The organism is Enterobacter cloacae complex sp. SHL022 (assembly GCF_049237785.1).
Lineage (GTDB): Bacteria > Pseudomonadota > Gammaproteobacteria > Enterobacterales > Enterobacteriaceae > Enterobacter > Enterobacter hormaechei_C.
This window is the reverse complement of record NZ_JBMKJH010000009.1, coordinates 1-114,960: the sequence shown is the minus strand read 5'-3', so window position 1 is coordinate 114,960 and position 114,960 is coordinate 1. Positions and strand designations below refer to the sequence as shown.

Annotated in this window: 106 protein-coding genes (1 of these 106 only partly in view); 73 read left to right on the top strand and 33 right to left on the bottom strand. The window is 56.8% G+C overall.

Annotation, left to right across the window (positions count from 1 at the left end; genetic code table 11):
* Both ACOTZD_RS18500 and livJ read left to right on the top strand, forming a co-directional pair.
* Window positions 1-1,082 carry the 3' portion of a 4-aminobutyrate--2-oxoglutarate transaminase gene (locus ACOTZD_RS18500; protein WP_023323836.1) on the top strand. The gene continues 184 nt to the left of window position 1, outside the view, so only the last 1,082 of its 1,266 coding nucleotides appear in the window; the start codon falls outside the window, past its left edge; its stop codon occupies window positions 1,080-1,082.
* Between the two features lie 197 nt (window positions 1,083-1,279).
* Window positions 1,280-2,380, top strand: coding sequence for a branched chain amino acid ABC transporter substrate-binding protein LivJ (gene livJ / locus ACOTZD_RS18495; RefSeq protein WP_003861530.1), 1,101 nt, complete (start codon window positions 1,280-1,282; stop codon window positions 2,378-2,380).
* A 117-nt stretch (window positions 2,381-2,497) separates the two neighbouring features.
* Here livJ and panM read toward each other — a convergent pair whose 3' ends face one another.
* The gene (gene panM / locus ACOTZD_RS18490) at window positions 2,498-2,881 is read right to left on the bottom strand and encodes an aspartate 1-decarboxylase autocleavage activator PanM (protein ID WP_023314973.1); all 384 of its coding nucleotides are present in this window, start codon (window positions 2,879-2,881) and stop codon (window positions 2,498-2,500) included.
* A 424-nt stretch (window positions 2,882-3,305) separates the two neighbouring features.
* Here panM and livK point away from each other — a divergent pair, with 424 nt between their 5' ends.
* The 11 genes from livK (at window position 3,306) to ugpQ (ending at window position 13,652) form a co-directional block, all read left to right on the top strand.
* Window positions 3,306-4,415 carry a high-affinity branched-chain amino acid ABC transporter substrate-binding protein LivK gene (livK, locus tag ACOTZD_RS18485; protein ID WP_003861537.1) on the top strand — a complete coding sequence of 370 codons (1,110 nt, stop codon included), beginning with the start codon at window positions 3,306-3,308 and terminating at the stop codon, window positions 4,413-4,415.
* Window positions 4,416-4,461: 46 nt separating this feature from the next.
* Entirely contained in the window at window positions 4,462-5,388 is a 927-nt protein-coding gene (gene livH, locus ACOTZD_RS18480) for a high-affinity branched-chain amino acid ABC transporter permease LivH (RefSeq protein WP_003861540.1), read from the top strand.
* Window positions 5,385-6,662, top strand: a complete 1,278-nt coding sequence (locus ACOTZD_RS18475; protein WP_003861542.1) for a high-affinity branched-chain amino acid ABC transporter permease LivM — start codon at window positions 5,385-5,387, stop codon at window positions 6,660-6,662. Before livH ends, ACOTZD_RS18475 begins: the two co-directional genes overlap by 4 nt.
* Window positions 6,659-7,423, top strand: a complete 765-nt coding sequence (gene livG / locus ACOTZD_RS18470) for a high-affinity branched-chain amino acid ABC transporter ATP-binding protein LivG (protein WP_003861544.1) — start codon at window positions 6,659-6,661, stop codon at window positions 7,421-7,423. The genes ACOTZD_RS18475 and livG overlap by 4 nt, the downstream gene beginning before the upstream one ends.
* A gap of 1 nt (window position 7,424) precedes the next feature.
* Complete coding sequence (livF, locus tag ACOTZD_RS18465) at window positions 7,425-8,138, top strand: high-affinity branched-chain amino acid ABC transporter ATP-binding protein LivF (protein ID WP_022651964.1); 714 nt, start codon at window positions 7,425-7,427, stop codon at window positions 8,136-8,138.
* Window positions 8,139-8,244: 106 nt separating this feature from the next.
* On the top strand, window positions 8,245-8,505 hold the full coding sequence (locus ACOTZD_RS18460; protein ID WP_174402176.1) for a hypothetical protein: 261 nt from the start codon (window positions 8,245-8,247) through the stop codon (window positions 8,503-8,505).
* Window positions 8,506-8,694: 189 nt separating this feature from the next.
* Window positions 8,695-10,011, top strand: coding sequence for a sn-glycerol-3-phosphate ABC transporter substrate-binding protein UgpB (gene ugpB, locus ACOTZD_RS18455; protein ID WP_112017682.1), 1,317 nt, complete (start codon window positions 8,695-8,697; stop codon window positions 10,009-10,011).
* A gap of 102 nt (window positions 10,012-10,113) precedes the next feature.
* A complete protein-coding gene (gene ugpA, locus ACOTZD_RS18450; protein WP_003861551.1) occupies window positions 10,114-11,001 on the top strand; it encodes a sn-glycerol-3-phosphate ABC transporter permease UgpA in 888 nt (295 codons plus the stop codon).
* Window positions 10,998-11,843, top strand: coding sequence for a sn-glycerol-3-phosphate ABC transporter permease UgpE (gene ugpE, locus ACOTZD_RS18445; protein WP_023314971.1), 846 nt, complete (start codon window positions 10,998-11,000; stop codon window positions 11,841-11,843). The genes ugpA and ugpE overlap by 4 nt, the downstream gene beginning before the upstream one ends.
* 1 nt (window position 11,844) lies before the next feature.
* Window positions 11,845-12,915 carry a sn-glycerol-3-phosphate import ATP-binding protein UgpC gene (locus ACOTZD_RS18440; protein ID WP_003861554.1) on the top strand — a complete coding sequence of 357 codons (1,071 nt, stop codon included), beginning with the start codon at window positions 11,845-11,847 and terminating at the stop codon, window positions 12,913-12,915.
* Window positions 12,912-13,652 carry a glycerophosphodiester phosphodiesterase gene (gene ugpQ / locus ACOTZD_RS18435; protein ID WP_045336146.1) on the top strand — a complete coding sequence of 247 codons (741 nt, stop codon included), beginning with the start codon at window positions 12,912-12,914 and terminating at the stop codon, window positions 13,650-13,652. Before ACOTZD_RS18440 ends, ugpQ begins: the two co-directional genes overlap by 4 nt.
* Here ugpQ and ACOTZD_RS18430 read toward each other — a convergent pair.
* Window positions 13,642-14,013, bottom strand: a complete 372-nt coding sequence (locus ACOTZD_RS18430) for a DUF2756 family protein (RefSeq protein ID WP_003861557.1) — start codon at window positions 14,011-14,013, stop codon at window positions 13,642-13,644. The genes ugpQ and ACOTZD_RS18430 overlap by 11 nt on opposite strands.
* Window positions 14,014-14,135: 122 nt before the next feature.
* On the opposite strand from ACOTZD_RS18430, the gene ggt reads away from it, so the two are divergent.
* Entirely contained in the window at window positions 14,136-15,881 is a 1,746-nt protein-coding gene (ggt, locus tag ACOTZD_RS18425) for a gamma-glutamyltransferase (protein ID WP_072201895.1), read from the top strand.
* A gap of 87 nt (window positions 15,882-15,968) precedes the next feature.
* On the opposite strand, the gene yhhY is transcribed toward ggt, so the two are convergent.
* Window positions 15,969-16,457: an N-acetyltransferase gene (gene yhhY / locus ACOTZD_RS18420; protein WP_003861561.1), complete on the bottom strand. Its 489-nt coding sequence runs from the start codon at window positions 16,455-16,457 to the stop codon at window positions 15,969-15,971.
* Window positions 16,458-16,715: 258 nt separating this feature from the next.
* Between yhhY and ACOTZD_RS18415 the strand changes: the two genes are divergently transcribed.
* The 5 genes from ACOTZD_RS18415 to gntU all read left to right on the top strand — a co-directional run bounded on the left by ACOTZD_RS18415 (window position 16,716) and on the right by gntU (window position 21,657).
* Window positions 16,716-17,753: an oxidoreductase gene (locus ACOTZD_RS18415; RefSeq protein ID WP_003861563.1), complete on the top strand. Its 1,038-nt coding sequence runs from the start codon at window positions 16,716-16,718 to the stop codon at window positions 17,751-17,753.
* A gap of 123 nt (window positions 17,754-17,876) precedes the next feature.
* A complete protein-coding gene (locus ACOTZD_RS18410; protein ID WP_003861565.1) occupies window positions 17,877-18,572 on the top strand; it encodes a pirin family protein in 696 nt (231 codons plus the stop codon).
* A 91-nt stretch (window positions 18,573-18,663) separates the two neighbouring features.
* Window positions 18,664-19,659, top strand: coding sequence for a gluconate operon transcriptional repressor GntR (gntR, locus tag ACOTZD_RS18405; protein ID WP_003861567.1), 996 nt, complete (start codon window positions 18,664-18,666; stop codon window positions 19,657-19,659).
* Window positions 19,660-19,785: 126 nt separating this feature from the next.
* Window positions 19,786-20,313 (top strand): gluconokinase, encoded by a 528-nt coding sequence (gene gntK / locus ACOTZD_RS18400; protein ID WP_003861569.1) that lies wholly within the window; start codon window positions 19,786-19,788, stop codon window positions 20,311-20,313.
* A gap of 3 nt (window positions 20,314-20,316) precedes the next feature.
* Complete coding sequence (gene gntU, locus ACOTZD_RS18395; protein WP_003861572.1) at window positions 20,317-21,657, top strand: gluconate transporter; 1,341 nt, start codon at window positions 20,317-20,319, stop codon at window positions 21,655-21,657.
* Window positions 21,658-21,736: 79 nt separating this feature from the next.
* Here the strand turns inward: gntU and yhgN are convergent, their stop codons facing one another.
* Window positions 21,737-22,330: an NAAT family transporter YhgN gene (gene yhgN, locus ACOTZD_RS18390; RefSeq protein ID WP_003861574.1), complete on the bottom strand. Its 594-nt coding sequence runs from the start codon at window positions 22,328-22,330 to the stop codon at window positions 21,737-21,739.
* A 177-nt stretch (window positions 22,331-22,507) separates the two neighbouring features.
* Here yhgN and asd point away from each other — a divergent pair, with 177 nt between their 5' ends.
* From asd to glgP, 6 genes are all read left to right on the top strand, one after another.
* Entirely contained in the window at window positions 22,508-23,611 is a 1,104-nt protein-coding gene (gene asd / locus ACOTZD_RS18385) for an aspartate-semialdehyde dehydrogenase (protein WP_003861575.1), read from the top strand.
* Between the two features lie 239 nt (window positions 23,612-23,850).
* Complete coding sequence (gene glgB, locus ACOTZD_RS18380; RefSeq protein WP_174402177.1) at window positions 23,851-26,037, top strand: 1,4-alpha-glucan branching enzyme; 2,187 nt, start codon at window positions 23,851-23,853, stop codon at window positions 26,035-26,037.
* Complete coding sequence (gene glgX / locus ACOTZD_RS18375) at window positions 26,034-28,007, top strand: glycogen debranching protein GlgX (RefSeq protein ID WP_171854113.1); 1,974 nt, start codon at window positions 26,034-26,036, stop codon at window positions 28,005-28,007. Before glgB ends, glgX begins: the two co-directional genes overlap by 4 nt.
* 17 nt (window positions 28,008-28,024) lie before the next feature.
* Entirely contained in the window at window positions 28,025-29,320 is a 1,296-nt protein-coding gene (gene glgC / locus ACOTZD_RS18370; RefSeq protein ID WP_003861582.1) for a glucose-1-phosphate adenylyltransferase, read from the top strand.
* Complete coding sequence (gene glgA, locus ACOTZD_RS18365; RefSeq protein ID WP_022649646.1) at window positions 29,320-30,753, top strand: glycogen synthase GlgA; 1,434 nt, start codon at window positions 29,320-29,322, stop codon at window positions 30,751-30,753. The genes glgC and glgA overlap by 1 nt, the downstream gene beginning before the upstream one ends.
* 18 nt (window positions 30,754-30,771) lie before the next feature.
* Window positions 30,772-33,219, top strand: coding sequence for a glycogen phosphorylase (gene glgP / locus ACOTZD_RS18360; protein ID WP_023314966.1), 2,448 nt, complete (start codon window positions 30,772-30,774; stop codon window positions 33,217-33,219).
* An 87-nt stretch (window positions 33,220-33,306) separates the two neighbouring features.
* Here glgP and glpD read toward each other — a convergent pair whose 3' ends face one another.
* Entirely contained in the window at window positions 33,307-34,815 is a 1,509-nt protein-coding gene (gene glpD / locus ACOTZD_RS18355; protein WP_023314965.1) for a glycerol-3-phosphate dehydrogenase, read from the bottom strand.
* 254 nt (window positions 34,816-35,069) lie between these two features.
* Here glpD and glpE point away from each other — a divergent pair, with 254 nt between their 5' ends.
* The 3 genes from glpE to ACOTZD_RS18340 are packed head-to-tail and all read left to right on the top strand — an operon-like array spanning window position 35,070 to window position 37,055.
* Window positions 35,070-35,402: a thiosulfate sulfurtransferase GlpE gene (gene glpE, locus ACOTZD_RS18350; protein WP_003861590.1), complete on the top strand. Its 333-nt coding sequence runs from the start codon at window positions 35,070-35,072 to the stop codon at window positions 35,400-35,402.
* Window positions 35,403-35,449: 47 nt separating this feature from the next.
* Window positions 35,450-36,280 (top strand): rhomboid family intramembrane serine protease GlpG, encoded by an 831-nt coding sequence (gene glpG / locus ACOTZD_RS18345; protein ID WP_003861592.1) that lies wholly within the window; start codon window positions 35,450-35,452, stop codon window positions 36,278-36,280.
* A 16-nt stretch (window positions 36,281-36,296) separates the two neighbouring features.
* On the top strand, window positions 36,297-37,055 hold the full coding sequence (locus ACOTZD_RS18340; protein WP_003861593.1) for a DeoR/GlpR family transcriptional regulator: 759 nt from the start codon (window positions 36,297-36,299) through the stop codon (window positions 37,053-37,055).
* Between the two features lie 62 nt (window positions 37,056-37,117).
* Here the strand turns inward: ACOTZD_RS18340 and malT are convergent, their stop codons facing one another.
* Window positions 37,118-39,823 (bottom strand): HTH-type transcriptional regulator MalT, encoded by a 2,706-nt coding sequence (malT, locus tag ACOTZD_RS18335; protein WP_003861595.1) that lies wholly within the window; start codon window positions 39,821-39,823, stop codon window positions 37,118-37,120.
* Window positions 39,824-40,395: 572 nt separating this feature from the next.
* Between malT and malP the strand changes: the two genes are divergently transcribed.
* Both malP and malQ read left to right on the top strand, forming a co-directional pair.
* Window positions 40,396-42,789, top strand: a complete 2,394-nt coding sequence (gene malP, locus ACOTZD_RS18330; RefSeq protein ID WP_023323832.1) for a maltodextrin phosphorylase — start codon at window positions 40,396-40,398, stop codon at window positions 42,787-42,789.
* Window positions 42,790-42,798: 9 nt separating this feature from the next.
* Window positions 42,799-44,880: a 4-alpha-glucanotransferase gene (gene malQ, locus ACOTZD_RS18325; protein ID WP_063944754.1), complete on the top strand. Its 2,082-nt coding sequence runs from the start codon at window positions 42,799-42,801 to the stop codon at window positions 44,878-44,880.
* Between the two features lie 85 nt (window positions 44,881-44,965).
* Here the strand turns inward: malQ and gntT are convergent, their stop codons facing one another.
* The 3 genes from gntT to gntX form a co-directional block, all read right to left on the bottom strand.
* Window positions 44,966-46,282: a gluconate transporter gene (gntT, locus tag ACOTZD_RS18320; RefSeq protein WP_003861600.1), complete on the bottom strand. Its 1,317-nt coding sequence runs from the start codon at window positions 46,280-46,282 to the stop codon at window positions 44,966-44,968.
* 305 nt (window positions 46,283-46,587) lie between these two features.
* Window positions 46,588-47,163: a Fe-S biogenesis protein NfuA gene (gene nfuA, locus ACOTZD_RS18315; RefSeq protein ID WP_003861601.1), complete on the bottom strand. Its 576-nt coding sequence runs from the start codon at window positions 47,161-47,163 to the stop codon at window positions 46,588-46,590.
* Between the two features lie 61 nt (window positions 47,164-47,224).
* Window positions 47,225-47,905 carry a DNA utilization protein GntX gene (gntX, locus tag ACOTZD_RS18310; RefSeq protein ID WP_003861603.1) on the bottom strand — a complete coding sequence of 227 codons (681 nt, stop codon included), beginning with the start codon at window positions 47,903-47,905 and terminating at the stop codon, window positions 47,225-47,227.
* A 36-nt stretch (window positions 47,906-47,941) separates the two neighbouring features.
* On the opposite strand from gntX, the gene bioH reads away from it, so the two are divergent.
* The gene (gene bioH, locus ACOTZD_RS18305) at window positions 47,942-48,724 is read left to right on the top strand and encodes a pimeloyl-ACP methyl ester esterase BioH (RefSeq protein ID WP_045349851.1); all 783 of its coding nucleotides are present in this window, start codon (window positions 47,942-47,944) and stop codon (window positions 48,722-48,724) included.
* Here the strand turns inward: bioH and feoC are convergent.
* From feoC to greB, 5 genes are all read right to left on the bottom strand, one after another.
* Complete coding sequence (gene feoC / locus ACOTZD_RS18300; protein WP_017384148.1) at window positions 48,699-48,935, bottom strand: [Fe-S]-dependent transcriptional repressor FeoC; 237 nt, start codon at window positions 48,933-48,935, stop codon at window positions 48,699-48,701. The two genes, bioH and feoC, sit on opposite strands and share 26 nt — an antisense overlap.
* Window positions 48,936-48,945: 10 nt before the next feature.
* Entirely contained in the window at window positions 48,946-51,264 is a 2,319-nt protein-coding gene (feoB, locus tag ACOTZD_RS18295) for a Fe(2+) transporter permease subunit FeoB (RefSeq protein WP_174402178.1), read from the bottom strand.
* A 30-nt stretch (window positions 51,265-51,294) separates the two neighbouring features.
* Window positions 51,295-51,522: a ferrous iron transporter A gene (gene feoA / locus ACOTZD_RS18290; protein WP_003861611.1), complete on the bottom strand. Its 228-nt coding sequence runs from the start codon at window positions 51,520-51,522 to the stop codon at window positions 51,295-51,297.
* A 319-nt stretch (window positions 51,523-51,841) separates the two neighbouring features.
* On the bottom strand, window positions 51,842-54,172 hold the full coding sequence (locus ACOTZD_RS18285) for a Tex family protein (RefSeq protein ID WP_023314958.1): 2,331 nt from the start codon (window positions 54,170-54,172) through the stop codon (window positions 51,842-51,844).
* A gap of 87 nt (window positions 54,173-54,259) precedes the next feature.
* Entirely contained in the window at window positions 54,260-54,733 is a 474-nt protein-coding gene (gene greB / locus ACOTZD_RS18280; protein ID WP_045349848.1) for a transcription elongation factor GreB, read from the bottom strand.
* A 228-nt stretch (window positions 54,734-54,961) separates the two neighbouring features.
* Between greB and ompR the strand changes: the two genes are divergently transcribed.
* A complete protein-coding gene (ompR, locus tag ACOTZD_RS18275) occupies window positions 54,962-55,681 on the top strand; it encodes a two-component system response regulator OmpR (RefSeq protein WP_001157751.1) in 720 nt (239 codons plus the stop codon).
* Window positions 55,678-57,024 (top strand): two-component system sensor histidine kinase EnvZ, encoded by a 1,347-nt coding sequence (gene envZ, locus ACOTZD_RS18270; protein ID WP_003861615.1) that lies wholly within the window; start codon window positions 55,678-55,680, stop codon window positions 57,022-57,024. Before ompR ends, envZ begins: the two co-directional genes overlap by 4 nt.
* Window positions 57,025-57,121: 97 nt before the next feature.
* On the opposite strand, the gene pckA is transcribed toward envZ, so the two are convergent.
* Window positions 57,122-58,741 carry a phosphoenolpyruvate carboxykinase (ATP) gene (gene pckA / locus ACOTZD_RS18265; protein WP_023314957.1) on the bottom strand — a complete coding sequence of 540 codons (1,620 nt, stop codon included), beginning with the start codon at window positions 58,739-58,741 and terminating at the stop codon, window positions 57,122-57,124.
* A gap of 376 nt (window positions 58,742-59,117) precedes the next feature.
* Here pckA and ACOTZD_RS18260 point away from each other — a divergent pair, with 376 nt between their 5' ends.
* Window positions 59,118-60,875, top strand: a complete 1,758-nt coding sequence (locus ACOTZD_RS18260; protein WP_023314956.1) for a DUF4153 domain-containing protein — start codon at window positions 59,118-59,120, stop codon at window positions 60,873-60,875.
* Window positions 60,876-60,997: 122 nt separating this feature from the next.
* Here the strand turns inward: ACOTZD_RS18260 and hslO are convergent, their stop codons facing one another.
* The 4 genes from hslO to ACOTZD_RS18240 all read right to left on the bottom strand — a co-directional run bounded on the left by hslO (window position 60,998) and on the right by ACOTZD_RS18240 (window position 65,185).
* Window positions 60,998-61,882, bottom strand: coding sequence for an Hsp33 family molecular chaperone HslO (gene hslO / locus ACOTZD_RS18255; protein ID WP_006812239.1), 885 nt, complete (start codon window positions 61,880-61,882; stop codon window positions 60,998-61,000).
* A gap of 18 nt (window positions 61,883-61,900) precedes the next feature.
* Window positions 61,901-62,302: a ribosome-associated heat shock protein Hsp15 gene (gene hslR, locus ACOTZD_RS18250; protein ID WP_003861618.1), complete on the bottom strand. Its 402-nt coding sequence runs from the start codon at window positions 62,300-62,302 to the stop codon at window positions 61,901-61,903.
* Window positions 62,299-62,982 (bottom strand): GMP/IMP nucleotidase, encoded by a 684-nt coding sequence (gene yrfG / locus ACOTZD_RS18245; RefSeq protein WP_023314955.1) that lies wholly within the window; start codon window positions 62,980-62,982, stop codon window positions 62,299-62,301. The genes hslR and yrfG overlap by 4 nt, the downstream gene beginning before the upstream one ends.
* A 64-nt stretch (window positions 62,983-63,046) precedes the next feature.
* Window positions 63,047-65,185: an intracellular growth attenuator family protein gene (locus ACOTZD_RS18240; RefSeq protein ID WP_023314954.1), complete on the bottom strand. Its 2,139-nt coding sequence runs from the start codon at window positions 65,183-65,185 to the stop codon at window positions 63,047-63,049.
* A gap of 327 nt (window positions 65,186-65,512) precedes the next feature.
* Here ACOTZD_RS18240 and nudE point away from each other — a divergent pair, with 327 nt between their 5' ends.
* Window positions 65,513-66,073 carry an ADP compounds hydrolase NudE gene (nudE, locus tag ACOTZD_RS18235; protein WP_003861622.1) on the top strand — a complete coding sequence of 187 codons (561 nt, stop codon included), beginning with the start codon at window positions 65,513-65,515 and terminating at the stop codon, window positions 66,071-66,073.
* A 94-nt stretch (window positions 66,074-66,167) separates the two neighbouring features.
* Here nudE and mrcA read toward each other — a convergent pair whose 3' ends face one another.
* Window positions 66,168-68,720: a peptidoglycan glycosyltransferase/peptidoglycan DD-transpeptidase MrcA gene (mrcA, locus tag ACOTZD_RS18230; RefSeq protein ID WP_421636356.1), complete on the bottom strand. Its 2,553-nt coding sequence runs from the start codon at window positions 68,718-68,720 to the stop codon at window positions 66,168-66,170.
* Window positions 68,721-68,840: 120 nt separating this feature from the next.
* On the opposite strand from mrcA, the gene pilM reads away from it, so the two are divergent.
* The 12 genes from pilM to trpS all read left to right on the top strand — a co-directional run bounded on the left by pilM (window position 68,841) and on the right by trpS (window position 78,804).
* A complete protein-coding gene (gene pilM / locus ACOTZD_RS18225; protein ID WP_023323828.1) occupies window positions 68,841-69,614 on the top strand; it encodes a pilus assembly protein PilM in 774 nt (257 codons plus the stop codon).
* The gene (locus ACOTZD_RS18220) at window positions 69,614-70,105 is read left to right on the top strand and encodes a PilN domain-containing protein (RefSeq protein ID WP_023314951.1); all 492 of its coding nucleotides are present in this window, start codon (window positions 69,614-69,616) and stop codon (window positions 70,103-70,105) included. Before pilM ends, ACOTZD_RS18220 begins: the two co-directional genes overlap by 1 nt.
* 276 nt (window positions 70,106-70,381) lie before the next feature.
* Entirely contained in the window at window positions 70,382-70,561 is a 180-nt protein-coding gene (locus ACOTZD_RS18215) for a hypothetical protein (protein WP_022651950.1), read from the top strand.
* Window positions 70,551-70,955 (top strand): HofP DNA utilization family protein, encoded by a 405-nt coding sequence (locus ACOTZD_RS18210; protein WP_003861627.1) that lies wholly within the window; start codon window positions 70,551-70,553, stop codon window positions 70,953-70,955. The genes ACOTZD_RS18215 and ACOTZD_RS18210 overlap by 11 nt, the downstream gene beginning before the upstream one ends.
* Complete coding sequence (gene hofQ, locus ACOTZD_RS18205) at window positions 70,867-72,105, top strand: DNA uptake porin HofQ (protein WP_023314949.1); 1,239 nt, start codon at window positions 70,867-70,869, stop codon at window positions 72,103-72,105. Before ACOTZD_RS18210 ends, hofQ begins: the two co-directional genes overlap by 89 nt.
* 286 nt (window positions 72,106-72,391) lie before the next feature.
* Window positions 72,392-72,913, top strand: a complete 522-nt coding sequence (gene aroK, locus ACOTZD_RS18200; protein ID WP_003861630.1) for a shikimate kinase AroK — start codon at window positions 72,392-72,394, stop codon at window positions 72,911-72,913.
* 57 nt (window positions 72,914-72,970) lie between these two features.
* Window positions 72,971-74,059 carry a 3-dehydroquinate synthase gene (gene aroB / locus ACOTZD_RS18195; protein WP_003861631.1) on the top strand — a complete coding sequence of 363 codons (1,089 nt, stop codon included), beginning with the start codon at window positions 72,971-72,973 and terminating at the stop codon, window positions 74,057-74,059.
* Window positions 74,060-74,151: 92 nt separating this feature from the next.
* Window positions 74,152-75,456: a cell division protein DamX gene (damX, locus tag ACOTZD_RS18190; RefSeq protein ID WP_023323826.1), complete on the top strand. Its 1,305-nt coding sequence runs from the start codon at window positions 74,152-74,154 to the stop codon at window positions 75,454-75,456.
* Between the two features lie 67 nt (window positions 75,457-75,523).
* On the top strand, window positions 75,524-76,336 hold the full coding sequence (gene dam, locus ACOTZD_RS18185; protein WP_003861633.1) for an adenine-specific DNA-methyltransferase: 813 nt from the start codon (window positions 75,524-75,526) through the stop codon (window positions 76,334-76,336).
* 39 nt (window positions 76,337-76,375) lie between these two features.
* Window positions 76,376-77,053 (top strand): ribulose-phosphate 3-epimerase, encoded by a 678-nt coding sequence (gene rpe / locus ACOTZD_RS18180; protein WP_003861634.1) that lies wholly within the window; start codon window positions 76,376-76,378, stop codon window positions 77,051-77,053.
* Entirely contained in the window at window positions 77,046-77,807 is a 762-nt protein-coding gene (gene gph, locus ACOTZD_RS18175; RefSeq protein WP_032608044.1) for a phosphoglycolate phosphatase, read from the top strand. The genes rpe and gph overlap by 8 nt, the downstream gene beginning before the upstream one ends.
* Window positions 77,800-78,804 (top strand): tryptophan--tRNA ligase, encoded by a 1,005-nt coding sequence (gene trpS / locus ACOTZD_RS18170; protein WP_023298773.1) that lies wholly within the window; start codon window positions 77,800-77,802, stop codon window positions 78,802-78,804. The genes gph and trpS overlap by 8 nt, the downstream gene beginning before the upstream one ends.
* A 72-nt stretch (window positions 78,805-78,876) precedes the next feature.
* On the opposite strand, the gene ACOTZD_RS18165 is transcribed toward trpS, so the two are convergent.
* The 5 genes from ACOTZD_RS18165 to tsgA all read right to left on the bottom strand — a co-directional run bounded on the left by ACOTZD_RS18165 (window position 78,877) and on the right by tsgA (window position 85,011).
* Entirely contained in the window at window positions 78,877-79,047 is a 171-nt protein-coding gene (locus tag ACOTZD_RS18165) for a YhfL family protein (RefSeq protein WP_008503029.1), read from the bottom strand.
* Between the two features lie 144 nt (window positions 79,048-79,191).
* Complete coding sequence (gene cysG / locus ACOTZD_RS18160) at window positions 79,192-80,565, bottom strand: siroheme synthase CysG (protein WP_023323823.1); 1,374 nt, start codon at window positions 80,563-80,565, stop codon at window positions 79,192-79,194.
* A gap of 134 nt (window positions 80,566-80,699) precedes the next feature.
* Window positions 80,700-81,026, bottom strand: coding sequence for a nitrite reductase small subunit NirD (nirD, locus tag ACOTZD_RS18155; protein WP_022651948.1), 327 nt, complete (start codon window positions 81,024-81,026; stop codon window positions 80,700-80,702).
* Window positions 81,023-83,566: a nitrite reductase large subunit NirB gene (nirB, locus tag ACOTZD_RS18150; RefSeq protein ID WP_045349836.1), complete on the bottom strand. Its 2,544-nt coding sequence runs from the start codon at window positions 83,564-83,566 to the stop codon at window positions 81,023-81,025. The genes nirD and nirB overlap by 4 nt, the downstream gene beginning before the upstream one ends.
* A 260-nt stretch (window positions 83,567-83,826) precedes the next feature.
* Window positions 83,827-85,011, bottom strand: a complete 1,185-nt coding sequence (gene tsgA / locus ACOTZD_RS18145; RefSeq protein ID WP_003861648.1) for an MFS transporter TsgA — start codon at window positions 85,009-85,011, stop codon at window positions 83,827-83,829.
* A 278-nt stretch (window positions 85,012-85,289) separates the two neighbouring features.
* On the opposite strand from tsgA, the gene ppiA reads away from it, so the two are divergent.
* The 4 genes from ppiA to argD all read left to right on the top strand — a co-directional run bounded on the left by ppiA (window position 85,290) and on the right by argD (window position 88,454).
* The gene (gene ppiA, locus ACOTZD_RS18140) at window positions 85,290-85,862 is read left to right on the top strand and encodes a peptidylprolyl isomerase A (protein ID WP_048209887.1); all 573 of its coding nucleotides are present in this window, start codon (window positions 85,290-85,292) and stop codon (window positions 85,860-85,862) included.
* Window positions 85,863-85,967: 105 nt separating this feature from the next.
* Window positions 85,968-86,552: a putative adenosine monophosphate-protein transferase Fic gene (locus tag ACOTZD_RS18135; protein ID WP_047654371.1), complete on the top strand. Its 585-nt coding sequence runs from the start codon at window positions 85,968-85,970 to the stop codon at window positions 86,550-86,552.
* A gap of 30 nt (window positions 86,553-86,582) precedes the next feature.
* Window positions 86,583-87,146 (top strand): aminodeoxychorismate synthase component 2, encoded by a 564-nt coding sequence (gene pabA, locus ACOTZD_RS18130; RefSeq protein ID WP_003861654.1) that lies wholly within the window; start codon window positions 86,583-86,585, stop codon window positions 87,144-87,146.
* Window positions 87,147-87,233: 87 nt separating this feature from the next.
* Complete coding sequence (gene argD, locus ACOTZD_RS18125; protein WP_003861656.1) at window positions 87,234-88,454, top strand: bifunctional acetylornithine/succinyldiaminopimelate transaminase; 1,221 nt, start codon at window positions 87,234-87,236, stop codon at window positions 88,452-88,454.
* On the opposite strand, the gene ACOTZD_RS18120 is transcribed toward argD, so the two are convergent.
* Both ACOTZD_RS18120 and crp read right to left on the bottom strand, forming a co-directional pair.
* Complete coding sequence (locus ACOTZD_RS18120; protein WP_174402181.1) at window positions 88,451-90,538, bottom strand: YccS/YhfK family putative transporter; 2,088 nt, start codon at window positions 90,536-90,538, stop codon at window positions 88,451-88,453. The genes argD and ACOTZD_RS18120 overlap by 4 nt on opposite strands.
* 57 nt (window positions 90,539-90,595) lie before the next feature.
* Window positions 90,596-91,228 carry a cAMP-activated global transcriptional regulator CRP gene (gene crp / locus ACOTZD_RS18115; protein WP_000242758.1) on the bottom strand — a complete coding sequence of 211 codons (633 nt, stop codon included), beginning with the start codon at window positions 91,226-91,228 and terminating at the stop codon, window positions 90,596-90,598.
* A gap of 310 nt (window positions 91,229-91,538) precedes the next feature.
* Between crp and ACOTZD_RS18110 the strand changes: the two genes are divergently transcribed.
* On the top strand, window positions 91,539-91,943 hold the full coding sequence (locus tag ACOTZD_RS18110) for an OsmC family protein (protein ID WP_045345632.1): 405 nt from the start codon (window positions 91,539-91,541) through the stop codon (window positions 91,941-91,943).
* 66 nt (window positions 91,944-92,009) lie between these two features.
* On the opposite strand, the gene ACOTZD_RS18105 is transcribed toward ACOTZD_RS18110, so the two are convergent.
* Genes ACOTZD_RS18105 through ACOTZD_RS18095 form a run of 3 tightly spaced genes read right to left on the bottom strand, consistent with a single transcriptional unit; the run spans window position 92,010 to window position 94,147 of the window.
* Window positions 92,010-92,879 (bottom strand): phosphoribulokinase, encoded by an 870-nt coding sequence (locus ACOTZD_RS18105; protein WP_003861663.1) that lies wholly within the window; start codon window positions 92,877-92,879, stop codon window positions 92,010-92,012.
* A 30-nt stretch (window positions 92,880-92,909) separates the two neighbouring features.
* Window positions 92,910-93,128 (bottom strand): YheU family protein, encoded by a 219-nt coding sequence (locus ACOTZD_RS18100; RefSeq protein WP_014171926.1) that lies wholly within the window; start codon window positions 93,126-93,128, stop codon window positions 92,910-92,912.
* Window positions 93,125-94,147 carry a hydrolase gene (locus ACOTZD_RS18095; RefSeq protein WP_174402179.1) on the bottom strand — a complete coding sequence of 341 codons (1,023 nt, stop codon included), beginning with the start codon at window positions 94,145-94,147 and terminating at the stop codon, window positions 93,125-93,127. Before ACOTZD_RS18095 ends, ACOTZD_RS18100 begins: the two co-directional genes overlap by 4 nt.
* Before the next feature lie 228 nt (window positions 94,148-94,375).
* Between ACOTZD_RS18095 and mdcA the strand changes: the two genes are divergently transcribed.
* The 8 genes from mdcA to mdcH all read left to right on the top strand — a co-directional run bounded on the left by mdcA (window position 94,376) and on the right by mdcH (window position 101,422).
* Window positions 94,376-96,031, top strand: a complete 1,656-nt coding sequence (mdcA, locus tag ACOTZD_RS18090) for a malonate decarboxylase subunit alpha (protein ID WP_003861669.1) — start codon at window positions 94,376-94,378, stop codon at window positions 96,029-96,031.
* On the top strand, window positions 96,031-96,888 hold the full coding sequence (locus tag ACOTZD_RS18085) for a triphosphoribosyl-dephospho-CoA synthase (RefSeq protein WP_003861671.1): 858 nt from the start codon (window positions 96,031-96,033) through the stop codon (window positions 96,886-96,888). The genes mdcA and ACOTZD_RS18085 overlap by 1 nt, the downstream gene beginning before the upstream one ends.
* Before the next feature lie 9 nt (window positions 96,889-96,897).
* Window positions 96,898-97,197, top strand: a complete 300-nt coding sequence (gene mdcC, locus ACOTZD_RS18080; protein WP_000411786.1) for a malonate decarboxylase acyl carrier protein — start codon at window positions 96,898-96,900, stop codon at window positions 97,195-97,197.
* Window positions 97,190-98,023: a biotin-independent malonate decarboxylase subunit beta gene (locus ACOTZD_RS18075; RefSeq protein WP_003861672.1), complete on the top strand. Its 834-nt coding sequence runs from the start codon at window positions 97,190-97,192 to the stop codon at window positions 98,021-98,023. The genes mdcC and ACOTZD_RS18075 overlap by 8 nt, the downstream gene beginning before the upstream one ends.
* Entirely contained in the window at window positions 98,023-98,823 is an 801-nt protein-coding gene (mdcE, locus tag ACOTZD_RS18070) for a biotin-independent malonate decarboxylase subunit gamma (protein ID WP_174402182.1), read from the top strand. The genes ACOTZD_RS18075 and mdcE overlap by 1 nt, the downstream gene beginning before the upstream one ends.
* Before the next feature lie 123 nt (window positions 98,824-98,946).
* Window positions 98,947-99,906 carry an AEC family transporter gene (locus tag ACOTZD_RS18065; RefSeq protein ID WP_174402180.1) on the top strand — a complete coding sequence of 320 codons (960 nt, stop codon included), beginning with the start codon at window positions 98,947-98,949 and terminating at the stop codon, window positions 99,904-99,906.
* A gap of 2 nt (window positions 99,907-99,908) precedes the next feature.
* Complete coding sequence (locus tag ACOTZD_RS18060; protein WP_023314937.1) at window positions 99,909-100,526, top strand: malonate decarboxylase holo-ACP synthase; 618 nt, start codon at window positions 99,909-99,911, stop codon at window positions 100,524-100,526.
* A complete protein-coding gene (gene mdcH, locus ACOTZD_RS18055) occupies window positions 100,526-101,422 on the top strand; it encodes a malonate decarboxylase subunit epsilon (protein ID WP_061856072.1) in 897 nt (298 codons plus the stop codon). Before ACOTZD_RS18060 ends, mdcH begins: the two co-directional genes overlap by 1 nt.
* A 39-nt stretch (window positions 101,423-101,461) precedes the next feature.
* On the opposite strand, the gene ACOTZD_RS18050 is transcribed toward mdcH, so the two are convergent.
* The gene (locus ACOTZD_RS18050) at window positions 101,462-102,394 is read right to left on the bottom strand and encodes a LysR substrate-binding domain-containing protein (RefSeq protein ID WP_023323815.1); all 933 of its coding nucleotides are present in this window, start codon (window positions 102,392-102,394) and stop codon (window positions 101,462-101,464) included.
* Window positions 102,395-102,409: 15 nt separating this feature from the next.
* Entirely contained in the window at window positions 102,410-104,314 is a 1,905-nt protein-coding gene (locus ACOTZD_RS18045) for an ABC transporter ATP-binding protein (RefSeq protein ID WP_003861684.1), read from the bottom strand.
* Window positions 104,315-104,443: 129 nt separating this feature from the next.
* Here ACOTZD_RS18045 and kefG point away from each other — a divergent pair, with 129 nt between their 5' ends.
* The 4 genes from kefG (at window position 104,444) to slyD (ending at window position 107,702) form a co-directional block, all read left to right on the top strand.
* Window positions 104,444-104,998 (top strand): glutathione-regulated potassium-efflux system ancillary protein KefG, encoded by a 555-nt coding sequence (gene kefG, locus ACOTZD_RS18040; protein WP_059288194.1) that lies wholly within the window; start codon window positions 104,444-104,446, stop codon window positions 104,996-104,998.
* On the top strand, window positions 104,998-106,803 hold the full coding sequence (gene kefB / locus ACOTZD_RS18035) for a glutathione-regulated potassium-efflux system protein KefB (protein WP_003861688.1): 1,806 nt from the start codon (window positions 104,998-105,000) through the stop codon (window positions 106,801-106,803). The genes kefG and kefB overlap by 1 nt, the downstream gene beginning before the upstream one ends.
* 13 nt (window positions 106,804-106,816) lie before the next feature.
* The gene (locus ACOTZD_RS18030) at window positions 106,817-107,017 is read left to right on the top strand and encodes a YheV family putative zinc ribbon protein (RefSeq protein WP_003861689.1); all 201 of its coding nucleotides are present in this window, start codon (window positions 106,817-106,819) and stop codon (window positions 107,015-107,017) included.
* Window positions 107,018-107,111: 94 nt separating this feature from the next.
* Window positions 107,112-107,702 carry a peptidylprolyl isomerase gene (gene slyD / locus ACOTZD_RS18025; RefSeq protein WP_003861691.1) on the top strand — a complete coding sequence of 197 codons (591 nt, stop codon included), beginning with the start codon at window positions 107,112-107,114 and terminating at the stop codon, window positions 107,700-107,702.
* A gap of 51 nt (window positions 107,703-107,753) precedes the next feature.
* Here the strand turns inward: slyD and ACOTZD_RS18020 are convergent, their stop codons facing one another.
* Window positions 107,754-107,972 carry a protein SlyX gene (locus ACOTZD_RS18020; protein WP_003861693.1) on the bottom strand — a complete coding sequence of 73 codons (219 nt, stop codon included), beginning with the start codon at window positions 107,970-107,972 and terminating at the stop codon, window positions 107,754-107,756.
* 238 nt (window positions 107,973-108,210) lie between these two features.
* Here ACOTZD_RS18020 and fkpA point away from each other — a divergent pair, with 238 nt between their 5' ends.
* The 9 genes from fkpA to ACOTZD_RS17975 form a co-directional block, all read left to right on the top strand.
* The gene (gene fkpA / locus ACOTZD_RS18015; RefSeq protein WP_003861695.1) at window positions 108,211-109,029 is read left to right on the top strand and encodes an FKBP-type peptidyl-prolyl cis-trans isomerase; all 819 of its coding nucleotides are present in this window, start codon (window positions 108,211-108,213) and stop codon (window positions 109,027-109,029) included.
* Between the two features lie 167 nt (window positions 109,030-109,196).
* Window positions 109,197-109,919, top strand: a complete 723-nt coding sequence (locus ACOTZD_RS18010) for a helix-turn-helix transcriptional regulator (protein WP_003861697.1) — start codon at window positions 109,197-109,199, stop codon at window positions 109,917-109,919.
* Complete coding sequence (gene tusD / locus ACOTZD_RS18005) at window positions 109,919-110,305, top strand: sulfurtransferase complex subunit TusD (RefSeq protein ID WP_023323814.1); 387 nt, start codon at window positions 109,919-109,921, stop codon at window positions 110,303-110,305. Before ACOTZD_RS18010 ends, tusD begins: the two co-directional genes overlap by 1 nt.
* Window positions 110,305-110,664, top strand: a complete 360-nt coding sequence (tusC, locus tag ACOTZD_RS18000) for a sulfurtransferase complex subunit TusC (protein ID WP_023323813.1) — start codon at window positions 110,305-110,307, stop codon at window positions 110,662-110,664. Before tusD ends, tusC begins: the two co-directional genes overlap by 1 nt.
* 7 nt (window positions 110,665-110,671) lie before the next feature.
* Entirely contained in the window at window positions 110,672-110,959 is a 288-nt protein-coding gene (gene tusB / locus ACOTZD_RS17995) for a sulfurtransferase complex subunit TusB (protein WP_015571409.1), read from the top strand.
* A gap of 124 nt (window positions 110,960-111,083) precedes the next feature.
* Window positions 111,084-111,458, top strand: a complete 375-nt coding sequence (rpsL, locus tag ACOTZD_RS17990) for a 30S ribosomal protein S12 (RefSeq protein ID WP_000246815.1) — start codon at window positions 111,084-111,086, stop codon at window positions 111,456-111,458.
* A gap of 96 nt (window positions 111,459-111,554) precedes the next feature.
* A complete protein-coding gene (gene rpsG / locus ACOTZD_RS17985; RefSeq protein ID WP_003861706.1) occupies window positions 111,555-112,025 on the top strand; it encodes a 30S ribosomal protein S7 in 471 nt (156 codons plus the stop codon).
* Window positions 112,026-112,121: 96 nt separating this feature from the next.
* Window positions 112,122-114,236 carry an elongation factor G gene (fusA, locus tag ACOTZD_RS17980; RefSeq protein ID WP_022651946.1) on the top strand — a complete coding sequence of 705 codons (2,115 nt, stop codon included), beginning with the start codon at window positions 112,122-112,124 and terminating at the stop codon, window positions 114,234-114,236.
* 69 nt (window positions 114,237-114,305) lie between these two features.
* Window positions 114,306-114,960, top strand: a 655-nt coding sequence (locus ACOTZD_RS17975) for a GTP-binding protein (protein ID WP_074172202.1), incomplete at its 3' end; no start/stop codon positions are given.

Sequence of the window (114,960 nt, the reverse complement as noted above, 5' to 3'; positions counted from 1 at the left end):
TCGCCGCCGTCGAAAAACAGCTTCACGCCTTTACCCATACCGCTTATCAAATCGTCCCTTATGAAGGCTATGTATCGCTTGCCGAGCGCATCAACCAGCGCGTACCCATAGAGGGGCCAGCCAAAACCGCCTTCTTCTCAACGGGGGCGGAAGCGGTCGAAAACGCGGTGAAAATCGCCCGCGCGTACACCAGACGTTCCGGCCTTATCACCTTCGGCGGCGCGTTCCACGGCCGTACCTTTATGACCATGGCGCTGACCGGCAAAGTGGCGCCCTATAAGCTCGGCTTCGGCCCGTTCCCCGGCTCGGTGTACCACGCGCAATTCCCTAACAGCCTGCACGGCGTCAGTACCGCCGAAGCGTTAAAAAGCCTGGAGCGCATCTTCAAAGCCGATATCGCGCCCGATCAGGTGGCGGCAATCATTATTGAACCGGTTCAGGGCGAGGGCGGATTCAACGTCGCGCCCGCTGATTTTATGCAGGCGCTGCGTGCCCTGTGCGATACCCACGGGATTTTACTGATTGCCGACGAAGTGCAAACCGGCTTCGCCCGTACCGGCAAGCTGTTCTCCATGGAAAACCACTGCGTGAAGCCCGATCTGATCACTATGGCGAAAAGCCTGGCGGGCGGGATGCCGCTCTCTGCCGTCTCTGGCCGGGCGGAGGTAATGGATGCGCCGGCCCCGGGTGGACTTGGCGGAACCTACGCAGGTAACCCGCTGGCGATTGCGGCGGCCCATGCGGTGCTGGATGTGATTGACGAGGACGATCTCTGCACCCGCGCGGCGCATCTCGGGCATCATCTGGTCGAGGTGCTGAATAAAGCGAAGGATGGCTGTCCGTATATCGCCGATATCCGTGGGCAGGGGTCGATGGTGGCGGTGGAATTTACCGATCCGCAAACCGGACAGCCGTCGCCGGAATTTACCCGTCAGGTTCAGGAGCGCGCGTTGAACGAAGGGCTGCTGCTTTTGAGCTGCGGCGTTTACGGCAACGTTATTCGCTTCCTCTACCCACTCACCATCCCCGAAGCGCAGTTTCGTAAAGCGCTGGATATTATTTCCGCCTCGCTGACACGATAAAGCCAAAAGCCCGGCTGAAATGAAGGCCGGGCTTATCATATTTTCATTTCAAATTAGCTATTCCAAAATCATAAAAATGGGGTATGTTTTAGCAGAGTATGCTGAAAAAGCGCGAACAGCACGCCTATAACTGAAATAAAGCGCTACACAACAACATCACAACAATCGTTATAACCATAATAATGGGGAATCTCAGGATGAACATGAAGGGTAAAGCGTTACTGGCAGGATGTATCGCGTTGGCATTCAGCGCCATGGCGCAGGCCGATATTAAAGTGGCCGTGGTGGGCGCAATGTCCGGTCCGGTAGCACAGTACGGCGACCAGGAATTTACGGGCGCGGAACAGGCGGTTGCAGACATTAATGCTAAGGGCGGCATCAAGGGCGAAAAGCTGCAAATCGTAAAATATGACGATGCCTGTGACCCGAAACAGGCGGTCGCGGTGGCGAACAAAGTGGTAAACGACGGGATCAAATACGTTATTGGTCACCTGTGCTCCTCTTCCACCCAGCCCGCGTCTGACATCTACGAAGACGAAGGCATTCTGATGATCACGCCGGCCGCGACGGCGCCAGAGCTGACCGCGCGCGGCTATAAGCTGATCCTGCGTACCACCGGTCTGGACTCCGATCAGGGGCCAACCGCCGCGAAATACATCGTGGAAAAAGTGAAGCCGCAGCGCATCGCGATTGTTCATGACAAACAGCAGTACGGCGAAGGCCTGGCCCGTGCGGTGCAGGATAACCTGAAAAAAGCGAACGCCAACGTGGTGTTCTTTGACGGTATCACCGCCGGTGAGAAAGACTTCTCGACCCTGGTCGCGCGTCTGAAGAAAGAAAACATCGATTTCGTTTACTACGGCGGCTACCACCCGGAAATGGGGCAGATCCTGCGTCAGGCGCGTGCGGCGGGTCTGAAGACGCAGTTCATGGGGCCAGAAGGTGTCGCGAACGTTTCCCTGTCTAACATCGCGGGTGAATCCGCTGAAGGTCTGCTGGTGACCAAGCCGAAGAACTACGACCAGGTGCCTGCGAACAAACCTGTTGTCGATGCCATCAAGGCGAAGAAACAGGATCCAAGCGGTGCGTTCGTCTGGACCACCTACGCAGCGTTGCAGTCTCTGCAAGCGGGCCTGAACCAGTCAGCCGATCCGGCGGAGATTGCCACCTGGCTGAAAGCGAACTCGGTGGAAACCGTGATGGGACCGCTGTCCTGGGATGAGAAGGGCGACCTGAAGGGCTTCGAGTTCGGCGTGTTTGACTGGCATGCCAATGGCACTGCTACTGATGCCAAATAATGCTGGTGCGGGTTGATGCCCTCACCCTAACCCTCTCCCACGGGGAGAGGGGATTACCCGGTTTTCTCCCTCTCCCTTAGGGAGAGGGCCGGGGTGAGGGTATCAGGCCGCACAGATCTAGCGCTTCTCCCACCCGTTCGACTGCGCCGTAAACCCTAACGCCTGCATAAACGCTGCCATCACGCCGCGATCCTCCACGCCCACGTCGGCCATCCACCAGGAGGTTACGCTCGGGTTTTCGCGGATCACCTCTTCAATCAAATACTGCCCGACCCCGCGACGACGGGTCACGTCGCGCACGCGCAGGGAGTCCAGCGCCCCTTCCGTGCCGCTCAGCGTTACGCGGACGGCGGCCAGCAGACGTTCATTAAAACGCGCGGCATAGATGCGGTGGTTTTCATCGACGGCCAGCGATGAAGGGGAATATTCCGGCCAGATCTTGCCCAGGTCGATATGATCCTGGTCGCTAAAGGTCACCAGACGCACGATAGTCAGTTTCATTAGCTGCTTGTCCAAATCAAAAAGAGTAGGGCCAGTGTACTCAATTTATTTGCTCAGGCGCTTTCTCTTTTTCTTCCCATTTACCAGGTGATTAGTTTTTTGACAGCGTAATGCGCAGTTTGAAAACACATGGATCGAAAAATAAGCAGAATTTTAACCTGAAGGGCAGTGATTTATTCGGCGCTTTGTACCGTTATTTTATGCTGCCAACTGCGCTTTTATTTGTTTATCTCCGCCTGATTTCAGAATATTATCTTTGCTTAATCGCCTGAAAAATAGAGATATTAGTCTGGTTTTTGACAAAAAACTGCGCTAAACCATTAAAGGCACTGGTAAAAATAGCGTTGTTCATTAAAAGTACAGAATGCTTTTTAACCATAATAAAACAAAATATAAACACGACATCACGAATGGGGATTCAGAGATGAAAAGGAACGCGAAGACGTTAATCGCGGGGATGGTCGCACTGTCGATCTCGCATGCCGCTATGGCAGACGACATTAAAGTTGCGGTAGTGGGGGCGATGTCCGGCCCTGTTGCCCAGTGGGGTGACATGGAGTTCAACGGCGCGCGTCAGGCCATCAAAGATATCAACGCCAAAGGCGGGATCAAAGGCGACAAGCTGGTGGGCGTGGAGTATGACGACGCCTGCGATCCAAAACAGGCCGTCGCGGTCGCCAACAAAATTGTTAACGACGGTATCCAGTACGTCATAGGGCACCTGTGTTCCTCTTCCACGCAGCCTGCGTCTGATATCTACGAAGACGAAGGCATTCTGATGATCACCCCGGGCGCCACCAACCCGGAACTGACCCAGCGCGGCTACCAGCACATCATGCGTACCGCCGGTCTGGACTCCTCTCAGGGGCCAACCGCCGCCAAATACATCCTCGAAACCGTTAAGCCGCAGCGTATCGCCATCATTCATGATAAACAGCAGTACGGCGAAGGCCTGGCGCGTTCCGTACAGGACGGCCTGAAAAAAGGCGGGGCGAACATCGTCTTCTTCGACGGCATTACCGCCGGTGAAAAAGACTTCTCCGCGCTGATCGCCCGCCTGCAAAAAGAGAATATCGACTTCGTTTACTACGGCGGCTACTACCCGGAAATGGGGCAGATGCTGCGCCAGGCGCGCGCCACCGGCCTGAAAACCCAGTTCATGGGGCCAGAGGGCGTGGGCAATGCCTCCCTGTCCAACATCGCGGGGGATTCTGCCGAAGGCATGCTGGTGACGATGCCAAAACGCTATGACCAGGATCCGGCGAATAAGGTTATCGTGGATGCGCTCAAGGCGCAGAAGAAAGATCCAAGTGGTCCGTACGTCTGGATCACCTACGCGGCCGTGCAGTCTCTGGCCACCGCGCTGGACCGTACCGGCAGCAAAGAACCGCTGGATCTGGTGAAAGATTTAAAAGCGCACGGGGCGAACACCGTGATTGGGCCGCTGAACTGGGATGAGAAAGGCGATCTGAAGGGATTTGAATTTGGTGTCTTTAAGTGGCACGCCGACGGTTCGTCCTCGGTCGCCAGATAATCATCCCACCGCCCGGCTCACCGGGCGGGTATAAAAAGGTTTGCATATGTCCGAGCAGTTTCTCTACTTTTTGCAGCAGATGTTTAACGGCGTCACGCTGGGAAGCACCTACGCGCTGATCGCCATCGGCTACACGATGGTTTACGGCATTATCGGCATGATTAACTTCGCCCACGGCGAGGTGTACATGATCGGTAGCTACGTCTCCTTTATGATCATCGCCGCGCTGATGATGATGGGCATCGACAGCAGCTGGCTGCTGGTAGCCGCTGGGTTTGTCGGCGCGATTGTGATCGCCAGCGCCTACGGCTGGAGTATCGAACGGGTAGCCTACCGACCGGTGCGCAGCTCCAAGCGCCTGATCGCGCTGATCTCCGCCATCGGGATGTCCATTTTCCTGCAAAACTACGTCAGCCTGACTGAAGGTTCACGCGACGTGGCGCTGCCAAGCCTGTTTAACGGCCAGTGGATTGTGGGGGCCAGCGAAAACTTCTCCGCCTCTGTCACCACCATGCAGCTGGTAATCTGGGTTGTGACCTTTATTGCGATGCTGGCCCTGACCCTGTTCATCCGCTACTCCCGCATGGGACGCGCCTGCCGCGCCTGCGCGGAAGATCTGAAGATGGCGAGCCTGCTCGGGATCAACACCGACCGCGTGATTGCCCTGACCTTCGTGATCGGCGCAGCGATGGCGGCGGTGGCTGGCGTGTTGCTCGGTCAGTTCTACGGCGTAATCAACCCGTACATCGGTTTTATGGCCGGGATGAAAGCCTTCACCGCAGCGGTACTGGGCGGCATCGGCAGCATTCCGGGCGCGATGATCGGCGGCCTGATTTTGGGCGTGGCCGAAGCGCTCTCCTCTGCGTATCTGAGCACCGAATATAAAGATGTGGTGTCGTTTGCCCTGCTGATTCTGGTTCTGCTGGTGATGCCTACCGGTATTCTGGGCCGTCCGGAGGTAGAGAAAGTATGAAACCGATGCATTTTGCGATGGCGCTGCTCTCTGCCGCCATGTTCTTCGTCCTGGCGGGCGTCTTTATGGGCGTCCAGTTAGGGCTGGACGGCACGAAGCTGGTGGTGGATACCGCCCCCGACATCCGCTGGCAGTGGGTGTTTATCGGCACCGCTGTGGTGTTCCTGTTCCAGCTGCTGCGTCCGCTGTTCCAGAAGACGCTGAAAAACGTCTCCGGGCCGAAATTCGTCCTGCCGGCGATCGACGGTACAACCGTGAAACAGAAGCTGTTCCTTGTGGCGCTGCTGGTGGCTGCCGTGGCGTGGCCGTTTATGGTATCGCGCGGGACGGTGGATATTGCCACCCTGACCATGATCTACGTGATTCTGGGGCTGGGTCTGAACGTGGTGGTGGGGCTGTCTGGCCTGCTGGTGCTGGGCTACGGCGGGTTCTACGCCATCGGCGCGTACACCTTCGCGCTGCTGAACCACTATTACGGCCTCGGCTTCTGGACCTGTCTGCCGCTTGCGGGGCTGGTCTCTGCCGCGGCGGGCTTCCTGCTCGGCTTCCCGGTGCTGCGCCTGCGCGGTGACTACCTGGCGATTGTGACCTTAGGCTTCGGCGAAATCGTCCGTATCCTGCTGCTCAACAATACCGAAGTGACCGGCGGTCCGAACGGCATCAGCCAGATCCCGAAACCGACCTTCTTCGGCCTGGAGTTCAGCCGTACCGCCCGCGAAGGCGGCTGGGATACCTTCAGCAACTTCTTTGGCATCAAATACGATCCGTCCGACCGCGTGATCTGGCTCTATCTGGTGGCGCTGCTGCTGGTGGTGATTACGCTGTTTGTGATCAACCGTCTGCTGCGCATGCCGCTGGGCCGCGCATGGGAAGCGCTACGTGAAGATGAGATCGCCTGCCGCTCCCTGGGCCTGAACCCGACCCGCATCAAGCTGACCGCATTTACCATCAGCGCCGCGTTTGCCGGTTTCGCCGGAACGCTGTTTGCCGCGCGTCAGGGCTTCGTCAGCCCGGAATCGTTCACCTTTGCCGAATCGGCCTTCGTGCTGGCGATTGTGGTGCTCGGCGGAATGGGCTCGCAGTTCGCCGTGATCCTCGCGGCTATCCTGCTGGTGGTCTCCCGCGAGCTGATGCGCGACTTTAACGAATACAGCATGTTAATGCTGGGTGGTTTGATGGTGCTGATGATGATCTGGCGTCCGCAGGGTCTCCTGCCGATGACCCGTCCACAGCTGAAGCTGAAACGCACACAGGCGAAAGGAGAGCAGGCATGAAGCCTTTATTATCCGTTAACGGCCTGATGATGCGTTTTGGCGGCCTGCTGGCGGTCAACAATGTGAATCTGGATCTGCACAAGAAAGAGATTGTCTCCCTGATTGGCCCGAACGGCGCGGGAAAAACCACGGTCTTCAACTGCCTGACCGGCTTCTACAAGCCGACGGGCGGCACCATCATGCTGCGCGATCAGCATCTTGAAGGGCTGCCGGGCCAGCAGATTGCCCGCATGGGCGTGGTGCGTACCTTCCAGCACGTGCGTCTGTTCCGCGAGATGACGGTGATTGAGAACCTGCTGGTGGCGCAACATCAGCAGCTGAAAACCGGCCTCTTCTCCGGCCTGCTGAAAACCCCGGCCTTCCGCCGCACGCAGGAAGAGGCGCTCGATCGCGCCGCGACCTGGCTCGACCGTATCGGCCTGCTCCAGCACGCCAACCGTCAGGCGAGCAACCTCGCTTACGGGGATCAGCGTCGCCTGGAGATTGTGCGCTGCATGGTGACGCAGCCGGAGATCCTGATGCTCGACGAACCAGCGGCAGGTCTCAATCCGAAAGAGACCAAAGAGCTGGACGAGCTGATTGCCGAGCTGCGCGACCATCACGACACCACCATCCTGCTGATTGAGCATGACATGAAGCTGGTGATGGGCATTTCGGACCGTATCTACGTGGTAAACCAGGGCACGCCGCTGGCAAACGGCACGCCGGAAGAGATCCGCAACAACCCGGACGTGATCCGCGCATACCTTGGTGAGGCATAAGATGGAAAAAGCGATGTTAACGTTCGACAAGGTCAACGCGCACTACGGCAAAATTCAGGCGCTGCACGATGTCAGCCTGCATATCAATCAGGGCGAAATCGTCACCCTGATTGGGGCTAACGGCGCGGGCAAAACCACGCTGCTCGGCACCCTGTGCGGCGACCCGCGCGCCACCAGCGGGCGGATTGTGTTTGATGGTAAAGACATTACCGACTGGCAGACCGCCAGAATCATGCGTGAAGCGGTGGCGATTGTCCCGGAAGGGCGTCGCGTATTCTCCCGCATGACGGTGGAAGAGAATCTGGCGATGGGCGGTTTCTTCGCCCACCGGGATGAATACCAGACCCGCATCAAGTGGGTGTACGAACTCTTCCCGCGCCTGTGGGAGCGTCGTATTCAGCGCGCGGGCACCATGTCCGGCGGCGAGCAACAGATGCTGGCGATTGGCCGCGCGCTGATGAGCCAGCCGCGTCTGCTGTTGCTGGATGAACCGTCGCTCGGTCTTGCGCCCATCATCATCCAGCAGATTTTCGACACCATTGAGCAGCTGCGCAAAGAGGGGATGACCATCTTCCTCGTCGAACAGAACGCCAACCAGGCGCTGAAGCTCGCTGACCGCGGCTATGTGCTGGAGAACGGGCGCGTGGTGCTCTCCGATACCGGCGATGCGCTGCTGGCGAACGAAGCGGTGCGGAGCGCGTATCTGGGAGGTTAACCCCTCTCTGCGTCATCAAATCGAAAAGGAGCCACTGGCTCCTTTTTTTTGCGTTATGTTATTATCGCGAATAGTTATCAATCACGTTAAAGAACAAGGAGTACAGATGAGAGGTTTCGTTCCTGGCATATTGTCCGGTGTTGTGTTTCTGACCGCAGTCCCAGCAGCTACCGCTGAATCCAAATTCGACCCGCGGGATCCCTCTATCTGGCATGAAAAAAACGATAATCCGCTTGCACAGGAGATCCCATGTGAAGTGTTTAGCAGTGCGGTCTGCCCCGCATGGGAAGATGAAAAATCAGATCTCCAGCGTGAACGCGAGCGGCGCGAGCAGCGTCGGGAACAGGCGCTGTACGAGCGCCCATAGACTCTCCGGCGGCCGGGCAGGCCGCCATCATTCCTTCACGGATTCATCATACTTTCGCCATGCAGTCGCCTTACGAGTGTCATCATTTTGTAAGTAAACAGTTATTTTTCTGTCATTCGAGCATGTCATGTTACCTCGCGAGCATAAAACGCGTGATATCGCGCATCCGGCACAATAAGAGAGATGACAATGACATCGTTACGACACACAGCTTTGGGTCTGGCATTGGGTCTGGCTTTTGCGACGAACGCAATGGCTGTGACGACCATTCCGTTCTGGCATTCCATGGAAGGGGAGTTGGGTAAAGAAGTTGACTCCCTGGCGCAGCGTTTCAACGACACCCATCCGGATTACAAAATTGTGCCGGTGTACAAAGGCAACTACGAGCAGAGCCTGAGCGCGGGCATCGCCGCCTTCCGTACCGGCAACGCGCCTGCACTGTTACAGGTTTATGAAGTGGGCACCGCGACCATGATGGCCTCCAAAGCCATCAAGCCGGTGTACGAGGTGTTCAAAGAGGCGGGCATTAACTTTGACGAGTCCCAGTTTGTGCCAACCGTGGCGGGATACTATACGGATTCCAAAAGCGGACATCTGCTGTCTCAGCCGTTTAACAGCTCCACGCCGGTGCTGTACTACAACAAAGACGCCTTCAAGAAAGCCGGTTTAGACCCGGAGCAGCCGCCAAAAACCTGGCAGGACCTGGCCGAATACACCGCGAAGCTGAAAGCGGCGGGAATGAAGTGCGGCTACGCCAGCGGCTGGCAGGGCTGGATCCAGATCGAAAACTTCAGCGCCTGGCACGGCCTGCCGGTGGCGACCAAAAACAACGGCTTCGACGGCACCGACGCGGTACTGGAGTTCAACAAGCCGGAGCAGGTGAAGCACATCGCGCTGCTGGAAGAACTCAACAAGAAGGGTGACTTCAGCTACTTCGGGCGTAAAGACGAATCCACCGAGAAGTTCTACAACGGCGATTGCGCCATTACCACCGCCTCATCTGGCTCGCTGGCAGACATCCGTCACTACGCCAAATTCAATTACGGCGTGGGCATGATGCCGTACGACGCTGACGTCAAAGGCGCGCCGCAGAATGCCATCATCGGCGGGGCGAGCCTGTGGGTGATGCAGGGTAAAGACAACGGCACCTACAAAGGCGTGGCCGAGTTCCTCGACTTCCTGGCGAAGCCGGAAAACGCCGCCGAGTGGCACCAGAAGACCGGCTACCTGCCGATCACCAAAGCCGCGTACGACCTGACCCGCGAGCAGGGCTTCTACAGCAAGAACCCGGGCGCGGATATCGCGACGCGTCAGATGCTGAACAAGCCGCCGTTGCCGTTCACCAAAGGCCTGCGTCTGGGCAACATGCCGCAGATCCGCACCATCGTCGATGAAGAGCTGGAAAGCGTCTGGACCGGGAAGAAAACGCCACAGCAGGCGCTGGATTCCGCGGTAGAGCGCGGGAATCAGCTGCTGCGCCGCTTTGAGCAGTCGACGAAGTCTTAATCTTTTTGCCCTCACCCTAACCCTCTCCCAAAGGGAGAGGGAACATATCCCCCTCCCTTTGGGAGAGGGACGGGGTGAGGGGAAACCAACCTGAGCTAACCTATGTCATCATCCCGTCCGGTGTTCCGTTCCCGCTGGCTGCCGTACCTGTTGGTCGCGCCGCAGCTGGTCATCACCGTCATCTTCTTTATCTGGCCTGCGGGCGAAGCGCTGTGGTACTCGGTACAAAGCGTCGATCCGTTCGGGCTTTCCAGCCAGTTTGTCGGGCTGGACAACTTTACCGCGCTGTTCCACGACAGCTACTACCTGGATTCCTTCTGGACGACGATCAAATTCAGCGCGCTGGTCACCGTCAGCGGTCTTGTCGCGTCGCTGTTTTTCGCCGCGCTGGTGGATTACGTAGTACGGGGCAGCCGTCTGTATCAGACCCTGATGCTGCTGCCCTACGCCGTGGCTCCCGCCGTGGCCGCCGTGCTGTGGATCTTCCTGTTTAACCCGGGCCGCGGGCTGATTACCCACTTCCTGGGTGAGTTTGGCTATGACTGGAACCACGCCCAGAATAGCGGTCAGGCGATGTTCCTGGTGGTGTTCGCCTCGGTGTGGAAGCAGATCAGCTATAACTTCCTGTTTTTCTTTGCCGCGCTACAGTCTATCCCGCGTTCGCTGGTGGAGGCCGCCGCCATCGACGGCGCAGGGCCGGTGCGCCGCTTCTTCCGGCTGTCGCTGCCGCTGATCGCCCCGGTGAGTTTCTTTCTGCTGGTGGTGAACCTGGTGTACGCCTTCTTCGACACCTTCCCGGTGATCGACGCCGCCACCGCGGGCGGCCCGGTGCAGGCAACCACCACGCTGATTTACAAGATCTACCGCGAGGGCTTTGCCGGGCTTGATCTCTCAGCCTCTGCTGCACAGTCGGTCGTGCTGATGTTCCTCGTCATCATCCTCACGGTGGTGCAGTTCCGCTATGTCGAAAGTAAGGTGCGCTACCAATGATTGAGAACCGTCGCGGGCTGACGATTTTCAGCCATACCCTGCTAATCCTGGGCATCCTCGTCATCCTGTTCCCACTGTACGTGGCCTTCGTCGCCGCCACGCTGGACACCAAAGCGGTGTTCGACACGCCGATGACGCTGATCCCAGGCACGCATCTGTTCGAGAACATGAAGACTATCTGGACGCAGGGCGTGGGCGCTAACAGCGCGCCGTTCTGGCTGATGATGCTCAACAGTTTCATCATGGCGTTCGGTATCACCGTCGGCAAAATCACCGTGTCGATGCTGTCGGCCTTCGCCATCGTCTGGTTCCGCTTTCCGTTGCGTAACCTGTTTTTCTGGATGATTTTCATCACCCTCATGCTGCCGGTGGAGGTGCGTATCTTCCCGACGGTGGAGGTGATCGCCAACCTGAAGATGCTCGACAGCTACGCGGGCTTGACCCTGCCGCTGATGGCCTCGGCGACCGCCACCTTCCTGTTTCGCCAGTTCTTTATGACCCTGCCGGATGAGCTGATTGAAGCCGCGCGCATTGACGGGGCCTCGCCGATGCGCTTCTTCCGCGACATCGTGCTGCCGCTGTCGAAAACAAATCTCGCGGCGCTGTTTGTGATCACCTTTATCTACGGCTGGAACCAGTATCTGTGGCCGCTGCTGATCGTTCAGGACGTCAACCTCGGCACCGCCGTGGCAGGCATCAAAGGCATGATCGCCACCGGCGAAGGCACCACCCTCTGGAACCAGGTGATGGCGGCGATGCTGCTCACCCTTATCCCACCCGTAGTCATTGTTTTAGCCATGCAGCGCGCGTTTGTCCGCGGCCTGGTCGATAGCGAGAAATAAGATGGCAGGTTTAAAATTACAGGCAGTAACCAAAAGCTGGGACGGCAAAACCCAGGTCATTCAGCCGCTGACGCTTGACGTGGCGGACGGGGAATTTATCGTGATGGTCGGCCCGTCCGGCTGCGGAAAATCCACCCTGCTGCGTATGGTGGCCGGGCTGGAGCGTGTGACGTCCGGGGATATCTGGATTGACCGCCAGCGCGTTACCGAGATGGAACCCAAAGATCGCGGCATCGCGATGGTATTCCAGAACTACGCCCTCTATCCGCACATGAGCGTGGAAGAGAACATGGCCTGGGGGCTGAAAATTCGCGGTATGGGCAAAGGCCATATCGAGGAGCGCGTGAAAGAGGCCGCGCGCATTCTGGAGCTGGACGGCCTGCTCAAGCGTCGCCCGCGCGAGCTCTCCGGCGGCCAGCGCCAGCGCGTGGCAATGGGGCGCGCCATCGTGCGCGATCCGGCGGTATTTCTGTTCGACGAACCGCTGTCAAACCTCGACGCCAAACTGCGCGTGCAGATGCGTCTTGAGCTACAGCAGCTGCATCGGCGGCTGGGAACCACGTCCCTCTATGTGACCCACGATCAGGTTGAAGCCATGACCCTCGCCCAGCGCGTGATGGTGATGAACAAAGGCATCGCCGAGCAGATTGGCACCCCAGTGGAGGTATACGAAAAACCGGCCAGCCGTTTTGTGGCGAGCTTTATCGGCAGCCCGGCGATGAACCTGCTGGACGGGCGGATCAATGCGGCGGGAACCCACTTCGAGCTGGAAAGCGGGATGGCGTTGCCGATCAACTGGTACTATCGTGGCTACGCCGGGCGTAAGATGACGCTTGGTATCCGCCCCGAACATATTGGTTTGACGTCTCAGGCGGACGGCGGCGTGCCGCTGGTGATGGACACGCTGGAGATGCTGGGCGCAGACAACCTGGCGCACGGACGCTGGGGCGAGCAAAAGCTGGTAGTGCGTCTGCCGCATCAGGAGCGCCCGAAAGCAGGCAGCACGCTGTGGCTGCATATGCCGGAAAATCACCTGCACTTATTTGACGGTGAAACAGGACAACGAGTATGAGCAACTGGCCTTACCCCCACATCGTCGCCCACCGTGGTGGCGGTAAACTGGCGCCGGAAAACACCCTGGCGGCAATTGACGTTGGCGCACGCTACGGCCACACGATGATCGAGTTCGACGCCAAGCTCTCGAAGGACGGCGAAATTTTCCTGCTGCACGACGACAACCTCGAACGCACCAGCAACGGCTGGGGCGTGGCGGGTGAACTGCCGTGGCGTGACCTGCTGAAGGTGGACGCCGGAAGCTGGTTCAGCGGCGAATTCAAAGGCGAACCGCTGCCGCTGCTGGCGGAAGTGGCGGACCGCTGTCGTCAACACGGTATGATGGCCAATATTGAAATCAAACCGACCACCGGCACCGGGCCGCTGACGGGTAAAGTGATTGCCCTTGCCGCGCGTGAGCTGTGGGAAGGGATGACCGCGCCGCTGCTGTCGTCGTTTGATATCGACGCGCTGGAAGCCGCACAGGCCGCCGTTCCGGAGTTGCCGCGCGGGCTGCTGCTGGATGCGTGGCGAGAAGACTGGCGCGCGCTGACGACCCGCTTAGGCTGCGTGTCGATCCACCTCAACCATAAGCTGCTGGATGAAGCGCGCGTGACGCTGTTGAAGGAGGCCGGTCTGCATATCCTGGTGTATACCGTCAACAAACCCCAGCGTGCAGCCGAGCTGCTGCGCTGGGGCGTGGACAGCATCTGTACCGATGCGATTGACCAGATCGGGCCGAACTTTATTTATTAAGCATACTGCCGTTCTGCTGGGTCGGCAGCATGTGCTGCTGACCGCTGCTTTGCGATACTCCGCCTCCTAACATCCCACCGTTTGTATTAGGCAGCGGCTGTTCAAGCATCTGGCCCTGCTGTACGCGCTGGGTGTTGGTATTCATCTGGTTTTGCAGGTGCTGCTGCTGCACCTGGGTCTGCGTCTTTAACTGCTGATTGAGCATCCCTTTCTGCTGCTGTTGCTGGCTCATCATCTCCGTCTGCATACGCTGCTGGCTCGGAATGACGTAGCCCGGCTGGTTCGGGTTGTTCAGGGTGTTGATTGGCTGTGCGAGCGCGGCGAACGGAAGCAGCGCGGTCAGGATCAGTAATCGTTTCATGGTTATCTCCTCCTTTGAGGCTTCTCTTAAGTTTATCCTCATTCCTGCATAACGATGATTTTTTAAGAGTTGTGAACCAGGCTTAAGCGGGGAATATGGGCCCCTTCACCTGGAGAACAATAATGATGAAACCAACCTTTTTGCGCTGGGTCGCCATCGCTGCGCTGATGGCAGGCGGCACATTTACCGTGGCGGCCAACCCGCCCGCCGCTCCACCGGTCTCTTACGGCGTGGAGGAGGATGTTTTTCACCCCGTGCGGGCGACGCACGGCATGGTGGCCTCGGTTGACGCGCTGGCAACGCAGGTGGGCGTCGATATTCTTAAACAGGGCGGTAACGCGGTGGATGCGGCGGTCGCGGTGGGATATGCGCTGGCGGTGACGCATCCACAGGCGGGGAACCTGGGCGGCGGCGGGTTTATGATGCTGCGCACGAAAGACGGTAAAACCACAGCCATCGACTTCCGTGAGATGGCGCCGAACCAGGCCTCCCGCGATATGTTCCTCGACGATCAGGGTAATCCGGACAGTAAAAAATCCCTGACCTCGCACCTTGCCTCCGGCACGCCGGGCACCGTTGCGGGCTTCTCGCTGGCGCTGGAAAAATACGGCACGCTGCCGCTGAATAAAGTGGTGCAGCCTGCCATCAGGCTGGCGCGCGACGGCTTCGTCGTCAACGACGCGCTGGCGGACGACCTCAAAACCTACGGCAGCGAAGTTATTCCCAATCATGAGAACAGCAAGGCTATCTTCTGGAAAGACGGCGAGCCGCTGAAGAAGGGCGATAAGCTGGTGCAGAAGAACCTCGCAAAAAGTCTCGAACTGATTGCCGAAAACGGTCCGGATGCCTTCTATAAGGGGCCGATTGCCGATCAGATTGCGGATGAGATGCAGAAGAACGGCGGGCTGATCACCAAAGCGGATCTGGCGGAATATAAGGCGGTGGAGCGCGAGCCGATTAGCGGCACCTATCGCGGCTACGAGGTCTTCTCCATGCCGCCGCCGTCTTCCGGGGGCATTCACATCGTGCAGATCCTCAATATTCTGGAAAACTTCGATATGCACAAGTTCGGCTTCGGCAGCGCGGATGCCATGCAGGTGATGGCCGAGGCGGAAAAGCGCGCCTACGCTGACCGCTCGGAATACCTCGGCGACCCGGACTTCGTGAAGGTGCCGTGGCAGGCGCTGACCAACAAGGCGTACGCCAAATCCATTGCCGACGAGATCGACATCAACAAGGCTAAGCCGTCGAGCGAGATCCGCCCTGGCAAGCTGGCACCGTATGAAAGTAACCAGACCACCCACTTCTCGGTGGTAGATAAAGACGGTAACGCGGTGGCGGTGACGTACACGCTTAACACCACTTTCGGCACCGGGATTGTGGCGGGCAACAGCGGTATTTTGCTGAACAACGAGATGGATGATTTTTCTGCCAAGCCGGGCGTGCCGAATGTCTACGGCCTGGTCGGCGGCGATGCGAATGCGGTAGGGCCGAAGAAGCGCCCGCTATCATCCATGTCGCCCACCATTGTGGTGAAAGACGGCAAAACCTGGCTGGTGACCGGCAGCCCTGGCGGGAGCCGGATTATCACCACCGTACTGCAAATGGTGGTGAACAGCATCGACTTTGGGATGAACGTCGCCGAAGCGACCAATGCGCCGCGTTTCCATCACCAGTGGCTGCCGGACGAGTTGCGCGTGGAGAAGGGCTTTAGCCCGGACACCCTCAAGCTGCTTGAGCAGCGCGGGCAGAAGGTGGCGGTGAAGGAGGCGATGGGCAGCACCCAGAGCATTATGGTCGGACCGGATGGCGCGCTGTTTGGCGCGTCGGACCCGCGTTCGGTGGATGATTTAACGGCGGGGTATTGATTTTGTTGCCCGGTGGCGCTGCGCTTACCGGGCCTACAACGGCACGGACGTAGGCCGGGTAAGGCGAAGCCGCCACCCGGCAACTCATTACTTCATCCTCGCCATATAATACGCATCCACATACTCGCCGTTGCGCAGGGCATAGCGCCTGCCGGTGCCTTCAATCTCAAACCCGTGCTTTTTGTACACCGCGATTGCCGGTTCGTTATCCACAAACACCGTTAACTCGATGCGGTCGACGCGCAGCCAGTTGTCGCACATATCGATCATGGTGCGAATCAGCGCGCTGGCCACGCCGCGGTTATGCCACTCTGCGCCAACGCATATACCGAAATCGGCAACGTGGCTGCGGCGTGGTCGCTGGGCGACATCAATGGTGAGGTGGCCGACCACGATATCATCAATGCAGGCAACCAGCTGTTTAATGCCCGGCTGTTCGCCTAGCCGCATTTGCCACATTTCCATTGAAGGATGAGGAACCTGTAGCGTGTTGTGGTACACCTCCGGCTGGGCGTGGATCTGACGAATGGCGTCGTAATCTTTCGGTTCAGCGTGGCGTATCACTATCTCACTCATTCCTTGTTCCTCAGTCAGTTAAAAGTCCCCTCCAACATCAGTGACTTTAAAAGTTGAGTCAATCGCTATTTTTTGCAAAAAGTGTTGGACAAGTGCGAATGAGAATGATTATTATTGCTCTGCGTTCAGGAAGACCTCCTACGGGAACCTGAAAGCACGACATTGCTCACATTGCTTCCAGTATTACTTTAGCCAGCTTTTAGCTGGCTTTTTTTTTGTTATGGTTAGACTCAGCAACCTTCGAAAAAGGACTGAGCCATGACACTACACTGCGCATTTATTGGATTTGGCAAAAGCACCACGCGTTACCACCTTCCGTATGTTCTCAACCGTAAAGAGACCTGGCACGTCGCTCATATCTACCGCCGCAGCGCGAAGCCGGAAGAACAGTCTCCGCAGTATTCCCATATTCATTTCACCAGCGATCTTGATGAAGTGTTAAATGATCCGCAGGTGAAGCTGGTGGTGGTCTGTACCCACGCCGACAGCCACTTTGACTACGCGAAACGCGCGCTGGAAGCAGGTAAAAACGTGCTGGTGGAAAAACCGTTCACTCCGACCATCGCCGAAGCGAAGGAACTCTTTGCGCTGGCGAAAAGCAAAGGCCTGACCGTCACGCCGTACCAGAACCGACGCTTTGACAGCTGCTTCCTGACGGCGAAAAAGGCGATTGAGAGCGGCAAACTCGGCGAGATCGTGGAAATCGAAAGCCACTTCGATTACTACCGCCCGGTGGCGGAAACCCAGCCCGGACTGCCGCAGGACGGGTCGTTCTACGGTCTGGGCGTGCACACCATGGACCAGATTATTTCCCTGTTTGGCCGCCCGGACCACGTGGCGTATGACATCCGCAGCCTGCGCAATAAGGCCAACCCGGACGATACCTTTGAAGCACAGCTGTTCTACGGCGATCTCAAAGCCATCGTGAAAACCAGCCATCTGGTGAAAATCGACTACCCGAAATTTATCGTTCACGGCAAGAAAGGCTCCTTTATCAAGTACGGCATTGACCAGCAGGAGACCAGCCTGAAGGCCAATATCATGCCGGGTGAACCGGGCTTTGCGGCAGATGATTCCGTGGGCGTGCTGGAGTACGTGAACGACGAGGGCGTGACGGTCAGGGAAGAGCTGAAGCCGGAAACGGGCGACTATGGACGCGTCTATGATGCGCTGTTTGAGACCCTCACAAACGGCACGGCGAATTACGTCAAGGAATCTGACGTTCTGACCAACCTGGAAATCCTCGAACGGGCCTTCGAACAGGCTTCTCCTGCCACGGTAACCCTCGCGAAATAAGCAAAAACGGCTCCTCTGCGCTTGTTCACAATTTTTGAACAGAGGAGTCAATTTTCACCCTCTATGATCCCAGGGCGTTTGCGTCCACACTTACTCCATCGAAACGAACTGAGGGTGAAAACAATGATCTACTTACGCAAAGCAAACGAACGTGGTCACGCGAATCATGGCTGGCTGGACTCATGGCATTCATTCTCGTTTGCCGACTACTACGACCCGAACTTCATGGGCTTCTCCGCACTGCGCGTGATTAACGATGACGTGATTGATGCAGGCCAGGGCTTCGGTACCCACCCGCACAAAGACATGGAAATCCTGACCTATGTGCTGGAAGGGGCGGTTGAGCACCAGGACAGCATGGGCAACAAAGAGCAGGTTCCGGCGGGCGAGTTCCAGATTATGAGCGCGGGGACCGGGGTGCGTCACTCTGAGTACAACCCGAGCAAAACGGAAAAACTGCACCTGTATCAAATCTGGATCATTCCAGAAGAGACCGGCATCACGCCACGCTACGAGCAGCGCCGCTTCGACGCGAAACAGGGCAAACAGCTGGTGCTCTCGCCGGATGCGCGTGAAGGTTCCCTGAAAGTGCATCAGGATATGGAGCTGTACCGCTGGGCGCTGGCGAAAGATGAACAGTCTGTGCACCAGATCGCCGCCAACCGCCGCGTGTGGATCCAGGTGGTGAAAGGGGAGGTGTCCATCAATGGCACCAAAGCGACAACCGCCGATGGTCTGGCCGTCTGGGATGAGCAGGCGCTCTCCGTGCATGCCGACAGCGAAAGTGAAATTCTGCTGTTTGACCTGCCGCCGGTCTAAATAATTTCTCAACCTTCCCTTTAAACGGGGAAGGTTGAGCTTTGTCCGTGATAAACTGAGCAAATCTCTCACTTCAAGATTTCTCAGGACGATGAAAAAGAAACGCCCCGTACTTCAGGATGTCGCCGATCGCGTCGGTGTGACCAAAATGACGGTCAGCCGTTTTTTACGTAACCCGGAACAGGTTTCCGTGGCGTTGCGTGGCAAGATTGCCGCCGCCCTTGATGAACTGGGTTATATCCCCAACCGCGCGCCCGATATTCTCTCCAATGCGACCAGCCGTGCGGTGGGTGTCCTGCTTCCTTCCTTAACCAACCAGGTATTCGCCGAAGTGCTGCGTGGCATCGAAAGCGTCACCGATGCGTTTGGCTATCAGACCATGCTCGCCCACTACGGGTACAAGCCGGAACTGGAAGAGGAACGTCTTGAATCGATGCTTTCCTGGAACATCGACGGCCTGATTTTAACGGAACGTACTCACACCCCGCGCACGCTGAAAATGATTGAAGTGGCAGGCATTCCGGTGGTGGAGCTGATGGACAGCCAGTCGCCGTGCCTCGACATCGCCGTGGGGTTCGATAACTTTGAAGCGGCGCGTCAGATGACGGCGGCGATCATCGCCCGCGGTCATCGCCATGTGGCCTATCTGGGTGCGCGTCTGGATGAACGTACTATCATCAAACAGAAGGGATACGAGCAGGCGATGCTCGACGCCGGTTTAACCCCGTACAGCGTGATGGTGGAGCAATCTTCTTCTTACACGTCGGGTATTGAGCTGATGCGTCAGGCGCGACGCGAGTATCCGCAACTGGACGGTATTTTCTGTACCAACGATGACCTTGCGGTCGGCGCGGCGTTTGAGTGCCAGCGTCTGGGTTTAAAAATCCCGGATGATATGGCGATTGCCGGTTTCCACGGCCACGACATTGGCCAGGTGATGGAGCCGCGTCTGGCGAGCGTCCTGACCCCGCGTGAACGCATGGGCCGCATTGGTGCAGAACGCCTGCTGGCGCGCATTCGTGGTGAGGCAGTTACCCCTAAAATGTTAGATTTAGGTTTCACCTTGTCACCGGGTGGATCTATTTAATCCGACAAATTTGAAGTAGCTCACACTTATTCACTTCGCGCACGTTTGGATATTGCTTCTCTTATGCCCCGGCAGGACAATGTTACCGATAACTGTTACCCGTAACAATTGACTGAGGGACACCCTTTGAGCACGACTAATCACGATCACCACGTTTACGTCCTGATGGGCGTGTCCGGTAGCGGTAAATCTGCCGTGGCGAGCGAAGTGGCGCATCAACTCCAGGCTGCGTTTCTTGATGGTGACTTCCTCCATCCGCGTAGCAACATCATGAAAATGGCTTCCGGCGAGCCGCTGAACGACGACGACCGCAAACCGTGGTTGCAGGCGCTGAATGACGCCGCGTTCGCGATGCAGCGCACCAATAAAGTCTCCCTGATCGTCTGTTCCGCGCTGAAAAAAACCTATCGCGACCTGCTGCGCGACGGCAACCCGAACCTCTCTTTCATCTACCTGAAAGGCGATTTCGGGGTGATTGAAAGCCGCCTGAAGGCCCGTAAAGGCCACTTCTTTAAAACCCAGATGCTGGTAACGCAGTTCGAAGCGTTGCAGGAGCCGGGTGCTGACGAGCAGGATGTCTTAGTGGTTGATATCGATCAGCCGCTGGAAGGTGTTGTTGCCAGCACCATCGAGGTTATTAATAAAAGGCAGTAAGTTTTGAGTACATTAACGCTAGTTTTGACAGCAGTGGGTTCCGTATTGCTGCTGCTGTTTTTAGTGATGAAGGCACGTATGCACGCCTTCGTTGCTTTGATGGTGGTTTCTATTGGTGCTGGTCTCTTTTCCGGCATGCCGCTCGACAAAATCGCGGCGACGATGGAAAAAGGGATGGGCGGCACGCTCGGCTTCCTGGCCATTGTGGTGGCACTGGGCGCGATGTTTGGCAAGATTTTGCACGAGACGGGCGCGGTCGATCAGATTGCCGTCAAGATGCTGAAATCCTTCGGGCACAGCCGTGCGCACTACGCGATTGGTCTGGCCGGTCTGATTTGCGCGCTGCCGCTGTTCTTTGAAGTGGCCGTTGTGCTGCTGATAAGCGTGGCGTTCTCCATGGCGCGCCATACTGGTACTAACCTCGTGAAGCTGGTCATTCCGCTGTTTGCGGGCGTGGCGGCTGCGGCGGCGTTCCTGCTGCCGGGGCCTGCGCCGATGCTGCTGGCCTCCCAGATGCATGCTGACTTTGGCTGGATGATCCTGATTGGCCTGTGTGCGGCGATCCCGGGGATGATTATCGCCGGTCCGCTGTGGGGAAACTTCATCAGCCGTTACGTTGAGCTGCACATTCCGGACGACATCACCGAGCCGCACCTGGGCGAGGGTAAAATGCCGTCCTTCGGCTTCAGTCTGTCGCTGATCCTGCTGCCGCTGGTGCTGGTGGGCCTGAAAACCATCGCTGCACGCTTTGTGCCGGTGGGGTCAACCGCTTACGAATGGTTCGAATTTATTGGTCATCCGTTCACTGCGATTCTGGTGGCGTGTCTGGTCGCGATTTACGGCCTGGCAATGCGTCAGGGCATGCCGAAAGACCGCGTGATGGAGATTTGCGGCGCCGCGCTGCAACCGGCGGGGATTATCCTGCTGGTGATCGGGGCGGGCGGCGTGTTCAAGCAGGTGCTGGTGGATTCCGGCGTTGGCCCGGCGCTGGGCGAAGCGCTGACCGGAATGGGCCTGCCGATTGCGGTCACCTGCTTTGTGCTGGCCGCGGCGGTGCGTATCATTCAGGGCTCCGCGACCGTGGCGTGCTTAACCGCCGTGGGTCTGGTAATGCCGGTGATTGAACAGCTGAACTACTCCGGCGCACAGATGGCGGCGCTCTCTATCTGTATCGCGGGTGGCTCGATTGTGGTGTCTCACGTGAACGATGCAGGCTTCTGGCTGTTCGGTAAATTTACCGGCGCAACCGAAGCGCAAACCCTGAAAACCTGGACGCTGATGGAAACCATCCTCGGCACGACGGGTGCGGTTGTCGGGATGATTGCGTTTACGCTGCTGAGCTGATCCCGATTTTCTCCCTCTCCCACGGGGAGAGGGAGCAAACACTAAAAACGGCAATCAAGGATTGCCGTTTTGCTTTTATCTATCCTTTCATCCACGCCCGTATCCCGTCCAGGAACATCTGCGTTGCCATCATTACCAGAATCAGCCCCATCAGGCGCTCCAGCGCGTTCACCCCTTTCTCACCCAGCAGGCGCAGGAATAGCGACGACTGCAACAGGATAATAAACGTCCCGCCCCAGGCGATCAGCAGGGCAATCACCAGATGGCTCATCTGATTCGGATACTGATGCGACAGCAGCATCAGCGTGGCCAGAATCGTTGGCCCGGCGACCAGCGGAATCGCCAGCGGCACGATAAACGGCTCTTCACCCGCAGGCAGGCCGCTGCTGCTGCCCTCCGCGCTCGGGAAAATCATCTTAATGGCAATCAGGAACAAAATGATCCCGCCGGAAATGGAGACCGTTTCGGCGCGTAAGTTCAGGAAAGCGAGAATTTTTTCACCGGCGAACAGGAAGATAAACATCACCAGCAGGGCGATGAGCAGCTCGCGGATCATGATCGCCCGACGGCGCTTCGGCTCGGTGTGCTTCAGCACCGACATGAAGATCGGCAGATTACCGAGCGGATCCATAATCAGGATCAATAAAACCGCTGCGGAAATGATTTCACTCATCTTAAATTATCCCTGATACTTATTGTGGTCATTGCGATGATTAGCACTTTTTCTGATTGCCGGGCAATCATCGATTAATTTCGCTTGCGACTTTGGCAGCATTTTGTAATGTGAAGCATATCCCAGTTCAATACTGGCTTGCACAATCAGCACACACCCCTTGCAGGAAAAAATGCTATGAAAAACGTTGGTTTTATCGGCTGGCGCGGTATGGTCGGCTCTGTACTCATGCAACGCATGGTTGAAGAGCGCGATTTCGACGCCATCCGCCCGGTCTTCTTCTCCACTTCCCAGCTCGGCCAGGCTGCACCGTCCTTTGGGGGTACCACAGGCACGTTGCAGGATGCTTACGACCTGGAGGCGCTGAAGGCACTCGACATTATTGTGACCTGCCAGGGCGGCGATTATACCAACGAAATCTATCCGAAGCTGCGTGAAAGCGGCTGGCAGGGCTACTGGATTGACGCGGCCTCTTCGCTTCGCATGAAAGACGATGCCATCATTATTCTCGACCCGGTTAACCAGGGCGTCATCACCGACGGCCTGAACAACGGCGTGAAAACCTTTGTTGGCGGTAACTGCACCGTCAGCCTGATGCTGATGTCTCTCGGCGGTCTGTTCGCACAGGATCTGGTGGAGTGGGTCTCCGTGGCGACCTACCAGGCGGCGTCCGGCGGTGGCGCGCGTCATATGCGCGAGCTGCTGACCCAGATGGGCCAGCTGCACCAGAGCGTCGCTGCCGAGCTGGCAGACCCGGCGTCCGCGATCCTCGATATCGAGCGTAAAGTCACTCAGCTCACCCGCAGCGGCGAGCTGCCGGTGGATAACTTCGGCGTACCGCTGGCCGGCGGCCTGATCCCGTGGATAGACAAACAGCTGGATAACGGCCAGACCCGCGAAGAGTGGAAGGGCCAGGCTGAGACCAACAAAATCCTCGGCACCGCGAACACCATTCCGGTTGACGGTCTGTGCGTGCGTATCGGCGCGCTGCGCTGCCACAGCCAGGCCTTCACCATTAAACTGAAAAAAGATGTGTCTATTCCGACCGTGGAAGAGCTGCTGGCCGCGCATAACCCGTGGGCGAAAGTGGTGCCAAACGATCGCGATATCACCATGCGCGAACTGACCCCGGCAGCCGTCACCGGCACGCTGACCACCCCGGTTGGCCGCCTGCGCAAGCTGAACATGGGGCCGGAGTACCTCTCCGCGTTCACCGTTGGCGACCAGCTTCTGTGGGGTGCCGCCGAGCCGCTGCGCCGCATGCTGCGCCAGCTGGCGTAATAATTTGTTAAACACGGGGGGTGATTGTCACCCCCTTTTTTTGCGTACTACATGGAGTAAAACGCAGATGTCTTATTTTTTATCAGGAGGACCCACGACGTTGGCTATGCTTTAAGGAAGATTTATTTCTCACCTGAGGGTAGGGCGGAGCAGAGAGGATTAACTGCACCGTTTAGGTCACATTAAAAGTCGTCCCGGAGCGCGTAAAAAGGGCGACATAAAAAAACAGGATGAATACCATGTCCGATCGTATTTCGAGAGACGTGATTAATGCGCTTATTGCGGGTCACTTTGCCGACCCCTTTTCTGTGCTAGGGATGCACCGTACAGAGGCCGGACTGGAAGTTCGTGCGCTGTTACCGGATGCAACAGAAGTGTGGGTTATCGAACCCAAAACCGGCCGCAAGGTGGGTAATCTGGAATGCCTCGACTCGCGTGGCTTCTTCTCGGGCGTCATGCCCCGCCGTAAAAATCCTTTTCGTTATCAGCTTGCCGTTATCTGGCACGGTCAGCAAAACCTGATTGACGATCCCTATAGCTTCGGCCCGCTTTTAAAAGAGATGGACGCCTGGCTGCTGTCCGAAGGGACCCATTTACGCCCTTACGAAACGCTGGGTGCCCATGCGGATACCATGGACGGTATCACCGGCACGCGTTTTGCCGTATGGGCGCCAAACGCCCAGCGCGTCTCCGTTGTCGGGCAGTTCAACTACTGGGACGGTCGTCGTCACCCCATGCGCCTGCGCCGGGAAACCGGCATCTGGGAGCTGTTTATCCCCGGCGCGCACAACGGTCAGCTCTACAAATTCGAGATGATCGATGCCAACGGCAAGCTGCGCATTAAATCTGACCCGTACGCCTTTGAGGCCGAACTGCGCCCGAATACCGCCTCGCTGATTTGCGGCCTGCCGGAGAAGGTTGTCCAGACGGAAGAGCGCAAGCAGGCTAACCGCTTTGATGCGCCGATCTCCGTCTATGAAGTGCATCTCGGCTCGTGGCGTCGCCACACCGATAACAACTTCTGGCTGAGCTATCGCGAGCTGGCGGACCAGCTGGTGCCGTACGCCAAATGGATGGGCTTTACGCACCTGGAACTGCTGCCGATCAACGAGCACCCGTTCGACGGCAGCTGGGGCTATCAGCCAACCGGGCTGTATGCGCCTACGCGCCGCTTTGGTACGCGCGATGACTTCCGCTATTTCATCGATGCCGCGCACGCCGCCGGGCTGAACGTCATCCTCGACTGGGTGCCGGGCCACTTCCCGTCGGATGATTTTGCGCTGGCAGAGTTCGACGGCACAAAGCTTTACGAGCACAGCGACCCGCGCGAAGGCTATCACCAGGACTGGAACACGCTGATCTACAACTACGGTCGCCGTGAAGTATCGAACTACCTGGTCGGGAACGCGCTGTACTGGATCGAGCGTTTCGGCATTGATGCCCTGCGCGTCGATGCGGTGGCGTCGATGATTTACCGCGACTACAGCCGCAAAGAGGGTGAGTGGATCCCGAACGAGTATGGCGGGCGTGAAAACCTCGAAGCGATTGAGTTTCTGCGCAACACCAACCGCATCATCGGGGAGCAGGTGGAAGGTGCCGTGACCATGGCGGAAGAGTCCACCGACTTCCCGGGCGTTTCCCGTCCACCGTCAATGGGCGGACTGGGCTTCTGGTACAAGTGGAACCTCGGCTGGATGCACGACACGCTCGACTACATGAAGCTCGACCCGGTTTATCGTCAGTATCACCACGATAAGCTCACTTTCGGGCTGCTCTACAACTACACCGAAAACTTCATGCTGCCGCTGTCGCACGATGAAGTGGTGCACGGCAAGAAATCCATTCTCGACCGCATGCCGGGGGACGCGTGGCAGAAGTTTGCCAACCTGCGCGCCTACTACGGCTGGATGTTCGCCTTCCCGGGCAAAAAGCTGCTGTTTATGGGCAACGAATTTGCGCAGGGGCGCGAATGGAACCACGATACCAGCCTTGACTGGCATCTGCTGGAAGGCGCGGACAACTGGCACCACGGCGTACAGCGTCTGGTCCGTGACCTGAACCTGACCTATCGCCACCACAAAGCGCTGCACGAGCTGGACTTTGATCCGTACGGCTTTGAGTGGCTGGTGGTGGACGACCACGAGCGCTCGGTGTTTGTCTTTGCGCGCCGCGACAAGGCGGGTAACGAGATCATCGTCGCCAGCAACTTCACGCCAGTGCCGCGTGAACACTACCGCTTCGGCATTAACCAGCCGGGCAAATGGCGCGAAATTCTCAATACCGACTCCATGCACTACCACGGCAGCAATGCGGGTAACGGCGTGCTGGTGCAGAGCGATGCCATTGAAAGCCATGGCCGTCCGAACTCCCTGAGCCTGACGCTGCCGCCGCTTGGCACAATCTGGCTGGTGCGGGAGGGAGAATGACGCAGCTTACGGCAGGTAAACCCGAACCGCTCGGGGCGAGTTTTGACGGAAAGGGGGTGAACTTCACGCTCTTTTCCGCCCATGCGGAGCGGGTGGAACTCTGTGTGTTTGACGGGGAAGGTAACGAGCACCGTTACGATTTACCGGCGCGCACGGGGGATACCTGGCATGGCTACCTGGCCGGAGGACGGCCGGGGATGCACTACGGTTTTCGCGTACACGGCCCCTGGGAGCCCTCTCAGGGGCACTGGTTTAACCCGGCGAAGCTGCTGATTGACCCTTGTGCGCACCGGGTGGACGGTGAGTTTAAAGATGACCCGCTGTTCCACGTTGGCTACGGCGAACCTGACCACCGCGACAGCGCGCCCGTCGCGCCCAAAAGCGTGGTGGTGCACGATCTCTACGACTGGGAAGACGATGCCCCGCCGCGTACGCCTTGGGGCAACACCGTTATTTATGAAGCCCACGTTAAAGGGCTGACGTATCTGCACCCGTCAATTCCCAAAGAGATGCGCGGCACCTACAAAGCGCTTGGGCATCCGACGATGGTCGCGTACCTGAAGCACTTAGGGATCACCGCGCTGGAGCTGTTGCCCGTGGCGCATTTCGCCAGCGAGCCGCGGCTACAGCGTCTCGGGTTAAGCAACTACTGGGGCTACAACCCGCTGGCGTTGTTCGCCCTCGATCCGCGTTATGCGGTGAATCCTGAGAAGGCGCGGGATGAGTTTCGCGATGCGGTGAAAGCGCTTCACGCGGCGGGTATCGAGGTCATTCTGGACGTGGTGTTGAACCACAGTGCGGAAAGCGATCTTGACGGCCCGACGCTCTCACAGCGCGGAATCGATAACCGTAGCTATTATTGGATCAGGGACGACGGCGATTACGAGAACTGGACCGGGTGCGGTAACACCCTCAACCTCAGTCATCCGGCCGTTACGCATTACGCGTACGAGTGCCTGAAATACTGGGTTGAGACGTTCCACGTGGACGGTTTTCGCTTCGACCTGGCGCCAGTGATGGGGCGCACCCCGGCGTTCAGCCAGCAGGCGCCGCTGTTTGAGGCCATCAAAAACTGCCCGGTGCTTTCAAAGGTGAAGCTGATTGCGGAGCCCTGGGACATCGGCGAGGGCGGTTATCAGGTGGGGAACTTCCCGCCGCTGTTTGCCGAGTGGAACGACCACTTTCGCGATGCTGTCCGCCGCTTCTGGCTGACGCGCGATCTGTCGCTGGGGGAGTTTGCCGGTCGCTTTGCCGGCTCCAGCGATCTCTTTAAGCGTGACGGCAAACGTCCGTCGGCCACCATTAACCTGGTGACGGCGCACGACGGTTTTACGCTGCGCGACTGCGTTTGTTTCAATCAGAAACACAATGAGGCAAACGGCGAGGAGAATCGCGATGGGACTAACAATAACCATAGCTTTAACCATGGTATAGAAGGGTTAGGCGGAAGTCTGGATGTGATCGAGCGGCGACGCGCCAGCGTTCATGCGCTGCTGACGACGCTTTTGTTGTCGCAGGGCACGCCGATGCTGCTGGCGGGCGATGAGCACGGCCACAGCCAGCACGGCAACAACAACGCCTATTGCCAGGACAACACCCTGACCTGGCTCGACTGGGGAGAAGCGAACAGCGGGCTGACCCATTTCACCGCGGCGCTGATCCATCTTCGCCAGCACATCCCCGCGCTCACCGCCGACCGCTGGTGGGAAGAGGGCGACGGCAACGTTCGCTGGCTGAATAAAGACGCGCAACCGTTAAGCGCGCAAGAGTGGCAACACGGCATACCCTGTCTGCAAATCCTGCTTTCGGATGCGTGGCTGGTGACGCTGAACGCGACGGATGACGTCGCAGAGATTGTTTTACCTGACGGGGAGTGGCGAGCCATTCCTCCCTTTGCCGGAGCGGATAATCCGGTTGTTATGGCTGTCTGGCACGGGCCTGCGCACGGAGTGTGCGTATTCCAAAGATGATAAAAAAGGAGTTAGTCATGGTTAGATTAGAGAAGAACGATCCGTTAATGTTGGCGCGCCAGCTACCATTAAAAACAGTTGCCCTGATACTCGCGGGCGGGCGTGGTACCCGTCTGAAAGATTTGACCATCAAGCGCGCTAAACCGGCCGTTCACTTTGGTGGTAAGTTCCGTATTATCGATTTTGCACTGTCAAACTGCCTGAACTCAGGCATTCGCCGTATTGGCGTCATTACCCAATATCAGTCGCACACGCTGGTGCAGCACATTCAGCGCGGCTGGTCATTCTTCAGCGAAGAGATGAACGAGTTTGTCGATCTGCTCCCGGCGCAGCAGCGCGTTCACGGGGAGAACTGGTACCGCGGCACGGCGGATGCCGTGACCCAAAACCTCGACATCATTCGCCGCTACAACGCGGAATACATCGTTATCCTCGCCGGGGACCACATCTACAAGCAAGATTACTCCCACATGCTGATCGACCACGTCGAAAAAGGGGCGCGCTGCACCGTGGCGTGCCTGCCGGTGCCTGTTGCGGAAGCAACCGCGTTTGGCGTGATGCATGTAGATGGCGACGACAAGATTATCGACTTTGTCGAAAAACCGGCGAACCCGCCAACCATGCCGGGAGACGACACCAAATCCCTCGCCAGCATGGGGATCTATGTCTTTGACGCCGATTATCTTTATGAACTGCTGGAAGAGGACGACAAAGACGAGAACTCCAGTCACGACTTCGGCAAAGACATTATCCCGAAAATTACCAAAGCTGGCATGGCGTATGCACACCCCTTCCCGCTGTCCTGCGTGCAGTCCGATCCGAATGCGGAACCTTACTGGCGCGATGTGGGAACGCTGGAAGCGTACTGGAAAGCCAACCTCGATCTTGCGTCCGTCACGCCTGAGCTGGATATGTACGACCAGAACTGGCCGATTCGCACCCATATGGAATCGCTGCCGCCGGCGAAGTTCGTCCAGGACCGCTCCGGCAGCCATGGTATGACGCTCAACTCGCTGGTCTCTGGCGGGTGCATTATCTCCGGTTCGGTGGTGGTGCAGTCCGTGCTGTTCCCGCGCGTGCGTATAAACTCATTCTGTAATATCGATTCGGCAGTCCTGCTGCCGGATGTATGGGTAGGGCGCTCATGTCGTCTGCGTCGCTGCGTTATCGACCGTGCCTGCGTCATTCCCGAAGGGATGGTGATTGGGGAAAACGCGGAAGAAGATGCGCGTCGTTTCTACCGTTCGGAAGAGGGGATCGTGTTAGTAACACGGGAAATGTTGCGGAAGCTGCAAATCAAACAGGAGCGATGATGCAGGTTTTACACGTATGTTCTGAGATGTTCCCGTTGTTAAAAACGGGCGGACTGGCGGATGTTCTTGGTGCACTACCGGCGGCGCAAATTGCCGGAGGGGTGGATACCCGCGTGTTGTTGCCCGCTTTTCCGGATATCCGGCGTGGTATTCCCGATGCAAAGGTTGTTACCCGTCGCGAGACCTTCGCGGGACGTATCACCCTGCTGTTTGGACATTACAATGGCGTAGGGATTTACCTGATTGATGCCCCGCATTTATACGATCGACCCGGCAGCCCGTATCACGATACCAACCTGTACGCCTATACCGATAACGTGCTGCGCTTTGCCCTGCTCGGCTGGGTGGGGGCGGAGATGGCCGTCGGGCTGGATCCGTTCTGGCGTCCGAACGTGGTGCACGCGCACGACTGGCACGCGGGGCTGGCTCCTGCGTATCTGGCGGCGAAGGGGCACCCGGCCAAATCGGTGTTTACGGTGCACAACCTGGCGTATCAGGGCATGTATTACGCGCATCATATGAATGACATCGATCTGCCATGGTCGTTCTTTAACATGCACGGGCTGGAGTTTAACGGACAGATTTCGTTTCTGAAGGCGGGTCTGTACTACGCCGACCATATCACGGCGGTCAGCCCAACCTACGCGCGTGAAATTACCCAGCCGGAGTTCGGTTACGGTATGGAAGGGCTGCTGCAACAGCGCCACCGTGAAGGTCGTCTGTCGGGCATTCTGAACGGCGTAGATGAACAGATCTGGAATCCGGAAACGGACCTCCTGCTGGCGGCGCGCTATGGACGCGACTCCGTGGAGGACAAAGCGGAGAACAAGCGCCAGCTACAGATTGCGATGGGGCTGAAGGTCAACGACAAGGTACCGCTGTTTGCGGTGGTCAGCCGCCTGACCAGCCAGAAAGGGCTGGATCTGGTGCTGGAAGCGCTGCCGGGATTACTGGAGCAAGGTGGGCAACTGGCGCTGCTCGGCGCGGGCGACCCGGTATTGCAGGAAGGTTTCCTTGCGGCCGCGGCGGAACATCCGGGGCAGGTGGGCGTGCAGATTGGCTATCACGAAGCGTTCTCGCACCGCATCATGGGCGGCGCGGACGTGATTCTGGTGCCGAGCCGTTTCGAGCCCTGCGGCCTGACGCAGCTCTATGGTCTGAAATACGGTACGTTGCCGCTGGTACGCCGCACGGGCGGGCTGGCGGATACGGTGTCTGACAGCTCCCTGGAAAACCTGGCGGATGGTATCGCCAGCGGGTTTGTTTTCGAGGACAGTAATGCCTGGTCGCTGCTTCGGGCGATCCGGCGTGCTTTCGTCTTGTGGTCCCGTCCATCCCTGTGGCGTTACGTACAACGTCAGGCGATGTCCATGGACTTTGGCTGGCACGTTGCGGCGCAGTCCTACCGCGACCTTTATCAACGCTTGATGTAACGAGGCGAAGTTACTGATATGAATGCTCCATTTAGCTACTCTTCCCCCACGCTCAGCGTTGAGGCGTTGAAACACTCCATCGCCTATAAGCTGATGTTTACCATTGGGAAAGATCCCGTTATTGCCAACAAACATGAGTGGCTGAACGCCACGCTGTTTGCGGTGCGCGACCGTATGGTCGAACGCTGGCTGCGCTCCAACCGCGCCCAGCTTTCGCAGGAGACGCGACAGGTGTATTACCTGTCGATGGAGTTTCTGATTGGTCGCACCCTCTCCAATGCGCTGTTATCGCTCGGGATTTATGACGACGTCAAAAACGCACTGGAAGAGATGGGGCTGGATTTAGAAGAGCTGATTGACGAAGAGAACGACCCGGGGCTGGGTAACGGTGGTCTCGGGCGTCTTGCCGCCTGCTTCCTCGATTCACTGGCGACGCTGGCGCTGCCGGGGCGCGGCTACGGTATTCGCTACGACTACGGCATGTTCAAGCAGAACATCGTGGATGGCCGTCAGAAAGAGTCCCCGGACTACTGGCTGGAGTACGGTAACCCGTGGGAGTTCAAGCGCCACAACACGCGCTACAAGGTGCGTTTTGGCGGGCGTATTCAGCAGGAAGGTAAAAAATCCCGCTGGGTGGAAACCGAGGAGATCCTGGCCGTGGCCTACGACCAGATCATCCCCGGCTACGACACCGATGCGACCAATACGCTGCGCCTGTGGAACGCGCAGGCCAGTAGCGAGATCAACCTGGGTAAATTCAACCAGGGCGACTACTTCGCGGCGGTGGAAGATAAAAACCACTCTGAGAACGTGTCCCGCGTCCTGTATCCGGATGACTCGACCTACTCAGGCCGCGAGCTGCGCCTGCGTCAGGAGTATTTCCTCGTCTCGGCAACGATTCAGGATATCCTTAGCCGTCACTATCAGCTGCACAAAACCTATGCGAATCTGGCGGAAAAAACCGCTATTCACCTCAACGATACCCATCCGGTGCTGTCGATCCCTGAGCTGATGCGCCTGCTGATTGACGAGCATAAGTTCAGCTGGGATGACGCGTTTGAAGTAACCTGCCAGGTGTTCTCGTACACCAACCATACGCTGATGAGTGAAGCGCTGGAGACGTGGCCGGTGGATATGCTCGGCAAAATTCTGCCGCGCCATCTGCAAATCATCTTCGAGATCAATGACTACTTCCTCAAGACCTTGCAGGAGCAGTACCCGAACGATACCGGTCTGCTGAGCCGCGCCTCGATCATTGATGAATCCAACGGGCGTCGCGTACGCATGGCCTGGCTGGCGGTGGTGATCAGCCACAAGGTCAACGGCGTATCAGAGCTGCATTCGAACCTGATGGTGCAGTCGCTGTTTGCGGACTTCGCGAAGATCTTCCCGACGCGTTTCTGCAACGTGACCAACGGCGTCACCCCGCGCCGCTGGCTGGCGCTGGCGAACCAGCCGCTCTCCGACGTTCTGGATGAGAACATTGGCCGCACCTGGCGCACCGATTTGAGCCAGCTGAGCGAGCTTGAGCAGCACATCGATTTCCCGACGGTGAACAAAGCGGTACGGGAAGCCAAGCTGCTGAACAAGAAGCGTCTGGCGGTCTGGCTGGCGATGCATCTGAACGTGGTGGCGAACCCGAAAGCGCTGTTCGACGTGCAGATCAAACGTATCCACGAGTACAAGCGTCAGCTGATGAATGTCCTGCACGTCATTACCCACTACAACCGCATTAAGGCTGACCCGACGGCGGAGTGGGTGCCGCGTGTGAAAATCTTTGCCGGTAAGGCGGCCTCCGCGTATTACATGGCGAAGCACATCATTCATCTCATCAACGATGTGGCGAAGGTGGTGAACCACGATCCGGACATTGGCGATAAGCTGAAGGTAGTGTTTATCCCGAACTACAGCGTGAGCCTGGCGCAGCTGATCATTCCGGCGGCGGATCTCTCTGAGCAGATTTCCACGGCGGGGACGGAAGCATCCGGCACCAGCAACATGAAGTTTGCCCTGAACGGCGCGCTGACTATCGGCACGCTGGACGGCGCAAATGTCGAAATGCTGGAGCATGTGGGCGCGGAGAATATCTTTATCTTCGGGAATACGGCGGAAGAGGTGGAGGCGCTGCGCAAGCAGGGCTACTCGCCGCGTGAGTATTATGAAGAGGATGAAGAGTTACGCCAGGTGCTGACGCAAATCGCCACCGGAGTGTTTAACCCTGAGGAGCCTGGACGCTATCGTGACCTGGTGGACTCGCTGATTAACTTTGGCGATCACTATCAGGTGCTGGCGGATTACCGCAGCTACGTGGATTGTCAGGATAAGGTGGACGAACTGTACCGTCAGCAGGAGAAGTGGACCAGCACCGCGATGCATAACATCGCCAACATGGGCTACTTCTCGTCAGACAGGACCATCAAAGAGTATGCCGAGAATATCTGGCATATTGATCCGGTGCGGTTGTAAAAACAAAGCCCGGTGGCGCTGCGCTTACCGGGCCTACGGGATCGAGTAGGCCGGGTAAGGCGGAGCCGACACCCGGCTTTTTTTCAATTACGACGCCAGCGACAATTCACGCTTTCCCGCATGTTGCGCCAGCCACTGCGCCACGCGAGACTGCTGCTCGGCATTCAGCCACATCCCTTCTTTAGTACGACGCCAGATGGCATCGTCCAGACGGCGCACCCACTCGTGTTCCACCAGGTAGCGCAGCTCGGCTTCGTATAGCTCATGGCCAAAATGCTCGCCCAGATCGGCAATCTCTTTCGCGTCGCCGAGGAACAGTTCGGTGTTGCTGCCGTAGGTGCGGGCGTAGTGGCGCGCCATGCCTTCGGTAATGAACGGGAAGCGGCGACGCAGCTTCGCGGCGTAATCGTCGCGGTTATCGCCGATATCGCCGCCAGGCAGCACGGCGCCTTTCGTCCACGCCGGGCCGATGCCTTTGTAATACGGCGCCAGTTTCTCCAGCGCGTGCTCCGCCAGTTTACGGTAGGTGGTGAGCTTACCGCCAAACACGGAGAGCAGAGGCGCCTGACCGTCAACGTCGTGAATATCAAGCGTATAGTCACGGGTGATGGCCTGCGGTGAGTCAGACTCGTCATCACACAGCGGACGCACGCCGGAGTAGGTCCAGACCACGTCATCGCGCGCCAGCTGTTTCTTAAAGTGCGCGTTGTACACTTTCAACAGGTAGCTGACTTCACTCTCGTCGATCTCAACGTTTTTCGGATCGCCTTTGTACTCCACGTCGGTGGTGCCGATGATGGAGAACTCGTCCATCCACGGGATCACAAACACAATGCGCTTGTCTTCATTTTGCAGGATATAAGCCTGTTTCTGGGTATGCACGCGCGGCACCACGATGTGGCTGCCCTTAATCAGGCGGATGCCGTACGGTGAAGGCAGGTGCATGCCGTCGTCGAAGAACTGTTTCACCCACGGGCCGGTGGCATTCACCAGGCCGCGCGCTTTCCAGCTAAACTTCTCGCCGGTATCCACGTCTTCCGCTTCCACAATCCACAGGCCGTTTTCGCGGCGTGCGGCGGTGGCGCGGGTGCGGGTTTTCACCTCGCCGCCTTTCTTCTCGACCATCTGCGCGTTAGCCAGTACCAGACGCGCATCGTCCACCCAGCAGTCGGAATATTCGAAACCGCGCACGATTTCAGGCTTAAGGACCGATTCTGAGCCAAAACGCAAACCGGTTGAACCCGGCAGGCTGGTGCGTTTACCCAGATGATCGTACATAAACAGACCGATGCGGATCATCCACGCCGGACGCAGATGCGGGCGATGGGGCAGGCGGAAGCGCATCGGGATCGCCAGATGCGGGGCCATTTTCAGCAGCACTTCGCGTTCGGCCAGCGCTTCGCTGACCAGGCGGAATTCGTAGTGTTCCAGGTAGCGCAGGCCACCGTGGATCAGCTTGGAGCTGGCGGACGACGTCGCGCAGGCGAGATCGTTAGCTTCCAGCATCAGCACGGATAAACCGCGTCCTGCGGCATCAACCGCAATACCGGCACCGTTGATGCCACCGCCTATCACAATCAGATCTTTGGTTTCCATAACACCCTCATGCACTTTCGTTAAAGCTCAAAAATGTTCGATATCGCTCATAATAGCAAAGGAACGCGCTTTTGGTAACATCAAAAAAACAATTTAGAGTGATATGGATAACATAATGGCGTTTACCCGCCGCCAGGACGTACACTACGGGGTAAAATCGTGCGGTCTGATGCCCTCACCCCAGCCCTCTCCCTCCGGGAGAGGGTAGGGTGAGGGGAAAACCGCACCACACCTGAATATAAGATGAGAACACCATGGATCAGTTTGAATGTATTAACGTAGAAGAAGCCCACCAGAAGATGCACCAGGGAAAAGCGGTGCTGGTGGATATCCGCGATCCGCAGAGCTTTGCGATGGGCCACACGCCGGGCGCGTTCCATCTCACCAACGACACGCTGGGCGCGTTTATGCGCGATAACGACTTCGATACCCCGGTGATGGTGATGTGCTATCACGGCAACAGCAGTAAAGGCGCGGCGCAGTATCTGCTCCAGCAGGGTTACGAGGCGGTATACAGCGTCGATGGCGGCTTCGATGCCTGGCATCGTCATTTCCCGGCAGAAGTTGAATACGCGTTTGAGCGCTGATCCCGCTATACTGTCCCCTTTTGTGTGGAAATAAGCGACCGCTGCCCATGTTGATGATCACCTCTTTTAGCAACCCGCGCGTCGCCCAGGCGTTTGTCGACTATATGGCGACGCAGGGCATTATCCTGACTATTCAGCAGCATACACAGACGGATGTCTGGCTGGCAGACGAAAGCCAGGCTGGGCGCGTGAACGCCGAGCTGGCGCGTTTCCTGGAAAACCCGGGCGACCCGCGTTATCTGGCGGCAAGCTGGCAATCCGGCCAGACCGGCAGTGGCCTGCACTATCAACGTTTTCCGTTTCTCGCCACCCTCCGCGAGCGCGCAGGACCGTTTACGCTGCTTTTAATGGTAGCCTGCATCATCGTCTTCATTATTATGAGCGTGGTGGGTGACCAGAGCGTGATGATTGCCCTCGCATGGCCGTACGATCCCTCCCTGCAATTTGACGTCTGGCGCTACTTCACGCATGCGCTGATGCACTTCTCGGTGATGCATATCCTCTTTAACCTGCTGTGGTGGTGGTATCTCGGCGGGGCGGTGGAGAAGCGGCTCGGCAGCGGCAAGCTGATTGTGATCACCCTTATCAGCGCCCTGTTAAGCGGCTACGTGCAGCATAAATTCAGCGGTCCATGGTTTGGCGGGTTATCCGGCGTGGTGTACGCCCTGATGGGTTACGCCTGGCTCAGAGGCGAGCGCGACCCGGATAGCGGCATCTATTTACAACGTGGATTAATAACCTTTGCATTAATATGGCTTATTGCCGGATGGTTTGATCTGTTTGGTATGTCTATCGCCAATGGTGCGCACGTTACCGGCCTGGCGGTCGGGCTGGCGATGGCGCTGGCCGATACGCTCCATGCGCGAAAGCGAACATAATTCCCAGGGATATTTCATGAAACAAACACAACGTCATGACGCCATTATCGAACTGGTAAAAAAACAGGGATACGTCAGTACTGAAGAGCTGGTGGAGCAGTTTGCCGTTAGCCCGCAAACCATCCGTCGTGACCTCAACGACCTGGCCGATCAGAACCGTATTCTGCGTCACCACGGCGGTGCCGCGCTGCCGTCCAGCTCGGTGAACACCTCATGGCATGACCGTAAGGCGACGCAAACGGCAGAGAAAGAGCGTATCGCCCGTAAAGTGGCGAGCCAGATCCCGAACGGCGCGACGCTGTTTATTGATATCGGCACCACGCCGGAAGCGGTCGCCCATGCGCTGCTGAACCACGAGAACCTCCGCGTGGTGACCAACAACCTGAACGTGGCCAACACGTTGATGCAGAAAGACGATTTCCGCATCATCCTCGCGGGCGGCGAACTGCGCAGCCGCGACGGGGGCATTATCGGCGAAGCGACGCTCGATTTTATCTCTCAGTTTCGCCTCGATTTCGGCATTCTGGGGATCAGCGGCATCGACACCGACGGCTCGCTGCTGGAGTTTGATTACCACGAGGTGCGCACCAAGCGCGCGATCATTGAAAACTCACGTCACGTGATGCTGGTGGTGGATCACTCCAAGTTTGGTCGTAACGCGATGGTGAACATGGGCAGCATCAGCATGGTGGATGCGGTTTATACTGATGTGATGCCACCGGCGGGCGTGATGCAGGTGATTAAAGATAATAATTTGCAGTTAGAGTTATGTTGAGAAGCCATTCTCCCTCTCCCTGTGGGAGAGGGCCGGGGTGAGGGCATCAGACCGCAAAGGATTTACACTCCGTACCCCATCATCTTCAACAGCTGCTGCGCATGCTGCACCGCATCCTGACGGTGCGCCACGCCCAGCTTCTGATACAGATTGCGAATGTGCGTTTTGATGGTGGTCGCCGCCACCGCCAGCTCACCGGCAATCTGCTCGTTGCTGTAGCCGGAATAGATCAGCCCCAGCACCTGCCATTCACGCTGGGTGAGCGGGCTGGTACGGATAAGCTCCGGCACTTCCGGATGGTTCAGCAGACGTTCAACAAAGTTCTCATCGAAGTGCGCAAACTTGTGGCGATGATGCTGGTTAATCTCGCGCAGAATGCGCTGGGCGCGATGCTGATCGAGTTCCGGCAGCGTGTTGAGTTGAATCAGCTGGCGCAGCTGCTGGGCCATCACTTCACCCTCAATTACAAAGTGGCTGATAAACCCGGTGCGGTTCGCCAGCTGCAACGCTTCCAGCAGTACGCGCTGGGCATCGTTTTTACGTCCTGCCTGCCAGTAAAGCTGGTTTAACAGCAGCAGGTTGCGGTTTAAATCGCTCATCAGACGCAGGCTGCGGGCGTTTTCGTTTAACTCTTCCAGCACGATCTCGGCAGGCTCAAAGTCACCCAGCAGGATCTGCACGCGGGCAATATTGCGCCACTGGCTTTGCAGGAAGTGGTTATTGGCAAATTCCGGTTTAGGCGTGTGACGCAGCCAGTTGGCGGCGGACTTTTTATCGCCGGTCATCTGCCAGTAAATCACCCTGACCTTATCGGCGTTGGAGACCCAGTCGCTATGGTACTGTCCGTTGCCGAGCAGATTTTCCAGGCGGTTAAGGTGGTTACGGGCATTATCCAGGTCGCCGCGTGCCAGCGAGCACTGCACCAGCAGAGCCAGACACTGGAGCTGCTGCTGCGGCTGGAAGCTCGAAAGGACATTCAGACCCTGGCGGGCGCAGCTTTCTGCTTCATCCAGACGCGACCATGCCCACAGCAGCTGAGCGCGAATACGCAACAGGAACTCGTGCATCGGCAGCTGTTCCAGATGTTGTTCACGGATCAGCTGGAACGCTTTCTCCTGGTTTTCCCAGGCTGCTTGCAGAAACCCCTGAGCAAATAAAATCTCGCTTTGCTGGATCAGGCTCCACAGGGCGTAATGCCAGACATCGTGGCGGCGCGCCATCTGTTCGGTTTGCTGCATGAGTGAAAGCGAACGCGTGAGATCGCCCTTACAGTGCAGCACTTCGCCGTGTACCGAGGTGGCCACAATACGGCTGTAAAAATTCGCCAGCGGCAGCTCATCCAGCGCGACCATCGCCAGCCGTTCAGCTTCATCCGGGTCCCCGTCGTTAATCGCCACCTGTGCGCGCAGGGCGTTAAATTCGCCGTGCAGGGTGGTATCCATCTCGCTTTCCATCTCCTGCTCGGCGCGCGCCAGCAGGGTGTTCACTTCGCTGTAGCGATGCTGGCTCTGCATCAGCCAGGCCTGGAGCAGCACCAGACGCGGATTCTCCAGCAGGCTTTCCCACGGCAGCGCTTTTAACGACTCTTCCAGCAGCGTCAGTTCGCTGTGGTTGAACAGTCCCCACGCGTGGTTGAGCAGAATATCGCGCAGCATACCGGCATCCCCGGCGGCCAGCGCATGGTGGATAGCCTCGCTCGGGAAACCTTGCGCCATCCAGCTTTCGGCGGCGGCGCGGTGAATGTCAGGCAGCTCTGCGGCCAGCTCCCACTGGCAACGCTGGCGCAGGAAGCTGCCAAACAGCGGATGGTAGCTAAACCATTCGCCGTGATCGTCCATACGCGTCAGGAACAGACCCTGACGTTCAATCTCTTCGAGCTGGAGCTGCCCGTTTTCAATACCGGTGACGCGCACAATCAGCGCGTCGTTCATGGAGCGCAGCAGGGAGCTTTTCAGCAGGAAATGGCGGGTGGAGAGGTCAACGCTGTCGAGTACCTCATCCACCAGATAATCCGACAGGTGGCTGGCGTTGATGCCCGCCAGGCGGCGTGCGGACTGATGCGTCGGGCTGTTGTTTTGCCGCGCGGAGAGGGCAATCAGCTGCAGCGCCGTGGCCCAGCCGGCAACGTCATCGCACAGGCGGCTGCTTTCAGACGCCTCAATCGGAGACGTCAGACGGCAGTCAAAGAACTGCTTCGCTTCCTGATGGGTAAAGGCCAGCTGCTGACTGCCGATTTCCAGAAGCTGATCGCGCACCCGCAGGTTGGCAATGCCCAACTGCGGAAGGTTACGCGACAGGACAACCAGCGTCAGGTTTTCCGGCTGATGGCGCAGGAAGAAACGCATGGACTCGTGAATAACCGGGTTGGTGATCAGATGATAATCATCAATCACCACATACAGCGGGCGATGCCATTCGGCCAGCTCGATAAACAGCTGGGAGAAAAGAGAGGACAGGCTGGCGTACTGGCGCTTTTGCACCATCACCTCGCTGGTGACGCAGTGTCCGTTGGTCGCCTGCTGAATCGCGGCAATTAAATAGCTGGCAAAACGCTCCTGCTGGTTATCACCTTCATCCAGGGAGTACCAGCCAAGATCGCTTTTACCTGCCGCCCATTGCGAAATGAGCGTTGTTTTTCCATAACCCGCAGGACTCGTAACCAGCGCCAGTCGGAAATTATGCGCACCGGAAAGTTTAGCCAGCAGGCGCTCGCGGACCACAGTATGGTCAAGACGAACCGGGCGACTTAATTTGGACGGAATCAACATAGTTTTCACTTCACTGTGGGGAACGAGAGAATTTATTTTTTTTGCGCTTCGTAATTAATATCTATAAGTTCGGCCAATAGAGGAACTATTGCAAGTTATGTCTGGGTTTGGAGGCTCTGAATTTGCACTCTGTCACAAAACATTCTCATCACTGATGGAACTTTCCGTAAATGGCTGGATGCCGCGCTGCTTCTGGCTTGTCTGCATGACGCTCGGTTGCGCTGAAACTGGTTTCAGAAAGAGATAATGACGGTGAAGTTAATTAACTTTGGGGAAAGTTGCATGGGCTTAATAGTGGTGCTGAATAATCCCGACGCGCGGAAATATTATTCTACGTAAGTAATCATTTCAGCGATGATTAATTTCTTCCGAAACTGCATTTCATTTCTTTGAGGTTCTTCCGGGATCGCTTTTTCCGCGAAGCGCACACTTACACAGTGGCCTCGATCACACTTTTATGCTCATCCCCGCTACTCCTCCCTGCCTAATCCCCGACAGGAGGAGGAAGAGGCGCAATGAGCCAGGCACACTAGCGCCAAATGTGTTTTCTCTCTACAGGATGCCGATTCCCTATGTCACAGCCTACTTTCAACAAAGCTCAATTTCAGGCTGCCCTGACGCGTCAGTGGCAGCGTTTTGGCCTTCATGCTGCAAACGAGATGACGCCTCACCAGTGGTGGCAGGCGGTGAGCGGGGCGCTCGCAGAACAGCTGGACGCTCAGCCTGTGGCGAAGCCTGTGAAAGGCCAGCGTCACGTCAACTACATTTCGATGGAGTTCCTGATTGGCCGTCTGACGGGTAACAATCTGCTGAACCTTGGCTGGTATCAGGAGGTCGGTGACGTGCTGAAAGAACACGACATCAACCTGACCGATCTGCTGGAAGAAGAGGTTGACCCGGCGCTGGGTAACGGCGGTCTGGGACGTCTGGCAGCCTGCTTCCTGGATTCCATGGCAACGGTGGGCCAGTCGGCGATTGGCTATGGCCTGAACTATCAGTACGGCCTGTTCCGTCAGTCATTTGCCGACGGCCATCAGATGGAAGCGCCGGACGACTGGCACCGCAATACCTATCCGTGGTTCCGCCACAACGCGCAGCTGGATGTGCAGGTCGGGATTGGCGGGAAAGTCACGAAGCAGGGACTCTGGGAACCGGCGTTCACCATTACCGGTGAAGCCTGGGACCTGCCGGTACTCGGCTACCGTAACGGCGTGGCGCAGCCGCTGCGTCTGTGGCAGGCGAAGCACGCGCATCCGTTTAACCTGACCAAATTCAACGACGGTGACTTCCTGCGCGCCGAGCAGCAGGGGATCGACGCCGAGAAGCTGACTAAAGTCCTCTATCCGAACGATAATCATCTGGCGGGTAAAAAGCTGCGTCTGATGCAGCAGTACTTCCAGTGCGCCTGCTCCGTGGCGGACATTCTGCGTCGACACCACCTGGCGGGCCGCAAGCTGGCTCAACTGCCGGACTTCGAAGTTATTCAGCTTAACGACACGCATCCGACCATTGCCATCCCGGAACTGCTGCGCGTGCTGATCGACGAGCATCAGCTGAGCTGGGACGACGCCTGGGCCATCACCAGCCGCACCTTCGCCTACACCAACCACACCCTGATGCCGGAAGCGCTGGAGTGCTGGGATGAGAAGCTGGTGAAAACGCTGCTGCCGCGCCATATGCAGATCATCAATAAGATTAACGACCAGTTCAAAACGCTGGTGGAGAAAACCTGGCCGGGTGACAAAGCCGTCTGGGCGAAGCTGGCCGTGGTACACGACAAACAGGTGCGCATGGCGAACATGTGCGTGGTCAGCGGCTTTGCGGTGAACGGCGTGGCGGCGCTGCACTCGGATCTGGTGGTCAAAGATCTCTTCCCGGAATACCACCAGCTGTGGCCGACCAAATTCCATAACGTGACCAACGGCATCACGCCGCGTCGCTGGATCAAGCAGTGCAACCCGCTGCTGGCCGGCCTGCTGGACAAAACCCTGAAGAAAGAGTGGGCCAACGATCTGGACCAGCTCATCAACCTGGAAAAATACGCTGACGACGCGAAATTCCGCGAACAGTACCGCGCGATTAAGCTGGAGAACAAAGTTCGCCTGGCTGAGTTCGTGAAAATGCGCACCGGGATTGAGATCAACCCGAATGCGATTTTCGATATCCAGATCAAACGTCTGCACGAGTACAAACGTCAGCACCTGAACCTGCTGCACATTCTGGCGCTGTATAAAGAGATCCGCGAGAATCCACAGGCCGACCGCGTTCCGCGCGTGTTCCTGTTCGGTGCGAAAGCGGCGCCGGGCTACTACCTGGCGAAAAACATTATCCTCGCCATTAATAAAGTGGCGGCGGCGATCAACAACGATCCGAAAGTGGGCGATAAGCTGAAGGTGGTGTTCCTGCCGGACTACTGCGTTTCTGCGGCTGAAATGCTGATCCCGGCGGCGGATATTTCCGAGCAGATCTCTACCGCCGGTAAAGAAGCGTCCGGTACCGGCAACATGAAGCTGGCCCTGAACGGTGCGCTGACCGTCGGCACGCTGGACGGTGCGAACGTCGAAATTGCCGAGAAGGTCGGCGAAGAGAACATCTTTATCTTCGGCCATACTGTTGAAGAAGTGAAAGCCATCAAAGCCAAAGGGTACGACCCGGTGAAATGGCGTAAAAAAGACAAAGTGCTGGATGCGGTGCTCAAAGAGCTGGAAAGCGGGAAGTACAGCGACGGCGACAAGCACGCGTTTGACCAGATGCTGCACAGCATGGACAAACAGGGCGGCGACCCGTACCTGGTGATGGCTGACTTCTCGGCTTATGTTGAAGCGCAGAAGCAGGTCGACGTGCTGTATCGCGACCAGGATGCCTGGACCCGCGCGTGTATCCTGAACACCGCGCGCTGCGGTATGTTCAGCTCTGACCGCTCAATCCGTGATTATCAGGCTCGTATCTGGCAGGCAAAACGCTAAGGAAGCGCGATGGAGAGTAAACGTCTGGACAGTGCCGCGCAGGCGGCGGGAATTAGCCTCAGTTACATCAATGCGCACGGCAAACCGCAGTCTATTGGTGCGGACACCAAAAGACGTTTGCTGGATGCCATGCACAAAACCGACGCGAAAGCGTCGGGTGCGCCGGTGCCGAACGTGAAGGTCTTTACCGCGGGCAAAAAGATGCCGCTGGCGGTGGAAGGGCGCGGCGAGTTCAGCTGGCTGCTCACCACCGAAGAGGGGCATCAGCACAAAGGCCATGCCACAGGCGGCAAAACCCTTAACCTTCCGGCGAAGCTGCCGGAGGGCTACCACACGCTTACGCTTACCCGGGACGACCAGCGTTTTCACTGTCGGGTGATCGTGGCGCCAAAGCGTTGCTATGAGCCGCAGGCGCTGCTTGAAGGCAAAAAGCTGTGGGGCGCCTGCGTGCAGCTCTATACCCTGCGTTCGGACAGCAACTGGGGCATTGGCGATTTTGGCGACCTGAAAAAGATGCTGGCATCCGTGGGCGAGCGCGGCGGCGCGTTCATCGGCCTCAACCCGATCCACGCCCTCTATCCGGCCAACCCGGAAAGCGCCAGCCCGTACAGCCCGTCTTCCCGCCGCTGGCTGAACGTGATCTACATCGACGTTAACGCGTTAGACGATTTCAAAAACAGCAAAGAGGCGCAGGCGTGGTGGAAGCTTGAGACCACCCAACAGATGCTGAAACAGGCCCGCGATGCGGACTGGGTCGATTATGCCTCCGTGACCTCGCTGAAAATGGCGGCGCTGCGTCTGGCATGGAAGGGCTTTGCGAAGCGTGACGACGAGCAGATGGCAGCCTTCCGCCAGTTTGTGATGCAGGAAGGTGAGAGCCTTTACTGGCAGGCAGCGTTTGATGCGTTGCATGCGTATCAGGTCCAGGAGGATGAGATGCGCTGGGGCTGGCCGGTGTGGCCGGAAGCGTATCAGTCCGTGGATACCCCGGAAGTGAAGGCGTTCTGTGAGACGCATGCCGACGAGGTGGATTTCTATCTCTGGTTGCAGTGGCTGGCGTACAGCCAGTTTGCTGCCTGCTGGCAGGTGAGCCAGGGCTATAACATGCCGATCGGTCTGTATCGCGATCTGGCCGTCGGCGTGGCGGAAGGTGGGGCGGAGACCTGGTGTGACCGTGAACTTTACTGTCTGAAAGCCTCCGTCGGTGCGCCGCCGGATATTCTGGGCCCGCTTGGTCAGAACTGGGGCTTACCGCCAATGGATCCGCACGTGATGGCGGCGCGTGCCTACGAGCCGTTTATCGACCTGCTGCGCGCTAACATGCAGAACTGCGGCGCGTTGCGTATCGACCACGTGATGTCCGTGCTGCGCCTGTGGTGGATCCCGTACGGTGAAACGGCTGACCACGGGGCGTACGTGCAATATCCGGTGGACGATTTGCTCTCAATCCTCGCGCTGGAGAGTAAACGTCATCAGTGCATGGTGATTGGCGAAGATCTCGGAACCGTGCCGGTGGAAATTGTCAGTAAGCTCCGCGACAGCGGCGTCTACTCCTACAAAGTGCTCTATTTTGAAAACGACCATGAGAAAACCTTCCGCGCGCCGAAAGCGTACCCTGAACAGTCAATGGCAGTCGCGACGACGCATGATCTTCCTACGCTCAGAGGCTACTGGGAAAGCGGCGACCTGACGCTCGGCAAAACGTTAGGTCTCTACCCGGATGAAGAGGTTCTGCGCGGGCTATATCAGGATCGCGAGCTGGCGAAGCAGGGGCTGCTGGACGCGCTGCATAAACATGGTTGTCTGCCGAAGCGCGCCGGGCATAAGGCGTCGCTGATGTCGATGACGCCAACGCTTAATCGTGGCTTACAGCGCTATATTGCCGACAGCAACAGCGCATTGCTCGGTCTGCAACCGGAAGACTGGATTGATATGGCGGAGCCGGTAAACATCCCCGGCACCAGCTATCAATACAAAAACTGGCGACGCAAACTGTCCACAACGCTTGAAGCGATGTTCGCCGATGACGGGGTGAACAGGTTGATTAAGGATTTGGACAAGCGCAGAAGAGCGGTGGGTAATAAGCGGTAGTTTCACCCTCACCCTAACCCTCTCCCAGAGGGAGAGGGAATAGAATGTAGGCCGGGTAAGCGTCAGCGCTACCCGGCTTTTTACATCAAACCACCATATTCAACAGCAGCACCCCGACCAGACCGCACACCGAAATAATGGTTTCCAGCGCGGACCAGGACTTGATGGTTTCACCGATGGTCAGGTTGAAGTACTCCTTGAACAGCCAGAAGCCCGGATCGTTCACGTGGGAGAAAATCACGCTGCCCGAACCGACCGCGATAACCATCAGTTCAGGGCTGACGCCCGTCGTGGCAATCAGCGGTGCCACGATGCCGCCTGCGGTAATCGCCGCAACGGTCGCAGAGCCCAGCGCAATACGCAGAACGGCGGCGATAGACCACGCCATCAGCAGCGGAGAGACGTTGGTTTCGTGCATCATGGCAGCGATGTATTTATCCACGCCGCTGTCGACCAGCACCTGCTTGAACGCGCCGCCGCCGCCGATGATCAGCAGCATCATGGCGATGATTTTGATGGAAGAGGTCAGCGTATCGTTGATCTGATCCATGGAGCGACCGCGGTTAAGACCGAAGGTAAACATCGCAATCAATACCGCAATCAGCGTTGCCATTACCGGGTCGCCCAGGAACTCCGCAACGGACAGGAACGCGTGACCTTTTGGCAGAACCATCTCTGCTATGGCACGCATCGCCATCAGGATCACCGGTACCAGTGAGGTCCAGACGCTGACGCCAAAGCCTGGCATCTCTTCTTCAGTAAAGGTTTTGGCGCTGTACAGCCCTTCCGGGATAGGCTTATCGATGCCTTTCAGGAAGCGCGCATACACCGGGCCTGCCAGAATCACCGTCGGGATCGCCAGAATCGTACCGAACAGCAGGGTTTTACCCATATCGGCGTGGAAGATGGTGGCGATAGCCGTTGGACCCGGGTGCGGCGGCAGGAAACCGTGGGTGACGGACAGCGCCGCAGCCATCGGCACGCCCACGAACAGCAGTGGGATGTTGGCGGCAGCGGCGATGGTGAACACCAGCGGCAGCATCAGAACGAAGCCCACTTCATAGAACAGTGCGAAACCGACGGTAAAACCGGTTAACACCACCGCCCACTGGATGTGCTGCTTGCCAAATTTATCGATAAGGGTAGTGGCAATACGCTGCGCGCCACCGCAGTCCGCGAGCATTTTACCGAGCATGGCGCCGAAGCCCATGATCAGCGCCAGGCTGCCGAGCGTACCGCCGACACCGGCTTTAATGGAGCTGATAACTTTAACCAGCGGCATTCCCTGCATCAGACCGACTGCAAGTGCCACCAGAACCAGAGCGATAAATCCGTTCATTTTGAAGCGGATCATCAAGAGCAGTAATAACACAACACCGATAGCGACGATGACTAATGGCATGATTGACCTGGCCTTTGAATTGTTATGGGTAACGTCATTGTTTCAACGACAAATTCCGGTTGTCCCAACTGGGAACAGAGTGTTAACGGCACTCATACTGATGCCCGCGAAAACGTTAAGTTTAGTCGGCTGTTATAAGGGTGTTGAGTGCCCACGAGAATGATACGGGTAACATGACGTGATTGAGAATCACCCAGGGAGGCAAAATTTGAATTATGAGACGCAGGTCAACATATAGAGGGGGAGGCAAGAAAATGTAGGCCCGGTAAGCGCAGCGCCACCGGGCAATACAGACGGGCACTGAATCAGTAGTAGGAGTGCTCGCCGCGCTGGTGCTCAGTCAGATCGCGCACGCCTTTCAGTTCCGGGAATTCGTTCAACAGCTGCTTCTCGATCCCTTCTTTCAGGGTGACATCGACCATGGAGCAGCCGTTACAGCCGCCGCCGAATTGCAGGATTGCCAGACCATCTTCGGTGATTTCCATCAGGGAAACACGTCCCCCGTGGCCGGCCAGCTGCGGGTTGATCTGCGATTGCAGCAGATATTCCACACGCTCCATCAGCGGGGCATCGTCAGAGACTTTACGCATTTTCGCGTTCGGCGCCTTCAGCGTCAGCTGAGAACCCAGCTGGTCGGTGACGAAATCAATCTCCGCATCTTCAAGATACGGCGCGCTCAGCTCATCAACGTACGCGGTGAGCTGTTCAAATTTAAGGGCAGTGTCAGTTGCTTCCACGGCATCCGGAGGACAATAAGAGACACCACATTCTGCATTCGGAGTGCCTGGATTGATCACAAACACGCGGATCTGCGTCCCTTCTTCCTGATTTGCCAGCAGTTTGGCAAAGTGCGCTTGTGCAGAATCGGAAATACGGATCATAGCTTTGGCCTAATAGTTGACTAAATTACCTGGGTATAATCATACGCCCATTGAAGAAGGGCTACAAGGTACGGCACAGACACCATACCTGAACTGACGCGGCGCCGCTTTGCAAAAGCAGTCGGGAAAGTTCAGCCACGGTACTGCCCGTGGTGACGACATCATCCACAATCGCGATATGGAGGCCGTTGACCGGCAATTCAAGGCGAAAGGCGTTTTTCAGGTTCCTTTTGCGCGACCGGGCGTTGAGCCGGTGCTGAACGGCAGTGGCATGAGTACGTTTCAGCGCAGAGGCGGGGTACCGGCAACCCAGCCAGTGGGCGAGCGGACGACACAGCAGGTCGCTTTGATTGTATCCCCGCCGCCAGTGGCGGCGCTGAAACAGTGGGACGTTCACAAGCGTGTCGACCGGCGGCAGTCCTCGCGTTCTTCGCGCCTGCAATACCGCCAGTAATAACAGGCGTGCCAGCGGCTGCGCCAGCGCGATCTGGCTGGAAAATTTGAACTGATGAACCAGACGACTCAGCGGCAATACATAATCATCCACCGCCACCAGCGCGCTCCACGGCGGCGCTTTTTTCAGGCATCGGCCGCAGGGAAGCGTCTGGCTGACGGCAGGCAAGCCGCATTGCGGACAGCCCTTCAGGTAACCCAGCGCTCGCGTGCAAACGGAACAGACGCCCCACGCGCTCATCGCAAGTGGCATTCGGCATAGCCAGCACAAGCCGGGCACTGTTAGCATACGCAACCTCCATGTGAAAAAAGAGAACGTTAACTGATGAAGACGCTGTGGTGGCAGACCGTTGGGACGGGAAATTGTCATCTTGTGCTGCTGCACGGATGGGGACTGAACGCCGAAGTGTGGCGTTGCATAAGTGAGGAACTGGCCTCGCAATTCACGGTACACCTGGTGGATCTACCGGGCTATGGCCGTAGCCACGGCTATGGCGCGATGACGCTTGACGACATGGCGGAGCAGGTTCTGGAAGCGGCGCCGCAAAAAGCCGTCTGGCTCGGCTGGAGCCTGGGCGGGCTGGTGGTAAGCCAGATTGCGCTGCGCCATCCTGAGCGGGTCCAGGCGCTGATCACCGTTGCCTCATCACCCTGTTTCAGCGCCCGCGAGGCGTGGCCAGGCATTAAACCCGAGGTGCTGGCCGGGTTCCAGCATCAGCTGAGCGAAGACTTCCAGCGGACGGTGGAGCGTTTTCTGGCGCTACAAACCATGGGAACAGAAACCGCCCGTCAGGACGCACGGACGTTGAAGCAGACGGTGCTTTCTCTGCCGATGCCGGAGGTTGAGGTGCTGAACGGTGGACTGGAGATCCTGAAAACGGCCGATCTGCGCGAGCCGCTGGCGTCGTTAACGGTGCCGCATCTGCGTATTTATGGCTATCTGGATGGACTGGTTCCGCGCAAGGTGGTTCCGCTGCTGGATGCGCTGTGGCCGGAGAGTAAATCAATGGTGGTTGCCAAAGCGGCACATGCGCCGTTCATCTCTCATCCTGCTGAGTTTTGTTCGGCGCTGTCCGGTTTTATCAGCGAAGCGTCCACCATTCCCTGAGACAGGCTTTACCTTCAGGACAACTCTTGCAACTGCCGGACAGACAACCGTCCGGCTCTTCCTGAATGCGCACGGCTTTCCCCATCGCCTCCAGCCTTTCCAGCATGGCATCGATCATCGGCTGCGGCGTATGCAGGCTGAGGCTGAGCTGCTTCGCCTCCATTCGTCCCTGTAACGCCAGTAAGTCACGAACCTGAATCAACGATGCCATCTTTTTCCCCTCAGTGACAGTCGCCTGCTGGGCTGTTACAGCAGGTCGTTGGGGTTTTGCGCGTTGCCAGCAGGTTAACGTCAACGCGGCTACGCGCCCGGCGCAGCAGGCCAATCACCATTACGTTAAACAGGCTCACCGCGAGGATACAGACCAGGCTGTAGCGCGGATGCTGGCTGTAATTGACGGCCTGATAAAACACGGTCGCCAGCGAGTAGGCAATGTTCAGCCCCCACAGAATGGAGAAGCCCATCCAGCCGCGGCTGGACTCACGGGCAATGGCGCCCATGACCGAGATGCATGGAATATAGAGCAGGACGAAGATCAGGTAGCTGTAGGCCGCCGACGCGCTGCCAAATTTCTGGCCCATCACGCCCATTGCTCCGGTCGCCATTTCGCCATCGCCTTTGCTGGCTTCAATCGGGTTCGCCAGTACGCTCAGGCTGAAGGTGTCTTTCAGGCTCTGCCAGGTCTCTTCCACCGCGCCAAGCAGTTCATCGCCGAGGTTGAACGCTGCCGGGTTGAACTCCTCTTCCTGGATGTTTTCCGCGGTGTAAAGCGTGTTCAGGGTGCCGACAACCACCTCTTTTGCCATCGCGCCGGTGAACAGGCCCACGGTTGCCTGCCAGTTGTCTTCCTGAACGCCAATCGGTTTGAAGACCGGCGTAATGATCCGGCTGACGGAGGCCAGGACAGAGTCATTAATGTTGTCCGCGGCCTGGCCGCTCAGGGTGAAGCTGTTCAGGGCGCTCAGGAAAATGCTGACCACCACAATCACCTTACCGGCGCGCAGAACGAAGCCCTTCAGGCGCTGCCATGTCTGAATAATCAGGCTTTTCAGATGCGGAACGTGATAAACCGGCAGTTCCATCACGAACGGCGACGCTTCGCCACGCATGATGGTGTGCTTCAGCATCAGGCCGGTGAGAATAGCCATCACGATACCCAGCACATACAGGGAGAAGACGGCCAGCGCCCCTTCCTGACCAAAGAACGCCGCGGCAAAGACCGCGAAGATCGCCAGCCGCGCGCCGCAGGACATGAACGGCGCCATCATGATGGTCATCAGGCGTTCGCGCGGGGCATCCAGCGTACGCGCGCCCATGACTGACGGCACGTTGCAGCCAAAACCGACAATCAGCGGCACGAACGATTTGCCCGGCAGCCCCAGCGCCTGCATCAGGCGGTCCATTACGAAGGCCGCGCGCGCCATGTAGCCGGAATCCTCAAGGAAGGAGAGGAACAGGTACATCATGCCGATCTGCGGCACCAGCGGCAGGACGGTGTTGATCCCGCCGCCGATCCCCTGCGCAAGGAAGATGGTCAACCATTCCGGGAAGTGGAGGGTGTAGCCCAGCCACTGAATACCGTGCACGAAGATAGCGACAGAGCCGCCATCAAAGATAGGTTGTAATGCACCGCCGATGTTAATGGCGAGCAGGAACATCACGTACATCACCAGTAAAAAGATCGGCAAACCTAGGAAGCGGTTGAGCACAATCTTATCCACGGCGGCGGTGAAGCGGCTGGGTTCAGCGGTTAATGCATTGCTGACCACGTCACAGATAGCGGCGATGGCCTGATAGCGCGCATCCGCAATATGCAGAGCGGGATCGTCCAGCTCGTCGCTCAGGCGAGCCTGCGCGACGCCCAGCTTATCCGCCGCATCGCCTGCGTAGGCGCGGCTGTAGATATCGCCTTCCAGCATTTGCAGGCCAAGCCACAGACGTTGTCTGGCGGGCATGCTGTTGTCCATCTCCTGCGCCAGTTGCCCGGCTTCGCGCAGCAGCGGCTGGGCGTAGTGGACCAGTTCGACGTCGGCATTGCCCGTGTGGCGGTCAATCGCCAGCTTCAGGGCGTCAATGCCGCGTGCGCGGGTAGAAACCAGCGGAACCACCGGGCAGCCCAGGCGTGCGGAGAGGGCATCGACGTCGATGCGCAGCTTTTGCTTCTCGGCGATGTCGAGCATGTTAAGCGCCACGATGCAGGGAATACCCAGCTCCAGCAGTTGTAACGTGAGATACAGATTTCGTTCGAGATTGGAGGCATCCACCACATTGATGAGCAGATCCGCGTCGCCGCTCAGAATATAGTGGCAGGCAATTTGCTCATCGAGTGAGGTCTGGGATGAAATCGTGGTGAGTGAATAGGTCCCCGGTAAATCAACCAGCGTGACCTGATTATCTGTTGTAGTGAACTGGCCCTCTTTGCGTTCAACCGTTACGCCTGCCCAATTTCCCACACGCTGGCGTGCGCCGGTTAACTGATTAAATAAGGTTGTCTTGCCGGAATTAGGATTGCCAATTAAGCCAATAGTTAATTTTTTCATTGTAATAGACTCACTGAAACCGCTGGCTTGTTAACGGGATAAAGATTCAACTTCAATTAATGCGAGGTCTTTTTTACGCAGAACCAGATTAACGCGTCGGGTTTCGATATGAACAGGATCGCCCAACGGCGCAACGCGCACCACCTGGAACGATGAGCCGGGTAGCATGCCCAGGGACAGCAGCTTCTGCCGATAGGCCGGGCTTATCTCACGGGTAAAACCGATAATTTTCCACGCACTGTCTGGAGTGAATTGCATAGCGCCTGATTCCACGAGAGGTTAAATAATCTACACTGCGATGATAATGAGAATAGTTTTTATCAGCAATAATAAAAATGTGACGGGATGTTGTTAATCGTATTAATTTGCGGTCTGCTTGACCTTGCTCAATATTTGCGAAATTGAGGTGAAAATAAAAAGAAGGCTATTTGTTAATGAGGTGATAATTCGTGGTTTAAATATGGATACAACTTATTTATTTTAATTCCCTGCGGCCTGCTTGCCGGGCGGCACTGCGTTTGCCCGGCCTACAAAACCGTAGGCCCGGTAAGCGTCGCGCCACCGGGCATTTACAGTATTAGCGTTTCTTACCCATCGCCGCTGCCAGCGCATCCATCATCGCGCTGTTGCCTGCTGGCTGTGCGTCACGTCCGCGTGGCTTCGCGGCTTTCGCTGCCGGACGCTGCTGTTCACGGCCACCGCCATTACCGCCACGGCGCGCGTTAGTGTCGCCCGGCTGCTCGTCCAGACGCATGGTCAGGGCAATACGCTTGCGCTGGAGATCCACTTCCAGCACTTTCACCTTCACGATGTCGCCCGCTTTGACCACGGTGTGCGGATCTTCAACGAACTTGTCGGCGAGGGAAGAGATATGCACCAGACCGTCCTGATGCACGCCGATATCCACAAACGCGCCAAAGTTGGTGACGTTGGTTACCGCCCCCTCCAGCACCATGCCCGGCAGCAGGTCGTTCATGGTTTCCACGCCGTCAGCAAAGGTCGCGGTTTTAAACTCAGGACGCGGATCGCGGCCCGGTTTTTCCAGCTCTTTGATGATGTCAGTGACCGTCGGCACACCGAACTGTTCGTCGGTGAAATCCACCGCTTTCAGGTTACGCAGCGCGCTGCTGTCGCCCATCAGGTCTTTAAGCGCCTGCTGAGTCGCGGCCAGGATGCGCTCAACAACAGGGTACGCTTCCGGGTGAACGGTAGAGGCATCCAGCGGGTTATCGCCGTGGTTGATGCGCAGGAAGCCCGCGCACTGCTCAAATGCTTTCGGCCCCAGACGGCTCACCTTCAGCAGCTGCTGGCGGTTCTGGAACTGACCGTTCTCATCACGCCAGGCGACGATATTCTGTGCCATCATACGGGTCAGGCCCGCCACGCGGGTCAGCAGGGGAACGGAAGCGGTGTTCAGGTCCACGCCGACGGCGTTAACACAGTCTTCCACTACCGCATCCAGCTTGCGCGCCAGCTGCGTCTGGCTCACGTCGTGCTGATACTGGCCCACACCGATGGATTTCGGGTCGATCTTCACCAGCTCCGCCAGCGGATCCTGCAAACGACGGGCGATAGAGACCGCGCCGCGCAGGGAAACGTCCAGATCCGGGAACTCCTGCGCTGCCAGCTCAGAGGCTGAGTAGACTGATGCCCCCGCTTCGCTGACGATCACTTTCTGCGCCGTCACTTTCGGGAACTGCTTCTGCACGTCGAGATAGAAACGTTCGGTTTCGCGGGACGCCGTACCGTTACCGATGGCAACCAGCTCAACGTTGTACTTCTCGCACAGCGCGGCGACGACGACAGCCGCTTTCGCTGCCTGACCGGTGTGCGGGTAAATGGTGTCGGTGGCAACGAGCTTGCCGGTGCCGTCAACCACGGCCACCTTCACGCCGGTACGCAGACCCGGATCGAGACCCATGGTGGCGCGCAGGCCAGCTGGCGCAGCCATCAGCAGGTCGTGCAGGTTACGGGCGAAGACGTTGATCGCTTCGTCTTCGGCGCGCTCGCGCACGGTGCCCATCAGCTCGGTTTCGAGGTGCATCAGCACCTTGATGCGCCAGGTCCAGCTCACCACGCCTTTGCGCCAGCTGTCCGCCGGTGCGTTGTTCAGGCGCAGGCCCAGATGATCCATAATGATCTGCTCGCAGTGGCTCTCTTTTGGCGGCTCGTCAAACTGCGGATCGGCATTCAGGGAGAGTTGCAGCACGCCTTCGTTACGGCCGCGGAACATCGCCAGCGCGCGGTGAGACGGCGCGGTAGAAATGGGTTCGTGGTGATCGAAATAGTCGCGGAATTTCGCGCCTTCTTCCTCTTTGCCGGACACCACGGTGGAGACGATATGCGCGTTCTTCCACAGGTAATCACGCACTTTGGCCAGCAGCGCCGCGTCTTCGGCGAAGCGCTCCATCAGAATATAGCGAGCACCGTCCAGCGCGGCTTTGGTGTCTGCTACGCCTTTATCGGCGTCGATAAACTTGGCGGCTTCGGTTTCCGGATCGTGAGACGGCTCGTTCCACAGCAGATCGGCCAGTGGCTCAAGGCCGGCTTCGATCGCAATCTGCCCGCGCGTGCGGCGCTTCGGTTTATACGGCAGATAGAGGTCTTCGAGTTCGGTTTTACTCAGGGTACCGTTAATGGCTTTTTCCAGGTCACTGGTCAGCTTGCCCTGCTCGCCGATAGATTTGAGGATCGCCTGACGTCGGTCTTCCAGCTCGCGCAGATAGCCCAGACGGGTCTCCAGGTTTCGCAGCTGCGTGTCATCCAGACCGCCGGTGACTTCCTTACGATAACGTGCAATAAACGGCACGGTGTTCCCTTCATCAAGCAGGCGAACGGCAGCTTCTACCTGTTCGGCTCTGGCCTGAAGTTCACCCGCAATAATGCGGCAGAGCGACTCTTTCATCATGGTCAGTTCATCTTGTGGATCGAAAATCAGGGGGATAGTTATACGGGCTGACACCAAAAAATGCCAGCCGGGGAGGGCGCTCTCGGACTATTTAACATACACGATTTCGATGACGTACCAGCTTGCTTCACCTGCGGGCGTCTGGACAACGGCTAAATCGCCCACCTCTTTTTTCAGCAGGGCGCGGGCCATGGGTGAATCGATAGAAATGTAATCCTTACGACCGAAAATTTCATCATAGCCGACGATACGAAAACGCAGGGTATCGCCGTTGTCGTTTTCAATTTCGACCCACGCGCCGAAGAACACTTTACCTTCCTGCTGCGGGGAGTAATCGACAATTTTGAGATTCTCGAGACACTTCGTCAGGTAGCGTACCCGGCGATCGATTTCGCGCAGTCGCTTTTTATTGTACTGATAGTCCGCATTCTCGCTGCGGTCGCCCAGACTTGCGGCCCAGGTGACTTTTTTGGTCACTTCCGGACGCTCTTCGCGCCACAGGTAATCCATCTCTTTTTTGAGTTTCTCGTACCCTTCGCGGGTGATCAGAGGCGTTTTCATGGTGCAGCCTTTAATGCCGGTTAACTGTCTTTGCGCACAATACGTAGCGCACAGTGTAACAGACAAGATTAATAATGATTTATGTGATGAAATGAACAGATAAGCTGCTGTTAAATATGCTTTGTAACAATTTCGTCTAGAATTTATACCAGAATTTGCTGGTCGAACCCGTGCACTTTTTTAGAATACGCTGTTCCAGGCTTATCCGAACCTTTGGGAGTACACACAATGCAAGAGAACTACAAAATTCTGGTCGTAGATGACGACATGCGCCTGCGTGCGCTGCTGGAACGTTATCTGACCGAGCAGGGCTTCCAGGTTCGTAGCGTCGCGAACGCGGAACAGATGGATCGTCTGCTGACGCGTGAATCTTTCCACCTGATGGTGTTGGACCTGATGCTGCCTGGCGAAGACGGGCTCTCTATTTGCCGCCGTCTGCGCAGCCAGAGCAACCCGATGCCGATCATCATGGTGACGGCGAAGGGTGAAGAAGTCGACCGTATTGTCGGCCTTGAGATTGGCGCTGATGACTACATTCCAAAGCCGTTTAACCCGCGTGAACTGCTGGCGCGTATTCGCGCCGTGCTGCGTCGTCAGGCGAACGAACTGCCGGGCGCGCCATCTCAGGAAGAGGCCGTCATTGCATTCGGTAAGTTCAAGCTGAACCTCGGCACCCGTGAGATGTTCCGTGAAGATGAGCCAATGCCGCTCACCAGCGGTGAGTTCGCGGTGCTGAAAGCGCTGGTCAGCCACCCGCGTGAGCCGCTCTCCCGTGACAAGCTGATGAACCTGGCGCGTGGTCGTGAATACTCCGCGATGGAGCGTTCTATCGACGTGCAAATCTCTCGTCTGCGTCGCATGGTGGAAGAAGATCCGGCGCATCCTCGTTATATTCAGACCGTTTGGGGTCTGGGCTACGTGTTTGTCCCGGACGGCTCTAAAGCATGAGGCGAATGCGCTTCTCGCCGCGAAGTTCGTTTGCCCGCACGCTGTTATTGATCGTCACCCTGCTGTTTGTCAGTCTGGTGACGACCTACCTGGTGGTGCTGAACTTTGCAATCCTGCCGAGCCTCCAGCAGTTTAATAAGGTGCTGGCATACGAAGTGCGTATGCTGATGACCGACAAACTGCAACTGGAGGACGGCACGCAGTTGGTTGTTCCCCCGGCGTTCCGTCGGGAAATCTACCGTGAGCTGGGCATTTCTCTCTACTCGAACGAAGCGGCGGAAGATGCCGGCCTGCGCTGGGCGCAGCACTATGAATTCCTCAGCCAGCAGATGGCGCAGCAGCTTGGCGGCCCGACGGAAGTGCGCGTTGAGGTCAATAAAAGCTCGCCGGTTGTCTGGCTGAAAACCTGGCTGTCACCCAACATCTGGGTGCGTGTTCCGCTCACCGAGATTCATCAGGGCGACTTCTCACCGCTGTTCCGATACACCCTGGCGATCATGCTGCTGGCCATCGGCGGCGCATGGCTGTTTATTCGTATCCAGAACCGACCGCTGGTCGACCTGGAGCATGCGGCATTACAGGTCGGTAAAGGTATTATCCCACCGCCGCTGCGCGAGTATGGCGCATCGGAAGTGCGCTCGGTAACGCGTGCGTTTAACCACATGGCGGCAGGCGTTAAACAGCTGGCGGACGACCGTACGCTGCTGATGGCCGGGGTCAGCCATGACCTTCGCACGCCCCTGACGCGTATCCGGCTGGCGACGGAGATGATGGGCGAGCAGGATGGTTATCTTGCAGAGTCCATCAACAAGGATATCGAAGAGTGTAACGCCATCATCGAGCAGTTTATCGACTACCTGCGCACCGGGCAGGAGATGCCGATGGAGATGGCGGATCTGAATGCGGTTCTGGGCGAAGTGGTTGCTGCCGAAAGCGGCTACGAACGTGAAATTGCGACCGACCTTCAGGCAGGTGAGATTCAGGTACGTATGCACCCGCTCTCCATTAAACGCGCGGTGGCGAATATGGTGGTCAACGCGGCGCGCTACGGCAACGGCTGGATCAAAGTCAGCAGCGGTACGGAACTCAACCGCGCCTGGTTCCAGGTGGAAGACGATGGCCCGGGCATCAAGCCTGAGCAGCGTAAGCACCTGTTCCAGCCATTTGTGCGCGGCGACAGCGCGCGCAGCACCAGCGGAACCGGCTTAGGCCTGGCGATTGTGCAGCGTATTGTGGATAACCATAACGGACTGCTGGAAATTGGCACCAGCGAGCGGGGTGGTTTGAGCATTCGTGCGTGGTTACCGGTGCCGGTTTTACGGGGTCAGGTGAAAGAGAGTTAAAAAAGGGTGGGGCCTGATGCCCTCACCCCGGCCTTCTCCCACGGGGAGAGGGAAAAAACATTAAAAAAGGCAACTTTCGTTGCCTTTTTGCTTTTACCTACAGCTTCGGTCCCGCACTCACCAGCGCAGCACCCGCCGGGGTGTCGGTATACTTCTCGAAGTTTTCGATAAACAGTTTCGCCAGCGATTCAGCCTTCTCACGCCACTGTTCCGGTGAACCGTAGGTGTTACGCGGATCCAGGATACGCGTATCCACGCCCGGCAGCTCTGTTGGGATCGCCAGATCGAACATCGGCAGCGTAAAGGTCTCGGCGTTATCCAGCGAACCATCCAGAATCGCGTCGATGATGGCGCGTGTATCTTTGATGGAGATACGTTTGCCCGTACCGTTCCAGCCGGTGTTTACCAGGTATGCCTGGGCGCCGGATGCCTGCATGCGTTTCACCAGCACTTCCGCGTACTGCGTTGGGTGCAGCGACAGGAACGCCGCGCCGAAGCAGGCGGAGAAGGTTGGGGTTGGCTCGGTCACACCGCGCTCGGTACCCGCCAGTTTAGCGGTAAAGCCGGAGAGGAAATGGTACTGCGTCTGGCTGGCGGTCAGGCGGGAAACCGGTGGCAGCACGCCGAATGCATCCGCGGTCAGGAAAATCACCTTCGTGGCATGACCCGCCTTCGATACCGGCTTGACGATGTTCTCGATGTGGTAGATCGGGTAAGAGACGCGGGTGTTTTCCGTTTTCGAGGCATCGTCGAAGTCGATAGAGCCATCGGCACGCACGGTGACGTTTTCCAGCAGCGCATCGCGGCGAATCGCGTGGTAGATATCCGGCTCTGCCTCTTCCGACAGGCGAATGGTCTTCGCGTAGCAGCCGCCTTCAAAGTTAAACACGCCGTCATCATCCCAGCCGTGTTCATCGTCGCCAATCAGACGACGTTTTGGATCGGTGGACAGCGTTGTTTTACCGGTGCCGGAAAGGCCGAAGAACACTGCTACATCGCCTTTTTCCCCGACGTTCGCCGAGCAGTGCATGGAGGCGATACCGCGCAACGGCAGCAGGTAGTTCATGACCGAGAACATCCCTTTCTTCATTTCGCCGCCGTACCAGGTACCGCCGATCAGCTGGATACGCTCGGTCAGGTTGAAGGCGATAAAGTTTTCGGAGTTCAGACCCTGCTCTTTCCACTGCGGGTTGGTGCATTTCGCGCCGTTCATCACGATAAAGTCAGGGGTGAAGTCTTGCAGTTCTTCATCGGTTGGACGAATGAACATGTTCTTCACAAAATGCGCCTGCCAGGCCACTTCGGTGATAAATCGTACGGAGAGACGGGTGTCGGCGTTAGCGCCGCAGAACGCATCAATAATAAACAGACGCTTGCCGGAAAGCTGATGGGTGACAAGTCCTTTCAGATGCTGCCAGGTTTCCGGGGAGAGCGGTTTGTTATCGTTCTTCCCTTTGCCCTTATCAGCCCACCACAGCGTATCGCGGGTGGTGTCATCTCGGACGATATACTTATCTTTCGGCGAACGACCGGTAAAAATACCCGTATCGACGGCGATAGCACCCAGGTTCGTCAACACACCACGCTCGTATCCTTCCAGTGCCGGATTGAGCTCTTCCTGATACAGCGTATCGTAATCGGGGTTGTAGACCACTTCCTGGACGTCGTGAATACCATAAGCCTTGAGATCTTGCGGGGTTAAACCATTAACACGCATATCACTGCTCCTTAGCCAATATGTACTGCCTGAAATTGTAGGGTTTTTCTGGGGATGTTAACCGCGACGGGGCTCATAGATTTACGTATCTGGTCAAAACCCTTACTAACGGAAAACGCTGCGACTCCAGTCACAGGGCGGGCAGATTATCGCAGGAATCGCTTTTTGGATGGGGAAAATGTTCTTAAAAGGTTAATCTCTGGTGAATTTATCCAGAAGAATGTGAATGTAATCGCATACATGTAAGAAAATTACGTAAGGGTTACACTGGGAAAACGATTCAGGTCTCTTGGGTCAGCTATTTTCAGAGTTTGAGGTGGGGGCCAGAGTTTTGCTTTGATGAGACAATAGATTTTTCATGAACAAGGGATGAGAAATGGAAAACCGTGAGACGTTATCCGCTTTAACGCGCGTAGCCGTCGTGCTGGCGGGGGCTCTACAGGGCGTAATTTGCTATGTAATCACGTGGTATATCGAGTACGCAAAATTGCCATCGGATACGCTGTGGCTGATGTGTGTAGTACCTGCCACCGTGGTAATGACAACCACGTTGTCTCTTGCCATGACGTCATTCAGAAAGCCATTTTTGTGGCTGTCACTCGGGATGATCGGCGCGGCAGTCGCGGGTATGGGCGGCTGGCTTAAGTGGAGCGTTGCAGGACTCGAAAGCTGGAATCTCAGAGATGAGATGCTCGTTTTCGGCTTTCATCTGCTGCTGATGACGCTGTTCGTGTTGCCATGGCTTCAGCGGCGTCTGGATCCCGTCCCGACTACCTCGTTCTACAGCGACTTTTATCAACGAAACTGGCATAACGCGCTGACACTGCTCATTATTTTTGTTTCGAATGGTCTCTTCTGGCTGGTGCTTTTCCTCTGGGCCGAGCTTTTCGAACTTATCGGCATCGGCTTTTTTGATCGGCTTTTCTTTCATTCTGACGGGTTTATTTCAGTGGCGATTGGCGTGGTTTCAGCCAGTGCGGCCGTGCTCACGCGTATGCAGGTAAGGTTAATCCTTGCCCTGCAAAATCTGCTGACCCTCATCGCCACCGGTCTGCTTCCCCTGATGGCGGCGCTGGCGCTGCTCTTTATTGGCGCGTTGCCTTTTGTCGGCTTTGAATCCATTTCAGCCAGAATATCCGCCGCGGGCTTGCTGACCACCTTAGCGCTGCTGCTGTTATTCCTGGTGACGATAGTGTGGCATCCACAGCGTCAAACACTGCCTTACTATGCCCCGCTGCGAGGGATGATTCGCCTCGCTGTGGCTATCGTACCCGCGTATCCGGTTCTGGCGGGGTGGGCGCTGTGGCTACGCATTTCGCAATACGGCTGGTCACCCGAGCGTCTGTACGGGGTATTGATAACCATCGTGGCGCTGGTCTGGGCGATCGGTTTTTGCGCCAGCGCTCTGATTCAGCGCCGTGAACCGCAGAAGATCCATGCGTACGTCATCCCGGCGACCGGGCTGCTTTCCCTCATTTTCCTGGCGTTGGTCCATACCCCCGTGCTGGATCCGTGGCGAATAAGTGTTGCAAGCCATATGGCCCGCTATCAGGACGGCAGAATAACTGCGGATCAAGTCAGCCTGTATATGCTCAGTAACGCTGGACGAAAGGGGCGGGAGGCGATGCTCACGCTGCAAAACGATCCGCAGTTTATCTCTAACCCAAAACGCCAGCGTGAAATAAATGGTCTTCTCTCCAGGAATGCTGGCGGAGCAGGTAAGATGACCGCCGCGATGCTGGAAAAACAGGTCCAGCTCGCACCGGGAATGGCTCATCCTGATAAGACATTGTGGCAAGCCATGCTCAGCAATCAGTATCGCTTCGAGAGCTGCGATAGCGCCCAGAGTAACTGTTTACTTATGCCGCTGGATCTTAACAGCGACGGCAAGCCGGAAGCCGTGCTATTTCAATTTACCGATCGCACGATCGTGGCTTACACACAAACTAACACGGGCTGGAGGATCGCCGGGGACGCGTGGAAAATGCCGGAGGCATTGACCAGAGGAGAACTTGACCGCGCATTAAGGCAGAGGAAAGTGAAATCTGTCGTGAAGCCCTGGGCGGATATTGAGATTTTTGGGGAGCGTGTCGATATGAGCTACGACAGTTACAATAATGCGCAGTGGCGTTAGTGATTTTTCTTGCCGGGTGGCGCTACGCTTACCCGGCCTACAATTAGCAATCATATCAAAAAATTGCACAATTCATTGTAGGCCCGTGCGAGCATAGCGCCGCCGGGCATCAGGCTCAGAGCTTAGTGAACCTGCGGATCCGCCGGAGAGGCGTTATTGCGGATCTCCGCGATATCCATCGAATTGAACACGTAGTGCGTACCGCAGTAGTCACAGTGCATATCGATTTCACCGTCTTCCGCCATGATGCTGTCGATCTCTTCATCCGGCAGCGTTTTCAGGGCACCAGCACAACGCTCGCGGGAGCAGGTGCACTTAAATTCCACCGCCTGCGGATCGTAAACCGTCACTTCTTCTTCGTGGTAGAGACGCCACAGCACGTCGGTCGCCGACAGGGTGAACAGCTCTTCCGCTTTGATGGTTTCCGTCAGCGTTGCCAGATGCTCGAAATCATTGGTCTGCGCATCCTGCGCAGGCAGAACCTGAAGCAGCATACCACCGGCAGCAGGCTGACCATCTACTTCACCGGTGCGGATGAACAGGCGGGTTGGCAGCTGTTCGGAACGCATGAAGTAATCTTCCAGGCAGGCGGCAAGCGTATCGCCTTCCAGACCGACAACGCCCTGATAGCGCTCACCCTCTTCAGGCGAAATCGTGATAACCAGGTAGCCATTTCCGACCAGCGTTTTCAGATCCGCATTTTCAGGGATATCGCCCTGAACGCGCGCCACGCCGCGCATTTGCTGCTGGTTATTACCGTTGATCACCGCCAGCGACATCGGGCCATCACCCTGCAACTGAACGGTAATATCGCCAGCGAACTTCAGCGTGGCGGTCAGCAGGCTGGTGGCAACCAGCAGTTCGCCCAACAGGGTTTTCACCGGCAGCGGGTAGTTGTGGTTTTCCAGAATCTGTTTCCAGGTTTCGGATACGGTGACCAGCTCGCCGCGCACGGCGAATTGTTCAAACAGATAGCGGTGTAATTGGTCGTGTTGGGCCATTTTCATCTCTCGTGCAGGTGAGGGTTACTCGCTCTCACCGTGTTTAAATTTCATCAGATCGCGGCGCTCTTTTTTATCCGGTCGCCGGTCCGGGTGAGGCATAGTTAGCGCGTTCATTTTGCGCGCCAGCGCGGTTTTCTCGCGCTTCTCTATGCTTTCGGCCGTCTCTTCATACAGCAAAACGGCTTCGGTTGCGGGCCGCCGTTGTTCGGTAATGGCTTTCACCACCACCGTTTTCTCATCGTTGCCCTGGCGAAGCGTTAACGTGGCATTCAGTTCAACCAGCTTGCTCGGTTTGCTGCGCTGACCGTTGTAATGCACCTTTCCGCCGTCAACCATTTCACGGGCAAGGGCGCGCGTTTTGTAAAAACGGGCGGCCCACAGCCATTTATCCAGTCTTACCCCATCAGAGGGTTTTTCTTTCATGGCGTCTCCTTCACGGTGAGTGAGGGGATCATCCGGCGATAGTCGTTCAGCCCCGGATGTCGCAGATAGCTTTTTTCAGCCAGGCCGGAATCCGGATTGGTCACGCCCAGACAATAGCGAATGCCAAAAGCGGCCGCAGAATCCAGAATCGGCTCGCTGTCGTCAATAAACAGCGTGCGTTCCGGCTGTAAACCGGTTTCTTCTACCACGGCATGCCACAACCGCTGATCCTCTTTCGGATAACCAAATGTGTGGGTGGAAAGCAATAAATCAAGGTGTGAAGCAAGCCCGGTATGCTCCAGCTTCACGGCCAGGTTATGGGGATGCGCATTTGTCAGCAAAATACGGCGCTTACCGCAGGCTTTCAGCGCGTCCAGGAACGGGACCGTATCTTCGCGCAGTACGGCGCGTGCGCCCTGGGCGGTGGTCATGGCACAAATATCCAAACCGAGTCGCTCGCTCCAGTAGTCAAGACAGTACCAGTTTAGCGTATGCTGCACCGCGCTATATTGCGAACGAATGAATTCCTGCGCTTCTGCCGGGGAGATCCCCTGCTGTTCACCGTAAGTTTCCGGGACCAGCTTTTGCCAGAAATAGTTATCAAAGGCGAGATCAAGCAGCGTGCCGTCCATATCAAGCAGGACGGTATCGACCGCCTGCCAGTCGATATCAAGATGCATAAGGGGGAACTCCAGCCAGAAGAAACGTGCGCGACAGGGTAGCACAACTTGTCGCGCAGGGACGTTATCCGATCAGGCTCTCAGAAGAGGAGATCAGTTTCGGGTTAAGGCAATTTTCGTAGTAGGCCTGGATTTCTGCCAGCCGCGTGCGGGAACGCTGATAGCGGCGTACGGCCTGATAACCGTTCCAGACGATGCACGCCAGCATCGCAATCAGCAGCAGGGATGTCCCTATATAGCGCCACAGGCCAGCGCTATCCGGCATACGGTGCAGGCCAATATGACGCGTGCCGTTGGCGTCGGTGAAGAGGGTGGTGACGATCCCTTCCGCGCTGAATGGCGTCTGCATCAGCATCTGCGCCAGACGCTGGAATTCGCTCCACTGCTCCTGGGCAGGATAGTCATACAGCGAAACCTGCGGATAAGGTTGATCCACCAGGTCGCTGCCTTCATCGCTGGCAATCACAAAACCGCCCGGCGCCGGGCTGTTAAGCGCCTGGGCGGCACGGGTGGTTTCACGCATCACGAAGGGGGCGGTAGAGGTCGCCACCAGATTATCCAGCGACTCGGCGCTGACCGGACGCAGAAGCACGTTCACACCGTCCAGGCGTCCCGCTTCGGCGCGTTTCACCAGCGCGTCCCAGTCTTTGCTGTTGCCGAGGTTGACCAGCGCGTTCTTCAGCCGGATACAGTCATCCTGGGCGGAACATAGATCCTCTGTTTTCAGGACGATTTCGCCAAAGTCATCCAGCAGCACCATACCCGACTTCTGAATAGCCGAACGCAGGGCAGGGCTGACGCGAGAATCATCATCCGGTTTTGGATGGAGCTGGCGATTAATCGTCTGGGTGAGCGCAGTGGCCTTATTGACCACATCCGATTCCGGCAGCGGCAGCGGAGAGGCGTCATTCCAGATGATCTGAGAGCAGTCGAACGGCGCGAACGGCGAGTTCTGGCGCGTGTTCCAGGCACCCGGTGAGTGGATATTACACATCCCGGTGCCTTTGAGGCGCAACGTATCCCCCACGCGTACACCCGCTTCTTCGAGCTGCTGTACGCTGGTGGCTTCCACGGTTTGCGCCCCTTTAATCCATGACAGGGTAAATTTAATTGGCATATCCAGCGGCACGAAAAGCAGCAGCATGAGGAAGATTAACGCGGCGCCACCGGCAATCACCGCGCTGCGAAGCCAGTGCTGAAGCGGGAAGTTTTTCACTTCGTCGTGCAGGGATAAGTAGCGCCCCTGGCGTACAACGTGGCGGTCGAGATAGATATCAATATCCGTTTTGTGGCCCAGGTCCTGCGCAATCCACGGCTGCCAGTGGCGTGGATAGATAAGATCGATGATCCCGAGCGAGATATTGTTGATATGTTCCTGATCGTTCTCACCGAACAGTCCCCAGCGTTTTGGGGTTCCGCGCAGGCAGTGAATTTCGCGTAATGACGTTTTTGCCGGCGGGGCAAATATGCCCCACAGCCCGGCGGCCAGAAGCAGTACTGCGCCACCCGCGAGCCACGGAACAAACACGTCCGGCGTCAGCAGGCAGATGAAAAAGAGCAGGAACGAGACGACAATCAGCACCGCTTCGCGAATGCCATCCGGGCGGCTCAGGACGTACTCTTCATGCGTTTCCTGGCGGATGTTGAGCAGTTCAATCTGCTCTGTCTCTTCACCACGAATAGAGGCCTGCGTTCCGCTCGCGCGTTCCAGCGCAAAGCGTGGCGCTTCCTGAACATATTCGCTCAGAGTATGACCATTGAGGGAGATAACCAGCGGCAGCGTATCGGTATGGATGAGCTCGACGCTGTTTTCGTCGTTAATATACTGTTCCCAGAAGGGAGGCAGGTGTACTTCAACAGAGTCGAGATAGTAACGCCATTTGTTGGGATCGTCGGTTGTGATGCCATAGCGGGTAATGGAGCGCGTCACGCACAGAACGGTGTCGCTTTGGGCGTTAAGGTTGAGCGATACGGGGGCGGTGCTGGCGCCGGTAGGGCCAGGCGAAAGCCGGGATCGGTTCAGCGTGTCGAGATACTGCTCAACGGTGCTGCGTTCCTCTGGCGAAAGCTTGCGCGTGTTTGCCCCGGCGAACGCGTTTAAAAAGGGCAGCCGATAACGGCGATGTACGCGGCGCCTGAATACCCACACCGCAATCGACGCGCAGGCCAGCACAGCAGCGAGAAAAATCAAAATGGTGCTCATGCTTTCCCCATCTTACTTATCTTCTTACAGGTGTTGTCAGTCGCACCTTTTGTACAATGAATGAGATTCTGTGGTCGGCTATCGGCAAGTATGGAGTCTAACTTGAGCATGTTGACGCGCATCCCAGTGACCGGTAATGATAACAAAGCCTGTTCCGGCGCGATATCAGCAAATTCCTGGAAACATTTCAACCTCTTGACATTTGTTTTGAAATGAGAATCGCATTCAATTACGTTGCATAAATGTAAATAAAGAGCAATTGACATTGCCGAAACCGTGCGGCGTATCGCACAATAAAGCCAGTTCACCCAGCAAAGACCCGTCAAGATGACCAAACCCTTACAAAAGCCCACCATTCTGAATGTTGAAACCGTCGCGAAATCGCGTCTGTTTAATGTCGAAAGCGTGGATCTGGAGTTCAGCAACGGTGTGCGTCGTGTTTATGAGCGTATGCGCCCCTCCTCGCGTGAAGCGGTGATGATAGTGCCTATCGTCGACGAGCACCTGATCCTCATTCGTGAATACGCCGTGGGCACTGAATCCTACGAGCTGGGCTTCTCCAAAGGACTGATCGATCCGGGCGAAACGGTGTTTGAAGCGGCAAACCGGGAGCTGAAAGAAGAGGTCGGCTTTGGCGCGAAAGAGCTGACGTTCCTTAAAAAGCTGAGCATGGCGCCGTCCTATTTTTCCAGCAAAATGAACATCGTTGTCGCGGAAGATCTCTATCCTGAATCGCTGGAAGGAGACGAGCCGGAACCGCTGCCGCAGGTTCGCTGGCCGCTGGCTCATCTGATGGATTTGCTGGAAGATCCTGACTTTAACGAGGCACGCAACGTGAGCGCACTGTTCCTGGTACGAGAGTGGCTGAAGGGGCAGGGGCGTTTGTAGCGCCACCATTAAAAACGGCAACCGAAGGTTGCCGTTTTGCATTGACGTTGTAGGCCGGGTCAGGCGTAGTCGCCACCCGGCTTTTTTGTCGGCGTCAGAACAGCTCGTGCGTCTCGCCGTTATCAATGATCTCTGTACCCACCTCATGCACTGCCTGCGTGGTTGGCTGCGTACCCTCGATGAAATACTCGGCACGGCTGTTGCCGCCATTCGCGAGCTGTCCAGTGCTGCGGTCAATATTGATCGTGACAATGCCCGGCGGAGGCGTTAGCGGCTGCTCCGGCACGCCCTCGAGAGCGGCCTTCATGTAAGCATCCCACGCCGGTTGCGCACTCTTAGCCCCACCCTCATAACCGGAAATCTGATCTTTAATCGCGCCAGAAGCGGTTGTGCGCCCCAGAGTGCGGCGGTGATCGTCAAAACCAATCCAGACCGAGGTGACAACGCCCGGGCCATAACCTGAGAACCAGGCATCTTTTGAACTGTTGGTTGTCCCGGTTTTGCCGCCGATGTCGTGGCGCTGCAAATCGCGGCCCGCTCGCCAGCCGGTGCCTTGCCAGCCCGGTTCGCCAAAGATGTTGGTGTTCAGTGCGCTCTTAATCAGGAACGACAGCGGCGTGCTGATCACGTGCGGGGCGTACTCCTGCGCGCCACTCTGGGCGACCAGCGCCTGATTGGCCTGTTCCAGCTGAGGCTGCGGCACCGCCAGATTCTGACGTTCCTGAGAGATCGCCACATCTTCCATATCCTTGTTTTCCAGGACATTGGATTTTGGCGTGTCGCCGTAAATCACCGGAATATCGCATTCAGGGCAGGCAATTTTCGGTTTCGCTTCAAACAGTACGCCGCCCTGATCGTTCTCGATTTTGCTGATGAAATACGGATCGACCAGGAATCCCCCGTTCGCCATCACCGAGTAGCCACGAGCGACCTGGAGCGGCGTAAAGGACGCGGAGCCGAGCGCCAGAGATTCGGTATGAACAATGTTTTGCGCCGGGAAGCCGAAGCGTTGCAGATACTCTGCCGCATAATCAACGCCCATCGCACGCATCGCGCGAACCATGACCACGTTCTTCGACTGGCCAAGGCCCTGACGCAGACGGATAGGGCCAGCGTATTGCGCCGGAGAGTTCTTCGGCTGCCAGTCAGAGCCCGCACCGGCATCCCAGCGGGAAATTGGCACGTCGTTGAGAATGCTGGCGAGCGTCAGCCCCTTATCCATCGCCGCGGTATACAGGAACGGTTTGATGTTCGAACCAACCTGACGCAGCGCCTGGGTCGCGCGGTTAAATTTGCTCTGGTTGAAATCGAACCCGCCAACCAGCGCCATCACGGCACCGTTCTGCGGATTGATGGAGACCAGCGCAGAGTTGACGTCCGGCACCTGCGCCAGCCACCAGGCATCACCGACCTGACGGACCCAGATTTGTTGTCCGGTTTGTACCACATCGGTCACTTTACGTGGCGTCGGGCCCTGAAGAGTGTCAGAGCGGTACGGACGCGCCCAGCGGACACCCTCCATGCGCAGCGAAACGGATGTGCCATCGGCCATCATCGCCACCGCTTCCTGTGGATCGGCCTGGGTGACGACAGCCGGACGCAGCGGGCCATAGGTCGGCAGCGCTTTCAGGGAATCAGTGATTTTTTTACTGTCCCATGCGCCTTCCCCCACTTTCCACAGCACGTTGGACGGGCCGCGATAGCCGTGACGCATATCGTAATCCATCACGTTATTACGCACCGCCTGCTGGGCAGCCTGCTGCACTTTGCGGGTCACGGTGGTATAGACGCGATAACCATCTTCATACGCTTTATCACCGTAGCGACTCACCATCTCCTGGCGAACCATTTCAGTGAGATACGGTGCAGAGAAGGCGATTTCCGGCGTATGGTAATTGGCGTCAATAACGTCGCTGCGCGCCTTATCGTACTCAGACTGACTGATGTAGCCTTCGCTCAACATACGCGACAGCACCACGTTACGGCGCGCGGTGGCGCGGTCCAGCGAGTAGAGCGGGTTAAAGGTGGATGGCGCTTTTGGCAGGCCGGCAATGGTCGCCATTTCGCTCAGCGTGAGCTGATCGATCGGCTTACCAAAATAGACCTGAGCCGCAGCCCCTACGCCATAGGCGCGGTAGCCCAGATAGATCTTGTTGAGGTAAAGCTCAAGGATCTCGTCTTTGCTCAGCAGTTGCTCAATGCGGATCGCGAGGAACACCTCTTTGATCTTACGCATCAGCGTCTTTTCCGGGCTGAGGAAGAAGTTACGCGCCAGCTGCTGGGTAATGGTACTTGCCCCCTGAGAGGCATGACCGGAGAACAGCGCCACGCTTGCCGCACGGAAAATACCGACCGGATCGACACCGTGGTGCTCGTAAAAACGGCTGTCCTCGGTGGCGATAAAAGCCTTCACCATCACGGGTGGGATTTGATTTAAGGTCAAAGGGATACGACGTTTCTCGCCGTATTGCGCCATCAGTTCACCATCGGCGCTATAGACCTGCATAGGGATCTGAAGCCGCACATCACGAAGCGTGGCGACATCAGGGAGTTGCGGCTCGACATATTTGTACAAACCAATAATCGAGCCTGCTCCCAGCAGAATGCAACAGACTGCAAGGATCAATAAATACTTTACGAACTTCACCGGAGATTTCCCATTTGGTTTAGCCTGGGCAGTTTCTAAACAATCGCGCGGTAGTATAAAGGCAAGCCTGATTCATTGATATAGCCGTCACTCCGACGGGCGATAAGGAGATCGTGAAGCATGGCTTTTAAAACGTGGCAAACAGGTGTTCATATTCAACAGGATAAGGTGGTTGCGGTAGCGCTGACCAGAGAGCGGGCCGGATGGCGTTTACGGCGCTGGTGGGCGGTGCCGCTGTCGGACGGCGTTATCGGGGAAGGCAAAATACTTAAGCCAGAAGAGCTGGTTAACGCATTACGTGGCTGGCGGAAAACATTGCCGCACTCGCATCGGGTATTCCTCTCATTTCCGGCAACGCGCGTTCTGCAACGCGCGTTGCCCCGTCCATCCGTTACCTTGCGTGACAGCGAACAGCTCACCTGGGTAGGCGCCGCATTAGCGCGTGAGCTGGAGATGCCCGCCGATACGCTCTGCTTTGACTACGCGCAGGATACGTTCAGCAACACTTTTCAGGTTACCGCAGCGCAAAACAGAGAGGTCGATACCCTGTTGACGCTGGCGAACGCGCTGCGTTTGCGTCTGGCAGCAATCGCCCCGGATGCCGGTGCGCTGGCTAATCTTCTCTCTGCTGTTGCCCCCGCCCGGTGCGTCGCCTGGAGAGATCAGCACCAGTGGCTATGGGCGATGCGTCACCAGTGGGGGCGGCGCTACACCACAGAAGCGGCGACGGTGAATGAACTGGCGGCGCTGCTTGCGCTTTCTTCTTCTGATATCGCCGTGTTTGATGCTGCCCGCGATCCCTGGGAAGCGGTGACGCTGTGCCAGCCGCCGCTGCCGGAATGCGGTGCTGATTACACCGTCTCCCTGGCGCTGGCCATGAGCGAGGCGCCGTAATGAGCATGCCCAATCTTTTACCCTGGCGTCGGCAGCAACGTAATCAGCGCCTGCGTTTCTGGGGGCTGCTGTTTGCCGCCTCATTGCTGGTGATGCTGGCGGGTGGTTTCAGTCTGCGGGCGACGCAGTCTCTCGCGTTACAGGCGTTGCAGAGCGAACTGGCGGGGACTCGGGCGGTGCAGAAAGTATTGAGAGCCCGTCAGCCGCAGTCAGCGGGGCTGAAAACCCCTTCGCCGCCGTCTGATCCGGCCTGGCAACCCGCGCTGGAATCGCTTGCCAGCGCAATGCCCCGGCAGGCGTGGCTGACGGCGCTGCGTTATCAGCCACCCTCGCTGACCCTGACCGGCTATACCACTTCACTGCCAGCGCTCGCAGCCATGACCGATGCGCTGAAAAGGGTGACGGGATTTAACCCCGGACCGGCAGGCGAACTGCAACAGGATAGCCTGGGGCGATGGATGTTCTCTTTTAAACTGCATAGCCGGAGGTAGCCGGTGGGTATCTGGTATCAACGCTGGGCTGATGCACGTCCTTCCCGGCGCGTCCTTTGCTGGTTGATCGCGTCGGGGCTTGTTGCGTGGGCAATTTGGGGACTGCTGCTCAGGCCCGCTGCTCTGCGTTACGCCGATGTTCAGGCGCAGGCCATCAGTGCGAAGCGAATCAACGCCTCGCTGTGGCCAGAGGCCGGACGGCAAGCAGTGTTTACGCAAGTGACGCCCTCGCGGCCCTTTTCTCCCCTGGCATTTCAGCGTGAGGACGCAAGGCTGGTGTACTGGAAGCCGCAGCAGAGTGGGGGAGAGCTGGCGCTGGATGCCTCATGGGGCGCGGTTCCGGCGCTCTTTTCCCGGCTGGCGCTTGAGAACGTGCGGGTGAGTGCGTTTTCCATCATCCCACAGGGCAAACAGTTACGCCTCAGCCTGCAACTGGAGATCGGTCATGCGCAGTAAAGCCCGTTTAGTCATCCTGCTTTCTCCGCTTTTCCTGACCGGGATGCGGGATCCCTTCTCTGTGCCGGAAGAGCGTTGCGCAGCCGGGCAGCTCAGCCAGTGGCGGTATCAGGGGATAGTCAGCGGCAGCAGGGATATCGGCCTTATGCAGGACGGGCAGAAACGCTGGCACCGGGTAAAAACGCAGATGCGGTTACCGACAGGCTGGCGGGTGAGCGCGATAGATAGACAACAACTGACCGTTGATGTCGGCGATATGTGCGAGCCGAAGCGATGGACATGGCAACGAGAAGGAACGAAAAAAAGTGAAGATAAGGATAGGGCTGTTACTGGCGGTACTCAGCCAGCCCCTGTGGGCCGCGACGCCAAAACCGGTCACCCTGCTGGTGGATGATGTCCCGGTGGTGCAAATATTACAGGCGCTGGTAGCGCAGGAGGATCGCAATCTGGTGGTGTCGCCGGATGTCAGCGGTTCGCTTTCGCTGAATTTAACGCGGGTGCCCTGGAGGCAGGCGCTTCAGACGGTAGTGAACAGCGCCGGGCTGGTATTGCGGGAAGAGGGCGGCATTTTTTATGTGCATACGGCGGCCTGGCAACGGGAGCAACAGACGCGTAAAGAGCAGGAGCGGGCCCAGCGTCTGCTCGACGCCCCGCTGCACTCTCACAGCATTCCGTTTGCTTATGCGGATGCGGCCGAATTGCAAAAAGCGGCGGAAAAGCTCTTAAGCCCGAAAGGCAGTCTCTCCGTCGACAAGCGCACCAACCGTTTCCTGGTCAGGGATAACCAGACGGTGGTGGATATGCTCCAGCGCTGGGCTGTGCAGATGGATCTGCCCGTCGAGCAGGTGGAACTGGCGGCGCAGATTGTGACCATCAGTGAAAAAAGCCTGCGTGAACTGGGGGTGAAATGGAACCTCGCTGACGCAACGGAGGCCAGTAAAGTGGGTCAGGTCACGACGCTGGGTGCGGACCTGTCGGTGGCCAGTGCGACCACCCACGCAGGGTTTAACATCGGGCGCATCAACGGCAGGATGCTGGATCTTGAGTTGTCGGCGCTTGAGCAAAAGCAGCAGGTGGATATCATCGCCAGCCCGCGGCTGCTGGCATCGCACATGCAGCCGGCCAGCATCAAGCAGGGCAGCGAAATTCCGTATCAGGTTTCCAGCGGCGAGAGCGGGGCGACATCCGTTGAATTTAAAGAAGCGGTATTAGGCATGGAGGTCACGCCGGTGGTTCTGCCGGGTGGTCGTGTGCGCCTGAAACTGCATATCAGTGAAAATATGCCCGGCCAGGTGCTGCAACAGGCAGACGGCGAAACGCTGGCGATCGATAAGCAGGAGATCGAAACGCAGGTTGAGGTAAAAAGTGGGGAAACGCTCGCGCTGGGCGGGATCTTTTCGCAAAAGAATAAAACCGGACGCGACAGCGTGCCCGTGCTGGGCAACATTCCGTGGCTGGGTCAGCTGTTCCGCCATGACGGAAAAGATAACGAACGGCGCGAGTTAGTAGTGTTTATCACGCCACGTCTGGTCAGTATTCAGTAATGGGTAACGATCCCCGCAATGATTTTGCATTCAGTTTGTTGCAGATGTTTGACGTGGGGCATGAATTAGCATACAAGGAGTACCGATTTGAGTTGGACTTACGTCTTATTTCCTTATGCGCCGGCAACGGTGATTTAATCAGTTGCCAAACAAGCCGGAGTATTGAGATAATTTTTCGTCTGACTCTCGCTCTATTGCAAATGAGGTTTCAGTTCATGTCCTGCTACGCCGGGTGTCTGCGCAGCGGGGATTACCATTAACGAATAGTCTTAGTAGTACCGAAAAAATGGCAGAGAAACGCAATATCTTTCTGGTTGGGCCTATGGGTGCCGGCAAAAGCACTATTGGGCGTCAGTTAGCTCAACAACTCAATATGGAATTTTACGATTCTGATCAAGAGATTGAGAAACGAACCGGAGCGGATGTGGGCTGGGTCTTCGACGTAGAAGGCGAAGAAGGTTTCCGTGACCGAGAAGAAAAAGTGATCAACGAACTCACGGAAAAACAGGGCATTGTGCTGGCAACTGGCGGCGGCTCTGTAAAATCTCGCGAAACCCGCAACCGTCTCTCCGCCCGTGGCGTAGTGGTCTATCTTGAGACGACCATCGAAAAACAGCTGGCACGCACGCAGCGTGATAAAAAGCGCCCGTTGTTGCAGGTTGAAACACCGCCACGTGAAGTTCTGGAAGCTTTGGCCGATGAACGCAATCCTCTGTACGAAGAGATTGCTGATGTGACCATTCGTACTGACGATCAAAGCGCTAAAGTGGTTGCAAACCAGATTATTCATATGCTGGAAAGCAACTGATTCTGGCTATATATACACTCGCCTGCGGGTAAAAGCATTTAAGGTGGATGTCGCGTCATGGAGAGGATTACAGTTACTCTCGGGGAACGTAGTTACCCTATCACCATCGCGGCTGGTTTGTTTAACGACCCAGCTTCCTTCTTACCACTGAAAGCGGGTGATCAGGCGATGCTGGTCACCAACGAGACGCTGGCTCCGCTTTATCTCGACCGTGTACGTCACCTGCTTGAGCAGGCGGGCGTGAAGGTCGACAGTGTGATTCTGCCCGATGGCGAGCAGTACAAAAGCCTGACGGTACTGGATACCGTCTTTACCGCACTTCTGCAAAAACCGCACGGTCGTGATACAACACTGCTTGCCCTGGGCGGCGGCGTTGTGGGCGATCTGACCGGTTTTGCAGCCGCCAGCTACCAGCGCGGCGTGCGCTTTATTCAAATTCCAACCACGTTGCTCTCACAGGTCGATTCTTCTGTGGGCGGTAAAACGGCGGTTAACCATCCGCTCGGCAAAAACATGATTGGCGCGTTCTACCAGCCTGCCTCGGTGGTGGTGGATCTCGACTGTCTGAAAACCTTGCCAGCGCGCGAACTGGCGTCCGGCCTTGCAGAAGTGATCAAATACGGCATTATTCTTGACGGGGAGTTCTTCACCTGGCTGGAAGAGAATATGGATGCGCTGCTGCGCCTCGACGGGCAGGCAATGGCCTACTGTATTCGCCGTTGTTGTGAGCTGAAAGCAGAAGTCGTTGCCGCAGATGAGCGTGAAACCGGCTTACGTGCTTTACTGAATCTGGGGCATACGTTTGGTCATGCGATCGAAGCCGAAATGGGCTACGGTAACTGGCTTCACGGTGAAGCTGTCGCTGCCGGAATGGTTATGGCGGCGCGTGCCTCTGAACGTCTGGGGCAGTTCAGGCCGGAAGAGACAGCACGTATCATCGCGTTGCTTAAACGTGCTGGCTTGCCGGTAAGTGGTCCGCAGGAAATGTCTGCGCAGGCGTACCTTCCCCACATGATGCGCGATAAAAAAGTATTAGCAGGTGAGATGCGTCTGGTACTCCCGCTTGCAATAGGGAAAAGTGAAGTGCGCGGCGGAGTGCCGCACGAAGTCGTACTTGGCGCTATTGCTGATTGTCAGCAAGCGTAACAACTAGAAAGGTCAGACCGCTGTAACAGGTGGTCGTTTTAGCTTCAGGTTAATGCAGAGTCGTTGGCAGAAGCCTTTGAGTGGGGTGTTAAATGGATGAATTCAAACCAGAAGACGAGCTGAAACCCGATCCCAGCGATCGTCGTACTGGTCGTTCTCGTCAATCTTCAGAACGTGATAACGAGCCGCAGATCAACTTTGACGATGTCGATCTGGATGCAGACGATCGTCGCCCTTCGCGTAGCCGCAACGCGCGCAATGAGCGTGAAGACGAGGAGTTTGAATCCGAAGAAGAGTTAATGGATGAACAGCCTGTTGAACGTCGACCGCGCAAGCGTAAAAAAGCGGTAGCGGCAAAACCGGCCTCCCGTCAGTACATCATGATGGGCCTTGGCGTTCTGGTGCTGGTATTGCTTATTGTCGGCATTGGTTCCGCGCTAAAAGCCCCTTCTACCCATTCTACCGAGCAGACCGCGTCTGCCGAGAAGAGCATCGACCTGTCTGGTAACGATGCGAGCAACCAGGCGAATGGCGCTCAGCCTGCGCCGGGCACCACTTCCGCAGAGCAGACCGCAGGCAATACCAGCGCCGGTCAGGATATCTCTCTGCCGCCTGTCTCTTCTACCCCGACTCAGGGCCAGGCGCCAGCTACGCCTGAAGGCCAGCAGCGTGTTGAGGTTCAGGGCGATCTGAACAACGCGCTGATGCAGCCGCAGAATCAGGAACAGGTTAACGCTGCCGTGGTGAACTCCACGCTGCCAACTGAACCAGCCACCGTTGCGCCAGTTCATGGCAGCAATGCCCAGCAGCAGACGGCGGCAACGGAAACCAAACCGCGCCAGACGCAGACTGCACCACGCCAGGAGCGTAAGCAGGCTGTGATTGAGCCGAAGCGTGAGACGAAACCACAGACCGTGGCAAAAGCGCCAGAAACGAAAGCGCCAGCGCAGACAAAACCTGCGGTGAGCCAGCCGGTTAAAGCGCCAACGCCTGCGGCAACCGCTGCACCGAAAGCAACGGCGACCACAACCGCACCTGCTGCAACAACACCTGCTGCAACAACACCTGCGGCTCCCGCAGCCAAAACGGGCGCTTCGCCAGGTAAAACGACGGGCAACGTGGGTTCTTTGCAGTCGGCCTCTTCCAGCAACTACACCCTTCAGCTGAGCAGTTCGTCTAACTATGACAACCTCAACGCCTGGGCGAAGAAATCGAATCTGAAAAACTACGTGGTTTATCAGACGACCCGTAACGGTCAACCGTGGTATGTGCTGGTGAGTGGTATTTATGCTTCCAAAGATGAAGCAAAACGTGCCGTTTCCACGCTGCCAGCCGACGTGCAGGCGAAAAACCCGTGGGCGAAGCCGATTCATCAGGTGCAGGCCGATCTGAAGTAATGTTTAAAGCGCAGGATGCTGTCGGAGCTTTCTCCACAGCCGGAGAAGGTGTAATCAGTTAGTCAGCATGAAAAAAAATCGCGCTTTTCTGAAATGGGCAGGGGGGAAATACCCCCTGCTCGACGATATTAAAAAGCACCTGCCGAAAGGCGAGTGTCTTATCGAGCCCTTCGTGGGTGCTGGATCGGTGTTCCTGAATACCGATTTTTCTCGTTATATCCTGGCGGATATCAACAGCGACCTTATTAGCCTCTATAACATCGTCAAACTGCGTACCGATGAGTATGTGGAAGAGGCACGGAAGCTGTTTACGCCAGAGAACAACAACCCGGACGTCTACTATCAGTTCCGCGCTGAGTTTAATCAAAGCCAGGATCCGTTCCGTCGCGCGCTGTTGTTTCTTTATCTCAACCGCCATGGCTACAACGGTCTGTGCCGGTATAATCTGCGTGGCGAGTTTAACGTGCCGTTTGGCCGCTATAAGCGTCCCTATTTCCCGCAGGACGAGCTGTATCACTTTGCTGAAAAAGCACAGAATGCCGAGTTCTACTGTCTCTCATATGAAGAGTGCATGGAGCTGGCGGGCGTAAACTCGGTGGTCTACTGCGACCCGCCTTACGCGCCGCTGTCTGCCACGGCAAATTTCACCGCCTACCACACCAATAGCTTCAGCCCGGCCGAGCAGGCTCGTCTGGCTGAGATGGCGGAAAAGCTGGTCAGCAAAAGAATTCCGGTGTTAATTTCGAATCACGACACGCCTGATACGCGCGAATGGTACAAAGCCGCGAAGCATTTTCAGGTAAAAGTGCGGCGTAGCATTAGCAGCAACGGCGGCACACGTAAAAAGGTGGACGAACTTCTGGCGCTTTATCGACCCTGAGCCTTTGCCCGCCGGTAAACACATTTCAAGGAGATGCGGATGAAACAGTTTTTGATTGCCCCCTCAATTCTGTCGGCCGATTTTGCCCGCCTGGGTGAAGACACTGCCAAAGCTCTCGCGGCTGGCGCGGATGTCGTCCATTTCGACGTTATGGATAACCACTACGTTCCCAACCTGACCATCGGTCCGATGGTGCTTAAAGCGCTGCGTAACTACGGGATCACCGCGCCCATTGACGTGCATCTGATGGTGAAACCGGTTGACCGCATCGTACCCGATTTCGCCGCGGCGGGTGCCAGCATCATCACTTTCCACCCGGAAGCCTCCGAACACGTTGACCGCACGCTACAGCTGATCAAAGAGAACGGCTGTAAGGCGGGGCTGGTCTTTAACCCGGCGACCCCGCTGAGCTATCTCGACTACGTGATGGACAAGCTGGACGTGATCCTGCTGATGTCCGTCAACCCGGGCTTTGGTGGTCAGTCATTTATCCCTCAGACCCTCGACAAACTGCGTGAAGTGCGCCGCCGTATCGATGAGTCTGGCTATGATATTCGTCTGGAAGTGGACGGCGGCGTGAAGGTCAATAACATCGGTGAGATTGCGGCGGCAGGGGCGGATATGTTCGTCGCAGGCTCCGCCATCTTCGATCAACCGGATTACAAAAAAGTCATTGATGAAATGCGCCGTGAACTGGCGAAGGTAAGTCATGGATAAATTGCAGGCTATTCGGGGTGTAGCATTTGACCTCGACGGCACGCTGGTCGACAGCGCGCCAGGATTAACCAGCGCCGTCGATCAGGCGCTGTATGCCCTTGAACTCCCCGTTGCAGGCGAAGAGCGCGTCGTGACGTGGATTGGTAACGGTGCAGACGTGCTGATGGAGCGCGCGCTGACCTGGGCTCGTCAGGAGCGTGCCTCTCAGCGTTCCGCGCAAGGTAAACCGAGTGTTGACCACGCGGATATTCCCCAGGATGAGCAGCAGCGTATTCTGCGCAAACTGTTCGACCGTTTCTACGAAGAGACCGTCGAAGAGGGCAGCTTCCTGTTCCCGGATGTCGCTGAAACGCTGAGCGCGCTATATGCTAAAGGCATCCCGCTGGGGCTGGTAACTAACAAGCCGACACCGTTCGTTGCGCCTCTGCTGGAAGCGCTGGATATCGCGAAATACTTCTCCGTGATTGTGGGCGGCGATGACGTACAGAATAAAAAGCCGCATCCGGAACCGCTATTGCTGGTGGCAGGAAAATTATCCTTAGCACCTGCGGAGCTGCTCTTTGTCGGGGATTCCCGCAATGATATTCTGGCTGCCAGAGCGGCAGGTTGCCCGTCGGTTGGGTTGACCTACGGCTACAACTACGGTGAAGCCATTACGCTGAGTGAGCCGGACGTTGTGTTCGACCACTTCAAAGATTTGTTGCCCGCACTCGGGCTCTCGCACAGTGAACATCAGGAATTGAATAATGACTAAGCCCATCGTTTTTAGTGGCGCACAGCCTTCAGGTGAACTGACCATTGGTAACTACATGGGTGCGTTACGTCAGTGGGTGAGCATGCAGGATGACTACCACTGCATTTACTGCATCGTGGATTTGCATGCTATCACCGCGCGTCAGGATCCAGAGAAGCTTCGCAAAGCAACGCTCGATACGCTGGCGCTGTACCTGGCGTGCGGTATCGATCCCGAGAAGAGCACCATTTTCGTTCAGTCTCACGTACCAGAGCACGCGCAGCTGGGCTGGGCGCTGAACTGCTACACCTATTTCGGCGAGCTGAGCCGCATGACCCAGTTCAAGGATAAGTCTGCGCGCTACTCTGAGAACATCAACGCCGGTCTGTTTGACTATCCGGTGCTGATGGCGGCCGACATTCTGCTGTACCAGACCAACCAGGTGCCGGTGGGTGAAGACCAGAAGCAGCACCTGGAGCTGAGCCGCGATATTGCCCAGCGCTTCAATGCGCTTTACGGCGACGTGTTCAAAGTGCCTGAGCCGTTTATTCCGAAATCCGGCGCGCGCGTGATGTCCCTGCTGGAGCCGACCAAAAAGATGTCCAAGTCTGACGATAACCGCAACAACGTTATCGGCCTGCTGGAAGATCCGAAATCGGTGGTGAAAAAGCTCAAGCGTGCGGTGACCGACTCCGATGAGCCGCCAGTGGTGCGCTACGACGTGCAGAACAAAGCGGGCGTATCCAACCTGCTGGACATTCTCTCCGGTGTGACCGGACAGAGCATCCCTGAGCTGGAAAAACACTTTGAAGGCAAGATGTACGGCCACCTGAAAGGCGAAGTGGCAGACGCCGTTTCCGGCATGCTGACCGAGTTGCAGGAGCGCTATCACCGTTACCGTAACGACGAAGCTTTCCTGCAAAAAGTGATGAAAGAGGGCGCAGAAAAAGCCAGCGCGCGCGCGTCGGAAACCCTGAAAGCGGTGTACGAGGCGATTGGGTTTGTGGCGAAACCTTAAGCCGCCACCCGACAAATACGGACTCAATAAAAAAACCGGGAAATTCCCGGTTTTTTTACGCCTGAAAAACGCTTACTGCTGTGCCGCCGGGCCGCAACCGCCAATGATCTTCGAAATGGAGATCGCCGGATGCAGCAGGTAATCATAGCTGCAATTATTTTTAGTATTTTGAACGTGACCGGTGCAGGCCGTCAGAGTTGATAACAGGCCGACCAGAACGGCAGCTTTAGCCAGTTTGAACATACGCATTCCTTGTCTAAAAATCTAAAATTGGATGTAACACGAGGGAATAAATGGAAAAGTTCCATTATGCGGGCGGTATGTTATCGATTGAGGTAAGAAGGGAGTAGTCCGCTTCAAGACTACTCCCGGGAGAGAGATTGTGCGTTAGTGGCTGGAGAACCAGTTCAGTTTTTCACGCAGTGCTACCACGCGGCCCACCACGATCAGCGCCGGGCTTTCAACCTGCTGCGCCAGCTCACCCAGCTGCGTCAGCACGCCATCGACCACGCGCTGCGTAATGGCGGTGCCGTTTTCCACCAGTGCGACCGGCATATCTGCTTCCATGCCGTGCTCCAGCAGTTTCGCCTGAATCGTGGCTGCCTGATTTAGCCCCATGTAGAAGACCAGCGTCTGCTTTTCAGCGGCCAGATTATGCCAGTCCAGCTCGCTGCCGGTTTTCAGGTGGCCCGTCACCAGGCGCACGCTCTGGGCATAGTCGCGATGGGTTAACGGAATGCCGGAATAGGCAGAACAGCCGGATGCCGCCGTAATACCCGGCACCACGGAGAATGGAATGCCCGCGTTGCAGAGAGTTTCCAGCTCCTCGCCGCCGCGACCAAAGATAAAGGGATCGCCCCCTTTCAGACGCACCACACGCTTTCCTTTCTGCGCTTCCCGCAGCAGGATCTGGTTGATCTCCTCCTGCGGTACGCAGTGATAACCTGCCCGTTTGCCGACGAACACGCGGTCAGCATCGCGGCGTACCAGATTCATGATGTCATCAGAGACCAGACGGTCATACACCACGATGTCCGCCTGCTGGATCTGCTGGAGACCCTTCAGCGTCAGCAGGCCCGCATCGCCGGGACCTGCGCCCACCAGTACCACTTCACCGCGATGGTCCAGCGGCTCGCTCAGGAGCTGTTCGGTCGTCTCTTCAACGGCTTTGGTGTCCTGATTGGCCAGCGACTGCGCCAGCCTGTCGTTGACAAAGAACTTCTCCCAGAAGCGACGGCGTTCGCCCACGGTTGCGAAGGTTTGCTTCACGCGGGAACGCAGCTGCCCGGCGTATTGGGCAATCTGGCCAAGATGCTGCGGCAGCACGGCTTCCAGTTTTTCCCGCAGCAGACGGGCAAGAACGGGCGAGCGGCCACCGGACGACACCGCAATCATCAGCGGTGAACGGTCGATAATCGACGGCATGATAAAGCTCGCCTCTTTCGGCGCATCCACCACGTTACAGAAGATGCGGCGCGCTTCGCAGGCGTCGCTGACGCGCTGGTTAACGTCATCGTTATCCGTTGCGGCGATGGTCAGCCAGCAGGTATCCAGCAGGGATTCATCAAATTCGCCCTGCACCTGGGTGAGCATCCCTTCCTGCGCCCAGACGTCAAACTGTGGGGCGAAGGTGAGGGCGTTAACGGTCAGTCGGGCGCCCGCCTCTAACAGCAGGCGCGCCTTGCGTTCAGCCACATCGCCGCCGCCCACGAGCAGGCAGTCGCGGTTGCGTAATTGACAAAAAATCGGCAGGTGATCCACGACGTTACCTCACAGCATTCATGGCGGGGGAAGAATTGACGTCAGGATAACAGCAGGAATCGTACAGAACATACGGTTTTTCCTGCCGTTACCCATAAGGGGTCATAAGCCTTTCCTATTGAAAAGGCGAGGGGTTACCCTTTCAGCTGCACCTCGCCGTCCTTCACGCGGACGTCGTAGTGTTTGACCGAGAAGCTTTCATCTTCCATGCAGCGCCCGTCGGTTAAGCGGAAGCGCTGCTTTTTCAGCGGGCTGGCAACCCACAGTTCGCCCTGGTGCTCCGCAATCAGACCGCGGGAGAGCACGCTGGCCTCGAAGAACGGGTCGATATTGCTGATGGCATAGACCTGTTCATCGTGGCGAGGACGGAAAATCGCCACCTGCTCGTTGCCCAGCAGGGCACAGACGCCGGTTGCTGGCAGAATGTCGTTAATATTGCAGATGTTTACCCACTGGCTCATGCGTTTTCCTCCACCAGCATCACCGGAATACGTTCATACGGGGTCGCTGGACGATGCTGTTCACGCTCCGGCACCACCTGCACGTTCGGGTCGCGCTGGGTGCTGTTGATAAAGTGTTTGAAGCGCGTCTGCGCCGCTGGCGTGTTCACGGTTTCGGTCCACTCGCAGATCACCGCCTCGCGCAGTCGAGTCATCTCGGATTCCAGCTGTTCATTCAGGCCCAGCTTGTCGTCGATAATGACCGACTTCAGGTAGTCGATGCCGCCTTCGAGGTTATCGAGCCAGGAGGCGGTACGGGTCAGCTTATCGGCGGTACGGATGTAGAACATCATGAAGCGGTCGAGATACTGAATCAGCGTGTCGCGATCGAGATCCGCCGCCAGCAGGTCCGCGTGGCGCGGTTTCATCCCGCCGTTGCCGCACACGTACAGGTTCCAGCCTTTCTCGGTGGCAATAATACCCACGTCTTTACCCTGCGCTTCCGCACATTCGCGGGTACACCCTGAGACGCCGAACTTCATTTTGTGCGGCGTACGGATGCCTTTGTAGCGGTTTTCCAGCTCTACGCCGAAGCCCACGCTGTCGCCCACGCCGTAGCGGCACCAGGTGCTGCCCACGCAGGTTTTCGCCATGCGCAGCGCCTTGGCGTACGCGTGACCGGTTTCAAAGCCCGCTTCAATCAGCTGACGCCAGATTTCCGGCAGGTCATCTTTCTGCGCGCCGAACAGGCCGATACGCTGGGAACCGGTGATTTTGGTGTACAGGTTAAACTCACGGGCGATACGGCCCACGGCGACCAGCCCTTCAGGGGTGATTTCCCCCCCGGCAGAACGCGGGATCACCGAGTAAGTCCCGTCTTTCTGAATATTGGCCAGGAAGTTATCGTTGGTGTCCTGAAGCGGAGTGTGTTCTGGTTTGAGCACATATTCGTTCCAGCAGGACGCAAGTAGCGAACCAACAGTAGGCTTACATACTTCACAGCCATAGCCCTGGCCGTGTTTCTCCAGCAGTTCGTCAAAGGACTTAATGCCTTCCACGCGGATCAGGTGGTACAGCTCCTGGCGAGAGTAAGCGAAGTGCTCGCACAGGTTGTTGTTCACTTCAATGCCCTGTTTTGCCAGCTCGGCGTTCAGCACCTGGGTGACCAGCGGGATACAGCCGCCGCAGCCGGTCCCGGCTTTGGTTTCCGCCTTCAGCGCCGCAACGGTGTGGCAGCCTTTGTTAATGGCGGAGATCAGCATGCCTTTGGTGACGTCGAAGCAGGAACAGATTTGCGCGCTGTCCGGCAGTTTATCCACACCGATGGACGGCTTACCGCTGGAGGCGTGCGCCGGGAGGATCAGCGCGTCCGGGTTTTCCGGCAGCTCAATGGCGTTCAATACCAGCTGGAGCAGGTTGCCGAAGTCGCTGGTGTCGCCCACCAGCACCGCCCCGAGCAGGGTTTTGTTGTCCTGGCTGACGATAAGACGTTTGTAGACTTCTTTGCTTTCGTCCAGATAAACATAGCTGCGGGAGTTCGGGGTGCGACCATGCGCATCGCCAATACCGCCCACGTCCACGCCCAGCAGCTTCAGCTTGGCGCTCATGTCTGCGCCGGTGAAGGCGTTTTCGCTGCCCAGGATATGATCCACGGCGACCTGCGCCATTTTGTACCCAGGCGCGACCAGGCCGAATACGCGGTTGTTCCAGCTGGCGCATTCGCCGATGGCGTAAATATCCGGGTCGGAGGTCTGGCAGGTGTCGTTAATCATGATCCCACCGCGCTGCGCGACGGCCAGACCGCATTGCGTTGCCAGCTTGTCGCGCGGGCGGATACCGGTGGAGAAGACGATGAAGTCCACTTCCAGCTCGCTGCCGTCGGCAAAGCGCATGGTTTTGCGTGCTTCAGTCCCTTCCTGAACGATCTCTTTGGTGTTTTTGCTGGTGTGAACTTTCACGCCCATGCTTTCGATCTTACGGCGCAGCTGATCGCCACCCATGTGGTCGAGCTGTTCGGCCATCAGCATCGGGGCAAATTCGATAACGTGGGTTTCAACGCCGAGGTTTTTCAGCGCGCCTGCCGCTTCCAGACCCAGCAGACCACCGCCGACAACCGCGCCGCGTTTGCTTCGACGTGCGCAGGATTCGATGGCGTTGAGGTCTTCAATGGTACGGTAAACGAAACAATCCTGGGTTTCCGACCCTTTAATAGGCGGGATCCACGGATACGAGCCCGTCGCCATGATCAGCTTATCGTAAAAAACCGTACGTCCGGCGCTGGAGTGGATTACTTTCTCCTGACGGTTGATGGTGATAGCGCGTTCGCCCACCAGCACTTTTACGCCATGCTTCTCGTAGAACCCTTCACGCACCAGAGAGAGCTCTTCGGCGGTATGGTGAGAGAAGTAAGAAGACAAGTGCACACGGTCGTACGCCTTGCGGGGTTCTTCACAGAACACGGTAATATCGAACTGCTCAGCATCGGCTTTATCGAGAAGATCCTCAATAAAGCGGTGGCCGACCATGCCGTTACCGATGATAGCGAGTCTGACTTTGCTCATTTTTGCCTCGATTTCTTTTCTATTACTGCTTACCTTAACGATTCAGCAGGGGCACTTATTGATGCAAATCAAATACGCCTTCACCTACCCCTTAGGGGGTATATCTATGATTTGTCAGGATTTTTATAAGTGACGGATATTGTTTGATTTTTGTGCTTGTTCGTTTTTCGCACAAAATTAATGGGGTTTTTACCCATCGGCGGGCAGGGCGGGTGAGCACAGGGGAAACCCCTTTGCAGTACGCAAAGGGGTTACGGCGATTAGTGGGTAGCTGTTGCCGGGTTGTGTTGACGGTGACGGGTCACAAAGCCCAGCACGAAGCACATGATAAACACTACGGCGTACAGACCGTTAGCGGTATGCAGCGCCGCCAGCGGGCCGCTGTGCGCAACAATCGGGCCCGTGACCACGAAGGTCAGCATGGTGCCGATGGTGCCGCAGGTCAGCACGAAGTTCACCAGCTTTGGCGATGCCACTTTGGTCTGAAGAGAGCCAAGGGTGATGATCGAGGTATAAATCGCGCTGGAGAAGAAGCCCAGGGTCAGGATGAACCACGGCATATGCTCCGGGGAACCGTTGATGAACAGATACATCAGCACGGTCGCCAGACCCGCCAGAACGGTCAGGATCCGTTGCAGGTCGAAGAAGCGCAGGATAAAGCTAAACGCCCACATGCCGAACATGTAAGACATCCAGAAATCGCTCACCAGTTTACCCGCGTCGTTCAGGCTCATGCCCAGACCTTTCGCATACTCAGGAACCCAGGAGATAAAGCCCAGCTGGCCGAGGATGTAACACAGCGCGGCGATGGAGAGGAACAGTACGCCGATACCCCATTTTTCTTTCGCAACCGGCTCGGATGTAGTCTGCGCTTTTTTGCCCAGCACCGGGAACTCGCAGCCGAAGGTGAGAATAAAGATCGCGACATAGACCAGACCAATGCAGGCATATACCCAGTACCACTCAATGCTGCGCGCCAGAAGATACGCGGCGACCATCGGGAAAATCATCCCGGCCATGCTGAAGAAGGAGTCGGTGAACAGCAGACGCGCGCCGCGCTGGCGGCCTTCATACATGTGCGTAATCAGAAACGTACCGATCGACATGGTGATCCCGCTCACCAGGCCCAGTACGAACATGGCGGCAGAGAAGAGGGCGATGCTGTGGCTCAACATCAGGCCCGCCACGGCGGCAACCATCAGCACGAAGCCAAAACGCAGCTGCGTTTTCAGCGGCACGATTTCCATCAGCCATGCATTAAGGAAAATAGAGATCAGGATCCCCGCGTTCAGGAAGGTGAAGGTGTTACTCATGCTGGAAACGGGCAGCTGGAAGTAGTCTGCGATATTTCCCATCACCATCCCGGTGACGATCACCAACGCGCCGGTCAGGGCGTAAGAGAAGAAGCTGATCCATGTGAGCTTGATGCGATTGCTGTTAGTCATGTCTGGCCTGTTAAAAGTAAAGAAAAACGCAATGACTGCGTTTGAGCGGGCAGATTTTAGTCGCGAAAGTGATCTAATTAAATCTTTTCAGAAAATTTTGAGCACAATTGCAGGTTTTAACGTGATGCAGATCACATTACGTTGCAGGGTGAACAATCGTTTGCGCGGTAATAATTGTTTCAATTTGGTAAAATTAGGTAAAAGACTGGTCTGGGTTCATACTGCTCTTTAGAATCAAGCCATTCGCTTTTTATACTGCGCTTTGTTAAGGAATTCTCATGCTCAAATCAACACTGGCGGCTGTTGCAGCTGTGTTTGCTCTTTCTGCCGTTTCCCCTGCTGCGCTGGCAGCCAAAGGAGACCCTCACGTCCTGCTGACTACCTCTGCGGGGAATATTGAGCTGGAGCTGAATAGCCAGAAAGCCCCTGTTTCGGTGAAAAACTTCCTCGACTACGTGAACAGTGGTTTTTATAACAACACCACGTTCCACCGCGTGATCCCGGGCTTTATGATTCAGGGTGGCGGTTTTAACGAGCAGATGCAGCAGAAACAGCCCAACCCGCCCATCAAAAATGAAGCTGACAACGGCCTGTTGAACAAGCGCGGCACCATCTCCATGGCGCGTACGGCGGACAAAGACAGCGCCACCAGCCAGTTCTTCCTCAACGTGGCTGATAACGCCTTCCTGGACCACGGTCAGCGCGACTTTGGCTACGCGGTGTTTGGCAAAGTGGTGAAAGGCATGGACGTGGCGGATAAGATCTCTCAGGTTCAGACTCACGATGTCGGTCCATACCAGAATGTGCCGACTAAGCCTGTCGTCATTCTCTCCGCGAAAGTGCTGCCGTAATCGTTCGTCCACACGGGCATATCCTGCCCGTGTCTTTCCGCCCTCCCTGCGAAAGCGCGTTTTGCTGCTTATACTTGTGGCAAACGGACTATTCAGGGAGGCGTAGTGAAAAAACTCACCGACAAGCAAAAATCCCGTCTCTGGGAGCAACAACGTAGTGTCAATTTTCAGGCCAGCTGCCTCCTTGAAAAAGGTAAGGGGCCCGCTGAACCCGATATCGAGACGCTGGAACTGGGGCCTTCCGCACCGGGTTTACCCCATCTGTGTCTTATTCACCGCCATTTATTCCGCAACGAAATGAAAAGCGCGGGCGAGCTGCGCACCGCCGATATTTCCAAGGGCGACATTCCTTTTTGCCATTTCGAGTACATCGAGAAAGTGGGTAATGAGCTGATGGCTTCGCTGGAAAGTGATAAATATCTGGTAGGCCTTCAGAAAGAAGAGTTTACAGACAGAATCAGTCATTACTACTGTGAAATCAACATGCTACATCCGTTTATGAGCGGTAATGGCGTGGCCCAGCGGATCTTCTTTGAACAACTGGCTATTCATGCGGGCTACGTGCTGAACTGGCAGGGGATCGACCCGGACGACTGGGCTGCCGCCAACCAGAGCGGGGCGATGGGGGATTTGACCGCCCTGAACGTCATCTTCGCCAAAGTTGTGAGCGAAGCGCGGGAATCTGCGTAAAATAGGGCGGCCATTTTTTCAGGAGCCGTCATGATTCTGCTGATTGATAACTATGATTCCTTTACCTGGAACCTCTACCAGTATTTTTGCGAGCTGGGGGCAGAGGTGGTTGTCCGCCGTAACGATGAGATCGCGCTGGATGACATTGACGCGCTGGCACCTCAGAAAATCGTGATTTCGCCCGGGCCGTGTACCCCGTCGGAGTCCGGCATCTCGCTGGCGGTAATCCAACACTATGCGGGCAAACTGCCGATTCTGGGCGTCTGCCTGGGTCACCAGGCCATTGCGCAGGTCTTTGGCGCCACCATTGTCCGTGCCGCGAAAGTCATGCATGGCAAAACCTCACCGATCACACACACCGGTACCGGCGCATTCCTGGGGCTAAACAATCCGTTAACCGTGACGCGCTACCATTCTCTGATTATTGATCCGCCGACCCTGCCGGCCTGCTTTGAGGTTACCGCCTGGAGCGAGACGCAGGAGATCATGGGCATTCGCCACCGCGAGTACGATCTGGAAGGTGTGCAGTTCCACCCGGAAAGCATTCTCAGCGAACAGGGGCACGCGCTACTGGCTAATTTCCTTAATCGCTGAATATCGGTTGCCTTGCTGTGATTTTTTATGCATATTTTGTGATTATATTTTCACAATAACTGTGACATAAAAATGGATGGTCATGACATGGCAACTGAACAACCAGCAATTACCCGCGCGACATTCGATGAAGTGATCCTGCCGATTTATGCACCGGCTGAGTTTATCCCGGTGAAAGGGAGAGGTAGCCGCGTCTGGGATCAGCAGGGCAACGAGTATGTTGATTTCGCAGGCGGTATTGCGGTGACGGCACTGGGCCATTGCCATCCTGCGCTGGTGGACGCGCTGAAAACGCAGGGCGAAACGCTGTGGCACACCAGCAACGTGTTCACCAACGAACCGGCGCTGCGTCTGGGGCGTAAGATCATCGATGCCACCTTCGCAGAACGCGTGCTGTTTATGAACTCCGGCACCGAAGCCAACGAAACCGCCTTTAAGCTGGCGCGCTACTACGCAACCACGCGTCATAGTCCGTACAAAACCAAAATCATCGCCTTCCATAACGCCTTCCACGGTCGCTCGTTCTTTACCGTTTCCGTGGGCGGCCAGCCGAAGTATTCCGACGGCTTTGGTCCGAAACCTGCGGATATCATCCACGTGCCGTTTAACGATCTGCACGCCGTTAAAGCGGTGATGGACGATCACACCTGTGCCGTGGTGGTCGAGCCCATTCAGGGGGAAGGCGGCGTCACGGCGGCCACCCCGGAATTTCTGCAAGGGCTGCGCGAACTGTGCGACGAGCACCAGGCGTTGCTGGTGTTTGATGAAGTGCAGTGTGGGATGGGGCGTACCGGGGATCTGTTCGCTTATATGCACTACGGCGTAACGCCGGATATTCTGACCAGCGCGAAAGCGCTCGGCGGCGGTTTCCCGGTCAGTGCGGTACTCACTACCCAGGATATCGCTTCCGCATTTCATGTGGGCTCACACGGCTCCACCTACGGCGGTAATCCGCTGGCGTGTGCCGTGGCGGGTGCGGCGTTCGATATCATTAATACGCCGGACGTCCTGAATGGCGTGAATGCGAAACGCGATCTGTTTGTGAAACATCTTCAGCAGATTGACGAACAGTTTGATGTCTTCAGCGAAATCCGCGGAATGGGGCTGCTGATTGGCGCCGAGTTGAAGCCTCAGTATAAAGGCCGCGCGCGCGATTTCCTGCACGCCGCCGCGCATGAAGGCGTCATGGTGCTCAATGCCGGGCCGGACGTGATGCGCTTTGCGCCATCGCTTGTGGTGGAAGACAAAGACATCGAAGACGGATTAACCCGTTTTGCCGCGGCGGTCGCGAAGATCGTCAGCGGCTAATACGCGGTTCGTTTTAACCGGCGCGTTAACCAAATCCCGTGATGCGGGCGCTGACGCCATGCCACCGACGAAATGGTGTGCATGGTGTTCAGGTGGCCGAGAACGCGCTGTAAATGCTGCTCAAGGGTGCTCATCGGCCCGTGGGTCAGCGTCTCCGGCGCTTCCAGAATGTTCGAATCCCCTGACTCGCCCGGTGCATCATACTCCAGGCGCTGCTGACAGCGCTGCAACGCAATTTCACACGACTGCAAATAGCGCTGCGCCAGATCCGGCGTCAGCATCGTGTGCTCCCGCGCCAGCGTCGTCATGGCATTGATGTGCTCGACGATAAACTGGCTGTGCGTGACCCACAGCTTCATGTCAGCCAGATAGTGCGCGTTAAAGCCCGGCTCCTGCATGGCCTGGTTAAGGGAGTTGAACAGGGCGTTATGCGCCTGGTTGACCTTCATGCGCTCGTAGGACAGCGGAGAGGGCTGTGGGTCATCGCTCAGTATCAGACGAATGGCCTGCTGGTCAGCTTCCAGCGCGTCGTGGGCGTTCTGCCTCAGTAATCCACTTTGCCACTGCGGCCACAGCCAGACCATGCCGCCAAAGGCGATCAGGCAGCCAATCAGCGTATCGACCAGACGGGCAATAATAAACTGTTCCCCGTTAAGCGTGAGCAGTTGAAGGGTATACACCGCCGTCACCGTAAAGCCCACCATCGCCCAGCCGTAGTTTTTGCGGATAATCAGATAGCTCACCAGCGTGATTGCCAGCATACCGGCCAGGGTATAGCCCTCCGGCACGTGGAAGTGCAGCGTTATGCCCGCGATAATCAGCCCCGCCATCGTGCCGCCCGCCCGATGCAGAATACGGACCCGCGTGGCGCCATAGCCGTTCTGGGTAACAAACAGTACGGTCATTAAGATCCAGTAGGGTTTCGGCAGGTGCAGGGCCATTCCCATCAGGCTGGCGATGCTCAGCATCACACTGATCCGTGCGGCATTGCGCAGGGCAGAAGATTTCAGTGAAAGATAGCTTTTGAGCGCGGGCAGCAGCGGCAGCCGTTTTTGCTTATCGGCCATCAGGTCGCGGGCATAAAGCGGGCGCTGGGTGCGTAACACCCGGGCGATGCGGCTGAAATGCCAGGCAGCAAATTGCCCGACCGGGTTATCCGCGTGCTGACGCGAAATCTTTTCCAGCGCGCCGAGCTGTTTGTCCATGTTAAAGCGCGTCGGGTAGCGGTGATAGAGGATATCGTCAGCCAGCACCCGCAGGCGGGCCGCGACGGTCTGCGCGTTCCAGCGGATCACCGCTTCTGCATGGCTGCGCTCCACCAGCTTTTGCACCTCTTCCGGATTATGAAGGCTGACGGAGATATGCTCCTGCAAATCCAGCCCGACCTGGAAGATTCGCAGCAGCCGCTTGTATTCATGATTTTTGTTGGCGGCAAGCATGTGCAGCTGCTGATAGCACTGGCTGATCAGATCCACCACTTTTTGCTGGCGCGCCAGTAGCGGCGGCAGGGATTTTTCCGGGTCGGTATGTTGAGTGAGCAGGGTGTATTTTGCTTCGCAGTATTCAGCAAGCTGCACGTAGAGCAGGCTCAGGGATTCGCGCAGCGGCTGTTCCCGCCACAGCCAGAACCAGAACCAGTTAAACAGCCCGTACCACAGCGTGCCGAGGGCGTAGATCAGCAATGGCTCCCACACCGGCATGTTGCCTGCAAGGCTTAAGGTGAAGATGGCGGCAATCAGCGACGCGGGAAGCAGGCGGGCGTGTAGCGAGCTGATTTCGGCGGTGACGCCGAGCGTCATCGCCAGCACGGTCAGGATCAGAGGCAGAGGAATGTCGCGGGCCAGTAAGAGCTGTACGGCAAGGCTACAGCCGGCAAACAGGCAGCCGCCAATAATCAGACGTTTAAAAAAGCGTTTATGGGGCGTATCCAGACCGGCAATGTTGCAGCAGGCGGGCACGAGGGAAAACAGCAGGCCTTGCTGAAGATGTCCGAGGATCAGGCCCACGGCCACGGGAAGACACAACACCAGCGTTTGTCGCAGTGCGTAGTTAACTTCCGGGTGATAGATCAGCCTGCGCCACATGAGGAGTAGAGACAAAAACGGCGTGCCACCCTGCGGCGGCACGCCGTTTGACCGGAATTAACGGGTCCCGTAAACCACGATGGTTTTACCGTGGGCGGAGATCAGGTTCTGATCTTCCAGCATCTTCAGGATACGGCCCACTGTTTCACGGGAGCAGCCGACGATCTGACCGATTTCCTGGCGGGTAATTTTAATTTGCATACCGTCAGGGTGAGTCATGGCGTCTGGTTGTTTCGCCAGGTTCAGCAGCGTCTGCGCGATACGACCGGTTACGTCCAGGAAGGCGAGGTTACCTACCTTCTCAGAGGTCACTTGCAGACGGCGTGCCATCTGGGAAGAGAGACGCATCAGGATGTCAGGGTTGACCTGAATCAGCTGACGGAATTTCTTATAAGAAATTTCAGCCACTTCACATGCTGTTTTTGCACGAACCCAGGCGCTACGTTCCTGGCCTTCTTCAAACAGGCCCAGTTCACCGATAAAATCGCCCTGGTTCAGATAAGAAAGGATCATCTCTTTCCCTTCTTCATCTTTGATCAGCACGGCCACCGAGCCTTTAACGATGTAATACAACGTTTCCGCTTTTTCACCCTGGTGAATCAGCGTGCTCTTTGATGGGTACTTATGAATGTGGCAATGAGACAAGAACCATTCGAGAGTCGGGTCTGTTTGCGGTTTGCCAAGCACCATGCGCTGTTATCCTCTGTTATAAGCTGTCACCAGAGTCATAAGATGCATCCGGACTCTGGGGTTGCAATCGAATTCTTACCCATACCTGGGAAGTCGGCTGTCGTAACGTTTCGCAGCCAGTAAAGTTTGATGTCCTCTGCATACATGTGTAACGTCAATGTATTACTGTAGCATCCAGAGTGTTTTAGCATAGCTTTCGCCGCGTGTCTCCTGGTGTCTCGCTTCAGCATGACGCAGGTCGCCTTCCGTTGCGAGAAATGTAACGTACACGTAATCTGTCATAAAAAATGCAACGTTGGAGTGAGTGAATATGCAAGCGCGTGTGAAATGGGTTGAAGGGTTAACGTTCCTGGGCGAGTCTGCTTCCGGGCATCAGGTTTTGATGGATGGCAACTCCGGCGATAAAGCGCCAAGCCCGATGGAGATGGTGCTGATGGCGGCGGGCGGATGCAGCGCGATCGACGTGGTGTCGATCCTGCAAAAAGGCCGTCATGGCGTGACCGATTGTGAAGTGAAGCTGACGTCAGAACGTCGCGAAGAGGCGCCACGCCTGTTCACGCATATTAATCTGCACTTTATCGTCACCGGCAAAGAACTGAAGGATGCGGCGGTCTCGCGTGCGGTTGACCTGTCTGCGGAGAAATACTGCTCTGTGGCGTTAATGCTGGAGAAAGCGGTAAACATCACCCATTCGTATGAAGTGATAGAGGCTTAATTATTGGGGCATCGTGCGTGTTGATGCCCTCACCCTAACCCTCTCCCACGGGGAGAGGGAACATGTTCACGCGATTTGCTTTCCTTCCATCAGCCGCTGCACCAGCGGTGTCATGATAAGTTCCATTGCCAGCCCCATTTTTCCCCCGGGCACCACTAACGTATTCATGTGCGAAATAAACGAACCTTGTAGCATCGCCAGCAGCCAGGGGTAATCAATGCCTTCCAGGTTGCGGAAGTGGATCACCACAAAGCTCTCGTCCAGGGAAGGGATGCTTTTTGCGGCGAACGGGTTGGAGGTGTCCACGGTGGGGACGCGCTGGAAGTTAATGTGGGTTCGGGAGAACTGCGGCGTCAGGAAGTTGATGTAATCTTCCATGGAGCGCACCACCGAGTCCATGACCGCCTCTCGCGAATGGCCGCGCTCGCTCATGTCACGCGTCAGCTTCTGGATCCACTCAAGGTTAACAATCGGCACCACCCCCACCAGCAAATCCACGTGGCGCGCCACGTCGTGCTGAGGCGTCACCACGCCGCCGTGCAATCCTTCGTAAAACAGCACGTCAGTCGGTTCCGGCAGCGGCTGCCAGGGCGTGAACGTGCCGGGGACCTGGTTCCAGGGCACGGCTTCATCGTAGGTGTGGAGATACTTGCGGGACTGCCCGGTACCGCTTTGCCCGTATTCACGGAAGGTTTGCTCCAGCAGGCCGAAGTCATTGGCCTCCGGGCCGAAGTAGCTGATGTGTTTACCCAGATCGCGCGCCTTGCGGATGGCCATATCCATCTCCGGGCGCGTGTAGCGGTGAAAGCTGTCGCCTTCTACCTCGGCCGCCCGTAAGTTAAGCTGGGCGAAGATCTTGCGGAAGGCGAGGCTGGTGGTAGTGGTTCCCGCCCCACTCGAACCCGTAACGGCAATAACCGGATGTCTGGCAGACATAGCAACTCCCTGACTGGAAAAGTGTAAAGATCAGCCATGAAACGCGTTGCGGGGCATGATATTGACCGTCTCATGCAGTTCGGACCATACCAGCACCACGTCGCCGCTTTTAAGCTGGCGCTTAACATCGTTGACCTTTTGTTCAAGCGAACGTTCATGTTCACCATAATCGGTGCCTTCGCGCAAGACAAAGCTTTCAATCAGATTATCGAGCGTGTCGGGAGAGAGATCCTGCCAGGGAATAATCATTTTTTACCGTCCAGATAGGCCGTTAACCAGTCGGGAATACGCGTCTCAAGCCACATTTTTGGCCGACGCAGCGTGCCGCCGACAAAACCGACGTGTCCCCCGAATTGGGTGAGCTGATACTCCACGTTGGCCGGCAGATGATCGGGCACCGGGATCGAGTGATGATCCATAAACGGATCATCTTTGGCGTGGATAATCAGCGTGGGTTTCGTGATTTGATTCAGTAAAGGCATGGCGCTGCACTGACGGTAATAGTCAATCGCATCGGCAAAACCGTGAATTTTCGAGGTGATCAAATCATCAAACTCGCGCAGGCGCTTCACGCGTTTGAGCTGTTGCAGCGTCACAGGCAGCGTATCCGGATAGGCCTTCAGCTTGCGCGCGGCGTTGGCTTTCAGCAGGTTGAGCAGGTAGCGCTGGTACACTCGCGAAAAGCCCTTTTCCATATGATAGCTGCACTGCTCCAGCATAAACGGCGCAGAGACAATCACCGCCGCATCCAGCGGTACGGCGTCGCTCTCCTTCGCCAGCAGACAGGCCAGCATATTGCCGCCCAGCGAATACCCCACCGCTGCCGTTGGCGCCTCGCCGAAATTGTCTCTTAGCCAGCGCAGGAACCAGGTGCCGTCCTCGGTTTCACCCGAGTGATAAATGCGTTTCTGACGATTAGGCTCGCCGCTGCATCCGCGAAAATGCATCACCACCCCAAGCCAGCCGCGGGCTTTCGCCGCCTCAATGAGTCCGTGTGCGTAAGGGCTGTGCAGGCTGCCTTCCAGACCGTGAAACACTACCAGACGGGGTTTATGTCTGGCCCGATCCGGATCTTCGCTCCAGGCGAGATCCAAAAAGTCGCCATCCGGCAAATCCAGGCGTTGCCAGTGCGGGGTGAACTGTACCTTGCGGCGGATCAGGCGCGGCAGCATGGTTTGCAGGTGAGGGTTAGCCACACCGCGCATGGGCACGAACTCTGCGCTCTCTTCGGCTGCAATGTCGAAGTCTGAGGGAATGATTTGGGTCATAAGGGCGATGCTGATTCTTGTCAGAAATTAACTATACCTTCCGAATTGTACCCCGTTTAGCCCGTTTTTCCGAAACATGAACTGATCCCGATCACAAATATTTACCTTGATTATTACTCTCAGGCTAATGATTTGCCTCTACGCTTAATTGATGCCTTTCTCACCAGAGCGCACACTTTACTCAACGTTAAGCAAATCAGAATGATGTGCTGAATCAGGAGGTTAATAATGTTATCTGGGCAAACACCCACCCGGCAATGGAACACCCGACGCAGTGAGAAAGCGCGTCGTCTGGCGTCCGTACCGGTGCAGGGCAAGGTACTGCCAACCGGCGATCTTGTCGCCATGCTGGAAAAACTGATCGCACCAGGCGACAAAGTCGTTCTGGAAGGCAACAACCAGAAGCAGGCGGATTTCCTTTCCCGTTCACTGGCGGAAGTGAACCCGCAAATCGTGCACGATCTGCATATGATCATGCCGAGCGTGGGCCGCAGCGAACATCTGGACATCTTTGAGAAAGGCATCGCCCGCAAGCTGGACTTCTCCTTCTCCGGTACGCAAAGCCTGCGCATTTCGCAGCTGCTGGAGGATGGTCAGCTCGAAATCGGGGCGATTCACACCTACATCGAACTCTACTCACGTTTATACGTCGACCTTTCGCCAAACGTGGCGCTGATTGCCGGTTTTAAAGCGGACCGCAAAGGCAACCTCTATACCGGGGCGAGTACCGAAGATACCCCGGCGCTGGTGGAAGCCGCCGCGTTCCACGACGGCATCGTCATCGCGCAGGTGAACGAGCTGGTGGATGACGAGTGCGACCTTCCGCGTGTGGATATTCCGGGCTCGTGGATTGATTTTGTGGTGGTTGCCGATAAGCCGTTCTTTATCGAACCGCTTTTCACCCGCGACCCACGCCTGATCAAACAGGAACACATCCTGATGGCGATGATGGCGATTAAAGGCATCTACGCCGAACACCAGGTGCAGTCCCTGAACCACGGGATTGGCTTTAACACCGCAGCGATCGAGCTGCTGCTGCCAACTTACGGCGAACAGCTCGGACTCAAAGGCAAAATCTGTAAACACTGGACTTTGAACCCGCATCCAACGCTGATCCCGGCCATCGAAAGCGGCTGGGTGGAGAGCGTCCACTGCTTCGGCGGCGAGCTGGGGATGGAAGAGTACATCCGCGCCCGTCCGGACGTGTTCTTTACCGGTGCTGACGGCTCCATGCGCTCTAACCGCGCCTTCTGTCAGCTGGCTGGTCAGTACGCGGTCGATATGTTTATCGGCTCCACGCTACAGGTTGATGGTTACGCTAACTCCTCAACCGTGACTCGCGGCCGTCTTTCCGGCTTCGGCGGCGCGCCAAACATGGGCCACGATCCGCACGGTCGTCGCCACGCCACACCGGCCTGGCTGAACATGATCACCGAGCCTGACCCGATGCAACGCGGTAAAAAGCTGGTTGTGCAGATGGTGGAAACCTTCCAGGCGGGCGTGAAGCCAACCTTCGTGGAAAAACTCGACGCTGTTGACGTCGCGAAAGCCTCCGGTATGCCGCTGGCACCGGTCATGATTTATGGCGATGACGTCACCCACGTGCTGACGGAAGAGGGGATTGCTTACCTCTACCGGGCGAAAGATCTGGAAGAGCGTCGCGCCATGGTCGCCGCCGTGGCGGGTATCACCGATATCGGTCTGGGCGTTGACGCCAAACGCGTGGCGGAACTGCGCCAGAGCGGCAAGGTTGTGTATCCGGAAGATATGGGCATTCGTCGTACCGATGCCACTCGCTCTCTGCTGGCTGCGGGCAGCGTGGCTGACCTCGTTGAGTGGTCCGGTGGTCTGTATAACCCACCTGCGAAATTCCGGAGCTGGTAATGAAACTTCTGCCCCAGATCCAGGTTGAAGGCGGTGCCGAATGGCTGGCGCGAACCGCCACGCAGTGTCTGATTGACGAAGCACGTTTAAGCCCGAAACCCGGTCTGGTGGACAGCCGGGGGAACGGCGCGCACCACGATTTATCGCTTGCGCTGATGGAGCGCTCCGCTCGCAGCCTGACCCCCACGTTTCAGGCGCTGGCACAGCAGAGCTGGCAGCGTCCGGCGGATATTGCCCTCCGGCAAACCGTTGGCCGCCTGGGTCGCGAAGGTGAACGGCAGATGATGGCCGCTACCGACGGCGTGAACACGCACCGTGGCGCGATCTGGGCGCTGGGATTGCTGGTGAGCGCGGTGGCGATGCTGGGCGGCGATGCCCGTGCGCAAACCGTCGCGAACACCGCCGCTCAGCTGGCGAAGCTGCCGGATGACGTGGCGCCGAAAGTGTTCAGCAAGGGGTTACGCGTCACGCACCGCTACCGTGTACCGGGTGCGCGTGAAGAGGCTCAGCAGGCGTTTCCGCACATCATGCAGCGCGCGCTGCCGCAGCTTCGCCTCAGCCGTCTCAACGGCAGCAGCGAAACGCAGGCCAGACTCGACGCGCTGATGGCGATCATGACCTCGCTCACCGACACCTGCGTGCTGTCGCGCGCCGGCATGGAGGGGCTGGACGCCATGCAGAACGGCGCCCGTGCAGTGCTGAACGCCGGAGGATGCGCAACGCTCGCCGGGCAGCAGGCGCTGGCGCGGTTAGACCGTCAGATGCTGGCGCTTAACGCCTCGCCGGGCGGAGCCGCAGACCTGCTTGCCGCCACGCTGTTTCTTGACCGCGTCGAAACGCCCTATTCAAAGCATTAAGAGGATGTTATGGAAAAAATCACATTGACCGTGCCCGCCAGCCGCGAAGTAAGCGGCAGGGCGCTGGCAGGGGTAGTCGGTTCCGGGGATATGGAGGTGCTTTTCACCGCCGAACCGGGCCAGACCTTAACCATTGATATCACCACCTCCGTCGACAACAGCCGCGGGCGCTGGGAGGCGTTGTTCAACCGCCTGCAAACCGTCAGCAGCCTGCCCGCAGGTAAGCTGACCATCCACGACTTCGGCGCGACGCCGGGCGTGGCACGCATTCGTATCGAACAGGTCTTTGAAGGGGTGAATCATGCGTGATGACAGCAGCTTTATCGAACTAAAAGCGCGCCAGCGTGCACAGGCGCTGCTCGACGACGGCAGCTACCGCGAACTGCTGGATCCGTTCGAAGGCATTATTTCTCCATGGCTTGGGCCACAGGGGATTGTTCCTCAGGCTGATGACGGCATGGTGGTCGCGAAAGGGACCATCAACGGCCAGCCTGCGGTGGTGGTGGCGATTGAAGGCACCTTCCAGGGCGGCAGCATGGGCGAAGTGTCCGGCGCCAAAATGGCGGCGGCGCTGGAGCTGGCGGCGGAAGATAACCGCAACGGCATTCCGACTCAGGCGGTACTGTGCCTCGAAACCGGTGGCGTACGTTTGCAGGAAGCCAACCTTGGCCTGGCGGCGATTGCCGATATCCACGCCGCGATCGTTGACCTGCGTCGCTATACCCCGGTCGTCGGGATTGTCGCCGGGACCGTAGGCTGCTTCGGCGGGATGTCTATCGCCGCGGCGCTGTGCAGCTATCTGATTGTGACCCGCGAAGCGCGTCTTGGCCTCAACGGCCCGCAGGTTATTGAGCAGGAAGCGGGCATTGAAGAGTATGACTCCCGCGACCGTCCGTTTATCTGGAGCATGACCGGCGGCGAAGTGCGCTATGAAAGCGGGCTGGTGGACGCGCTCGTCGGCGACGGCGTGAACGCGGTGAAAGCCGCGATGAACGAGGCCATCGCCAAAGGCGTACCGGCGAAACATCGCACCGATAACTACGACGATTATCTGAACCGTCTGACGAATTTCGACACCCGCAAACAGGCCGATGCCGAACAGATTAAAGCACTTTTTGCCCGGGAGGTGAAATGATGACTAACTCAATTAGCCGTGGCGAACTCTGGCTGGAAACTCTGGCCCCGAACGCGAAACGTCTGGAGCGGTTATGCCCGTCCGTGCAGGCCGCAGACGGCGAGCTGAACGGTGAAACGGTGCGCTTTGTCGCCGTGGTGCCGGATGCCAACAACCACTTCCCGCGCGCGGCGCAGGGTGAAGTCGGCCTGCTGGAAGGCTGGACGCTGGCAAAAGTGGTCAGCGAAACCGTCGCCGCTGACGCAGATAAAGCCGTGAAGCGCCCGATTGTGGCGGTAATCGACGTCCCAAGCCAGGCCTATGGCCGTCGCGAAGAGGCGTTTGGCATCCACCAGGCGCTGGCCGGCGCCGCTGCCGCCTACGCTAATGCGCGGCTGGCAGGTCATCCGGTGATTGGTCTTATCGTCGGTAAGGCCATGTCCGGCGCGTTTCTGGCGCACGGCTACCAGGCTAACCGTCTGATTGCCTTCAACGATAAAGGCGTGCTGATCCACGCCATGGGCAAAGAGTCTGCGGCGCGCATTACGCTGCGTACCGTTGAGGCGCTGGAAAAACTGGCGGCAACCATCCCGCCAATGGCGTACGACATCAGCAACTACGCCACGCTGGGGCTGCTTTCCGACCTGCTGGATATCAGCAATCCGGATGCCCCTTCCGAAAGCGATCTGACGCGGGTGAAAACCACCCTGCAACAGGCCATCAGTGACGCTCGTCAGGACACCACGTTGAAAAACCGTCTGGGTGCTGACAACCGCCGCAGCTCAGCGCTCGTACGTGAACGTATGCGAGCCAGCTGGTAAGTAAAAAGAGACCTGCCAGATGCATCACCCCGTGGGCGCGCCCGTTGCGTCCACGCGGGAACCTGCATCCTGAAAATAATAAACATCGCGCCAGTGCTTAAACTTTTTTACTACAGGTGATTTATGACTTACGTAATTGTTCATGCTCTTGCACCGATTTTCGTCATCATGCTGCTGGGATTCTGGGCCGGTAAGGCAAAGATGGTCGATAACAAAAATGTTTCCCTGCTGAATATCTTCGTGATGGATTTTGCACTCCCGGCCGCGCTATTCAGCGCCACCGTGCAAACCTCGTGGACCGGCATCGTGGCGCAGTCGCCGCTGATCCTGGTTCTCACTCTGGCGATGTGGATCACCTATGCGGTCATCTACTTCCTCGCGACAAACGTATTTAAAAAATCCCCGCAGGATGCGGCCGTGCTGACGCTGACCGTCGCCCTGCCAAACTACGCGGCGCTTGGCCTGCCGATTCTGGGCAGCGTGCTGGGTGAAAGTTCTTCTACTTCTCTCTCCGTGGCGGTCTCCATCGCCTGTGGTTCGGTGCTGATGACCCCGTTCTGCCTGCTGATTCTGGAGCGTGAGAAAGCCCGCGCCGAAGGCAATAACTCCGGTTCAACGCTTTCCATGCTGCCGGTGCTGATGTGGCGCTCCATTAAAAAACCGATCGTGATGGGCCCGCTGCTGGGTGTGATCCTGTCCGCTATCGGCATCAAAATGCCGGAGCTGGTGCTGGCGGCGATTAAACCGCTGGGACTGTCCGCGACCGCTGCGGCGCTGTTCCTGACCGGCGTGATCCTCTCCGCGCGTAAGCTTCAGATCAACACCATGGTGATCACTTCTACTATCGCCAAGCTGCTGATCCAGCCAGCGATTGCCTGGGGTATCGTTTTAATCTTCGGTCTGCACGGCTCCGTGGCGATCACCGCCATCCTGATGATTGCGCTGTCCGCGGGCTTCTTTGGCGTGGTGTTCGGTAACCGCTTTGGCGTGCAGTCGCCGGATGCTGAAGCCGTGCTGCTGTTAAGCTCCGTACTGTGTATCCTGTCGCTGCCGCTGTTTATCTCGCTGACTTCAGGAATGTAATCATGACCACAACATTACGCCCACACGACCTCATCTGGCTTACCGCGCGCGACGCCCTGGAAGGGATTACTGAATCCTGGGTGGACGCGGCCTGGCATACCGGGCTGCCGGTAGTGGTGCGGCGTGATGTTGATAATGAAGGCCGTATTCCCGTTGGCGTGCGGGGATTGCGCCGCGACCAGCGGGCGGCCGGATGGGTGAAGCCTGAGAACGTGTTGCGCGTGGTGTCGCCCGAAGATTTGAGCGTTGCCGCCGACCTGCTGCGTTCGCCGTTTATCACCCAGCCGCCGGTTCAGGTGGCGCTTCAGCTTGCGCAGCAGTCGTGGCCGTGGACGTGGGGGATAACCGGCAGTACGGGTTACGCGCTGGCGACCGGTATTCCGGTGATCCACGCCGACAGCGATCTCGATCTGCTGATCCGCGCCCCGCGTACCGTTTCCCCTGAGGCGTTTACTGACTGGCAGGCTCAGCTCAGTCGTGCGTTATGCCGGGCGGATACACAGGTGGATACGCCCGAGGGCGGATTCGCGCTGGCGGAATGGTTACGCGACGGCAAAACGCTGTTAAAAACGCAATATGGGCCGCGCCTGGTGGCGGATCCATGGCACAGGGAGGAGTAATGAAAATACTGTTTACCTTTCCAGGGCAGGGCACACAGCATGAAGGTATGCTGCAAAACCTGCCGGGAACAGAGCTGGAGCAGGCCCGTGCTGTGCTGGGGGCGGAAGTTGATACCCTGGACAGCGCATCCTCGTTAACCCACACCCGCGCGGTTCAGCTTTCGCTGTTGATTGCAGGCGTGGCCTGGGCGCGCGAGCTGGAACGTCGCGGCGTGTCGCCGGATATCGTCAGCGGGCTGTCCATTGGCGCTTATCCTGCGGCGGTTATCGCAGGCTCGCTGGACTTTACGGACGCGCTGAAGCTGGTGGCGCTGCGCGGCGATCTGATGGAGCAGGCGTATCCCCACGGCTACGGCCTGACGGCGATAATGGGGTTGACCCTGCCCCAGGTGGAAAACCTGATTCAGGGGACAGGAACCTATATCGCTAACCTGAACGCCGAAACGCAGATCGTGATTGCCGGAGCCGATGACGGCATGGCGCAGGTAGCCGAACGCGCGCTGGCGAAGGGCGCGAACAAGGCCAAACGGCTGGCGGTAAGCGTGCCGTCGCACTGTGAATTGCTGGCGGAACCGGCGCAGAAGCTGGCCGCGGCGTTTGAATCAGTCACGCTTTCACGCCCCCGCTGCGCGTACCTGAGCGGCAGTACCGGGCGCGTGCTTTGGCAGCCAGAGAAAATTGCCGACGACCTGGCGATGAATATGGCGCGAACCGTGCGTTGGCAGGAGGCGGTGATTTCCGCTAACGAGCGCGAAGCGCGTCTGGCGATTGAGATGCCGCCTGGGGGTATTCTGACCTGTCTGACGCGGCAGGCGGCGTGGGAAGGCGAATCCATTTCGCTGGAGCGCAGCGGAGTGGACGTGGCGGTGCATCTGGCGGGTCGGCTTCAGCGGTGACTTTTTGCCCGGTAAGCGTAGCGCCACCGGGCAATAACATCAGGCACTATCCTGCAAACTTCTGGCATACATCCGCCCTTCCGCGGCCAGCGCCCGCAGGCTCGGATCCTGCTCGCGGTTGCGGGCAAAGACGATCGCAATCAGCTGCTGCATCTGGTACGGCTGCGCCAGCTTCAGTAGCTGCACCGAATTTTCGTACACTTTCTTCATCCTGCCCGGCATCAGCGTAAACCCGACTCCCGCCTGCACCAGGCTCAGCATCGAGAAGATATCGTTCACGCGCGTCACAATCTCCGGCTCGAAACCGGCGATATGAAACGCTTCCTGAAACCCGGCGTAAGTGGCGAACCCTTCCGCGAGGGCGACGAACTTCTGATCTTTATAGTCGCGCAGATCGGCGGGGCCGCTGGTATTGAGCGTGGCAGAAGCCGGTGCGGCAAGGAAAATATCGTCATGGAACAGAGGAAGCACTTCGAGGCTGTTACGGTCGATATCGCTTTCGGAGATAGAGATTAAAATCGCATCCAGCGATCCCTCATCCAGCATATGGAGCAGGGTTTCGTTCGAGCCCATCGTCAGATCCATCTCCAGATCCGGACGGCGCAGCTTCATGCCCATTATCAGGCGCGGCACGGTTTCCAGCGTCAGCGAGTAGAGCGTGCCGACGCGTAACCGCCCCTGACCAATGCCGGCGATCTTGCGCGACTCTTCCAGCCCGCGCTCCATCACCTGCATCACCTCCTGACAATACTCCAGCAGCGTCCACGCGGAGGGGAGGGCAATCAGGTTACGCCCTTTGTGAGCAAAGAGCGGGCAGCGGACGTTCTCTTCGAGGGTATGCAGCGCGCGGTGCACGCTGACACCGCTCAGGCCGAGCGTTTCGGCGGTACGTGCGATATTGCCCTTCTCCATGAACGTCATGAAGATGCTGAGCTTACGGAATGTAATCTCGCTCGTGGTATCGAAGCTCATAACCCTCCCGGCGTGTTAGTCGGCTTGCAGCATCGCTTCCAGCTGTTCCTGCGCGTCCAGCCATGCCATTTCGCACTCTTCGAGGCTGGATTTGGTTTTCGCCTGAGTTTGCAGACAGTCCGTCAGCTCCGCTTTGCGGCTCTGATCGTACAGTTCGCTGTCGCCCAGCTTCTCTTCGACGGCAGCAAGCGTGGCGTTGAGCTTTTCCATCTCTTTTTCGAGGCGGGCAATCTCTTTACGCAGCGGTTGCGTCTGGGTGCGCAGCTCCGCTTCACGGCGCTTCTGGTCTTTACGCGCCTGGGCGCTGTTGGCGTTGTCTTTCGCTGACTCTTCCGGCTGGTTTTCCTGCTTCTGCACGTCCGTCAGCCACTGCTGGTAGTCTTCCAGGTCGCCGTCAAACGGTTCAACTTTGCCGCCGTGTACCAGATAGAGATCGTCGGTGGTGGAGCGGATCAGGTGGCGATCGTGCGACACGACAACCAGCGCCCCTTCGAACTCAATCAGCGCTTCGGTCAGCGCCTGACGCATGTCGAGATCGAGGTGGTTGGTTGGTTCATCAAGCAGCAGCAGGTTTGGACGCTGCCAGACGATCAGCGCCAGCACCAGACGGGCTTTTTCACCGCCGGAGAAACGCGCTGTATTTTCAGTCACCTTATCGCCCTGGAAGCCAAAGCCGCCGAGGTAGTCGCGCAGCTTTTGCTCCATCTCCTGCGGCGCCAGGCGAGCCAGGTGCTGAATTGGCGATTCATCCGCGCGTAAAAATTCCAGCTGATGCTGGGCGAAGTAGCCAAGCTTAATGCCCTTCGCCAGGCCGATTTCGCCGCTGACCGGGTTAAGCTCGCCCGCCAGCAGCTTGATCAGCGTGGATTTACCGGCGCCGTTACGCCCCAGCAGGCCAATGCGTGAACCCGGCACCAGGTTAAGCTTAATAGAGTCGAGAATAATGCGATCGCCATAGCCTGCGCTCACTTTTTCCATTTTCAGCAGCGGGTTCGGCAGGCTCTCCGGCTCGCGGAAACTGAAGTGGAACGGGTTATCCACGTGCGCGGGGGCGATCATCTCCATGCGTTCCAGCATCTTGATGCGGCTCTGCGCCTGCTTGGCTTTTGACGCCTTGGCCTTGAAACGATCCACAAAGCTTTGCAGGTGCGCTACGCGCTGCTGCTGGCTTTCATACATCGCCTGCTGCTGGGCAAGGCGCGTCGCGCGCTGGCGTTCGAAGGAGCTGTAGTTGCCGGTGTACTCGAACATGCTTTGCTGTTCGATATGAATGATTTTATCCACCACCGGATCGAGGAAGTCGCGGTCGTGGGAGATCAGAATCAGAGTGCCCTGATAGCTCTTGAGCCACTTCTCCAGCCAAATAACCGCATCGAGATCGAGGTGGTTGGTGGGTTCATCGAGCAGCAGGAGGTCGGAGCGGCAGATCAGCGCCTGCGCCAGGTTGAGGCGCATACGCCAGCCGCCGGAGAAATCGCTCACCGGGCGTTCAAGCTGTTCGTTGCTGAAACCCAGGCCGTGCAGCAGGCTGGAGGCGCGGGAGCGAATGGTCCAGGCATCGATGGCGTCCAGCTTGCCGTGGACGGTGGCGATGGCGTGGCCGTCGTTGCGTTCGTTGGCGGCGTTGAGTTCTGCTTCGAGCTTGCGGTATTCACGGTCGCCGTCGATAACATAGTCGAGCGCGGGTTCGCTCAGTGCGGGCGTCTCCTGGTTCACCCAGGCGAGCTGCCAGTTGCCCGGGAAGGTAAAGTTACCGCCATCCGCGCTTATCTCGTTTTTCAGCAGTGCCAGCAGGGTAGATTTACCGCAGCCGTTTTTGCCGACCAGCCCCACTTTCTGGCCCGGGTTGATGGTAGCAGTCGCGTTATCCAGCAGGACGCGCACGCCGCGACGAATTTGTAACGAGGAGAAAACAATCATAGAAGCGCCGTATGTTCCGACTATGTTAATTTGTCATTATGATAATGTAAGGTGTGGGCCATTTTCCCCACCGGGCCGCCATGGTAGCCCAAAACGACAACAATACACAAAAACAGAACCGGGAGGGGAATGATGTCTCAGACAGCGAAAGTGCTGCTGCTATATGCCCATCCGGAATCACAGGACTCGGTGGCGAACCGGGTGCTGCTTAAGCCGGCCACACAGCTCAGTAACGTAACGGTGCACGATCTCTACGCGCACTATCCCGATTTTTTTATCGATATTCCTTACGAGCAGGAACTGCTGCGTCAGCACGACGTGATTGTGTTCCAGCATCCGCTTTATACCTACAGCTGTCCGGCACTGCTGAAAGAGTGGCTGGACCGCGTGCTGAGCCGGGGCTTCTCCAGCGGGGTGGGGGGCAACCAGCTGGCGGGAAAGTACTGGCGGAGTGTCATTACCACCGGTGAGCCGGAAAGCGCTTACCGTCACGACGGGCTGAACCGTTACCCCATGAGCGACATTCTGCGGCCGTTTGAGCTGACGGCGGCGATGTGCCGTATGCACTGGATGAGCCCGATTATTATCTACTGGGCACGGCGGCAGGATCCGAAAGCGCTGGCGAGCCATGCCAGGGCCTATGGCGAATGGCTGGCGTCACCGATTCCGGCGGGAGGACGCTAATGGACGGTTCGAATTTACTCCTTGCCGGGGTGCTGTTTTTGTTCGCCGCCGTCGTCGCGGTCCCGCTTGCCGCGCGTCTCGGCATTGGCGCGGTGCTGGGTTATTTGCTGGCGGGGATAGCCATTGGCCCCTGGGGGCTTGGGTTTATCAGCGATGTGGATGAAATTCTCCACTTCTCTGAACTGGGCGTGGTCTTCCTGATGTTCATCATTGGCCTTGAGCTGAACCCCTCCAAGCTGTGGCAGCTGCGGCAATCTATTTTTGGCGTCGGGGCGGCGCAGGTGTTACTCAGCGCGGCCATTCTCGCGGGACTGCTGATGTTGACGCAGTTTTCCTGGCAGGCCGCGGTGATTGGCGGGATCGGTCTTGCGATGTCGTCGACGGCGATGGCGCTTCAGCTGATGCGCGACAAAGGGATGAACCGCAACGAGGCGGGGCAACTGGGCTTTTCGGTGCTGCTGTTCCAGGATTTAGCGGTGATCCCGGCGCTGGCGCTGGTGCCGCTGCTGGCGGGATCCGGAGACGATCATTTCGACTGGATGAAGATCTCCATGAAGGTGCTGGCCTTCGCGGGGATGCTGATCGGCGGACGGTTTTTACTGCGTCCGGTATTCCGGTTTATTGCAGCATCCGGCGTGCGCGAGGTATTCACCGCCGCAACGCTGCTGCTGGTGCTTGGCTCAGCTCTGTTTATGGATGCGCTGGGGCTGTCGATGGCGCTTGGGACGTTTATCGCCGGGGTGCTGCTTGCGGAAAGCGAGTACCGCCACGAGCTGGAGACCGCCATCGATCCGTTTAAGGGGCTGCTGCTAGGGCTGTTCTTTATCTCGGTGGGTATGGCGCTTAATCTTGGCGTGCTCTATACCCATCTGCTGTGGGTTATTGCGAGTGTCGCCGTGCTGGTGGCGGTCAAAACGCTGGTGCTGTATCTCCTCGCGAGGATTTACGGGCTGCGCAGCTCGGAAAGAATGCAGTTTTCCAGCGTGTTAAGCCAGGGGGGAGAATTTGCGTTTGTGCTGTTTTCCACGGCGTCGTCTCAGAAGCTGTTCAAAGATGACCAGATGGCGCTGCTGCTGGTGACGGTTACGCTGTCGATGATGACCACCCCGCTGCTGATGAAGCTGGTGGACAAACTGCTGTCGCGCCGCCTGAATCCCGCAGACGATGAAGACGAAGCGCCGTGGGTGGAAGATGATAAACCGCAGGTGATCGTTGTGGGCTTTGGTCGCTTCGGACAGGTGATTGGTCGCCTGTTGATGGCAAATAAAATGCGCATTACGGTGCTGGAGCGCGATATCAGCGCCGTCAACCTGATGCGCAAATATGGTTATAAGGTGTACTACGGCGATGCGACGCAGCTTGAGCTGTTGCGCTCGGCGGGCGCAGAGGCTGCGGAGTCCATCGTCATCACCTGCAACGATCCGGAAGACACGATGAAGCTGGTGGAGCTGTGCCAGCAGCATTTCCCGCATCTGCATATTCTGGCGCGTGCGCGTGGACGTGTGGAGGCTCACGAACTTTTGCAGGCGGGTGTGAAACACTTCTCCCGCGAAACCTTCTCCAGCGCGCTGGAGCTGGGACGCAAGGCGCTGGTTTCGCTGGGTATGCATCCTCATCAGGCGCAACGCGCCCAGATGCATTTCCGCAGGCTGGATATGCGAATGCTGCGTGAACTGATGCCCGTGCACAGCGACACGGCGCAGATCTCCCGCGTGCGGGAAGCGCGTCGCGAACTGGAGGAGATCTTCCAGCGTGAGATGCAACAGGAACGACGCCAGCTCGACGGCTGGGATGAATTTGAATAAAGGGTAACGAAAGATGGCTGTACGTAAACGCTTTATCGCGGGCGCAAAATGCCCATCCTGCCAGGCGCAAGATACGCTGGCCATGTGGCGTGAAAATAATATCGATATCGTTGAATGTGTTAAGTGCGGCCACCAGATGCGTGAGGCCGACAAAGAAGCCCGCGATCATGTTCGCAAAGAAGAGCAAGTGATCGGCATTTTTCATCCAGACTAGCGATATGCTCTGAGTTTTTTTAAGCTTAAGGGTACACGGGTGCAGATTTCCGCTACAATCTGCGCCAGCAATTTTCCCACGCTCAGGAGATATCATGAAAGTAGCAAAAGACCTGGTGGTCAGCCTGGCCTATCAGGTACGTACAGAAGACGGTGTGTTGGTTGATGAGTCTCCGGTGAGTGCGCCGCTGGACTACCTGCATGGTCACGGTTCCCTGATTTCCGGCCTGGAAACGGCGCTGGAAGGCCATGAAGTTGGCGACAAATTCGACGTTGCTGTAGGCGCGAACGACGCTTACGGTCAGTATGACGACAACCTGGTTCAGCGCGTTCCTAAAGACGTATTCATGGGCGTTGACGAGTTGCAGGTTGGCATGCGCTTCCTGGCGGAAACTGACCAGGGTCCGGTTCCGGTTGAAATCACTGAAGTTGAAGACGACCACGTTGTGGTTGACGGCAACCACATGCTGGCGGGTCAGAACCTGAAGTTCAACGTAGAAGTTGTTGCGATCCGTGAAGCGACTGAAGAAGAGCTGGCTCATGGCCACGTTCACGGTGCGCACGGTCACGACCATGACCACGATCACGGCCATGACGGCTGCTGCGGTGGTCACGGCCACGACCATGGTCATGACCACGGCCACGGTAAAGGTGGTTGCGGTAACGGCGGCTGCGGTTGCCACTGATTCCGTACTGCGGAAAATAAAAAAGCGGGATAATCCCGCTTTTTTTACGCCTCAATAATGAGGTGGTGGCGTCTCTTCTGACTGAGAGGCAATGTTTGACGGCTGCGTGGCCTTCAGCTTTTCCGTCAGCAGGCGCATGTGATCGCGCAGTTTTGCCATTTCAAGCTCATGGGCCGTCACGGTCTGGTTCAGTTCTTCGATGGTGATGTCCTGAAAAGCCAGGCGGCTTTCCAGCTCAGCCAGTCTCGCTTCGATCGTTGTATCCTTCATCATTCACCTCGTTTATCTGTCGTTCGCCATAATGGACCAGCGGCGGCGAAGTTTAGCTGACTTTTTCCTTAAGTACAGTATCCATCTCCCTGACAAGAAACTTATTTAAACAAAAATAGTCTGAAAAGAAGCGACATTCGGGGGAGTCTGTCTGTAGATTTCTTCCACAACGTTTTATAGTACGTCACTCATTTACGTTTAACACTGGGGTGAGAGACCTCAGGTCCTGGAGATATGGATGAAATCACTGTTTAAAGTTACGCTGCTGGCGACCACTATGGCTGTAGCGCTCAATGCGCCGCTGTCTTTCGCTGCTGATACTGCTGCGAAGCCTGCTGCGACTACAGACAGCAAAGCGGCATTCAAAAATGACGACCAGAAATCCGCCTACGCACTTGGCGCGTCTCTGGGTCGTTACATGGAAAACTCTCTGAAAGAACAAGAGAAACTGGGCATCAAACTGGACAAAAACCAGCTGATCGCAGGGGTCCAGGATGCGTTCGCAGACAAGAGCAAACTGTCTGACCAGGAAATCGAGCAGACTCTGCAAGCGTTTGAAGCGCGCGTGAAAGGCGCCGCTCAGACCAAGATGGAAGCAGATGCTAAAGATAACGAAGCGAAAGGCAAAGCCTACCGCGACAAGTTCGCTAAAGAGAAAGGCGTTAAAACGTCTTCTACTGGCCTGATCTATAAGGTTGAGAAAGAAGGTACTGGCGACGCGCCTAAAGACAGCGACACCGTTGTGGTGAACTACAAAGGTACGCTGATCGACGGTAAAGAGTTCGATAACTCTTATACCCGTGGTGAGCCTCTCTCCTTCCGTCTGGATGGTGTGATCCCGGGCTGGACCGAAGGCCTGAAGAACATCAAGAAAGGCGGTAAAATCAAGCTGGTCATCCCACCGGATCTGGCTTACGGCAAAACCGGCGTTCCGGGTATCCCGGCTAACTCCACGCTGGTATTTGATGTAGAACTGCTGGACATCAAACCGGCGCCGAAAGCGGATGCGAAAACAGACGCACCGGCTGACGATAAAGCCGCAGCAGCTAAGAAGTAATGCTGAAAAAAACCGCCGCCTTTACAGGCGGCGGTTTTTTTATTGTGGGGCAGATATAATTAACACTGGAAAGCGTTATACACGCTGTATTAATTTAGTTGTCCGTGTAGATAATGAGCCTGCCCTGAAAACCTAACGACAGGCTCCTGAAAAGGAGTGTTTTTTTCATGTCCAGGTCGCTTTTAACCAACGAAACCAGTGAACTTGATTTGCTGGATCAACGTCCATTTGATCAGACCGACTTCGATATTCTGAAATCCTACGAAGCGGTAGTGGACGGGTTAGCGATGCTCATTGGTTCCCACTGCGAAATCGTATTGCATTCCCTGCAAGATCTTAAGTGTTCCGCTATCCGCATTGCGAATGGTGAGCACACTGGCCGTAAAATTGGTTCGCCAATCACCGACCTTGCATTGCGTATGTTGCATGACATGACCGGCGCGGACAGCAGCGTCTCAAAATGCTATTTCACCCGCGCCAAAAGCGGCGTGCTGATGAAATCAGAAACGATCGCGATTAGAAACCGCGAACACCGGGTAATCGGTTTGCTGTGCATCAACATGAACCTTGATGTGCCATTCTCGCAAATCATGAGCACCTTCATCCCGCCAGAAACGCCGGACGTGGGCTCATCGGTGAACTTTGCTTCTTCGGTTGAGGATCTCGTGACCCAGACGCTGGAGTTCACCATTGAAGAGGTGAATGCCGATCGCAACGTATCCAACAACGCCAAGAATCGTCAGATCGTCCTGAACCTCTATGAGAAAGGGATTTTTGATATCAAAGATGCCATCAACCAGGTGGCCGATCGCCTGAATATTTCCAAACACACGGTTTACCTCTATATTCGCCAGTTCAAAAGCGGCGACTTTCTGGGACAAGACAAGTAATGCGTTTTGCGTTAATGGTAACGGGCCCGGCGTACGGTACCCAGCAGGCCAGCAGCGCGCTACAGTTTGCCCATGCGCTGCTTGATGCCGGTCATGAACTCGCAAGCGTCTTCTTCTATCGTGAAGGGGTCTATAACGCGAACCAGTTTACGTCCCCGGCGAGCGATGAGTTTGACCTTGTGCGCGCCTGGCAAAAATTAAACGAAACGCAGGGCGTTGACCTGCATATCTGCGTCGCGGCGGCACTGCGTCGCGGCGTGACGGATGCGACCGAAGCCGAACGCCTTGGTCTGGCGGGGGTTAACCTGCAACCGGGCTTTTCCCTCAGTGGTCTAGGTGCCCTGGCACAGGCGGCGTTGACCTGCGACAGAGTGGTGCAATTTTGATGAAGCGCGTAGCGTTTGTTTTTACTTCTGCGCCGCATGGCAGCGCTTCAGGCCGGGAAGGGCTGGATGCATTGCTCGCGACATCGGCATTAACCGAAGATATCGGCGTCTTCTTTTTAGGCGATGGCGTATTCCAGCTTCTGGCAGGCCAACAACCGCAGGCCATTCTTGCGCGCGACTACATTGCGACCTTTAAAGTTCTGCCGCTCTATGACATTGAAACCTTCTATGTGTGCGCCGACTCGCTGGCCGCGCGTGGGTTAAACGAGATAACACCGTTCGTGCTGGACGTGACGATCCTGACATCTGCTGCGCTGCGCGAACAACTCTCTCACTACGATACCGTTCTGACTTTCTGAGGCTGTCATGCTCCATACCCTGAGCCGTTCACCGTGGCAATGTGATATCGACACGTTACTGAGCATGCTGCGCGAAGGTGATGATCTGCTGCTGATTCAGGATGGCGTGCTCGCGGCGCTTGAAGGCAGCCGTTTTGTTGAAATCCTCGCGAATGCCCCCATTACAGTCTCTGCGCTGAAAGAGGATCTGGATGCGCGGGGTCTTTCTGGTCAAATTTCAGCCAAAATTGACGTGGTTGGCTATACTGATTTCGTCAATCTTACTGTGACGCACGCCAGTCAAATGAACTGGTGATTTGAGATCGCTGTATATTTCTTGACACCTTTTCGACGTAGCCCTAAAATTTCGCGTCCTCATATTGTATGAGGTCGTTTTATTACGTGTTTACGAAGCAAAAGCTAAAACCAGGAGCTATTTAATGGCAACAGTTAACCAGCTGGTACGCAAACCACGTGCACGCAAAGTTGCAAAAAGCAACGTGCCTGCGCTGGAAGCCTGCCCGCAGAAACGTGGCGTATGTACTCGTGTATATACCACCACTCCTAAAAAACCAAACTCCGCACTGCGTAAAGTATGCCGTGTGCGTTTGACTAACGGTTTTGAAGTGACTTCCTACATCGGTGGTGAAGGTCACAACCTTCAGGAGCACTCCGTGATCCTGATCCGTGGCGGTCGTGTTAAAGACCTTCCGGGTGTTCGTTACCACACCGTTCGTGGTGCGCTGGACTGCTCAGGTGTTAAAGACCGTAAGCAGGCTCGCTCCAAGTACGGCGTGAAGCGTCCTAAGGCTTAATGGTTCTCCGTTAAGTAAGGCCAAACTGATTTATCTTAATGTCAAACTAAACTCGTAGAGTTTTGGACAATCCTGAATTAACAACGGAGTAATCCCATGCCACGTCGTCGCGTCATTGGTCAGCGTAAAATTCTTCCAGATCCGAAATTCGGATCAGAACTGCTGGCAAAATTTGTAAATATCCTGATGGTAGATGGTAAAAAATCTACCGCAGAAGCAATCGTATACAGCGCGCTGGAGACCCTGGCTCAGCGTTCTGGTAAAAATGAACTGGAAGCCTTCGAAGTCGCTCTCGACAACGTGCGCCCGACTGTAGAAGTTAAGTCTCGCCGCGTTGGTGGTTCTACTTATCAGGTTCCAGTTGAAGTTCGTCCGGTTCGTCGTAATGCTCTGGCAATGCGTTGGATCGTTGAAGCTGCTCGTAAACGCGGTGATAAATCCATGGCTCTGCGTCTGGCGAACGAACTTTCTGATGCTGCGGAAAACAAAGGTACCGCAGTTAAGAAACGTGAAGACGTTCACCGTATGGCAGAAGCCAACAAGGCGTTCGCACACTACCGTTGGTAATCCCTTCGGAGTCGTAGTCACCAGGCGGGCGCTTCAGAGAAGCCGCCCGCTCTGGGTAACTTAACTGAACGCCTAAAGATATAAACGAGGAATCAAATGGCTCGTACAACACCCATCGCACGCTACCGTAACATCGGTATCAGTGCGCACATCGACGCCGGTAAAACCACTACTACCGAACGTATTCTGTTCTACACCGGTGTAAACCATAAAATCGGTGAAGTTCATGACGGCGCAGCCACCATGGACTGGATGGAACAGGAGCAGGAGCGTGGTATTACTATCACCTCCGCAGCGACTACTGCATTCTGGTCAGGTATGGCTAAGCAGTACGAACCGCATCGCGTAAACATCATCGACACCCCAGGGCACGTTGACTTCACCATCGAAGTAGAACGTTCCATGCGTGTTCTTGACGGCGCGGTAATGGTTTATTGCGCAGTTGGTGGTGTTCAGCCACAGTCTGAAACCGTATGGCGTCAGGCAAACAAATATAAAGTTCCACGCATCGCGTTCGTTAACAAAATGGACCGTATGGGTGCTAACTTCCTGAAAGTTGTTGGCCAGATCAAAACCCGTCTGGGCGCGAACCCTGTTCCGCTTCAGCTGGCAATTGGTGCTGAAGAAGGCTTCACCGGCGTTATCGACCTGGTGAAAATGAAAGCCATCAACTGGAACGAAGCAGATGCGGGCGTTACCTTCGAATACGAAGATATCCCGGCAGAGATGCAGGACCTGGCTGACGAATGGCACCAGAACCTGATCGAATCCGCAGCAGAAGCTTCTGAAGAGCTGATGGAAAAATACCTGGGTGGTGAAGAACTGTCTGAGCAAGAGATCAAATCTGCTCTGCGTCAGCGCGTTCTGAACAACGAAATCATCCTGGTAACCTGTGGTTCTGCGTTCAAGAACAAAGGTGTTCAGGCGATGCTGGATGCGGTAGTTGACTACCTGCCATCCCCGATTGACGTTCCTGCGATCAACGGCATCCTGGACGACGGTAAAGATACTCCGGCTGAGCGTCACGCAAGTGATGAAGAGCCATTCTCTGCACTGGCGTTCAAAATTGCTACCGACCCATTCGTGGGTAACCTGACCTTCTTCCGCGTTTACTCTGGTGTGGTTAACTCCGGTGACACCATCCTGAACTCCGTGAAAGCGGCGCGTGAACGTTTTGGCCGTATCGTACAGATGCACGCTAACAAACGTGAAGAGATCAAAGAAGTTCGTGCGGGCGACATCGCTGCTGCTATCGGTCTGAAAGACGTGACCACTGGTGACACTCTGTGTGATCCGGATCACCCGATCATTCTGGAGCGTATGGAATTCCCTGAGCCGGTAATCTCCATCGCAGTTGAACCAAAAACCAAAGCTGACCAGGAAAAAATGGGTCTGGCTCTGGGCCGTCTGGCGAAAGAAGACCCATCATTCCGTGTATGGACTGATGAAGAATCTAACCAGACCATCATCGCTGGTATGGGTGAACTGCACCTGGACATCATCGTTGACCGTATGAAGCGTGAATTCAACGTTGAAGCGAACGTGGGTAAACCTCAGGTTGCTTACCGCGAAGCGATTCGCGCGAAAGTTACCGACGTTGAAGGTAAACACGCTAAGCAGTCTGGTGGTCGCGGTCAGTACGGTCACGTTGTGATCGACATGTACCCACTGGAGCCGGGCTCTAACCCGAAAGGTTACGAGTTCATCAACGACATCAAAGGTGGTGTAATTCCTGGCGAATACATCCCTGCCGTTGATAAAGGCATCCAGGAGCAGCTGAAAGCTGGTCCTCTGGCTGGTTACCCGGTTGTAGACATGGGTGTTCGTCTGCACTTCGGTTCTTACCACGACGTTGACTCCTCTGAACTGGCGTTTAAACTGGCTGCGTCTATTGCCTTTAAAGAAGGCTTTAAGAAAGCAAAACCAGTTCTGCTTGAGCCGATCATGAAGGTTGAAGTAGAAACTCCTGAAGAGAACACCGGTGACGTTATCGGTGACTTGAGCCGTCGTCGCGGTATGCTGCGTGGTCAGGAATCCGAAGTAACTGGCGTTAAGATCCACGCTGAAGTTCCGCTGTCTGAAATGTTCGGATATGCAACTCAGCTGCGTTCACTGACCAAAGGTCGTGCATCATACACTATGGAATTCCTGAAGTATGATGATGCGCCGAACAACGTTGCTCAGGCCGTTATCGAAGCCCGTGGTAAGTAATCCACAGGATTAAAACCTAAGTCCCGTGCTCTCTCCGAAGGGGAGAGCACTATAGTAAGGAATATAGCCGTGTCTAAAGAAAAATTTGAACGTACAAAACCGCACGTCAACGTTGGTACTATCGGCCACGTTGACCATGGTAAAACTACCCTGACTGCTGCAATCACTACCGTACTGGCTAAAACCTACGGCGGTGCTGCTCGTGCTTTCGATCAGATCGATAACGCACCAGAAGAAAAAGCTCGTGGTATCACCATCAACACCTCTCACGTTGAGTATGACACCCCGACTCGCCACTACGCACACGTAGACTGCCCAGGCCACGCCGACTATGTTAAAAACATGATCACCGGTGCTGCGCAGATGGACGGCGCGATCCTGGTTGTTGCTGCGACTGACGGCCCTATGCCTCAGACTCGTGAACACATCCTGCTGGGTCGTCAGGTAGGCGTTCCTTACATCATCGTGTTCCTGAACAAGTGCGACATGGTTGATGACGAAGAGCTGCTGGAACTGGTAGAGATGGAAGTTCGTGAACTGCTGTCTCAGTACGATTTCCCAGGCGACGACACTCCAATCGTTCGTGGTTCCGCGCTGAAAGCGCTGGAAGGCGAAGCAGAGTGGGAAGAGAAAATCATCGAACTGGCTGGCTACCTGGATTCTTACATCCCAGAACCAGAGCGTGCGATTGACAAGCCATTCCTGCTGCCAATCGAAGACGTAT

Bases quoted from the DNA above. Each gene is read 5' to 3' on its own strand.
- tusC (WP_023323813.1), top strand. From the start codon at position 110,305: ATGAAGCGCGTAGCGTTTGTTTTTACTTCTGCGCCGCATGGCAGCGCT.
- livJ (WP_003861530.1), top strand. From the start codon at position 1,280: ATGAACATGAAGGGTAAAGCGTTACTGGCAGGATGTATCGCGTTGGCA.
- ACOTZD_RS18475 (WP_003861542.1), top strand. From the start codon at position 5,385: ATGAAACCGATGCATTTTGCGATGGCGCTGCTCTCTGCCGCCATGTTC.
- ACOTZD_RS18050 (WP_023323815.1), bottom strand. From the start codon at position 102,394: ATGAGCTTCGATACCACGAGCGAGATTACATTCCGTAAGCTCAGCATC.
- ACOTZD_RS18020 (WP_003861693.1), bottom strand. From the start codon at position 107,972: ATGAAGGATACAACGATCGAAGCGAGACTGGCTGAGCTGGAAAGCCGC.
- feoC (WP_017384148.1), bottom strand. From the start codon at position 48,935: ATGGCATCGTTGATTCAGGTTCGTGACTTACTGGCGTTACAGGGACGA.
- ACOTZD_RS18210 (WP_003861627.1), top strand. From the start codon at position 70,551: ATGCGCAGTAAAGCCCGTTTAGTCATCCTGCTTTCTCCGCTTTTCCTG.
- damX (WP_023323826.1), top strand. From the start codon at position 74,152: ATGGATGAATTCAAACCAGAAGACGAGCTGAAACCCGATCCCAGCGAT.
- gntR (WP_003861567.1), top strand. From the start codon at position 18,664: ATGAAAAAGAAACGCCCCGTACTTCAGGATGTCGCCGATCGCGTCGGT.
- ACOTZD_RS18060 (WP_023314937.1), top strand. From the start codon at position 99,909: ATGACCACAACATTACGCCCACACGACCTCATCTGGCTTACCGCGCGC.
- ACOTZD_RS18095 (WP_174402179.1), bottom strand. From the start codon at position 94,147: ATGACCCAAATCATTCCCTCAGACTTCGACATTGCAGCCGAAGAGAGC.
- yhhY (WP_003861561.1), bottom strand. From the start codon at position 16,457: ATGAGTGAGATAGTGATACGCCACGCTGAACCGAAAGATTACGACGCC.
- ACOTZD_RS18075 (WP_003861672.1), top strand. From the start codon at position 97,190: ATGCGTGATGACAGCAGCTTTATCGAACTAAAAGCGCGCCAGCGTGCA.
- ACOTZD_RS18415 (WP_003861563.1), top strand. From the start codon at position 16,716: ATGACACTACACTGCGCATTTATTGGATTTGGCAAAAGCACCACGCGT.
- ACOTZD_RS18120 (WP_174402181.1), bottom strand. From the start codon at position 90,538: ATGTGGCGCAGGCTGATCTATCACCCGGAAGTTAACTACGCACTGCGA.
- ACOTZD_RS18410 (WP_003861565.1), top strand. From the start codon at position 17,877: ATGATCTACTTACGCAAAGCAAACGAACGTGGTCACGCGAATCATGGC.
- mdcE (WP_174402182.1), top strand. From the start codon at position 98,023: ATGACTAACTCAATTAGCCGTGGCGAACTCTGGCTGGAAACTCTGGCC.
- aroK (WP_003861630.1), top strand. From the start codon at position 72,392: ATGGCAGAGAAACGCAATATCTTTCTGGTTGGGCCTATGGGTGCCGGC.
- ACOTZD_RS18440 (WP_003861554.1), top strand. From the start codon at position 11,845: ATGGCAGGTTTAAAATTACAGGCAGTAACCAAAAGCTGGGACGGCAAA.
- ACOTZD_RS18045 (WP_003861684.1), bottom strand. From the start codon at position 104,314: ATGATTGTTTTCTCCTCGTTACAAATTCGTCGCGGCGTGCGCGTCCTG.
- dam (WP_003861633.1), top strand. From the start codon at position 75,524: ATGAAAAAAAATCGCGCTTTTCTGAAATGGGCAGGGGGGAAATACCCC.
- ACOTZD_RS18340 (WP_003861593.1), top strand. From the start codon at position 36,297: ATGAAACAAACACAACGTCATGACGCCATTATCGAACTGGTAAAAAAA.
- tusD (WP_023323814.1), top strand. From the start codon at position 109,919: ATGCGTTTTGCGTTAATGGTAACGGGCCCGGCGTACGGTACCCAGCAG.
- ugpA (WP_003861551.1), top strand. From the start codon at position 10,114: ATGTCATCATCCCGTCCGGTGTTCCGTTCCCGCTGGCTGCCGTACCTG.
- greB (WP_045349848.1), bottom strand. From the start codon at position 54,733: ATGAAAACGCCTCTGATCACCCGCGAAGGGTACGAGAAACTCAAAAAA.
- rpsG (WP_003861706.1), top strand. From the start codon at position 111,555: ATGCCACGTCGTCGCGTCATTGGTCAGCGTAAAATTCTTCCAGATCCG.
- kefG (WP_059288194.1), top strand. From the start codon at position 104,444: ATGATGTCTCAGACAGCGAAAGTGCTGCTGCTATATGCCCATCCGGAA.
- ACOTZD_RS18260 (WP_023314956.1), top strand. From the start codon at position 59,118: ATGGAAAACCGTGAGACGTTATCCGCTTTAACGCGCGTAGCCGTCGTG.
- pilM (WP_023323828.1), top strand. From the start codon at position 68,841: ATGGCTTTTAAAACGTGGCAAACAGGTGTTCATATTCAACAGGATAAG.
- malT (WP_003861595.1), bottom strand. From the start codon at position 39,823: ATGTTGATTCCGTCCAAATTAAGTCGCCCGGTTCGTCTTGACCATACT.
- trpS (WP_023298773.1), top strand. From the start codon at position 77,800: ATGACTAAGCCCATCGTTTTTAGTGGCGCACAGCCTTCAGGTGAACTG.
- nfuA (WP_003861601.1), bottom strand. From the start codon at position 47,163: ATGATCCGTATTTCCGATTCTGCACAAGCGCACTTTGCCAAACTGCTG.
- ompR (WP_001157751.1), top strand. From the start codon at position 54,962: ATGCAAGAGAACTACAAAATTCTGGTCGTAGATGACGACATGCGCCTG.
- tusB (WP_015571409.1), top strand. From the start codon at position 110,672: ATGCTCCATACCCTGAGCCGTTCACCGTGGCAATGTGATATCGACACG.
- glpE (WP_003861590.1), top strand. From the start codon at position 35,070: ATGGATCAGTTTGAATGTATTAACGTAGAAGAAGCCCACCAGAAGATG.
- livF (WP_022651964.1), top strand. From the start codon at position 7,425: ATGGAAAAAGCGATGTTAACGTTCGACAAGGTCAACGCGCACTACGGC.
- glgC (WP_003861582.1), top strand. From the start codon at position 28,025: ATGGTTAGATTAGAGAAGAACGATCCGTTAATGTTGGCGCGCCAGCTA.
- ACOTZD_RS18065 (WP_174402180.1), top strand. From the start codon at position 98,947: ATGACTTACGTAATTGTTCATGCTCTTGCACCGATTTTCGTCATCATG.
- ugpQ (WP_045336146.1), top strand. From the start codon at position 12,912: ATGAGCAACTGGCCTTACCCCCACATCGTCGCCCACCGTGGTGGCGGT.
- hslR (WP_003861618.1), bottom strand. From the start codon at position 62,302: ATGAAAGAAAAACCCTCTGATGGGGTAAGACTGGATAAATGGCTGTGG.
- aroB (WP_003861631.1), top strand. From the start codon at position 72,971: ATGGAGAGGATTACAGTTACTCTCGGGGAACGTAGTTACCCTATCACC.
- ACOTZD_RS18010 (WP_003861697.1), top strand. From the start codon at position 109,197: ATGTCCAGGTCGCTTTTAACCAACGAAACCAGTGAACTTGATTTGCTG.
- argD (WP_003861656.1), top strand. From the start codon at position 87,234: ATGGCAACTGAACAACCAGCAATTACCCGCGCGACATTCGATGAAGTG.
- tsgA (WP_003861648.1), bottom strand. From the start codon at position 85,011: ATGACTAACAGCAATCGCATCAAGCTCACATGGATCAGCTTCTTCTCT.
- livH (WP_003861540.1), top strand. From the start codon at position 4,462: ATGTCCGAGCAGTTTCTCTACTTTTTGCAGCAGATGTTTAACGGCGTC.
- malP (WP_023323832.1), top strand. From the start codon at position 40,396: ATGTCACAGCCTACTTTCAACAAAGCTCAATTTCAGGCTGCCCTGACG.
- rpsL (WP_000246815.1), top strand. From the start codon at position 111,084: ATGGCAACAGTTAACCAGCTGGTACGCAAACCACGTGCACGCAAAGTT.
- ppiA (WP_048209887.1), top strand. From the start codon at position 85,290: ATGCTCAAATCAACACTGGCGGCTGTTGCAGCTGTGTTTGCTCTTTCT.
- bioH (WP_045349851.1), top strand. From the start codon at position 47,942: ATGAAGACGCTGTGGTGGCAGACCGTTGGGACGGGAAATTGTCATCTT.
- glpD (WP_023314965.1), bottom strand. From the start codon at position 34,815: ATGGAAACCAAAGATCTGATTGTGATAGGCGGTGGCATCAACGGTGCC.
- pckA (WP_023314957.1), bottom strand. From the start codon at position 58,741: ATGCGTGTTAATGGTTTAACCCCGCAAGATCTCAAGGCTTATGGTATT.
- rpe (WP_003861634.1), top strand. From the start codon at position 76,376: ATGAAACAGTTTTTGATTGCCCCCTCAATTCTGTCGGCCGATTTTGCC.
- nudE (WP_003861622.1), top strand. From the start codon at position 65,513: ATGACCAAACCCTTACAAAAGCCCACCATTCTGAATGTTGAAACCGTC.
- nirD (WP_022651948.1), bottom strand. From the start codon at position 81,026: ATGAGCCAGTGGGTAAACATCTGCAATATTAACGACATTCTGCCAGCA.
- kefB (WP_003861688.1), top strand. From the start codon at position 104,998: ATGGACGGTTCGAATTTACTCCTTGCCGGGGTGCTGTTTTTGTTCGCC.
- ugpB (WP_112017682.1), top strand. From the start codon at position 8,695: ATGACATCGTTACGACACACAGCTTTGGGTCTGGCATTGGGTCTGGCT.
- ggt (WP_072201895.1), top strand. From the start codon at position 14,136: ATGATGAAACCAACCTTTTTGCGCTGGGTCGCCATCGCTGCGCTGATG.
- crp (WP_000242758.1), bottom strand. From the start codon at position 91,228: ATGGTGCTTGGCAAACCGCAAACAGACCCGACTCTCGAATGGTTCTTG.
- glpG (WP_003861592.1), top strand. From the start codon at position 35,450: ATGTTGATGATCACCTCTTTTAGCAACCCGCGCGTCGCCCAGGCGTTT.
- asd (WP_003861575.1), top strand. From the start codon at position 22,508: ATGAAAAACGTTGGTTTTATCGGCTGGCGCGGTATGGTCGGCTCTGTA.
- ACOTZD_RS18460 (WP_174402176.1), top strand. From the start codon at position 8,245: ATGAGAGGTTTCGTTCCTGGCATATTGTCCGGTGTTGTGTTTCTGACC.
- ACOTZD_RS18220 (WP_023314951.1), top strand. From the start codon at position 69,614: ATGAGCATGCCCAATCTTTTACCCTGGCGTCGGCAGCAACGTAATCAG.
- feoA (WP_003861611.1), bottom strand. From the start codon at position 51,522: ATGCAATTCACTCCAGACAGTGCGTGGAAAATTATCGGTTTTACCCGT.
- ACOTZD_RS18085 (WP_003861671.1), top strand. From the start codon at position 96,031: ATGAAACTTCTGCCCCAGATCCAGGTTGAAGGCGGTGCCGAATGGCTG.
- glgX (WP_171854113.1), top strand. From the start codon at position 26,034: ATGACGCAGCTTACGGCAGGTAAACCCGAACCGCTCGGGGCGAGTTTT.
- envZ (WP_003861615.1), top strand. From the start codon at position 55,678: ATGAGGCGAATGCGCTTCTCGCCGCGAAGTTCGTTTGCCCGCACGCTG.
- mdcH (WP_061856072.1), top strand. From the start codon at position 100,526: ATGAAAATACTGTTTACCTTTCCAGGGCAGGGCACACAGCATGAAGGT.
- fkpA (WP_003861695.1), top strand. From the start codon at position 108,211: ATGAAATCACTGTTTAAAGTTACGCTGCTGGCGACCACTATGGCTGTA.
- mdcC (WP_000411786.1), top strand. From the start codon at position 96,898: ATGGAAAAAATCACATTGACCGTGCCCGCCAGCCGCGAAGTAAGCGGC.
- hslO (WP_006812239.1), bottom strand. From the start codon at position 61,882: ATGAAAATGGCCCAACACGACCAATTACACCGCTATCTGTTTGAACAA.
- nirB (WP_045349836.1), bottom strand. From the start codon at position 83,566: ATGAGCAAAGTCAGACTCGCTATCATCGGTAACGGCATGGTCGGCCAC.
- livK (WP_003861537.1), top strand. From the start codon at position 3,306: ATGAAAAGGAACGCGAAGACGTTAATCGCGGGGATGGTCGCACTGTCG.
- yrfG (WP_023314955.1), bottom strand. From the start codon at position 62,982: ATGCATCTTGATATCGACTGGCAGGCGGTCGATACCGTCCTGCTTGAT.
- pabA (WP_003861654.1), top strand. From the start codon at position 86,583: ATGATTCTGCTGATTGATAACTATGATTCCTTTACCTGGAACCTCTAC.
- ACOTZD_RS18110 (WP_045345632.1), top strand. From the start codon at position 91,539: ATGCAAGCGCGTGTGAAATGGGTTGAAGGGTTAACGTTCCTGGGCGAG.
- glgP (WP_023314966.1), top strand. From the start codon at position 30,772: ATGAATGCTCCATTTAGCTACTCTTCCCCCACGCTCAGCGTTGAGGCG.
- ACOTZD_RS18285 (WP_023314958.1), bottom strand. From the start codon at position 54,172: ATGATGAAAGAGTCGCTCTGCCGCATTATTGCGGGTGAACTTCAGGCC.
- slyD (WP_003861691.1), top strand. From the start codon at position 107,112: ATGAAAGTAGCAAAAGACCTGGTGGTCAGCCTGGCCTATCAGGTACGT.
- gntX (WP_003861603.1), bottom strand. From the start codon at position 47,905: ATGCTAACAGTGCCCGGCTTGTGCTGGCTATGCCGAATGCCACTTGCG.
- fusA (WP_022651946.1), top strand. From the start codon at position 112,122: ATGGCTCGTACAACACCCATCGCACGCTACCGTAACATCGGTATCAGT.
- feoB (WP_174402178.1), bottom strand. From the start codon at position 51,264: ATGAAAAAATTAACTATTGGCTTAATTGGCAATCCTAATTCCGGCAAG.
- ACOTZD_RS18430 (WP_003861557.1), bottom strand. From the start codon at position 14,013: ATGAAACGATTACTGATCCTGACCGCGCTGCTTCCGTTCGCCGCGCTC.
- ugpE (WP_023314971.1), top strand. From the start codon at position 10,998: ATGATTGAGAACCGTCGCGGGCTGACGATTTTCAGCCATACCCTGCTA.
- gph (WP_032608044.1), top strand. From the start codon at position 77,046: ATGGATAAATTGCAGGCTATTCGGGGTGTAGCATTTGACCTCGACGGC.
- ACOTZD_RS18240 (WP_023314954.1), bottom strand. From the start codon at position 65,185: ATGAGCACCATTTTGATTTTTCTCGCTGCTGTGCTGGCCTGCGCGTCG.
- ACOTZD_RS18105 (WP_003861663.1), bottom strand. From the start codon at position 92,879: ATGTCTGCCAGACATCCGGTTATTGCCGTTACGGGTTCGAGTGGGGCG.
- glgA (WP_022649646.1), top strand. From the start codon at position 29,320: ATGCAGGTTTTACACGTATGTTCTGAGATGTTCCCGTTGTTAAAAACG.
- gntT (WP_003861600.1), bottom strand. From the start codon at position 46,282: ATGCCATTAGTCATCGTCGCTATCGGTGTTGTGTTATTACTGCTCTTG.
- ACOTZD_RS18100 (WP_014171926.1), bottom strand. From the start codon at position 93,128: ATGATTATTCCCTGGCAGGATCTCTCTCCCGACACGCTCGATAATCTG.
- ACOTZD_RS18030 (WP_003861689.1), top strand. From the start codon at position 106,817: ATGGCTGTACGTAAACGCTTTATCGCGGGCGCAAAATGCCCATCCTGC.
- malQ (WP_063944754.1), top strand. From the start codon at position 42,799: ATGGAGAGTAAACGTCTGGACAGTGCCGCGCAGGCGGCGGGAATTAGC.
- yhgN (WP_003861574.1), bottom strand. From the start codon at position 22,330: ATGAGTGAAATCATTTCCGCAGCGGTTTTATTGATCCTGATTATGGAT.
- glgB (WP_174402177.1), top strand. From the start codon at position 23,851: ATGTCCGATCGTATTTCGAGAGACGTGATTAATGCGCTTATTGCGGGT.
- livG (WP_003861544.1), top strand. From the start codon at position 6,659: ATGAAGCCTTTATTATCCGTTAACGGCCTGATGATGCGTTTTGGCGGC.
- mdcA (WP_003861669.1), top strand. From the start codon at position 94,376: ATGTTATCTGGGCAAACACCCACCCGGCAATGGAACACCCGACGCAGT.
- panM (WP_023314973.1), bottom strand. From the start codon at position 2,881: ATGAAACTGACTATCGTGCGTCTGGTGACCTTTAGCGACCAGGATCAT.
- ACOTZD_RS18165 (WP_008503029.1), bottom strand. From the start codon at position 79,047: ATGTTCAAACTGGCTAAAGCTGCCGTTCTGGTCGGCCTGTTATCAACT.